Here is a 110,390-nt window from a genome sequence, read left to right on the forward strand (position 1 = left end):
CGACCCGTGGCATAGGGGTGCGCGCAATCCCACCAGGCCATCTTCCCCATGATCCGTATCGAGAATATCAGCAAGTCCAACAGTCACCGCATTCTCTACATCGAAGCCTCGGCCGCCTTGAACCGCGGCGAGAGGATCGGGCTTGTCGGCCCGAACGGGGCGGGAAAGACGACGCTCTTCCGGATGATAACCGGCGAGGAAGTGCCCGACGAGGGGCAGGTTTCGGTCGAGAAGGGCGTGACGATCGGCTATTTCGACCAGGATGTCGGCGACATGGCCGGGCGGTCGGCGGTTGCCGAGGTGATGGAAGGGGCGGGTCCGGTCAGCGCCGTCGCGGCGGAGCTGCGCGAACTCGAGGCGGCCATGTCGGATCCCGACCGGATGGACGAGATGGACGCGATCATCGATCGCTATGGCGAGGTGCAGGCGCGCTACGAGGAGCTTGACGGCTATGCGCTGGAGGGACGTGCCCGCGAGGTCCTGGCCGGGCTGAGCTTCAGCCAGGAGATGATGGACGGCGACGTCGCCAAGCTGTCGGGCGGCTGGAAGATGCGCGTGGCGCTCGCCCGCATCCTGCTGATGCGCCCGGACGTGATGCTGCTCGACGAACCGAGCAACCACCTCGATCTCGAGAGCCTGATCTGGCTGGAAGATTTTTTGAAAAACTATGACGGCGCCCTGCTGATGACCTCTCATGACCGCGAGTTCATGAACCGGATCGTCACCAGGATCATCGAAATCGACGGCGGTGCGCTGACGAGCTATTCCGGCGATTACGGCTTCTACGAGGAGCAGCGGGCGCTGAACGAGCGGCAGCAGCAGGCCCAGTTCGAGCGCCAGCAGGCGATGCTCGCCAAGGAAATCAAGTTCATCGAGCGCTTCAAGGCCCGCGCCTCGCATGCCTCGCAGGTCCAGAGCCGCGTCAAGAAGCTCGATAAGATCGACCGCGTCGAGCCGCCGCGCCGCCGCCAGACGGTCGCCTTCGATTTCCTGCCGGCACCGCGCTCCGGCGAAGACGTCGTCAACCTCAAGAACGTGCACAAGTCCTATGGCAGCCGGACGATCTATGACGGCCTCGACTTCATGGTGCGCCGGCGCGAACGCTGGTGCATCATGGGCATCAACGGCGCCGGAAAGTCGACGCTGCTCAAGCTCGTCACCGGCACTGCCCAGCCGGACAAGGGCAACGTGTCACTCGGCGCCAGCGTCAAGCTGGGCTACTTCGCGCAGCACGCCATGGACCTGCTCGACGGCGACAGCACCATCCTGCAATGGCTGGAGGAACGCTTTCCCAGGGCCGGGCAGGCGCCGCTTAGAGCGCTGGCCGGCTGTTTCGGCTTTTCCGGCGACGACGTCGAGAAGCGTTGCCGGGTGCTCTCCGGCGGCGAGAAGGCGCGGCTGGTGATGGCCGCAATGCTGTTCGACCCGCCGAATTTCTTGGTCCTCGACGAGCCGACCAACCACCTCGACCTCGATACCAAGGAGATGCTGATCAAGGCGCTCTCCGCCTACGAGGGCACGATGCTGTTCGTTTCGCACGACCGCCGTTTTCTGTCGGCACTGTCCAACCGGGTACTGGAACTCACGCCGGACGGCATTCAACAATATGGCGGCGGCTATACCGAGTACGTCGAGCGCACCGGCCAGGAGGCGCCTGGCCTGCGCGGATGACAGGGTTTTAGAAGTGGCTGTGACGCTGCCGCTCAGCGCTCACTCCTCGCCGGGGTCGATCGGATCAAGAATATCCGCTGCCTCATACCTCGGCGAGCCGACCCTTCGGTCGATCGGCCACATCGTCATCAGCTCCGCCGGAAACGGCTTCATCAGATCGGACGGATCGGATTCCGGCGAAAGCCAGCGCTCATAATCCTCCCGTTGCAGAATCACCGGCATGCGGTCGTGGATCGTCGCGATCATCTCGTTCGCCGGGCAGGTGATGACGCAGAAGGTGCGGATGTCCTCGTCGGTCTTCGGGTCGCGCCAGGTGTCCCAGAGGCCGGCAAGCGCGAAGGGCGCGCCGGAGCTCATGGCGATCGCATAGGGCTGCTTGTTCTTGCCGGTGCCGTAGATATCCCTCCACTCGAAGAAGCCGTCGATCGGAATCAGGCAGCGCCGACGGCGATAAGCCTCCTTGAACAGGCCGACGGTCGAGATTCCCTCGCGGCGCGCATTGATCGGCGGCGCCCGGCCGGGCGCCTGCGCCTTCGTAAATCGCGGTATCAGGCCCCAGCCGGCGCTGACAAAGGTCGGACCGAACACGTCCGGGTCGCGGATCACCTCGGTGATGATGATCGGATAGTAGAGCGAGGGGGCGCCATTATAGCGCGGGAACTGGTTGGCCATCCCCTCGACCGCTTCCCGCTCGGCGAAGGAGAATTCGCGCAACAGACCGTCGAGATTGCTCTTGATGTAGACGCGTCCGCACATCCGCTGGCCTCCCTCGTCGCAAAGGTATCGCGGCGGCGGCGAACGTCAACGCCGGGTTCTCAGCCGAGTCTGGGCCAATGATCGTGACGTGTCGCTGCCGAATCAGGGTTCGACAAAGGCCTTGATGTTCTGGGTCTGGATCTCCCATCCCTTCTCGTTGTTGCAAACCGCCTCCTCGCGTCGCTCCTCCGGCAGCGAGCCGAAGCCCGCTTCGGTGATCGTCAGATGCGTACCCTTGGTCGTGGGTTTGAGGTGGAATTCGACGCGTGTCGAAGGTGAGCTCGAAAAATCGGCATCCGGATCTTCGGAGTGCGGCCAGCGAAAGGCAAAGAGCCGCGGCGCCTCCATCCGCTCCGTCACCGAGGTCCACTTGACGCCTTCGTGGCCGGGATAGGTGATCTCGCCGGTCGTGACCTGACCGACGACGAAGGGGCCGTCGAGCTTGACGCGAAACCATTCGCCGAAGGCCTCATGATCGGTCAAGGCGCGCCAGACCCTGTCGATCGGAGCTGCAAGTTCAATGCGCTTTTCGATGCTGTCCTTCATGGCTTGTCCTCCGCGGTCTTCCGCTGCTCAGCCCGCCGCTTCGCCCGGCCGCGCCGTCAGCCGGTTCTCGACGCTCTGGACGCCGATGACCGAGGCCGCTGCCTCGCCGGCACAGGCGATATCCGCTTCGCGCGCGACCGTACCGGACAAGACCACCATGTTACCGAGGGCAATGACGTCTATGTCGCTCGTGTCGATGAAAGTTGCGTAGCGAAGGAAACGCAGGACCTTTAGCGCCAGATCGTCATCGGTCAGATGCGGGTCGTCGTCCTTGTGCGAATAGGTCGGATGTTCGCTCGACATTCCTGTTGTTCCCGTCCTCGGTCGCAACGCTTTGTGACGACTGAATGTTCCGGGTGCAAATGGTCGCAGCTGGGGCGCCTTTCCCTCAATCGCTGCCTTGCTTCCGTCGCTCAAACGGGTCTATGCGTCGGTATCTGCATGAATCACAAATGCGCGGCCCCGGGCGCGCTCCCCCCGACCTGCTCTCCGGAATCGATCGCGATCGGTCGGTTCAAGCCGAAACGTCGTGATAAGGCTCGCGCATGTCCGAAGTTTTCTTGAATGTGCTCCCGATCTTCGTGCTGATCCTGACCGGCTGGCTGATCGTGAAGTTCGGCTACCTGAAGCCGGCCGTAGGCGAGGCGCTCGGCGACTTCGTCTTCCGGGTGGCCGTGCCGGTCCTTTTGTTCCGCACCATTGCCGAGGCGGATTTCAAAGAGGGGTCGCCCTGGCCGCTCTGGGTCGCCTATTTCTCCGGCGTCGCCGTTACCTGGACCATCGGCCATCTGGCAGCAACCCTCGGCTTCGGCCGCGATCAGCGCATGGGTGTGCTGGCGGGCGTCTCGTCCGCCTTCGCCAACACGGTGTTCATCGGGCTGCCGCTGGTTTCGCGCGTGGTGGGAGAAGAGGGAATCGTCGCGCTCTCGATCCTGCTTTCCGTGCATCTGCCGGTGATGATGATCGCCGGGACCGTGCTGATGGATCGCGCCGATCAGAAGACCAGTGGCCGCCCGCGGCAGGGCCTCGTCAAGCTCCTGGCGGGCGTCGGCCGCAACCTCGTCCGCAATCCGCTGGTGATCGGCCTCGCCTTCGGCGCCCTTTTCCATCTCCTCGGCCAGCCGCTCGGCGGGCCGGCGAAGATCGTCGTCGATCAGCTTGCCGGGGTTGCCGCGCCCGCCGCGCTCGTCTCGATCGGCATGGCGCTCGACAAATACGGACTTGCCGGCAATACCGGACTTGCCACCGTCACCAGCATGCTGAAGCTCATCGTGCTTCCGGGCGCCGTCTTCGCCGCCTGCCATCTTCTTGGCCTCAGCGACAGCTGGACCGCCGCCCTCGTCCTGACCTCGTCTGTGCCGACCGGCGTCAATGCCTGGCTGATCGCCAACCATTTCAATGTCGGCCACGGCCTCGCTTCCTCGACCATCACGCTGACAACGGCGCTCGGCGTCATCAGCGTGTCGGCCTGGGCTTACCTCTTGATGTGACGCGGAATCCGTCCCATCGCCCTACGCTTTTCGGGGACAGGGGTTTTTAGGCAAGGCGCTTGCCGCGACTCTCCTTCGCCCATGTACGGGGAGAAGGTGGCCTGCAGGCCGGATGAGGAGCCGCAGGTCGTCCGCTGCTCAGAACAGCCGGTCGAGCCAGCCGTGCCGGTCGGGCGCGCGCCCGTTCTGGATGTCGAGCAGCGCCGCCTTCAGCTGGCCAGCGACCGGGCCCGCCCCGCCATCGCCGATCGTGAAGCTGCGTGTGCGGCCCTTCACCTTGCCGATCGGCGTCACCACCGCGGCCGTGCCGCAGGCGAAGGCCTCGGTCAGCCTTCCGCTCTCCGCATCGGCCTGCCACTGGTCGATGGCATAGGGCTCCTCGCGCACCGTGAGGCCCAGGTCGCGGGCGAGCGTGATCAGCGAATCGCGGGTGATGCCCGGCAGGATCGTGCCGGTGAGCGGCGGCGTCTGCAGCGAGCCGTCGGCGAAGACGAAGAAGACGTTCATGCCACCGAGTTCCTCGATCCAGCGCCGCTCGACGGCGTCGAGGAACACGACCTGGTCGCAGCCTTCGCGGCTTGCTTCCGCCTGTGCCGCGAGGCTTGCCGCATAGTTGCCGCCGCATTTCGCCTCGCCCGTGCCGCCGGGGGCCGCCCGCGTGTAATGCTCGGAGACCCAGAGAGTGACTGCCGGCGCGCCGCCCTTGAAATAGGAGCCGACCGGCGAGGCGATCACGCAATAGAGATAGTCGGACGACGGCTTTACGCCGAGAATCGCTTCCGTGGCGATCATGAACGGCCGGAGATAGAGCGAGGCGCCTTCAGCCGCCGGAATCCAGTCGCGATCCGTCCGCACCAGGGCGCGCGCGGACTCGACGAACAGTTCTTCCGGCAAGGGGGCCATTGCCAGGCGCGTGGCGGAGTTGGTGAAACGGCGCGCATTGGCGTCAGGCCGGAACAGTGTGGCACCGCCGTCCGGCAGGCGGTAGGCCTTCATGCCTTCGAAGATCTCCTGCGCATAGTGCAGCACCACCGTCGAAGGGCTGAGTTCCAAGGCCTTCCGCGGTTCGATCTTGGCGCCATGCCAGCCGCGTCCCTCGGAATAGCGGATCGTCGCCATGTGATCGGTCAGCACGCGGCCGAAGCCCGGGTTCTGCAGCAAGGCCTCGCGCTCGCCCGCTGCCATGGGGTTCGGATGGGTCTCGAACAGGAAAGTTTCTGCACCGCCGGTCATCTATCGTCCGCTCCTTCGCTCCGAGCAGGCCCGTCCCGCTCGCCATGAAGACAGGACTTGACTCCGATCGGATCGCATTTGGTTACATTGTCATTTGCACAGATATTAGCATTGCCAAAGGAAAATCCGATAGGCGCGGCATCGCCGCAAAGGTTCCGATGCTTCTCCGGAACGCGTCTGGTCGGATAGAAAAAGCCCGGTCGATGACCGGGCTCTCCTCGGAAATATCGAGCGCTCAGTTTGCCGGAGCGGGGGCCGGGGCGGCCGCCTGACCACCTTCGGCAGGGGCCGCAGCCGGTGCTGCTTCTGTGGCGCCGGTTGCGTCCGCCGTCGGCAGCGGTGCCGGGCTGTCCGCCTGCTCGCGCAGCCAGGCGATGAGGTTGGCCCGCTCGTCCGGCTTCTTGAGGCCGGCAAAGCCCATGGCGGTGCCCGGCACGTGCTTCTTCGGCGCCTCGAGGAAGTAGCTCAGGTGGTCGTAGTCCCAGACGATCTTGCCGCCTTCCGAAAAGGTCTTCATGCCGGCGGAGTAGGCGAAGCCCTCATGCGAGGCGACCGGACGGTTGATGACGCTCCAGAGATTGGGGCCGACCTTGTTCGCTCCGCCCTTCTCTGAGGTGTGACAGCTTGCGCATTTCTTGAACACAGCTTGGCCGGCAGCAGCATCGGCCTTGGCGAGCAGCGGGCCGATCGGCTCCGGCTTGGCTTCTTCGCCGCCAGCCGCACCGCCTTCGGCAGTCGGTTCCTCGGCGACGATTGCGAAACCTTCCTTCTCGGGAGCTTCGGAATGGAAAATGCCTTCAGACGCAATGGACACGGTCATCAGCACGAAGACCGTGCCCAACAAGGCACCCACACCCATGTTCACATATGGATTCATCTGCAAACGCTCCCTTTGCCACCGGCGCAAACAAAAAACCGGCCCATCTTGAAATCGCGCGGAACCTATGTCTTTTGGCTCTGCGTTGCAACAGAGATTATCGGCCCCGAAGTGAGACCTTTTGACACTTTCTGCAGGGCTTTTGAAGGCAAGATGATGAATCGTGAACTTTCGGGCAAAGCCCTCGTGCTCATTCCAGCGCGCATGGCCTCGACACGCCTGCCGGGCAAGCCGCTCGCCGACATCTGCGGCCTGCCGATGATCGTCCAGGTCGCCAAACGCGCCGCGGAAGCCGATGTCGGCCGAATCGTCGTCGCCGTCGATCATAGAGAGGTCTTCGAGGCGGTGAGCGACGCCGGTTTCGAGGCGATCATGACGCGCGTCGATCACCAGTCCGGGTCCGACCGGATCTACGAGGCGCTCACGAAGGCCGATCCAACCGGCGAGGCCGAGATCGTCATCAATGTCCAGGGCGACCTGCCGACCATCGAGCCCGGTCCGATTCGCGCAGCGCTGAGGCCGCTCGAAAACGCGACGACCGACATCGCCACCCTGACGGTGGAGATCACCGACGAGCACGAAAAGACCAATCCGAACGTCGTCAAGGTCGTCGGTTCGCCGCTTTCCGAGAGCCGGCTGCGCGCCCTCTATTTCACCCGCGCGACGGCACCCTATGGCGCGGGGCCGCTCTACCACCATATCGGCCTTTACGCCTACCGGCGCAGGGCGCTCGAGACTTTCGTGTCGCTGAAGCCTTCGACGCTCGAAAGGCGCGAATCGCTCGAGCAGTTGCGGGCGCTCGAAGCCGGCATGCGCATCGATGTCGAGATCGCCAATTCCGTGCCGCTCGGCGTCGACACGCCGGCCGACCTGGAAAAAGCCCGCCGCATACTCTCGGCCTGAAAGGGGAACCAAAGTGACCGCCAAGACCAACAGGATTTCCTTCCAGGGCGACTTCGGCGCCAATTCCGACATGGCTTGCCGCGACATGTTCCCGTCCATGGAGCCTTTGCCCTGCCAGACCTTCGAGGACGCCTTTCTTGCGGTCGAGAACGGCGAGGCCGATCTCGGCATGATCCCGATCGAGAACACGATCGCCGGCCGCGTCGCCGACATTCATCACCTGCTGCCCGAATCGCGTCTCCACATCGTCGGCGAATATTTCATGCCGATCCGCTTCCAGCTGATGGTGCTTCCGGGCGTCAGGCATGATGAAATCCGCACCGTGCACAGCCACATCCATGCGCTCGGCCAGTGCCGCAAGATCGTCCGCGCCAATCGGTGGAAGCCGATCGTCGCGGGCGACACGGCCGGTGCCGCCAAGCTCGTCTCGGAAACCGGCGACCGCTCGATGGCTGCGCTCGCCCCACGCCTTGCCGCCGACCTCTACGGGCTGGAGATCATCGCCGAGAACGTCGAGGATACCGACAGCAACGTCACCCGCTTCGTCGTGCTGTCGCGCGAGGAGCAGCGGACAACGCGCAAGTCGAACGACGAGCTGATCATCACCACCTTTGTCTTCAACGTGCGCAACATTCCGGCCGCCCTCTACAAGGCGATGGGCGGCTTTGCCACCAACGGCATCAACATGACGAAGCTCGAAAGCTATCAGCTCGGCGGCAAGTTCGTGGCGACGCAGTTCTATGCCGATATCGAGGGCCATCCGGACGACGAGGGGGTTCGCCACGCCATGGACGAGCTGCGCTTCTTCTCGGAAAACGTCCGCATTCTCGGCACCTACAAGGCGCACCCGATGCGCGGTGTGCTCTGAGGACGAGCCTGCTTACGGCGCCCTTCTCAGCACGGTTCTCCGCCCCTCCGTCATGCTCGGGCTTGACCCGAGGATCCAGACCAGGTCGGCCAGTATCGCCGTCAGCACCGGTGCTTGCGATTGGATCCTCGGGTCAAGCCCGAGGATGACGGGCTCGGGTCAAGCCCGAGGATGACGGAGGGTGGGGATGATGTCACGACGCGCCGACGCAGCTCGGAAACGTGGCGAACTTCGTTAACCGGCTACGCGTCTGGTGCATGCCTAATTTGCAATCATGGAACTACTTAAATCTTAGGCAAATGCCTATTTGGCCTTTGTCAAGAAAATGGAGTGTCAAATAATGAAGATCCGTCAGAAGATCGTGGAATATGCAAAGTTGCGCCGCGCGGTACGCGAGCTGAATGCTCTGGACGATCACGCGCTGAGCGACATCGGTCTTTCCCGATCCCAGATTCAAGCAGCCGTTTACGGCCGCTGATTAAAGAATGGCCCCGCGTCCTACAGCGTCGCGCGTCACCAGACGCGCAAAGGTCGCTGTAGCACTTTGCATTGCAGTGGAGCGTGCGGCAGTAAGTCTTCCACACCCCGCCGGCGATGCCCGCGGGGTGTGAGCGAGACCTTCGCTAGGCCTTAGTCGTCGAAAAGGCAGACACGAAGGCGATGCCCGTCCGGATCGAGGGCGACGAATGTCGGTCCGAAATCCATCTTCGTCAGTTCCTGCGCAATCGGCAGGCCCATCGCCCGCCATTCCTCGTAATGCGCGCGAACCGCTTCTTCCCCTTCCACCATGAATGCGAGTTCGGCGCGGCTGCCTTCACCGACCGGTCCGGGCTGTACGCCTGCTGTTGCCCACAATCCGAGAACGAACCCGTTCTGAAGCTCGAAGGAGGAGAAGGTCGGGAAGCTGACCAACGGTTCCTTACCAGCAGCTTGCGATAGAATTCGACGCTAGCCAGTGGCTCCGTTACATAAAGGACGATGAGATTGGCTTTTGCCATGATGGGTCTCCTTGTTTCGGGACCCTCAAGCTACTGATGCATGCTGTCAGTTTTTGTCAGCAGTCTACGCGTAGCGGAAAAGCAACTCCTCTGTCGTTCAAGCCCCGACGGAGTGGACGCCATGCGTGGCGCGCCAGTCCTTGAGCAGGGCTTGGCGTCGGCGCGGGTAGCGATTGTCGAGCATTGCCGCTTCTGCGATCCGGTCGGTCCGGAAATGGCGGAAATCCTGCCGCAGCTCGCACCAGGCGGCCAGCACCCGCACCTCCTCGAAAAAGCCGAGCGCGAAAGGCCAGACCGTGCGGCGGCTGTCGCGGCCATCATTGTCGAGATAGCAGAGCTCGAGCTTGTGTTCGCTGCGGATGGCCTTGCGCAAGAGGCCGAGATCGATCCGCTCGGCGATGGTTTGGCGCGATCCCACGAGCAGTGTCGAACTGTCGAGCTTCTCCTTGAGCTCCGCCGGCAGCACCGAGCCGATCTTCGCCAACGCGTCGGCGGCTGCTGCCGCGAGTCTTTTATCGCCGCGATTCGCCACCCAGCGCGAACCGAGCACCAGCGCCTCGATCTCTTCCTCGGAAAACATCATTGGCGGCAGCAGGAAGCCGGGCTTGAGGACGTAGCCGATGCCGGCTTCTCCCTCGATCTCGGCGCCTTGGGCCTGCAGGCTGGCAATATCGCGGTAGAGGGTGCGGAGGCTGACTCCGGTCTCCTCGGCGAGATGTCGGCCGCTCACCGGCCGGCGGTGGCGTCTTAGCACCTGAATGAGATCGATCAGCCGTTCCGAGCGCGACACCGGTTCTGCTCCTTCGCGCTCAGCTTCGCTCCGGCCAGGCCAGCCAGTCGCGCATGAGCTGGTGGGCGATTGCGCCCTTCGGCGGCGGTATATGCTCGTCCGGCGTGCTGGCCACTCCGGTCGAGCGCTCAAGCATCGCTTCCGTCTCTGCCCGGGTGAACCAGCGCACGTCCTCGAGCTCCTGCTCGTCACGCTTGATGACGGTCGATCGCGCCTCGGCAAAGCAGCCGATCATCAGCGAGTGCGGCAGCGGCCAGGGCTGGGAGGCGTGATAGCGCACCCGGCCGATGCGGATGCCCGATTCCTCCTGGGTCTCCCGGCGCACGGCGTTCTCGATTGTCTCGCCCGGCTCGACGAAACCGGCAAGGCAGGAATACATGCCGGGCGCGAAATGCGGGCTGCGGCCAAGCAGGCAGAGGTCGCGCTCGATATCGACCGTCAGCATGATGACGACCGGATCCGTGCGCGGAAAGACCATGTGGCCGCAGGCCGTGCAGATGCGCCGGTACCCCCCGGCAGCACCGTCCATAGGCCCGCCGCACCGGCCGCAGAAGCGGTTGTTGGCGTTCCAGGTGATCAGGCTCGACCCTTGGGCGAATTGGCCGAGCAGTTCCTCCGGCAGCATCTGCTGCCGGTAGAGCATGCGCGCATCGGCGATCTTGAACGGCTCCGGCACGGTCTCCTCCGTCAGGCCGGACGGCACGGCAAGCCGCGGCTCGCCGTTCGGAAGGTAGCCGAGCAGGACCGCCTCGTCGATCGTCGGTTCGAGACCTGCAAGCTCATAGGGTGCGAACAGCGGGTCGATGATCTTCTCGTCGTGCTTGACGATCAGCTTCGCGCCGGAAAAGGCGAGGAAATGCGCGCCCGGATGTTCGAGCGCCTTCTCGACGCAATCGTCGGCGCGGTGCTCCGATTGCCGATCAAGATGGTTTTCCGCAAAGGCGACGAATGTGCTCGGCTCCGGATGGGGGCTGTGAAGATCGAAGATCGTTTTCGTCATGTTCAGAGATTTTCCAGTATACGTTCTGCAAATGCCTGATGCTCCCCTTCCGGCCACGGCTCGGCCTTGCCGAAGCCCCAGACCGGACCCGGCCAGTTCGGATCGCCCTGGCGGCGGGCAATGACATGTACATGAAGCTGCCGGACGACGTTGCCGAGCGCGCCGATGTTGATCTTCTCCGCTCCGGCGACCTTCTTCAGCGCGGTCGCCACCATGTTGGTCTCGAAGGTCAGCATCGCCTGATCGAGCGGCGACAGGTGGAAGACCTCGGAGACGTCGGCCCGCTGCGGAATGAGGATCAGCCACGGCCAGCGGCGGTCGTTCATCAGGCGCATCTGGCAGAGGCCGATCGGGGCGATCGGGATGCCATCGCGCTGAAGGCGCTCGTCGAGCGTGAAACCGGTCAAGAAAATCTCCTCGGGACCAAGCGGATTCGCCTTGTATTGCATATCGATAGCAGTTTTTTGGCGGCTTGGCTTGCATTTGCTTCAGATATTGCCGATATGGAAGCCGGGAGGTTGGTGGTGGACGAGCCACTCGCCAACCGGGTCAGGTCCGGAAGGAAGCAGCCCTAACGAGCCCCGGCACGGGTCATCGTGCCAGCCTCCCACCTTCTCCGTCCTGTCGGGACAAGAGTTCGAACAGCGGCAGGGTCGATGAGCGACGAAGCGCCCATTTCATCCCCAGTTTCACCCGTCGAGAAACCGGCCGCCTACCGCGTTCTGGCGCGCAAATACCGCCCCAAGGATTTCTCCGATCTGATGGTCGGCCAGGAGCCGATGGTGCGCACGCTCACCAACGCTTTCGAGACCGGCCGCATCGCCCAGGCCTATATGCTGACCGGCGTGCGCGGCGTCGGCAAGACGACGACGGCGCGCATCCTGGCGCGGGCGCTGAACTACAAGACCGCCGAGATCGACAAGCCGACCATCGACCTGCGCGTGCCGGGCGAGCATTGCCAGGCGATCATGGACGGCCGGCATGTCGACGTTATCGAGATGGACGCCGCCTCCCACACCGGCATCGATGACATCCGCGAGATCATCGAGCAGGTGCGCTACAGGCCTGTTTCGGCGCGCTACAAGGTCTACATCATCGATGAAGTGCACATGCTCTCGACCCAGGCCTTCAACGGCCTGCTGAAGACGCTCGAGGAGCCGCCTGAGCATGTGAAGTTCATCTTCGCCACCACCGAGATCCGCAAGGTTCCGATCACCGTCCTGTCGCGCTGCCAGCGCTTCGACTTGAGGCGCATCAGCGCCTCCGATCTGGTCGGGCTGTTCTCCATCATCCTGAGCAAGGAGGCCGTTCCCTTCGAGCCGGAAGCGCTTGCCATGGTGGCGCGCGCCGCGGAAGGGTCGGCACGCGACGGCCTGTCGCTGCTCGACCAGGCGATCGCCCATGGCGGCGGCTCGGTCGAGATGGAAACGGTGCGTTCGATGCTCGGTCTCGCCGACCGGGCCCGCATCGTCGACCTCTTCGAGCATGTCATCAAGGGCGACGCGGCGGCAGCCCTCGGCGAATTCGCCGCCCAATACGAAGCTGGCGCCAATCCGACCGTTGTCTTGACCGACCTCGCCGATTTCACCCATCTGGTGACGCGCATGAAATATGTGCCCGAGGCGGCCAATGATCAGTCCTTGAGCGAGATCGAGCGCCGGCGCGGCGCCGAATTCGCCGGCAGTGTTGCGGTCACCACCCTGTCGCGCATCTGGCAGATGCTCCTCAAGGGCATTCCCGAGGCGGAAAGCTCGGCGCGGCCGGCGGGGGCCGCCGAGATGGTGCTGATCAGGCTCGCCCATGCCGCCCACCTTCCTTCGCCGGAAGACGCCGCGCGGCGCCTTATGGAGCTTTCGGGCGGCGAGCCTGCCGACGGGCGCCCGGCGCCGGCCCGCAGTGGCGGCAGTCCCCAATTCCAGGCCGGCCAGCCGGTTCAGGCCCGCTCCATCGAGGCAGCGCCTGTCCAGCGCCCGTCCGGGAACGGCGCGACCATGCTGCGCGCCGTTCCAGACGTTGCGGCCCAACCCGTCGGCGTTGGGCGCATCGAGGACGGACCGGCACCGGCAGCTGCCGCCAAGGCGGAGCCAAAGGTCCCAGTCAATTCGGTGAGCGACATCGCCGATCTCTGTGCGAAGAATCGTGACATCAAGTTGAAGACCTTGGTGCGCGGTTTCCTGCGGCTCGTGCATATCGAGCCCGGCAGGCTCGACGTCAATCTTCCCGACGATGCGCCGAAGACGCTGCTCAATGAACTGGCCGTCAAGCTCAAGGAATGGACCGGCATCCACTGGGTCGTCAGCTACAGCCGCGAGCCGGGCGAGCCGACGCTTGTCGAGGCCGAACAGCGGGCCCAGGAACAGCGCGTCAACGACGCCCGCCAGGATCCGGACGTCGCAGCGATCCTGGCGCGCTTTCCGGGTGCGAGAATTACCGACGTGCGCATTCGCGCCGCGGCGGAGGAGATCGAAAACCTCGCTCCGGCTGCGGCCGAATCCGAAGACGGCGATATCGTCCCCGGCGACGACATCGAGTAACGCTCAGCGTGGAAGCAGCGCTTTGAATTCAGGCAGTCATACCAAAGGACAGGAGACGACGATGCGCGACATCATCGGCATGATGGGCAAGGTCAAGGAAATGCAGGCCAAGATGGAGAAGCTGCAGGCGGAGATCGCCGCACTCGAAGTCGACGGCATGTCCGGCGGCGGCCTCGTCACCGTCCGGCTCGACGGCAAGGGCCACATGAAGAGCCTGAAGATCGACCCGTCGCTCTTCAAGGAGGACGATGTCGAGATCCTCGAAGACCTGATCGTCGCCGCCCACAAGGAGGCCAAGGACAAGGCCGAGGCCATGCAGGCGGAAAAGACCCGCGAACTGACCGCCGGCCTGCCGATCCCGCCGGGCATGAAGCTGCCGTTCTGATCGGCCTCTGGAGCGCTTGAACCGGCTCCTGCTGGCGAGAACGCAAATCGTGCTACTTTGCAGCTCAGCTTATTGGGGAGGAGAATGCCATGTCGCTTGCGTCGCTGCTCGTCTTTGCCGGCGCGCTGTTGATTGCTGCCGGTTCGCCGGGACCGAGCATCGCCGCGCTCGTCGCCCGCGTACTCGCCAAGGGCGCGCGCGATGTGCTTCCCTTCCTGGCGGCCATGTGGGTCGGCGAGGCGATCTGGCTCTCCTTCGCCGTTGCCGGCTTGGCGGCGATCGCCGAGACCTTTCATTGGATGTTCGTCGCCATCAAATGGGCGGGCGTTCTCTATCTTCTCTTCCTGGCCTGGAAGATGTGGTCGGCCGAACCGGCATTGCCGAGCGACAGCCTGCCGGAAGCAAGATCGGCATCGAAGATGTTTCTTGCCGGCCTGACGATTACGCTCGGCAATCCCAAGATCATGATGTTCTACGTGGCACTGCTGCCGTCGATCGTCGATCTCGGCTCGGTGACCTTCCTTGGCTGGACGGAACTTGTCGCCACCATGGTCGTGGTGCTCGTCGTCATCGATCTCGCCTGGGTGATGATGGCGGCCAAGGCGCGCCAGTTCCTGAAGAGCCGCCGCGCGGTCCGGATCGTCAACCGCGCCAGTGCGGGCACGATGGCTGGCGCGGCCGTCGCAATCGCCACGCGGTGATCGCCGTCAAACCGATTCCGTTTGTCGGTGAGATGCGCTAAAAGCCGGCCATGGCAAAGCGAGTCACCGGTCCCGAAATCGAAAAGCTCATCCAGCTCCTGGCGAAGGTGCCGGGCCTTGGGCCCCGTTCCGCGCGGCGCGCGGCGCTGCATCTCGTCAAGAAGAAGGAGCAGTTGCTCGGGCCGCTTGCCGAGGCGATGGGCGAGGCGCACCGCAAGGTCAAGATCTGCTCCTGCTGCGGCAATGTCGATACGATCGATCCCTGCACCGTCTGCACCGACGAGCGGCGCGATCAGTCGGTGATCATCGTCGTCGAGGACGTCGCCGATCTGTGGGCCCTGGAGCGCGCCGCGGCGCTGAATGCCGCCTACCACGTGCTCGGCGGCACGCTGTCGCCGCTCGACGGCATCGGCCCGGACGACCTGAACATCAAGGGCCTGGTGGATCGCGTCGCCAAGGGCGGGGTGCGCGAGCTGGTCATCGCGGTCAACGCGACCGTCGAAGGCCAGACGACCGCCCACTACATCACCGACCAGCTCGAAGGCATGGAAGTGAAGATCACCCGCCTCGCCCATGGCGTTCCGGTCGGCGGCGAGCTCGACTATCTCGACGAAGGCACGCTGACGGCCGCGCTTAGGGCGCGTACGACAATCTGAAGGGATGCCGATGCGTTTGAAGTCTCGTGTTGCCTCGTGGTTTACCGGTCTTTGTGCGGGGGTGCGCCGCGCGTGCCTGCTCGCAACAGTCACCGCGCTCCTCGCTCTGCACCTTCCCGCTCACGCCGCCACCAAGGCCGGCGTGGAAACGCAATTCCGGCAATGGCTGCAGAATGATCTCTGGCCGGAGGCGAGACAGGCCGGCATTTCTGCCGCGGCCTTCAAGGCGGCCTTTGCGGATGTGAAGCTCGATTGGGACCTGCCCGACCTGGCGCCGCCCGGCTTCCCGAAGGCGAAGGAGCGCAAGCAGAGCCAGGCCGAGTTTTCCTCGCCCGGGTCCTATTTCTCCGAAAGGCGGCTGCAGGGGCTGGCGGCGACGGGCCGGAGCCTCGCCTCCGCTCATCAATCGACGCTGAAGCGGATCGAGCGGACCTACGGCGTTCCGGGGCCGGTCGTGCTTGCCATCTGGGGACGGGAGTCCGGCTTCGGCCGGGCGAAGATCCCACATCCGATCATGGACGTGCTGGCGACCAAGGCCTTCATGTCGACGCGGCCGGAGCTGTTCCGGCGCGAACTGATCGCCGCCCTCACCATCCTGCAGAGCGACGACGTCAAGGAAAGTGAAATGCGCGGCTCCTGGGCGGGCGCCATGGGCCAGCCGCAATTCCTGCCCTCGAGCTTCCTGAAATATGCGGTGGACTTCGATGGCGATGGACGCCGCGACATCTGGAATTCGGTGCCCGACAGCCTTGCCTCGATCGCCAATTATCTTTCTAAGAAAGGCTGGCAGGGCGGCCGTGACTGGGGCTTCGAAGTGTCGATCCCGGGCGGCGTTTCCTGCGCCCAGGAGGGACCGGATCTGGCGCGGCCGATCGCCGATTGGGCTAGCATGGGGATCACCCGCATCTCGGGCAAGGCCTTTCCACCCGCCGAACGATCCGCTTCGGGCATGATGCTGGTGCCGGCCGGCACGCATGGGCCAGGCTTCGTGGTCACGCCTAATTTCTACGTGATCAAGGAATACAACAATTCCGACCTTTACGCGCTGTTCATCGGCAACCTTGCCGACCGCATCGCCTCGGGCGGCGGCGCCTTTCGCGGCGAATGGGGCGATGTCGGCAAGATGCTGCGTTCAGACGTGCTCGGCATGCAGAAGGCACTGGTCGCGACCGGCTACGATGTCGGCAAGGTCGACGGCTTGCCGGGCTACAAGACCCGCCGCTCGCTCGGCGACTGGCAGGCGAAGAACGGCCTAAAGCCGACCTGCTTTCCCGATCCGTCGCTGAAGGCGAAGCTGCGCTGACTTCGGAAGGCGGAAGGTGGAGAGTAGCTCGCTGAGCAAAAGCCATCGACATTGCGGCTATCGTCCTGTTACTTGGGATGTGGTTTCACGACGGTTCTTACCTTCGCCACAGCTTCGAGCGTGCGATGGACCGGGCACTTGCCCGCAATTTCGGCAATCTTCTCGCGAAGGTCTTCGGAGACCTCGCCATAAACGGTAATGACGCGCTCGAAGCGGTCGATCCGGGTGCCGCCGCTGCGTTCCGATTCGGTGCACTCCTCGCAATCCTTGGCATGGATCCTCGCGTGTGAGACGTCAACGCCGATGCGCCCGAGCGTCAGCTTCTTGTGATCGGCATACAGCCGCAGCGTCATCGAGGTGCAGGCGCCAAGTGCGATCGACAGGAAGTCATAGGGTGACGGTCCGGAATCGAGCCCGCCCATGTTTTCGGGTTCATCCGCGAAAAGCCGATGGCCGCCAGCCTGAACCGCGTTCTGAAACTTGCCTTCACCCGTTTCCATGATGCGGACGTGTTCGATCGGCGCCGTCCCCTGCGGCGCGTCGGCGGCGAGATAACGCGTCAACCATCCCGAAATGATCCGCCCTGCGAAGGCTGCGTCCTCAGGGTCAGTAAGCAGGTGGTCGGCCTTGTCGAGCGAAACAAAGCTTTTGGGATGTTTGGCTGCGTGGAAGATTTCAGTGGCATTCTCGATTCCGACCGTCTGGTCCAGCGGCGCGTGAAGGATGAGGAGCGGCTTTTTCAGGCTCGCAACCGCGTCTTTGATGCGCTGTAAGCGCGCGTCCTCGACAAAGTGTCTCCTCACAAGGAACCTCCGTCCGGCAAGATCGACTTCGGCGGCACCGCTCGTTTCGATCTCCTCAAGGCTTGTTCCGAAGTTGTTCAACACATGGCCCACATCGGCCGGCGCGCCGATCGTGGCGACGGCGCGCACTTCAGGAATGTCCTTCGCGACGTCCAGGACCGCTGCGCCGCCGAGCGAGTGGCCGATCAGCAACGACGGTGCCTGATAGTGTTGACGGAGATAATCGGCCGCCGAAATCAGGTCGGCGACATTGGACGAGAAATTCGTCGAGGCGAATTCGCCTTCACTCGACCCTAGCCCCGTGAAATCAAAACGCAGGACAGCGATACCCTCGCGTGCAAGCTCCGCTGCAATGCGGCGCGCTGCCGCCAGATCCTTGGAACAGGTGAAGCAATGGGCAAAGAGTGCGTAGGCGCGTAAAGGCCCGTTTGGTAGGTCGAGTCGGGCTGCCAGGGTTGCGCCGGAATGGCCGGCGAATTGAAGCCGTTGCGTATTGAAAGCCATCGGACGCTCCTTCGCTATCAGGAATGATATTCTACATCGGCAATGGCGACCAACGAGCGCGGGGATGTTCCTTCCGTCCGCCCAGCGTCTCCGCCGGGCGGTTCGCAATTACTGGGGCGCGCCGGAATTCCGCGGCCCGAGACAGTTGACCGGCTATTCGGCCGCCGACCGCCGGGGCAGCACCCAGTTGGAGCGCGGGAAATGGCAGGTGTAGCCGTTGGGGTAGCGCTCCAGGTAATCCTGGTGTTCCGGCTCCGCTTGCCAGAAGTCCCCCACCGGCTCGACTTCGGTTACCACCTTGCCCGGCCACAGGCCCGAAGCGTCGACGTCTGCGATGGTGTCCTCGGCTATCCGCTTCTGCTCGTCGTCGACATAGTAGATCGCCGACCGGTAGGAACTGCCAATGTCGTTGCCCTGTCGGTTTCTCGTGGTCGGATCGTGGACCTGGAAGAAGAACTCCAGAATCCGCCTGTAGCTGATCGTCTCGGGATCGAAGACGATTTCGATGCTCTCCGCATGGGTACCGTGATTGCGGTAGGTCGCGTTCGGCACATCGCCGCCGGTGTAGCCTACGCGGGTCGAAACGACCCCGGGGAGCTTGCGGATCAAGTCCTGCATCCCCCAGAAGCAGCCACCAGCCAAAACAGCTCTCTCGGTCATTTTAGATATCCTCTACCTGGTTGATATACGCTCCGTAGCCCTCGACCTCCATTTCGTCGCGCGGAATGAAGCGCAGTGCCGCGGAATTGATGCAGTAACGTAAGCCGCCCCGATCCTGAGGGCCGTCGGGAAATACATGGCCAAGGTGACTGTCGCCATGCGCGGAGCGCACCTCGGTGCGGATCATACCATGCGAGTCGTCCCGCAATTCGTTGATGTTTGCCGGTACGATCGGCTTGGTGAAGCTCGGCCAGCCGCAGCCGGAATCGAACTTGTCGGCCGAGGCGAACAGCGGTTCGCCGGAAACGACGTCGACATAGATCCCCGGGCTTTTGTTGTCATGATACTCCCCTGTGAAGGGGCGTTCGGTGCCGTTCTGCTGTGTCACCCGATACTGCTCGGGCGTAAGCTTCCTGACCGCTTCGTCAGTCTTTGCGTAGGTCATTGTCCTATCTCCGTTCAAGTCCGACAACGTTGGCCGATTTGCACGGGCGGCGTCTTCCATGGCGGGCAATGCGTCCGGCCTCCTTCCACAGGAGCGGCCGTGGCGCGGAGCCGAGTCGCTCCTTCGCCCGGCTGTTGGATGTCCCGCTCAGGCGGGTATGATAGTAAACTGCTTCCTCACCCGCCGACACCAGCGCGTCTTTGCGCCGGCACGCCCTGCGGCGGACGTTACTGTCCTCGACGTCGTCGAAGCTGTCGATGGGCGTAAGGCACTTTTCGACTGTAAGGAGATCCGTGCTCAATGCGCGCTTTTCGCAGGCCGCAGCCGTCCTGGGCGGTGGACGGCGTCTGTTCGATCCAGGCGCGTCCATGCCATCGGTGCGCGCCAAATCGAGATCACGAACATTCAAGCTGAGCACTGCCTGAGTTCGAGAATAATCCGGCGATCCATGTGTTTGGACACGCCCCCATCTAGGAGAGTGACCAATGAAAATCCTGATGGTTCTGACTTCGCATGACCGCCTCGGGAATACGGGCAAGCCGACCGGCTTCTGGCTCGAGGAATTCGCAGCCCCCTATTACGTGTTCAAGGACGCCGGAGCAGAGGTGACGCTCGCCTCGCCAAAGGGTGGCCAGCCGCCAATCGACCCCAAGAGCGACGAACCGGGCAACCAGACCGAGGCGATGGAGCGCTTCAAGAAAGACCCCCGCCGCTCAGGAGGTACTGGCCAACACGCTACGGCTTGCCGAGGTCAAGATGGACGGCCTCGACGCGATCTTCTATCCGGGTGGTCACGGCCCCATGTGGGACCTCGCCGACGACGAGAACTCGATCGTCCTGATCGAAGATTTCTACAACGCCGGCAAGCCGGTCGCGGCCGTCTGCCACGGCCCGGCCGTCCTGCACCGGGTAACCTATCAGGGAGAGCCCATCATCAAGGGAAAGCGCGTCACCGGCTTCACCAATTCCGAAGAGGAAGCGGTAGAGCTGACTGAGGTCGTGCCGTTCCTCGTCGAGGACGAGTTGAAGCGTCTGGGCGGCCGCTTTGAAAAGGCCGCCGATTGGGCGGATTTCACGGTCGTCGACGGCCGGCTGATCACCGGACAGAACCCATCTTCGTCGACGTCGGCGGCCAAGGAGCTGCTCAAGCTTCTGCAGTAGTTCCCGGTGGTGCGGCCTGGCTCGGCGGCGCCAATTCGTACAGGCAGCAGGAGGTTTCAAAGCGCCTCCTGCACTTTGATACAGATCCGCTTGGGCGAGAACACAAGCCGGATACTTCGCTCTGGTTCCATGCAGCACGACTGAAGCGCGACCGACGCCAAAAATGCGTCGGTCCACTGCAGAGGGACGACGATGATCCTTTTCACGATAGCTTATCTTGCAGGTGTGCTGACAATAGTCAGTCCCTGCATCCTTCCCGTCTTGCCTTTCGTGTTTTCTCGAGCCGGTCAGCCATTCGCCAGGAGCATTCTTCCGATGCTCATCGGCAAGGTCGTGACATTCGCGGGCGTGGCGACGCTTGCCTCGGTCGGCGGCGACTGGGCGATGCAGGCGAATGAGGCAGGCCGATATGCGGCGATCGCCGTGCTCGCGGTGTTTGGCGTGATACTGCTCTCGCCGCGGGCCGCAGCTGTTGTTACCCGCCCGGCAGTCGCGCTTGGCGCTCGCCTCTCACAAAGGGCGACCGGGCAGAAAGCGAGTATCGGAGCCTCCCTTCTCCTTGGTGTCGCAACCGGGCTTCTTTGGGCGCCCTGCGCCGGTCCGGTTCTCGGGCTGGTCCTGACCGGCGCCGCCCTTCATGGCGCCAATATGGGGACGACGCTTCTGCTGACGGCCTATGCCGCGGGTGCGGCCACCTCGCTGGCGCTGGCGGTGCTCGCCGGCAGAAGGGTGTTCGCCGCCATGAAGCGATCGCTCGGTCTCGGCGAGCGTTTCCGGCAGGGCCTCGGCATTGCAGTGCTCGCGGGTGTAATTGCAATCGCACTCGACCTCGATACGGGGGTGCTGGCGCGCCTCTCTTTTGCGGGCACCACGAGTATCGAGCAGTCGCTCCTCGATCGGCTGCGCGGCAAGCCCTCGGAAGCGGCGGCGAACCATCCTGCCGCACCGGCCGTCAACGGTCAGCAGCGGGCATATCGAAGCAATTTGCCGGTGGAGGGCACCTTCCCGTCGCTGGACGGCGCGGTCGAGTGGCTGAATTCCGAGCCGCTCAGCGTCGAGCAGCTGCGCGGCAAGGTCGTGCTCGTCGACTTCTGGACCTATTCCTGCATCAATTGTATTCGGACGATCCCCTATGTTCGCGCCTGGGCGGAGAAGTACCGGGATCAGGGCCTGGTGGTGATCGGCGTGCATGCACCCGAATTTGCCTTTGAACGGCGTTTCGACAACGTCAAGCGGGCAGTCCGAGATTTTGAGATCGGCTATCCCGTCGCGATCGACAACGAGTTCGCGATCTGGCGCGCCTTCGGCAACAGCTACTGGCCCGCGCACTATTTCATCGATGCCGCAGGTCGGATCAGGCACCATCACTTCGGCGAGGGTGATTACGAGCAGTCGGAGCGCGTTATCCAGGAACTGCTGGCGGAAGCGGCAGGCAGCCGCGGGGGTAACGGCGCTCCTGTGAGGCCGGCCGCGAAAGGCGCCGAAGTTGCGCCCGATATCGCCAACCTCCAGTCCGGCGAGGATTATCTCGGCTACATGCGAGCCGGAAATTTCGCGTCGCCGGAAGGCGTCGCGGCCGATGAGGCGCGCGACTATACCGCCGGAAAGCCGGGTCTCAATCAATGGCGCCTCGCCGGTAACTGGACGGTCGGAGCCGAACAGGCGACGCTCAATCGATCGGGAGGAGCGGTTACCTACAGGTTCAGCGCGCGCGACCTGCACCTCGTCCTCGGACCAGGGGCGAGCGGCAGGAAAGTTCGCTTCCAAGTGCTGGTCGACGGCGTTGCACCGGGTCCGGATCATGGTTCGGACATTGACCCCGACGGCAACGGAACGGTGACGGACACGCGCCTCTACCAGCTCGTGCGCCAGTCGGGAGAAGTGCGGGAGCGGACGTTCGAGATTCGCTTCCTCGATCCCGGCGTCGAAGCCTTTGCTTTCACTTTCGGATGATCGTCACTCCATAAGCAAACAGGAGAGTTCAAATGCGGATTTTTGCGATGGCTATCGCCATCATGGCGCTCGCGGTCGCGCCGTGCGCTTGGGACACTGATCCCCGGGAGCCGTCGGCAATTGGGGCGCTCATCGGCGGACCAATGGCTTCGCCCGATGAAGGTCCGGCGCAGGCGACGACGAGACCGGACACGCCGATGCGGGAGATGGCGTGCTCAAATGAGTACTCGCCGACATCAGCGAAGCGGATGTCCTAAATCGACGGATATACGACATTTGAGACATGGTTCTTTCGTCTTACTATCAAGGCTCCAAACTCAAACCAACGGAGCCCATGATGACCCAGCACTCGAATGGTACCGCGCTGATTACCGGCGCTTCCTCCGGCATCGGGGCGATCTATGCCGATCGTCTGGCGCGCAGGGGATACGATCTGGTCCTGGTCGCCCGCAACCAGTCCCGCCTCAATGAACTGGCCGAGCGCTTGACCGACGAGACCGGCCGCGCCATCGAGGTCGTCGCGGCGGACCTCGGCGACAAGCCCGATCTCGGTCGAGTCGAGCAGATACTGAAGACCGACGCCAGCATCACCCTGCTGGTCAACAATGCCGGCATCGGTGCAACGGGACCGCTGCTCGCGTCCGATGTTGACAAGATGGAGCAGATGATCGCTCTGAACGTCAACGCTCTGACCCGGTTGACCTACGCGGCGGTCCCCGGCTTCGTGGCGCGCGATAGCGGTGCGATCGTCAACATCGCTTCGATCGTCGGTATCGCGCCGGAGGTACTGAACGGCGTCTACGGCGGCAGCAAGGCTTTCGTGCTCGCCTTTACGCTGTCGCTCCAGAAAGAACTCGCCGACAAGAATATCCGCATTCAAGCAGTGCTCCCGGGCGCCACGGCCACCGACTTCTGGAGCGTTGCGGGGACTCCTCTGGAGCATGTGCCGAGTGACATCGTCATGCCCGCCGAGGACATGGTGGACGCCGCGCTCGCCGGCTTCGAGCTCGGCGAACGGATCACCATTCCGTCGCTGCCGGATGCTGCCGATTGGGAGGCCTATGAAGCGGCGCGGCAGAAGCTCATGCCGAACCTATCCCTCAGGGTGCCGGCGGCTCGCTACCGCGCCGCGGTGGGCTAAGGCGCGAACGATCTTCCAAACCGCATCGACTCATACCGGCAATAACTCAACCGCCGAGGAGGGTTAGGCCGTCCGCCGCCACTGCCCCGCCCGGTCGGGATTTCTCAGAGAGAAGCGCCTTGAGAGAACGCAGTCGCCCAACCTGCATAAGAACGAAGACATGAAGCGTGTCTCGTGACGCGCTTCATGTGCCGGATCGGGGAAGTCCGCGTAGCGGTTTCTCTCAAGCGGGAATATCGTACCCGCGGAAAATTTCAGTGAGGAAGGTGCCCATGCATAGGATCGGCTTTGTCGTCTTTCCAAGATTCCAGCTCATGGGTTTTGCGGCGGTTACCGCCTTCGAGATGGCGAACTCCGCGCTTGGGGAACCCGCTTACGAGATCGAGCTGCTTTCAGAGACGGGCGGCGAGGTCAAGTCGTCCGCCGGCTTCGGCGTGCTCACGAAGGCCTTCGACGAGACACCCTATGATACTGTGATGTTCGGCGCCGGCGCGACAATCGAGCCGATGACGCCTGGGCTGATCGCCTTTTCGCGTCGGGCGCTTGAAACGTCGCGCCGGGTGGCAGCGCCCTGCACCGGCGCCTTCGTTCTTGCGGAGGCCGGCCTGCTGGATGGGCGCCGTGCGACCACGCACTGGGCCTTCGCGCGCCGGCTGCAGGAGCGATTCCCGGCCGTGAAGGTCGAGGACGATCGCATTTTCATCGTCGACGGAAGCGTGTGGACGTCTGCCGGGATGACCGCGACCATCGATCTTGCGCTTGCGATGATCGAGAAGGACCACGGGCAGGACGTTGCGCGCTCAGTCGCCCGCAAGCTCGTCGTCTATCACCGGCGCGCCGGCGGCCAGTCGCAGTTCTCGGCCTTGCTCGAGCTCGAGCCGAAGTCCGACCGGATCCAGAAATCTATCGACTACGCCAAGGCGAATCTCGACGGCGTGTTGTCGGTGGAAGAACTGGCGGAAGCGGCAGGGCTGAGCCCGCGCCAGTTCAGCCGGGCGTTCCGGGCTGAAACAGGACAGTCGCCCGCCAAAGCCGTGGAGAATCTCCGCGTGGAGGCGGCCCGGCTGATGATGGAGCAGGGCCGGCACTCCATGGACGTCATCGCAGTGGAGACGGGTTTCGCCGATCCCGATCGCATGCGCCGTGCCTTTCTTCGCACGCTCGGCCAGCCGCCGCAGACGATCCGGCGGAATGCGCGCGAGAGTGCGTCCGCATAGTGCAGCCGAGAGTAAATTGTAGCCCACTGTATCTAGGCGCAGGTGCACTACACGAGCTTTCAATCGCGGTTTTGCGAAGTCACAACGCAGATACACTAACGTCGCATTCCACGACTGTAGCTCACACAGTCCGGAGAAAATCGATGACAGGGGAAATCAATCTACCGCGCCGGCGGTTCATCGGAGCCGCGGCGTTGACGCTGGCCGCCGCGCAATTGGGCGTAACGGGCGTCGCCGCAAAATCAGCCGCTCAAGCCGGCATTCCGGCGATCACGCCGGACACGAACACATCTTTCGCGTCGCTCAAGCAAATCGAGGCGGGGGTCCTCAATATAGGCTATGCTGAACTCGGCGCGAGCGACGCGCCCGCGGTCATTCTTCTGCATGGCTGGCCATACGACATCCACACCTATGTCGATGTGGCGCCCTTGCTGGCGGAAGCTGGCTATCGGGTGATCGTTCCCTATCTGCGCGGTTATGGTACGACCCGCTTTCTCTCCGCCGAAACGCCGCGCAACGGCCAGCAGGCGGCGATCGCTGCCGACATCATCGCCTTGATGGATGCGCTCGGGATCGAAAAGGCGGTTATCGCCGGCTGCGATTGGGGCGCGCGAACCGCCAACATCATCGCTGCCCTCTGGCCGGATCGGTGCAAGGCCCTGGTATCCGTGAGCGGCTACCTGATCGGCAGCCGTGAGGCCAACAAGATGCCGCTGCCGCCCGGCGCCGAGCATGCTTGGTGGTACCAGTTCTACTTCGCAACGGAACGGGGGCGTGCCGGCTACGAGCGAAACCGAAAGGAATTCGCGAGACTCATCTGGCAGCTGGCATCGCCGAAATGGAATTTCGACGATGCCACCTTCAGCCGCAGCGCGGCGGCCTTCGAGAACCCGGATCATGTCGACATCACCATCCACAATTACCGCTGGCGGATCAGCCTGGCAGACGGCGAGCGGAAATACGACGATCTGGAAGAAAGACTCGCCAAATTCCCGATGATCGGCGTGCCGACGATCACGCTGGAGGGCGATGCGAACGGTGCCCCGCATCCGGACCCCGCGACCTATGCCAAGAAATTCTCCGGCAAGTATGAGCATCGGCTGATCACGGGCGGCATTGGCCACAACCTGCCGCAGGAAGCGCCTCAGGCCTTCGCCAAGGCCGTCGTCGACGTCGATCGTTTCTGACCACTTTTGCCGCCGCAGCACGGTCGCGTCCTTTCAGGCGCACCAGGATCGCTGTAGATTGCTAAAGCGGGTCCGCGTTCACCAAATGCGCGACGCGCTTTGGATTGCTTCATGCAGGTGGTCTTCGAACCGCCGCGCCGTTTCAGGCGACTTGCATTGATTGCGCCGTGCTTTCACGCGCGGCTTCTGACTGCGCCTTCGTATCGCTGTGTGTCCGTTCCGCAATCCGCCAGCATTTGGTTACTTTTTCGCCCGGTCACGAAACATTCCATACACGTGCGGAGCAGCATGTGCGCCTCGACAGTCGGACAAGGCAAGCCAGCGTCCGCGTCATCAACTCGAGCGCCCGGCCCCTTCCAAACTCAAGGAGAAAACCATGACAACTGCAAGCAGCGCCGAGAAAGCGCCAAAGGTCGACTTCAAGCTCGAAGTCGTCGTCATCCCGGTTTCGGACGTCGACCGTGCGAAGAATTTTTACGCGAGCCTCGGCTGGCGGCTCGACGCCGACTTCGTCGTTGGCGACTCGTTCCGGGGCATCCAGTTCACGCCTCCAGGCTCGCCGTCTTCGATCCACTTCGGCAAGGGGATCACCTCTGCCGCGCCGGGGTCGGCAAGCGGCCTCTATCTCGTCGTGTCAGACATCGAGGCGGCGCGCGTCGACCTCATCGGGCGCGGCGTCGAGGTGAGCGAGATCTTCCACCGCACCGGTCCGGGACAGCCTCCGGCCAGCGGTCGGGATTCCGAACGGCGCAGCTACTTCTCCTACGCCACGTTCAGCGATCCGGACGGCAACACCTGGCTGCTGCAGGAGGTCACAACGCGGTTTCCCGGGCGCGTCGACGCGGGCGCCACGACATTCCCGTCGGTCGCCGATCTCGCGAGCGCGTTCCGCCGCGCCGAGGCCGCGCACGGCGAATACGAGAAGCAGCTCGGCTACCGGGATGAGGACTGGCCCATCTGGTACGCCGAGTACATGATCCGGGAGCAGTCCGGCGAGCCCATGCCGTCATGAGCGGTTCTCGTCAGGATTGAGCTGAGAAAGGGGCGGCGTCGGCCGCCCCGAGTTCTGGGGAGAGATACGTGCCGAGCGCGGAACTTTCTCATGGTCCTCGTATGGCGATTTCCGCCGCAAGGCCGCCACCGTCGCGGTTGCGCAAGGTCAAGGAGGCGCCGATGACGGTTGCGAGTTGGTGGGCAATGGCGAGCCCGAGGCCGGTTCCGCCGGTATCGCGGTTGCGGGATTGCTCCAGGCGGAAGAAGGGCTGCAGGACCGATTCCAACTGGCCTTCCGGAATGCCGGGGCCACGATCGAGCACTCTTATGTACACCGTACCGTCGTCGCGCTCCTGAGCCTCGATTTCCGCGCTGCCCGCGAATTTGAGTGCATTGTCGATCAGGTTGGTGAGAATTCGTCTCAAAGCGTGCGGCCGAGTGACGACTGCGCCGTGGCTCAACTCGCCGACGGTGACCGCCTTGCCGGTATCCTGATAATCATAGGCCAGGCTCTCGATGAACGAGGCGAGATCGATGCGGGAGGCCTTTTCGTTTTTGCCGTGGGCGCTGCGTGCATAGGCGACGCCTTCCTTGACGAGACGTTCGACCTCGTCGAGGTCCTGAATGAGCTTGTTCCTGTCGGCGGAATCCTTGGCCATTTCCGCGCGGAGTTTCATGCGCGTAATCGGTGTTTGCAGATCATGTGAGATCGCCGCGAGGATCTGCACGCGCTCCTCGAGATACTGCGTGATGCGATCGCGCATCGCGTTGAAGGCCGTTGCCGCATAAGCGACTTCACTCGGTCCGGTTTCGCTCAGCCGCGGCGTGCTGCTGTTCGGATCAAGCGTGTCGGCGGCTCTCGCCAGATTGGCGAGGGGCCGGATGGCCTGGCGCATGGCGAACCAGCTGCACAAAACCAGAAGAGTAAGCTGCGCGATGAGCACGTAAGGCAGCCAGTCAGCCACCGGCATGACGCCCCTTGGCGTGACGTCTATCGTCAGCGGCTCGCCGTCGCTCAAGCGAAGATGCGCCTGAAGATGGCGGGAACCGCCGGGAATGGATTCAACCTCGATCGGGTATCTTGCGCCAATTGAAGCCTGTATCTTGGAGGCGACCTCGGCGTCGTCCGGTTCAAGCACGGGATTGCCGCGAACGCCCCGCCCCAGAACGAACCTATAGGACCCTCGTTCAAGCTGATCGAGCCAGACGGGCCGTTCGGCCGCGGGCAGCCGGTCGAGGATGGCGATTGACGTCGCGACATCGTTTTCCAGCGTATTGAACATCACCGATCTCGCGGCAATGTAGCGTTCGGAAAACAGCACCGCAAAAGACATGGCATGGGCGATGGTCAAACCGGCAAGAAGAATAACGAATAGCCGCGCCCGCAGCGTGCGCGGCCACAGGCGAATTCCGTTAAGAACGGCAAGGCTTGCCATCAACGGGGCTCCACGATTTCGACCGGCATGGAGAAAACATAGCCCTCGCTGCGGACCGTCTTGATGTAGGTCGGTTCGCGGGCGTCGTCGCCAAGGCGTTGACGGACCCGGCTGACGAGGAGATCGATGGAGCGGTCGAAGAGTTCAGCCTCGCGTCCTTGTGTGAGATTGAGCAGCTGATCGCGATTGAGGACGCGCTGCGGGTGGTCTACGAAGACGCGCAGCAGCCGGTATTCGGCGCCGCTGAGCGCGATTGCCGTGCCGTCGGCATCGACGAGATGCCGCGCTGTCGTGTCGAGCTTCCATTGGCCAAAACGCAATAGTTGACCGGCCTCCGATACCTGCAGATTCGGAGGCAGCATGCGCGCGCGCCTGAGAACCGCCTTGATGCGGGCGAGCAGTTCGCGCGCCGAGAACGGCTTGGCAAGGTAGTCGTCGGCGCCCATTTCGAGCCCGATGATGCGATCCATCTCGTCGGAGCGGGCGGTCAGCATGACAATCGGCGTCGCCTTGTGTCTGCCGACGCGCAGCTCGCGGCTCAGGACGAGGCCATCGTCGCCCGGCATCATGAGGTCGAGAAGGATGAGATCGACCGCATTGGCCTCGAGGAATGCACGCATCTGCCGCCCGTCGGCGACGGCGGTAACGCGCAGTCCGTTCTTCTTCAGGTAGCTTGACACAAGCTCCCGGATTTCCCGATCGTCATCGACGATCAAGATATGATCGATGTGCTCCATGGTGCGATCTCCGCCGCTCGACTGACATTTCTTATCAAAATGAGAACGCTCTGGTAGCAGTCTTCACCAGTTGTGCGCCTGCGCCGAAGCGAAAGCTAGGGTTGACGCAGTGGCCCGAAAGCGGCGCGCAGCTCGGCGGTGAACAGGCCCGGCTCTTCCCAGGCGGCGAAGTGGCCGCCCTTGTCCGCGCGGTTGTAGTAAAACAGGTTGCGGTAGGCCCGTTCCGCCCAGCTCTTCGGCGGCCTGTAAACCTCTCCCGGGAAAATCGTCACCGCCGCCGGGATCGCGATAGGGGCCAGATTAATACTGCCGGCATTGTTCTCCCAGTAAATCCGGCCGCTCGAGGTCCCGGTGTTCGTCAGCCAGTAAAGCGTGATGTTGTCGAGGATCTCGTCACGGCTCAAGGCACGCTCCGGTTCGCCCCTGGTGAACACCCAGTCCGCGAGCTTGTCATAGAACCAAGCCGCCAGCCCAGCCGGCGAATCGGCGAGGCCATATCCGACGGTTTGCGGGCGCGTCCCCGTGATAGCCGCATAGCCGAATCCCGTCTTGAGAAACTCCCTAGTCTGGTCAAACACCGCCCGTTCCTCCGCGGTCAAACTCGCCGGTGCAGCATCGCCGCTTCTCAACGCCCTGGCAATCTCCGGCGGGATAGTGGTCGCGCGCTCGATCCTGTTCACGTGGATGCCGAGCAGACCCGGAGGAGCATGGCGGCCCATGGCACCGGAAATGATGGCACCCTAGTCGCCGCCTTGGGACACATAACGCGCATATCCAAGCCGCTTCATCAGGATGTCCCAAGAGCGGGCGACGCGCTCCGGGCCCCAGCCGGTGCCTTTCGGCTTTTCCGAAAAGCCGAAGCCTGGGATGGACGGCAGTACGAGATGAAAGGCGTCCTTTTCTGTCCCGCCGTGCGCAGTCGGATCGGTCAAGGGGCCGATGACTTTCAGAAGCTCGAAGACCGAACCGGGCCAGCCGTGCGTCATGATGAGCGGCAATGCGTTCGCATGAGGCGAGCGGACATGGATGAAGTGAATGTCCAAGCCGTCGATGTTCGTCAGGAACTGCGGCAAGGCATTCAGCTTCGCCTCTGCCTTGCGCCAGTCGTAGTCCGTTTCCCAGTAGCGCAGAAGCGCCTGAAGCTTTGCAAGCTGCACACCCTGAGATCGGTCATCGACCGTTTCCGGGTCGGGCCAGCGCGTCGCGGCAAGACGCTGGCGCAGATCGATGAGATCTGCCTCCGGGACGTCCACGCGGAACGGGCGAATGTCGCCGCCCTTGAAAGGCGTCCTGGCGTCTGCTTGGGCGACGGCCGTCGCAGGGCGAAGCGCCGCAAAGGCTGCCAGCGCGGCTCCTCCGCTGAGGAGCAGAGCCCGGCGCGACAGTGCGGACGCGGCGGCCTGTGCGGTCATGTTGCGCTTCCTTCTATGTGGTTCTCAGCGTCGATGTCGAAACGTTCACTTGACCGGAACGACAAGCGGGGCGCCTTTCTCGACAATGTATGTCGCAAGCTCCGATGCCTTGCCGCTGCCGACATTCTTCGCCACATGCGCCACTCCGGCCGGGATGAACAAAGCTTCGCCGGCATGAAGGACGGCCGGCGCTCTACCCTCGAGCTGATATTCCAGCGAACCTTCGAGGACATAGGCCACCTCCTCGCCCGGATGAGAGTGCCTGATGGAGACGGCGCCGGGTTCGAAATCGACCCGCACCTGGACCGCCTCGCGGCCCGGCGTGCCGAGGTCGTTCTGCAGGAGATCGGTACGCTGAATTCCCGCTTGCTGCGCCTTGGCCGCGTGCAGCGTCAATCCGCTTCCGACGATCAGCAAGGCAGCCGCCATGATCCGAGACGTTTTCATGTAGTCATCCTTTCAAGCATTTGTTTTTCGAAGCACCGCCATTTGAACGCCTATGTGTATTGACGATGTGTTCGCCGGGCCGGACTTTTGTAACGGCATGTGTCGGCGGTTCAGCGCCACGTAAGGGCGCAGATCCCTACCAATGACGGCCGATGGGGGGGAGGCGTGCGGACTCCCTCTCGAGCGAGCCGGGGCGGCAAGCGCGAAGTCGATAACGGAATTGGCTCGTGGTCAGCCGCCTCGCGCTGCAGTGATCCGCAATGGTCGAAACCGGTATTTTGCTCCGGCACTAAGCGTCAGATTTTCATGTCTGCCGCTCAATGCATCTCGGCCGGCTGCTTGTAGCGCTCGTAATGGCCGGGAACGATCGTCTGGCGCTCGATCAGCCGGTGGACGCGGGGCGGCTCAGTGCCGCGGTGGAGCGCCGTCAGCTTGTCGCCGACAGCGGCGTCGGCCTGGGTGCGCCGCTGGTTGTGGCGGACATATTCGACCCAGGTCGGCACGTGGTAGGTCTCGGTCCAAATGATCGGGTTTTCGAGGTCGCGCATCAGCGCCCAATGGCCGGCCCCGTCGCGGATTCGGATGCGCCGCCGCTCTGCCATTGTCGTCAGGAATTCGGGGATGTCCGGCTCGTCGATCTCGTAGTCGATCATCACGACGATCGGACCGCTGCGGGGCTTCAGGTCGAGGGCGAGCAGCGGTTCGTTGAAGCGGTTGAGCGGGTCGAGATTCAGCGACGTGAACTCCGGCAGCGCGAAACGCAGGCCGATGGCAATGCCGGCCAGCATGAGAAGACAGGAGCCGATGAGCGCATTCGAGGCGCCGTATTCTTCGGCAGCGGCGCCCCACAGCCAGCTGCCGCCGGCAATGCCGCCGAAGGTCGTTGTTTGATAGAGGGAGAGCGCGCGGCCAACCACCCATCGTGGCGTCGAGAGTTGTACCGTGGTGTTGAACAGCGACAGAGCCAGCACCCAAGAGGCGCCGGAGACAAGTAGCACGAGCGACGTGAGCCAGGCCGCAGTGCTGAGCGCGGTGACGATCGCGCTTGTAGCGAAGCCGGCAAAGGCGCAGCGCACGATCGTCTCGCTCGACAGGAGCTCCCGGAGCTTGGCGCTGAGCAGGGCGCCGCCGATGGCGCCGAGGCCGAAGGCGCCGAGCATCACGCCGTAGGTGAGCGGCCCGCCGCCGACGAGGTCGCGGGCGACGAGCGGCAGGAGCGCGAGGATCGCGCTTGCCGAAAGGCCGAAGGCGAAGCCACGCAGGAGCACCTTGCCGATATTGGGCGACATCGCCACATAGCGAAGGCCGGCCGAAACCGCCCGGCCGAGTCTCTCGCGCGGCAGCGCGCTTTGGGGCACGCTCGGCCGCCAGCGGGAAAGCGCGAAGAGGATCGCGAAATAGCTGAGCGTGTTGGCCGCGAAGGCCGCTGCCGCCCCGGCAGCGGCGACGATGGCGCCGCCGATCGCCGGGCCGACGCTGCGGGTGATGTTGAAGCCCATGCTGTTCAGCGCGACCGCCGCCGGAAGGTCGTCGCGCGGCACCATGTCGCCGACCGAAGCCTGCCAGGACGGATTGTTGAGCGCCGTGCCGCAGCCGATCAGGAAGGTGAAGAGCAGCAAGAGCCACGGCGTGATCAGCCCGTAATAGGCACAGATCGTCAGGAGCGCCGAAACGGCAAGCATGAAGGTCTGCGCGACCAGCATGATCCGCCGTCGGTCGAAATTGTCGGCGAGCGCGCCGGAGACCAGCGAAAAGAGCATGATCGGCAGCGAGATCGAGGCCTGCACCAGCGCCACCATGTTCACCGATTGGGAGATGGACGTCATCAGCCAGGCGGCACCCACCGCCTGGATCAGTCCGCCGAAATTGGAAGCGAGGCTGGCGATCCAGATGATCCGGAAGGTGTCGTGCCGGAAGGGGGCCAGCGGCGATATGCGGTTCGTCACCTCGTGTCTCTCTCCTTGCCCGTGTGCTCGTCTGGGCTTCGTTTATAAACCTCGAAATATGGCACGCCAGCCGCTTAAACTTGCCATTGGCCAAGCTTTATCGCGATTTGTGTCGTTTGCCGGCCAGACCTGCCGCAAGCCTTGCAATTCTCGGCGATGGAGCGTATATGAGCCTCAAATTCTTGATCGGTAGATGAAGAGTGGGCCCGACAGGACCCGCTCTTTTTATTAGCCGGTCCGATGAGGAGATGATCGTTTGTCCGATCCGACAACGGCTGAAACTGCAAATGAACCGCGGCTGATCACCGAGACCGGCCTCGACCGGCGCATTGCCGACATCATCGAACCAGTGCTGGTGCAGATGGGTTTCCGTCTGGTGCGTGTGCGCATGTCCGGCCAGAACGGTCTGACGCTGCAGGTCATGACCGAGCGCAACGACGGCACCATGACCGTCGAGGATTGCGAGGACGTCTCCAAGGCCATTTCCCCGGTTCTCGATGTGGAAGATCCGATCGACAAGGCGTATCATCTCGAAGTGTCGTCGCCGGGTATCGATCGCCCGATGGTGCGCAAGTCCGATTTCGTCCGCTGGCAGGGCCATCTGATGAAATGCGAGACTTCGATCATGGTCGACGGGCGCAAGCGCTTCCGCGGCAAGATCGTGTCGGTGGACGAGGAGGATTTCCGACTTGAGCGCGACCAGCCCGCCTATGGCGAAGAGGCCGTCGTTGCCATCCCGTTCACCGCCCTTTCGGAAGCACGGCTGATCCTGACCGACGACCTGATCCGCGACGCGCTGGCGGCCGACAAGAAGGCGAAGGCGGCGCGCGCCGCCAACGAAAACTTCGAAGACGAAGATCAAGATATCGAATGAGGCAGGGCGCGCTTTTGAGGCCCCTGTAACCAGACGGAGACAAGACATGGCAGTCAGTGCTAACCGGCTCGAGCTTCTGCAGATCGCGGACGCTGTGGCGCGCGAAAAGGTGATCGACCGCGAGATCGTTCTGGCCGCGATGGCAGACGCGATCCAGAAGGCGGCCCGCTCGCGCTACGGTTCGGAATCGAACATCCGGGCGGACATCAATTCCAAGACCGGTGAAATCCGTCTCCAACGTCTTCTCGAGGTCGTCGAGAAAGCCGAGGACTACTCGACGCAGATCCCGCTCGAGCTCGCCCGCGACCGCAACCCGGACGCCAAGCTCGGCGATTTCATTGCCGATCCGCTGCCGCCGATGGATTTTGGCCGCATCGCGGCGCAATCCGCCAAGCAGGTGATCGTGCAGAAGGTTCGCGAAGCCGAGCGCGACCGCCAGTTTGATGAATTCAAGGATCGAGTCGGCGAGATCGTCAACGGCACCGTCAAGCGCGTCGAATACGGCAATGTCATCGTCGATCTCGGTCGTGGCGAAGGCATCATCCGCCGCGACGAGATGATCCCGCGCGAAAACATGCGCTACGGCGACCGCGTCCGTTCCTTCGTCTACGACGTGCGCCGCGAGCAGCGCGGCCCGCAGATTTTCCTGTCGCGCACCCATCCGCAGTTCATGGTGAAGCTCTTCACCATGGAAGTGCCGGAAATCTATGACGGCATCATCCAGATCAAGTCCGTCGCCCGTGATCCGGGCTCGCGCGCCAAGATCGCCGTCGTCTCGAACGATTCCTCGATCGACCCGGTCGGCGCCTGCGTCGGTATGCGCGGCTCGCGCGTCCAGGCGGTGGTCGGCGAGCTTCAGGGCGAGAAGATCGATATCATCCCGTGGTCGCCGGATCCGGCCTCCTTCATCGTCAATGCCCTGCAGCCCGCTGAAGTGACCAAGGTCGTTCTCGACGAGGACGCCGAGCGCATCGAGGTCGTCGTGCCGGACGAGCAGCTGTCGCTGGCGATCGGCCGCCGCGGCCAGAACGTTCGCCTCGCTTCGCAGCTCACCGGCTGGGACATCGACATCCTCACCGAGCAGGAGGAGAGCGAGCGCCGCCAGAAGGAATTCAACGAGCGCACCCAGCTCTTCATGGACGCGCTCGACGTCGACGAGATGGTCGGCCAGGTGCTCGCTTCCGAGGGCTTCGCCCAGGTCGAAGAGCTTGCCTATGTCGATCTCGACGAGATTTCCTCGATCGAAGGCTTCGACGAGGAAACCGCGACGGAAATCCAGACGCGCGCCCGCGAATATCTGGACAAGATCGAGGCCGAAATGGACGCCAAGCGCACGGAGCTTGGCGTCTCCGACGAGCTGCGCCAGATCGACGGGCTGACCAGCCAGATGCTGGTCGCCCTCGGTGAGGAAGGCATCAAGTCGATGGAGGATTTCGCCGGCTGCGCCGCCGACGACCTCGTCGGCTGGACCGAGCGCAAGGACGGCGAGACCAAGCGTTTCGAGGGCCTCTTCTCGAAGTTCGAGGTCAGCCGCGAAGAAGCGGAGGCCATGATCGTCCAGGCGCGCCTGGCGGCTGGCTGGATCACCGAGGAAGACCTCGCGGCCGATCAGGACGAGCCGATCGAAGTCGCCGAAGGCTCGGAGCAGGATGCCTGATCCAAGATGACAGCCGCCACCGAAACCTTGCCTTCGGACAATGGCCCGAAGGACCGAAGCGGCAGCAGCCGGACCTGCATCGTCACGCGCGAGAGCGGGTCGCCGGATGAGTTGATCCGCTTCGTGGCCGGACCGGACGGGCGTGTCGTGCCCGACCTGAAGCGGCAGCTTCCAGGACGCGGCTGCTGGGTGAAGGCGGAGCGGTGCTTGGTCGAGAAGGCAGTGTCGAAGAAGCTCTTCGCCCGCGCCCTTCGCGCCGAGGTGAAGGCCGAGGCGGGGCTGGCAGACGAGGTCGACAGGCTGCTTGTCGAGCAGCTTGCCGGAATGATGAACATGGCGCGCAAGGCCGCCCAGTTCGTCTCCGGAGCCACGAAGACGGAGCAAGCGGTGCGCGGACTGGCGGCGCTCGGCGTTTTCCACGCGATCGACGCGGCCGCCGACGGCGTCCGCAAGATCGACCAGGCCCGCAAGGCGATGAGCTTCGTCGCCGACGAAACGGAAATACCTGCGTTCCGCCCATTTGCGGCAGCGGAAATGGAGGGGCTTTTGGGAAGTAATGCTTTTATCCATGCCGCAGCGCTTGCAGGGCAGGCGGGTGAGGGTGTAGTGAAGCGCGCAATCATGCTCGAAAAGTACCGAGGATCTGTCCCGGTCCGGGCCGAAGGCGGCGCTGATAAGCCACGGCAATGACACGCGTCACCGGCAAAGGCCGGCATCGCGAGCGCTGTTTGAGACAAATTGGAAGACGGGGTCAGATGTTACGCATCCGGCCTTGATCGCTAGGAACGGAACGGAATGACCGACAACAAAGACGACAAGACACTCAGCGTAGCGGGCAAGAAGACGCTGTCCCTGAAGCCCTCCGGGGTGACGCAGGGAACCGTGCGCCAGGATATGGGCCGCGGTCGCACGAAGGCGGTCGTGGTCGAAACCAAGAAGACACGCGGCCTGACGCGGCACAAGGACGAGCGTCCGGTCGCGCCGGTGAGCGCTGCGCCCGTGGCTCGACCGGCCGAGCCGCGTCCCGTCCAGCCGCATCCGGCCGGCCGCCCGGCCCCTCAGCCGCAGCCCCATCAGCCGCGCGCGGAGCAGAACCGTCCTCGCATCGGTGTCGTGCTGAACGACCTCTCGGCCGGCGAGATGGAAGCCCGCCGTCGTGCGCTCGCGGAAGCCCAGGTCCGCGATGCGGAGGAGGCCAAGCGCCGCGTCGAAGAGGAAGCGCGCCGCCGTGTGGAGGAAGAAGCGCGCCTCGCACGCGAGAAGGAAGAGGCCGCTCGCCGCGCCGCCGAGGAGGCTGTTCGCCCGGCCGCCGTCGAAGCGGAGAGAGTCGAAGAGACGGTCGAGGCGGAGCGCCCGGTTGTTGCCGAGCGCCGTACCGAGGTGCGGCCACAGCCCGTCCGCCCGGCGCCCTCCACGCCGCCCCAGACCCCTGCGGCGGCTCCCGCCGCACTGCGCGGCCGCCGCGGCAACGAGGAAGAGGAAGAGCGCCCACGTGGCGGAGCCGGTCCGGTCCGTGGCAAGGTGACACGTCCCGAGCCGGCAAAGCCTGCCCCCCGCGCCAAGGGCGACGAGGGCCGTCGCCAGGGCAAGCTGACGCTGACCGCGGCCGTCGACGAAGACGGTAGCCAGCGCGGCCGTTCGCTTTCGGCCATGCGCCGCCGCCAGGAGAAATTCAGACGCAGCCAGATGCAGGAGACGCGCGAAAAGATTTCGCGCGAGGTCGTCCTGCCGGAGACCATCACGATTCAGGAACTGTCGCAGCGCATGTCGGAGCGCGCCGTCGACGTCATCAAGTTCCTGATGAAGGAAGGCCAGATGATGAAGCCTGGCGACCTCATCGATGCGGATCTCGCCGAGCTCATCGCCGGCGAGTTCGGCCACACGGTCAAGCGCGTGTCCGAATCGGACGTCGAGGAGGGCATCTTTAACGTCGCCGATATGGAGGAGACCATGGTTTCCCGTCCGCCGATCGTGACGATCATGGGCCACGTCGATCACGGCAAGACGTCGCTGCTCGATGCGATCCGGCATGCCAATGTGGTCGCCGGCGAAGCAGGCGGCATCACCCAGCACATCGGCGCCTACCAGGTCGAGCAGAACGGACAGAAGATCACCTTCATCGACACCCCCGGCCACGCCGCCTTCACGGCCATGCGTGCCCGCGGCGCCCAGGCGACGGACATTGCCGTCCTGGTCGTCGCGGCCGATGACAGCGTGATGCCGCAGACGATCGAATCGATCAACCACGCCAAGGCGGCCAACGTGCCGATCATCGTGGCGATCAACAAGATCGACAAGCCGACGGCGAACCCGCAAAAGGTCCGCACCGAGCTGCTGCAGCACGAGGTCTTCGTCGAATCGATGGGTGGTGAGGTGCTCGACGTCGAGGTTTCGGCGAAGAACCAGACCAATCTCGACAAGCTGCTCGAAGCGATCCTGCTGCAGGCCGAAATTCTCGATCTCAAGGCCAATCCGAACCGGACGGCCGAGGGTACGGTGGTGGAAGCCGAGCTCGACCGCGGCCGCGGTGCCGTTGCCACGATTCTCGTCCAGAAGGGAACGCTGACGCCCGGCCAGATCATCGTCGCCGGCGATCAGTGGGGCCGTGTGCGCGCGCTGGTCAACGACAAGGGCGAACACGTCAAGGAAGCCGGCCCGTCCATGCCGGTCGAGGTCCTCGGCCTTTCCGGCACGCCGGCGGCCGGCGACAAGTTCGCAGTCGTCGAGAACGAAAGCCGTGCGCGCGAGATTTCCGAATATCGTCAGCGGCTTGCCCGCGAGAAGATGGTTGCCCGTCAGTCCGGCTCGCGCGGTTCGCTCGAGCAGATGATGAGCCAGCTCCAGGCCTCCGGCCTGAAGGAGTTCCCGCTGGTCATCAAGGGCGACGTGCAGGGCTCGATCGAAGCAATCGCCGGTGCCCTGGACAAGCTCGGAACGGACGAAGTGCGGGCGCGCATCGTGCATTCGGGTGCAGGTGGCATCACCGAGTCGGATATCTCGCTCGCCGAAGCATCGAATGCCGCGATCATCGGCTTCAATGTCCGCGCCAACAAGCAGGCGCGCGACGCGGCCGAACGGTCCGGTATCGAGATCCGCTACTACAACATCATCTACGATCTGGTGGATGACGTGAAGGCGGCAATGTCCGGCCTGCTTTCGCCGGAACGACGCGAGACCTTCCTCGGCAATGCCGAGATCCTGGAAGTGTTCAACATCACCAAGGTCGGCAAGGTCGCGGGCTGCCGCGTCACCGAAGGCAAGGTCGAGCGTGGTGTCGGTGTCCGCCTGGTGCGCGACAACGTCGTCATCCACGAGGGCAAGCTCAAGACGCTCAAGCGCTTCAAGGACGAAGTGTCCGAAGTCCAGTCCGGCCAGGAATGCGGCATGGCCTTCGAGAACTACGAAGACATCCGCGCCGGCGACACGATCGAGTGCTTCCGCGTCGAACACATCACGCGGACGCTCTAAGTCGATCCGGCAACAGATTGTGCGAGCGCCGGATCATTTCCGGCGCTCCTTTTTATTGCGGGGCAATGGGAGGTGTTGGCGGTGTTCCGCCTGCATCCGGCCCGCTTCTATCGAACCGATCGCGTCTCGAATTGAAGTCACTACGACCGCAATCTCGTGATCCAGGATAAACACGATGACCAGATCCACATCCTCCGCTCCGTCCCAGCGCATGCTGCGCGTCGGCGAACAGGTGCGCGCCGCGATCACCCAGGTCCTGCAGCGCGGCGAAGTGCGCGACCCGCTGATCGAGAAGACGGTGGTTTCGATTTCCGAAGTGCGCATGTCGCCCGATCTGAAGATCGCCACCGCCTATGTGACGCCGCTTGGGGTCGCCGATCATGCGGCGATCATCGAGGCGCTGAACAAGCATGCGAAATTCATCCGCGGCCGCCTCGGGCCGCAGCTCCGGCAGATGAAGTACATGCCGGACGTTCGCTTCCGGGATGACACCAGCTTTGACAATTACCAGAAGATCGACGCGCTGCTGCGCTCGCCGGAAGTCAGCCGTGACCTCGATCCCGACACCGACGACGAAGAATAAGAACCATGTCCAAGCCGCGTAAACCCAAGGGCCGCCCGATCTCGGGCTGGCTGATCCTCGACAAGCCGCTCGATTTCGGCTCCACCGAGGCGGTGTCCAAGATCAAGTGGCTGTTCAAGGCGCAAAAGGCCGGCCATGCCGGCACACTCGATCCGCTGGCCTCCGGCCTGCTGCCGATCGCGCTCGGCGATGCCACGAAAACCGTTCCCTATGTCATGGACGGTCGCAAGATCTACGAATTCACGGTGGCCTGGGGCGAAGAACGCTCGACCGACGACCTCGAGGGCGAGGTCGCTCGCTCATCCGCCGAACGTCCGAGCGAGGAGGCGATCCGTGCCCTGCTGCCGAAATATACCGGCGTTATCGCGCAGGTGCCGCCACAGTTTTCCGCAATCAAGATCGATGGCGAGCGCGCCTATGATCTCGCGCGCGATGGCGAGACCGTCGAGATTCCAGCGCGCGAGGTGGAGGTCTTCCGCCTCGCTCTGATCGGCTGCACGCCGCATCTCGCCCATTTCGAGATCGAATGCGGCAAGGGCACCTATGTCCGTTCGCTCGCCCGCGACATGGGCCGCGATCTCGGCTGCTTCGGCCATATCGCTTCACTCCGTCGCACCTTCGTTGCCCCCTTCGGCGAGGAGGACATGGTCGCGCTCGCCGATCTCGTGGCGCTGGAGAAGATCGAGGACGATGCGGAACGACTTGCCGCCCTCGACGATTATCTGATCGATACCGGCGAGGCGCTTTCCGACCTGCCGCATGTTGCGGTGAGCGACGATCAGGCGCATCGGCTCAGGATGGGCAACCCGATCATCCTGCGCGGCCGGGACGCGCCGCTGCCGGCCCCCGAAGTGTACGCGACCGCGCGGGGCAAACTCGTCGCGATCGGTGAAGTGGCAGAAGGCGAATTTCGACCGAAGCGTGTGTTCGCTGGCCATTGACCGGCAGCCCCTGCCCAGCCAACAATCGGCCCGGTCTGCGCGAGCGGCGCATAGGCGCTCAACGGAGCTGAAAAGCCCGGATCGGTGATGGCCTGCCGTCGTCGCGGCCGGGTCAGGCGGCGAAAGGCGGTTCGGATGCTCAAAACGCCAGAGAGAAGTGAGGGCGAGGTCTCATCCGGCGGCCTGCAGGCCGTTGCGGCTTTTGTCCGCCAGTATGTTCGCAGGCCATTCAGCTTCTATCTGCTCTCGCTGCTCTTCATCGCGATCGTCCCTTCCTTCATCTTTTCGTTCGTCATCGTGAAGCGAAGCGTCGACGCGCAGGAGCAGGTCGTCATCTCGCTGCTCAAAGCCTCGACCGGATCCATCACGCGGATCGTCGAGCGTGAGGTCGAGGGCATGATGACCACGCTCAAGGTCCTGTCGACCTCCGGAGCTGTCGATCTCCGCAACATGCGCGGTTTTTACGACCGCGCCTCGAGCGCATTGTCGGGCACCCATTCCAATCTGATCGTCGCAGACAGCGCCCAGAATATGCAGATGAGCACCGGCGTGCCTTTTGGCACGCTGCTCGGGCGGGCATCCGATCCGGAAATCGACCTTGCCCTCGAAAGCAGCGGAACGCTCGTTTCGGGCGTCTTCTTCGCCAACACCAGCAAGAGTTGGGTCTTCAACGTCTATCTGCCGATAAACGGTCCGGACGGACAACGGTATCTGTTGGGCCTGACCCAGGACGCCGCTCGCATGGCGAAGGCCGTCAATCGGGACACGCTCTCACCAGGTTGGAATGCCGCACTGGTCGACGGCAGGGGCAAGGTCATCGCTTCGTCGGATCCCTCGGCCCGGTCCGGTGAAGCGTTTTTTCTGGACGAGCTCCCTCAGATCAGCATCGGCGTCAGCGATGTCAACGAGCATGGCGTGGACTACCGTGTCGTCTCGGAATTCTCGCTAATCACCGGCTGGCGCATCGTTGCCTGGGCACCGCGTGAGATCGTCGATGCGCCGATCCTGTGGTCGTTTCTCTGGCTGTCGCTCGGTGGCATCATTTTTGCCAGCATTGCCATCGCCGGTTCGTTAATCATCGCGCGTCTGCTGACACAAGGGGTCAAGCTGCTCGCGCTCGACGCGCGGCGCCTCGGCGGCGGCGAAATGATCGAGCCACGTCGCTACGTCATCACCGAAGTCGAGGCCGTGTCGGCGGCGCTTGCCCGCGCGGCGGCGGCTCGAACCAGGGCCGAGGCGGAAATCCGACTCCTTATGCGGGAGGTGGCACACCGCTCGAAGAACCAGCTGACCGTCATCCAGTCGATGCTGGCCCAATCCGCCGCGTCGAGCGAGGATACGTCGGAATTCGTCGACGCGTTCCGCAAACGGCTCGCGGGCCTCGCCCGCTCGACCGATCTGATGATTGCCAATGCAGCGATGGGCGTGGATTTCCGCGAGCTTGCCGAGGACCAGCTTCAGCCCTTTGCCCCCGACGATCCGGACCGGATCGTGCTTGACGGTCCAAGCCTGCGGTTGGACACGCAAATGGCGCAGACGCTCGGCATGGTGCTTCACGAACTCGCGACGAACGCGATCAAGCATGGCGCACTCGCCAATGCGACAGGCGCGATCAAGCTCGAGTGGTCGGTTTCGCCGGGAACGATCACCATCCGCTGGCGTGAGACGGGTGCGGATCTCGTCGAGCTGGCTCAGGCGCCCCGGAGAGGCTTCGGATCGGTGGTGATCGAGCGCATGCTCGGCATGGCCTTGCGCGCCGAACTCGACAGAACGATGCACGCTGACGGTATCGAGTGGCACATCCGCATTCCACGTGGCGGCGAGGCTCGAAGCGGCGCGGGCGATTGACCGACGCCCGCCGGCGTCGATGATTTGCGGTACCTGCCGTGACGAGCGGTCGGGGCGCGACGGGGCGATCCGTGGCCAGCTCGATCGCCCTTTCCTTTTGCGTCCGTTTCGGTTATAGGCACGCCAGCGAAAGGCACCGCCTCTTCGTGTGAACGGCCGCGGCTGGACGACATCCCGGCTGCCGGCGACCCTAAAATCCTCGAAACGAAAGGATCAACCGATGTCGATCACTGCAGAGCGCAAGGCTCAGCTTATCAAGGAATTTGCAACCATCGAAGGCGACACCGGTTCTCCGGAAGTCCAGGTTGCACTCCTGACGGAACGGATCAACAACCTGACCGAACACTTCAAGGACCACAAGAAGGACAACCATTCCCGCCGTGGTCTTCTCGCGATGGTTTCCAGCCGCCGTTCGCTCCTCGACTATCTGAAGAAGAAAGACGAAGCGCGCTACAGCAAGCTGATCGGTGCCCTCGGCATCCGTCGCTAATCGACTGTCCGGCGGGTCGCTTGGCGATCCGCCGGATTTTTTTGGGCGCTGAAGCGCCCACCGAATTGACTCTCCACGGGCGCCGAGGGCGCAGCATTAGGGAGAGAATGTCCAGCGAACCGGATGGGCCGGTATCGCGGATCAACCGATGGCCCGTCATGGGGCAGGATTGCAGGATGCTTCGGCGCCTGCTCGCCGAAGCGCTTCCATGCGGCAGCGCGGCAAAGTGGCGAGCGGCCGGTTCGGTTAGAAGCCTCCCGTTGTCTTGCCCGTGATGCGCCACACCAAGCGGCAACAGGATCGCCTGCGCTGCAACAGCCGCGGACGATCTCCCGCACACGAAGGACAGAACATGTTCGAGACCCACAAGGTAGAAATCGAATGGGCTGGGCGTCCGCTCAAGCTCGAAACCGGCAAGATCGCCCGTCAAGCCGACGGCGCCGTTCTCGCCACTTACGGCGAAACCGTCGTGCTCGCCACGGTGGTTTCCGCCAAGGCACCGAAGCCCGGTCAGGATTTCTTCCCGCTGACCGTCAACTATCAGGAAAAGACCTATGCCGCCGGCAAGATCCCCGGCGGCTATTTCAAGCGTGAAGGCCGCCCAAGCGAGAACGAGACGCTCGTCTCGCGCCTGATCGACCGGCCGATCCGCCCGCTCTTCCCCGAGGGCTACAAGAACGACACCCAGGTGATCATCACGGTCATGCAGCATGACCTGGAAAACAACCCGGACGTCGTCTCGATGGTCGCAGCCTCCGCGGCGCTGACCCTCTCCGGCATTCCCTTCATGGGCCCGATCGGCGGAGCCCGCGTCGGCTACATCAACGGCGAATACGTGCTCAACCCGCACCTCGACGAAATGGAAGAATCCTCGCTGGATCTCGTCGTCGCCGGCACGCAGGAAGCCGTGCTGATGGTCGAATCCGAGGCCAAGGAGTTGCCGGAAGACGTCATGCTCGGCGCCGTCGTTTTCGGCCAGAAGGGCTTCCAGCCGGTGATCGACGCGATCATCAAGCTCGCCGAAGTTGCCGCCAAGGAGCCGCGCGAGTTCGATCCGGAAGACCACTCCGCTCTTGAAAATGCCATGCTGTCGATCGCCGAAGACGAGCTGCGCAACGCCTACAAGATCACCGAGAAGGCTGCCCGCTACGCCGCCGTCGACGCCGTCAAGGCGAAGGTCAAGGAACATTTTCTGCCGGAAGGCATCGAGAACCCGGCCCATTCGGCCGAGGAAATCGCCTCTGTCTTCAAGCACCTGCAGGCCAAGATCGTTCGCTGGAACATCCTCGACACCAAGAGCCGCATCGACGGCCGCGATCTCGAAACCGTACGTCCGATCGTCTCGGAAGTCGGTCTTCTGCCGCGTACCCACGGCTCGGCGCTCTTCACCCGCGGTGAAACCCAGGCGATCGTCGTTGCCACGCTCGGCACCGGCGAAGACGAACAGTATGTCGACAGCCTGACCGGCATGTACAAAGAACGCTTCATGCTGCACTACAACTTCCCGCCCTTCTCGGTCGGTGAAACCGGTCGCATGGGCTCCCCGGGCCGCCGCGAAATCGGTCACGGCAAGCTCGCCTGGCGCGCTATCCGCCCGATGCTGCCGGAAGCCGAGCAGTTCCCCTACACGCTGCGCGTCGTTTCCGAGATCACCGAATCCAACGGCTCGTCGTCGATGGCGACGGTCTGCGGCACCTCGCTGGCGCTGATGGATGCGGGCGTTCCGCTCGCCAAGCCGGTCGCCGGTATCGCCATGGGTCTCATCAAGGAAGAGGACCGCTTCGCCGTCCTCTCCGACATCCTCGGTGACGAAGATCATCTCGGCGACATGGACTTCAAGGTTGCCGGTACCGAAGCCGGCATCACCTCGCTGCAGATGGACATCAAGATCGAGGGCATCACCGAAGAGATCATGGGTGTTGCGCTCAACCAGGCCAAGGGCGGCCGCCTGCACATCCTCGGCGAAATGGCCAAGGCCATCTCCGAGAGCCGCGGCCAGCTCGGCGAGTTTGCGCCGCGCATCGAGGTCATGAACATTCCGGTCGACAAGATCCGCGAAGTCATCGGCTCAGGCGGCAAGGTCATCCGCGAAATCGTCGAGAAGACCGGCGCCAAGATCAACATCGAAGACGACGGCACCGTCAAGATCGCGTCCTCGTCCGGCAAGGAGATCGAAGCCGCCCGCAAGTGGATCCACTCGATCGTCGCTGAGCCGGAAGTCGGCCAGATCTACGAAGGCACGGTCGTCAAGACCGCCGATTTCGGCGCCTTCGTCAATTTCTTCGGCGCCCGCGACGGCCTCGTCCACATTTCGCAGCTCGCCTCCGAGCGCGTCGCCAAGACCACCGACGTCGTCAAGGAAGGCGACAAGGTCTGGGTCAAGCTGATGGGCTTCGACGAGCGCGGCAAGGTCCGCCTCTCCATGAAGGTCGTCGACCAGGCGACCGGCAAGGAGGTCGTCGCCGAAAAGTCCGATAAGAAGGACGGCGGCGAAGCGGCCGAATAAGCCGGCTTCAGCCAGTTGAAAAGGGGCGCGGAGCGGATGGCTCCGCGCCCTTTTCTTGTAGAAAAATGGAAACGACCCATGAGCCGCGACGCGCTGAAAACCCTGTTCCACCCGTTCGAAACCGGTATCATCGATCCGCCTGGAGAAGGCGAGCGTGTACTCTTTCTCGGTGCCGAGGCGGGCTACCGGCTGCCCGAGGGCTTCGTGGCACCGATTTCCGCCGTGCAGCCCCTGCGGCCGCTCTATCGCACCCTGGAGGCGATGCGGGCCGATGTGAGCCCTGTCGTTGCGGGCGAGGACTATGACGTCGCTCTGGTGCTCTGCGGCAAACACAAGGGCGAGAACGAGGATCGAATCGCCGAGGCGCTGAAGCGCACACGCGAAGGCGCCCTCATCGTCGTTGCCGGCAGCAAGGAAGACGGCATCCAGTCTCTGAGGAAGCGCATCGACAAATTCGAATGGAACGGCGACCATCTGCCGAAGTACCACGGCGTCGCCTTCTGGTTCACCCGGCCGGAGGATGTGGCCGATGCCGTTCACAAACTCGCCAAGGTTCCGGTGCGGGTGGACGGCCTCTTCGAGGCAGCACCAGGCATGTTTTCGCATGATCGCGTCGACGCCGGCTCGGAACTTCTCGCCTCGCGCCTGCCGAAGGACTTCACCGGCCATGCGGCCGACTTCGGCGCCGGCTGGGGTTATCTCTCGGTGATGCTGGCGCAGGCATCACCCGGGCTCAAGGGAATCGATCTGTTCGAGGCCGATCATGATGCACTGGACGCGGCGCGCCGCAACATGAAGGCGAACGCACCCACGACGCCGGCCCGGTTCTTTTGGCATGACCTGACGAGCGAGGATACCCGCGACAAATACGACCTGATCGTCATGAATCCGCCCTTCCACGAGGGGCATGCCGCTGAGCCGGCGATCGGGTCGGCGATCATCAAGGCGGCCCTGAAGGCGCTGAAGCAGGGCGGCAGGCTCATGCTCGTCGCAAATCGCGGCCTGCCCTACGAGCAGGTTTTGGCAGAGAACGCCAAGGAGTATGGCGAGACCTGCCGCAATGCGCGCTTCAAGGTGCTGTGGGCGAAGCGGTAACGCGCGTCTTCAGATCAGGATAGTTCCTTAAATCGGCAGCAATTTAGGGATAAAATCATCGGGCTACTGCATGTTTCCTTAAATCGTATTCGACTTAAGGATAAAAACATTCAGCCATTCAAAGTGCTATTTTGTGCGTCTGAATAGACGCACGGCGCTGTAGGTCACGGCCGCCTTTGCGCGTCCGGATGGATGCGCGTCGCCGAAGACCATCGTTTCTCCTTGGGGAGCAAGCCATGGGATTTGGACCTGCCCGGGCGCCCTTTATGGAGGATGTCGCGGAGCTGATTGCCCGGGAAATCAAGAGCGCCGAAGGACATGGCGCCACGTCAGAGGTGCCGATGTCCTTCCTCCAGCGCTCCTACCGCATCCCGACACACAGCGCCCGGCTACGGCGCGAGCGCCTCGGTGTGGCGCCGTATGCCGCCGCGGTTGTAGCGATCGCCTTGGTGCTGGCCTGGGCCTGGGCGGGATAATCGGACTTCAAAGTGCTACAGCGCCTTTTGCGCGCCGGAAAAGGCGCACGACGCTGAGTATGGAAGCGCTTCATGGATAACAACGGTGCTCCGAAGGAACGCACCGTGCTGGAGTCTTGACCGGCCGCGCCTATTCGGCGTCTGCGCTTCTGAGCGTATCGAGCGCTGGCATGGAGGTGATGTTGTAGCCGGAATCCACATAGTGGATCTCGCCGGTGACGCCGCGGGAAAGATCGGATAGCAGGTAGAGAGCCGAGTTGCCGACATCCTCGATCGTCACCGTGCGGCGGAGCGGCGAGTTCTTCTGCTGCCAGGAGAGCATGGCGCGCGCATCCGAGATGCCGGCGCCGGCGAGCGTCCGGATCGGCCCGGCGGAGATGGCGTTGACGCGGATGCCGCGCGTGCCGTAGTCGGCTGCGAGATAGCGCACCGACGCCTCGAGCGCCGCCTTGGCCACGCCCATGACATTGTAGTTCGGCATCACCCGCATAGAGCCGCCATAGGTCAGCGTCAGCATCGTGCCGCCATCGCTCATGAGGCCGGCGGCCCGCTTGGCGATCTCGGTGAAGGAGAAGCAGGAGATCACCATGGTGCGGCTGAAATTCTCCCGCGTCGTGTCCGCATAGAGTCCCTTGAGTTCGCTCTTGTCGGAAAAGCCGATGGCATGGACGATGAAATCGAGCTTACCCCAGTGCTCCTTGATCGCGTCGATGACGGCATCGACGGAGGCGATGTCTTCGACGTCGCAGGGCAGCAGGAAGTCGGAATTCACCTCTGCGGCAAGCGGCTTGACGCGCTTGCCGAGCGCCTCGCCCTGATAGGTGAAGGCGAGTTCAGCGCCTTGGCTCGCGAGTGCCTTTGAGATCCCCCAAGCAATGGAATGGTTGTTGGCCACACCCATGATGAGGCCGCGCTTCCCGTTCATCAATCCGTTCATCTTGTTATCCGTTATAGCGCTGGAAGACGAGCGTCGCGTTGGTGCCGCCAAAGCCGAAGGAGTTCGAGAGAACCGTGTCGATTTTGGCGTTGTCGATGCGCTTTCGGACGATCGGCACGCCTTCGAATTCGGGATCGAGCGTGTCGATATGGGCGCTTTCGCCGATGAAGCCTTCTTGCATCATCAGAAGGCCGTAGATCGATTCCTGCACGCCGGCCGCGCCCAGCGAATGGCCGGTCAGCGACTTGGTCGACTGGATATGCGGCATCTTCTCGCCGAAGACCTCGCGGATGGCGCCGATTTCCTTCTGGTCGCCGACCGGCGTCGAGGTTCCGTGCGTGTTGATGTAGTCGACATCGCCCTTCACCGTGGAGAGCGCCTGGCGCATGCAGCGGACCGCGCCTTCGCCGGAGGGGGCGACCATGTCGTAGCCGTCGGAGGTCGCGCCATAGCCGACGATCTCGGCGTAGATCTTGGCGCCACGGGCCTTGGCGCGCTCCAGTTCCTCGAGCACGAGGACGCCGGCGCCGCCGGCGATCACGAAGCCGTCGCGGTCGACGTCATAGGCGCGCGAGGCGGAGGACGGCGTGTCGTTATACTTGGAGGACATGGCGCCCATGGCGTCGAAGAGGTTCGACATCGTCCAATCGAGGTCCTCGTGACCGCCGGCGAACATCACGTCCTGCTTGCCCCATTGGATCATTTCCGCGGCATTGCCGATGCAATGCGCCGAGGTCGAGCAGGCCGACGAGATCGAATAGTTGACGCCGTGGATCTGGAACCAGGTGGCAAGCGTTGCGGACGCCGTCGAGGACATTGCCTTCGGCACCGCGAAGGGACCGATGCGCTTGGGGCTGTTGTTCTTGCGGGTGATTTCGGCGGCCTCGTAGATCGTACGCGTCGAGGCGCCGCCGGAGCCCATGATGATGCCGGTGCGCTCGTTGGTGATGTCGACGGCTTCGAGGCCGGCATCGGCGATCGCCTGCTTCATCGCCACATGATTCCAGGCGCCGGCCTGCGACAGGAAGCGCATGGCGCGCCTGTCGACGAGGTCAGTCGGGTCGAGTGTCGGCTGGCCCCAGACCTGGCACTTGAAGCCATGCTCGGCGAAATCCGGGGAAAATGTAATGCCCGATTTTGTTTCGCGCAACGACGCGGTGACTTCGTCGGCATTGTTACCGATCGAGGAAACGATGCCGAGGCCCGTTACAACAACCCGTCTCATGGTAGATGACCTTTTGTTAGTTTGGATCCGTGCGGGGCGAAGACCCCACAGTTCAATCGGCCTTTTCCTGGAAAAGGCCGACCCTGAGGTCGGTAGCCTTGTAGATCGTTTCGCCGTCGGACTTCATCCAGCCGTCGGCAATGCCGAGGACCAGCCGGCCGCGCATCACCCGCTTGAAGTCGATGCCGTATTCGACCAGCTTGGTCTTCGGCGTCACCATGCCCGTGAACTTGACCTCGCCGGTCGAAAGGGCGCGACCCTTGCCGGGCTCGCCGAGCCAGCCGAGGAAGAAGCCGGTCAATTGCCACATGGCGTCGAGGCCGAGGCAGCCCGGCATCACCGGATCGCCCATGAAGTGGCACGGGAAGAACCAGAGGTCCGGGGTGATGTCGAACTCGGCGCGCACATAGCCTTTGTCGTGGGGGCCGCCGGTTTCCGAAATCTCGGTGATGCGGTTGAACATCAGCATCGGCGGCAGCGGCAGCTGCGCATTGCCGGGGCCAAACATTTCGCCTCGGCCGCAGGTCAGGATTTCCTCATAGCTGAAGCTGGATTGCCTGGTGGTCATGAATGGTTGCTTCCCCGAGTTCTCAAGTGTTCTCCGACCTGCTTTAGAGCAAGTTCGGCCGGAATTGAAGCGCAGCCCGTCCTGAGGGCTGCCGGTTTCAGTTTCTCACGTTCTTCCAAGTAGGGCGACATCCGGGCGGAAAAAGCTGTCCGTCAGTCTTTCCTCGCGCCGCTCCCCATGGCGATGGCGTTCCGCCGTCGCTTACAGTATGTATGTGGCCTCGACCAGAGTTAAATGCCAGCCTTCCCCCGCTTTAGACGGATTTTCAGGCCTTTGCGGCCGCTTCCCGGGCCGGAATCTATTGAAAGCCGCGGCGCCAGAAGTTATATCGCAAGCTGATACTCCATAAACTTGGCAGGAATATCGGAACGGCTGCGCATGACGAAAGCAACGGAAATGTCTTCGCAGGAGAGGCTGCGCAATTCGGGACTGCGCCCGACCCGGCAGCGGATGGCGCTCGCCGATCTGATTTTCGCCAAGGGCGACCGCCATCTGACGGTCGAGGAATTGCACGAGGAAGCGGTCGAGGCCGGTGTCCCGGTGTCGCTCGCGACGGTCTACAACACGCTGCATCAGTTCACCGAAGCCGGCATGATCCGCGTTCTCGCCGTCGAGAGCGCCAAGACCTATTTCGACACGAATGTCTCGGATCACCATCATTTCTTCATCGAGGGCCAGAACGAGGTCCTCGATATTCCGGTGAGCAACATCCAGATCGGCAATCTCCCGGAGCCGCCGGAAGGCATGGAGATCTCCCATGTCGACGTCGTGGTCCGGCTGCGCCGCAAGACGCAGCGCTAACTGCAGCGCCGTGCGTCTGTTCAGACGCACAAAGGACGCTGGAAACACTAAATAATTACATCACCTCGTCCGGATCCCGGCCCGGCCCGGCCTTGCCGGTCGGCAGCGTCCAGCCGTATCGAATCGCCCCGCCGCGCACCGCAAAGGCAGCGGCGACACCAAGCGCCGAGCTCGCAGCAAGTGGCAGGCCGGCGAGCGTCGCCAGCACGAAGGCGCTGGCGCCGACAAGCGCCGCGGTGACGTAGATTTCCGGCCGCAGCAGCACCGACGGCTCGCCGGCCAAGAGATCGCGCAGGATGCCGCCGAAGGTCGCTGTAAGCATGCCCGTCACTATCGCGACAGTCGGCGAGCCGGTCGCCGCCAGCCCCTTAGCCGCGCCCATCACGCAATAGGCCGAAAGCCCGACCGCATCGAGCCAGACGAGCATCCGGTAGCGCGACTCGAAACGGTGCGAGGTCAGGAACACCAGCAGCCCGGCGCAAGCGCAAACGATCAGATAGGCCGGGTTGAGCACCCAGAAAACCGGGGTCGCGCCGAGGATCACGTCGCGCATGGTACCGCCGCCGATGCCGGTGACGGATGCCAGGAACAGGTAGCCGATGATGTCGAGCTGCTTGCGCGAGGCCGAAAGCGCGCCGGTCGCGGCAAAGACGGCGACACCGGCATAGTCGAGGATTTCGAGGATCGGCATGAAGGCTCCGCTTGCGACTGCGTTGATCCGGGATCGACTCTTTCCGAGATCATTAGCGTAGCGCCGAAAATAAGTCAGCGGGCTGCTCTGTCATTCAGTGCCACACTCGGTGCTTGAGCCTCACCCTAGCCCTCTCCAAAACGGGGAGAGGGGACTGGGGCCCGCTGCTAGTCCACTTCGCCCCGGGGGGCGGGGAGAAGCGGCCGGCAGGCCGGATGAGGGGCCACGGTGTCCCGTGACGGCCTATTGCGGCAGCAGCGTTTGCGTCCGGCCGAGGAGATAATAGGCAGCAAGCCCGGTCCATTCCTTGGCGGCGGTCGTCGCCAGTTGCGCGTTGAGCGAGGGCTGGGTGAAATCGAAGCCGAGCCGCACCTTGCCATCCGTCCGGTAGTCCGCCGCCCAGGGAACGACCTCAAGGCCGTTCGAGCGGAAGAGGCCGACCGAACGCGGCATGTGGTAGGCCGAGGTGACCAGCGCGCATCGTTCGAGCCGGTTGGCCGCGAGCAGATCCTTCGTGTAGCGCGCGTTCTCGAACGTCGTGCGCGAGGCTTCCTCGCGGATCACCCGATCGGCGGCGATCCCGAACGCCTCGAAGAAGCCTTGCGAGGCAAGCGCATCGCCCTCATAGGCACCGCTCAAGGAGCCGTCGCCGCCCGAAACAAGGATGCGCGCCGAAGGATAAGCCTTGGCGAGGCGGACCGTCTCGACGAAGCGATCCGCCGCCTGGTTGAACTCCATGCCACCGCGGCTTGCGATCACCACATTCTCGAAGGCACCGCCCAGTACGATGATGCAGGAAAGCTCCGAGGGAGGCGGCGATGGGCGGGGAAAGCGGTCCTCGAGGATCTGCAGGAAATAGGGGCCGGCGGTGGTGAAGAGGCTGAGGAACAGCACCGCGAGGCCAAGCGAGGCGAGAATGCCGCCGCTGCGTCGCAAGCGGGCGAGCATCATCAGCACGCCGACGAGCAGGCTCAGGAAGGCGAGGGACATCGGCTGGGCGACGAGCCAGAAGATTTTCGAGATGACGAACATGCAGATTGCTCTTCAGCTCGCCTGGTTAAGATTTTGTGAACTCGATCGTCAGTGACAGGTGTCGCGACGCAAAGATCGGGGCTTCCGATGCTCCATCAAACCGAAAATACGAGGGATTTGGTGGAGCTAAGCGGGATCGAACCGCTGACCTCTTGCATGCCATGCAAGCGCTCTCCCAGCTGAGCTATAGCCCCATCAAGGGTCCGGCAGTGCCGGTTCCGGGAACCGTCGGGATTTGTGCCCGGCGAGTGGCGGCTTATTACTTCTGCTTTTGGCAGATGGCAAGCCGAAAATTGAAGGCCGGTGCGATTTTATCTTTTCTTTCGGCTGTCCGCCCGGCCGCCGTATAGTCGAGCGGCCGGAGCGGCTTTTATCCGTCTTTTGAGGCTCTTAGACGTCTTCGTCTTCGTCCGAGACGCCGATGAGGTCGCTCATGTCGTCGTCATCGTCTTCGTCATCGGCCTCGAGGAAGGTGTCGTCGTCGTCGCCGTCGATCTCGACTTCGTCATCGCCGAGATCCGGCAGTTCGTCGCCGCCCGATGTCTCCTCGTCGGCATCCTCGAGCGAAACGAGTTCGACTTCGGTGTTCTCTGCATCGACTTCCGTGACGTCTTCCTCCTCCTCCTTCTCGAGCACCTTGGCGACCGAGGTCTCCTCGAAGAAGGACAGCGGATAAGACTTGCCGGTATAGGGGGAGACGATCGGGTCACGGTTCAGATCGTAGAATTTGCGCCCCGTTTCCGGGTCGATGCGCTTTGTTCCAAGTTCCGGTTTTGCCACAGTCAAAGCCTCTTGAATGGCCGGGCGAGCCGGCTCTTGCCGGTAGGCCGGCGGGTGGAAGGTATCAAGCTGATGATGATTAGCCGGTCCCCATAATCGTCTTGGTGTCGTCTGTCAAAGACAAACTTCCGCGGCAAACTTTGCTGCAGGGCGGGGCGCATTTTCTTCGTGGGGGAGGATGACCCCTTTTGCTCTTTATGTTAGGGAGCCCGCAACACCGGCGGTCCTCGTTCAACCCCCAAGCAGCGCTTGATCCTTGGCCGCCGCCGAGCCGGATTGTCAGAGGTAAAACATCATGTCCCATGGCCTGAGCCCGCGGCCCGCCACCGCAAAGAAGTCTGCCGATCTCAAGGGCACGGTCCGCATTCCGGGCGACAAGTCGATCTCGCATCGCTCCTTCATGTTCGGCGGGCTTGCAGCCGGCGAGACGCGCATCACCGGCCTGCTCGAGGGCGAGGACGTCATCAATACCGGCAAGGCCATGCAGGCGATGGGCGCCAAGATCCGCAAGGAGGGCGACACCTGGATCATCAACGGCGTCGGCAATGGCGCCCTGCTGGCGCCGGAAGCGCCGCTCGATTTCGGCAATGCCGGCACCGGCTGCCGGCTGACTATGGGTCTGGTCGGCGTCTATGACTTTGATTCCACCTTCATCGGCGACGCCTCGCTGACCAAGCGCCCGATGGGCCGCGTGCTCGATCCGCTGCGCGAAATGGGCGTCCAGGTGAAGTCGGCCGACGGCGACCGTCTGCCGGTGACGCTGCGCGGGCCGAAGACGCCTAACCCGATCACCTATCGCGTGCCGATGGCCTCTGCCCAGGTGAAATCCGCCGTGCTGCTCGCCGGCCTCAACACGCCCGGCATCACCACCGTCATCGAGCCGGTGTTGACCCGCGATCATACCGAAAAGATGCTGCAGGGTTTCGGCGCCAACCTGACGGTGGAGACCGATCCGCAAGACGTGCGCACCATCCGCCTCGAAGGTCGCGGCAAGCTCACCGGCCAGGTGATCGACGTGCCGGGCGATCCGTCCTCCACCGCCTTCCCGCTGGTAGCGGCGCTGATCGTTCCGGGCTCGGAGATCACCATCTTGAACGTGCTGATGAACCCGACCCGCACCGGCCTGATCCTGACGCTGCAGGAAATGGGCGCCGATATCGACCTCATGAACGAGCGCCTCGCCGGCGGCGAGGACGTCGCCGATCTCCGCGTCCGCTACTCGGAGCTCAAGGGCGTCACCGTGCCGGAGGAGCGCGCCCCGTCGATGATCGACGAATATCCGGTGCTGGCCGTCGCCGCTGCCTTTGCCGAAGGCGCAACCGTGATGAACGGGCTCGACGAGTTGCGTGTCAAGGAATCGGACCGCCTTTCGGCCGTCGCCGACGGACTGAAGCTCAACGGCGTCGATTGCGACGAGGGCGAAGCCTCGCTCGTCGTGCGCGGCCGCCCGGGCGGCAAGGGCCTCGGCAATGCTGCCGGTGGCCAGGTGAAAACCCATCTCGACCACCGCATCGCCATGAGCTTCCTCGTCATGGGGCTGGCCTCCGAGCATCCCGTAACGGTCGACGACGCGTCGATGATCGCCACCAGCTTCCCGGAGTTCATGGATCTGATGACCGGGCTCGGCGCGAAGATCGAGTGACCAACTTAATCGGACAGCGGTCGCGCGGAGCCGAATCTTTGCAAAGGCGAGATCGCATGGGATCGGCGGCCTAATCTGGCTCCTTTCGCCTTCATCTCGGGCATTTAATGGAAGAAGCAAAGGGCTCCGAGCCGTCGCCCGAGAGCGACGGCTCATTCGTTACTGCGTGCCGCCCGATGGGGCCTGCTGCGTGCCCTGTCCTTCTGTGGGAGCGGGTTGTGTGGTTTGCCCGCCTTCGGGCGCCTGTTGCGTTCCCTGTCCGCCAGCCGGCGTTTCGATGGTCGGGGCGTTGACATTCACATCGGTGTCACCGCCGCCACCAGCGCCGTCGAACAGATCGCCACCAAAGAGGAACAAGGCGCCGACGACAAGCAGAACTAAAACTATAGCGACGGCCCAGGCGCCACCGCTACCAGTATTCACTACTGTTGGTCCTCTATCAGCCATTTAATTTCTCCCTATTCTTCATTCTGTGGCAAAACTCACAGGAGTGATTTAGGTTCCACCAAGAACAAGGACGGCAAAGCGCTGCGAAATGAGCCTGTGAATGGTTTGAAAACCGCAGTTAAAGAATTTGACGCAAAATAATGTTGGTGTTCTTCAACCGAATGGAAGAATTCCCCCCACTGTTTGCCCACTACGCAAGTTGGATGTCGTTCTGGATGATGCCGCTGGTCGTCAGCGCTTTACCCGCGGCGGTAGGGCTGTCGGCGACCCCATACACTACAGGACTGGCCCGCGAACCGTAAAATATCGGATGATCGTGGATTCTCCATCGATTTTGATCTAACAGGCCCGCAGGAAAGATCGCAGGACCAAGTATGATCACCATCGCCATCGACGGGCCGGCAGCCGCCGGCAAGGGGACGCTTTCGCGCCGGATCGCCGAGGAGTACGGCTTCCACCATCTCGATACCGGGCTCACCTACCGCGCCACCGCCAAGGCGCTTCTCGATGCCGGGCTGCCGCTCGACGACGAGGCGGTAGCGGAGAAGATGGCGCGCGAGGTCGAGCTTGCCGGCCTCGATCGCTCCGTGCTGTCGGCGCACGTGATCGGCGAGGCGGCCTCCAAGATTGCCGTCATGCCGGCGGTGCGGCGGGCGCTGGTCGAGGCGCAGCGGGGTTTTTCGCAAAAGGAGCCGGGCACCGTGCTCGACGGGCGCGACATCGGCACCGTCGTCTGCCCGGATGCGGCGGTGAAGCTCTATGTCACGGCCTCGCCGGAGGTGCGGGCGAAACGGCGCTATGACGAGATCATCTCCGGCGGCGGGACGGCCGATTATGCGGCGATCTTCGAGGACGTGAAGAAGCGCGATGCGCGCGATATGGGCCGGGCCGACAGCCCGCTTCGGCCGGCCGCCGACGCGCACTTGCTTGACACGTCTGAAATGAGTATAGAGGCGGCATTCCAGGCGGCGAAGACGCTGATCGACGCTGTCCTGAAAGAAAAGATTTGAAGAAAGGCTCTGCTTCGGCCCCGGCCGGACGCGCTTTCCTCGATAAGCCTGAAATTCCGTCCATGCGCCGGATTGCCCTTCAGTAGGGGCGGACTGGGTTCAGGCCCGTTTAACACCAGCCCCCGGCGCATATGCGTCTCCGGCAGGAGATGCAGCAGGAGATTATATGTCTGCAACTACCCCCACCCGTGATGATTTTGCCGCACTTCTCGAAGAGTCCTTCGCCAAGACGGACCTCGCCGAAGGCTATGTCGCCAAGGGCGTCGTCACGGCCATCGAAAAGGACGTCGCCATCGTCGACGTCGGTCTGAAGGTCGAAGGCCGCGTTCCGCTGAAGGAATTCGGCGCCAAGGCCAAGGACGGCTCGCTCAAGGTCGGCGACGAAGTCGAAGTCTATGTCGAGCGTATCGAAAACGCGCTCGGCGAAGCGGTTCTGTCGCGCGAGAAGGCTCGCCGCGAAGAGAGCTGGATGCGCCTGGAAGTGAAGTTCGAAGCCGGCGAACGCGTCGAAGGCATCATCTTCAACCAGGTTAAGGGCGGCTTCACCGTCGATCTCGACGGCGCCGTAGCCTTCCTGCCGCGTTCGCAGGTCGACATCCGTCCGATCCGCGACGTAACCCCGCTCATGCACAACCCGCAGCCCTTCGAAATCCTCAAGATGGACAAGCGCCGCGGCAACATCGTGGTTTCGCGCCGCACGGTTCTCGAAGAGTCGCGCGCCGAGCAGCGTTCTGAAATCGTTCAGAACCTTGAGGAAGGCCAGGTTGTCGAAGGCGTCGTCAAGAACATCACCGATTACGGTGCGTTCGTCGACCTCGGCGGAATCGACGGTCTGCTGCACGTCACCGACATGGCATGGCGCCGCGTCAACCATCCGTCGGAGATCCTGAGCATCGGCCAGCAGGTCAAGGTTCAGATCATCCGCATCAACCAGGAAACCCACCGTATCTCGCTCGGCATGAAGCAACTCGAGTCCGATCCGTGGGATGGCATCGGTGCGAAGTATCCGGTCGGCAAGAAGATCACCGGTACGGTTACGAACATCACCGATTACGGTGCGTTCGTCGAGCTGGAGCCGGGCATCGAAGGCCTGATCCACATCTCCGAAATGTCCTGGACCAAGAAGAACGTCCATCCCGGCAAGATCCTGTCCACCAGCCAGGAAGTCGACGTGGTCGTTCTCGAAGTCGATCCGACCAAGCGTCGTATCTCGCTCGGCCTCAAGCAGACGCTCGAGAACCCGTGGCAGGCATTCGCGCATAGCCACCCGGCTGGCACCGAGGTCGAAGGCGAAGTCAAGAACAAGACCGAATTCGGCCTGTTCATCGGCCTCGACGGCGATGTCGACGGCATGGTCCACCTCTCCGACCTCGACTGGAACCGTCCGGGCGAGCAGGTCATCGAGGAATTCAACAAGGGCGATGTCGTCCGTGCTGTCGTTCTCGATGTGGACGTCGACAAGGAGCGCATCTCGCTCGGCATCAAGCAGCTCGGCAAGGATGCCGTCGGTGAAGCTGCCGCTTCCGGCGAACTGCGCAAGAACGCCGTCGTTTCGGCCGAAGTCATCGCAGTCAACGACGGCGGTATCGAAGTGAAGCTCGTCAATCACGAAGACATCACTGCGTTCATCCGCCGCGCCGATCTGTCGCGTGACCGTGACGAACAGCGTCCGGAGCGCTTCTCGGTTGGTCAGGTTGTCGACGCCCGCGTCACCAACTTCTCCAAGAAGGATCGCAAGATCCAGCTGTCGATCAAGGCTCTGGAAATCGCGGAAGAGAAGGAAGCCGTCGCTCAGTTCGGCTCGTCCGACTCGGGTGCATCGCTCGGCGACATCCTGGGCGCAGCGCTGAAGAACCGCCAGAGCAACGAGTAATCGTTGTCAGGCTTGAAATGACGAGCCCGCGGAGAGCGATCTCCGCGGGCTTTTTCGTGGCGGGGCGGAGATCCGCCCGTGCGAGGTAGGTCGCGGAGATGTCCGAGTTCTCTGGAGCAAGGAGTGCCGTTAGAGCGCTCAGACCAGGTCGCCGAGTTTTCTGTAGAGGTCATAGGCATCGCTCGCCTCCGGTTCGGCCCCATTGTCGCCGTCGCTTTCGGGATCCTGCCCGTCCTTCTGCTCTTCCCCGTCCTCCGACTCCGTGCCGCCGTCGCCGCGCGGGTAACCGCCGGACCTGTCGTGCTCGTCATCCGCTTCCTCTTGGGCCGGTAAATAGGGCACCATTGCGAAGGGAATGATCTCCGGCAGCCCGCTTTCAACGAGGAGGGCGATGGCCTGTTGCATGGCGAATTCCTCGCCGGCCGGCGCTTGCCGTTGAGCGGATGGCGGGCCGCCGGAGGGCGTCTCCGTCTTTTCCGCCACGATCGGTTCGGCGATGGGCTCGGTGCCCATGCGAGCACTGTCCGGACGCGGTCCGCCCGGCAGGCGCTCGTGCGGAGCAGGCGGCGCCCGGGTCGGCTCGGGTTCTCGCTCGCCGGCCCTCGCCACCAACGCTTGGCGCTCCTCCGCCACGATGTCCGGCAGATCGAGGCTGCCTTCCAGCAGCGCCTCGGCGGCATCGTCGAGCGGGGACTCCGGGAGGGCCTCCGGTGGAGTCGGGGCCTCGGCCGGCTGCCGGGCGTCGTTCCCGTTGGCACCGGTCGGCCCATAGGTGCCGTCCGCCTCGAAAGCGTCGGCTTCCACGGCAGTGCCTTGCTTGCTGACCGCTTCCGCTTCGCCAAAAGTCCGGTTTGGCCTTTCGTCGGGCGCCGCGACCTCCGGTTGGTGGCCGGCCGCTCCGCCGCCTTCGAATCGTGGCGGCAAGGCCTCGTCTCCGGTCTGAGCAGCAGCGGCGCTCTCCGAAGTGTCCGCCGGTGCCGGCGGCATCGCCTCCGCCGCCGCGACGCCCTCTGCGGTCCCGCCCGACGCCGTGGGCGCAGCAATATCGCCATTGCTGATCGGGGTTGGCGTGTGCCGTGCGGTTGGGGTCGATCCTCGGTCGGGCGCCGGCTCCGCCGTCTCGCCGGGCTCAGGCGCTTGCGGCGCGTCTTCGAGGGGCAGCGCGGCGGACGCTCCGTCATCATCTGCGCCGAATGTTTTCCTCAGTATCGCCTGCAGCAGCGCCGGGTCGCCTGACAGGGGCGTTTGGGCTGCAGCAAAGTGCGGGGACACCGGCAGCTGCAGCGGCAGGTTGCGGATTCCCGGTTGGCCGGCGGGCAGGGGCGTGGTGGGGTTTCCGGGCCCTGCCGATGGCCCGCTTTGCGTCAGGGCCGCCAGGCGGCGCGCGAGGCCGCCGCCGCCAAGCTGCCTCTCGATCGCCAGACGTTGCGGGAGCGGCAGGGACTCCACGACCTCGACCAGACGCCGAAGGAAGGCGCGGCCGGTCTCCTGCGGCAGCGGCGGAAATTTGAGAACGCGGGCAAGATCCTCGATGAGCCGCACCAGCGCGTCGCGGGGAAGAACCTCCTTGCCGGAAAGGTGACGGCCAAGCATATCGAGCAGCTTCTGGATCGCCTCGGCGCGCTGACCGGCAGGCGGCAAGGCGCGTCGGACGATCTGGACGATATCGTCGCCGGGGGTGCTTGCGTTCCTGATCGTGCCAATCGGTATCGGCATCCTCGTCTCCAATTGCGTGCGGCGGCGGAGCCGCGCTCGCCATCGAACGTCCTTGCTGCTGGAGGGCGCCTCATGCGCGTAGCGGCCAATGGGCCGGGCCCGCCGCGGCCTGGCCGCCGGCATGGGACTTGGGCATGATCACTAAGAATAGGGTGAAGAAGTTTATGAAATCTTAACCATGGCCGCCGCGGCAGCAACACGGGAGCGCGTTCTCCGCGGGCCTCATGCACCCGATCATATGTTCGATGCTTCGACCTTGCGGGAAGGCCGCTGCGAGTCCATCCTGTCGAAGCTAGCCTCGATGGAGCTGCCGATGACATTCCGTCCGCCGCAATCGCTGCGCCGTTTCGATGCCGGAAGCGGTGTGAACGTGCTCGAATACGAGCTCATGGCCGAGCGTGCCGATGCGCTCGGGCGCCACGGCCTCAAGGTCGAAAAGGCGATTGCAGCCCTGAACGGCTTCGATCGGGAAAAAGACCAGCCGGAGGAGCGCCGACGGCTTCTCGACGAGGCGGCCGACGCCGTCTGGGCCTTCTTTATCCAGCGCGAAATCTGCGGCCTGCGCGACAGCCGTGACGCGGTGCGCCGCTACGGCATTCCAAAGGAAGTCATGGCGCGGCTCGGCATTGTAAGAAAACGATAGACCGAGCTTCCGCAACGCCGGACGCAGGCAGTCTACCCTCGCCCCAGCTTCAGCAATCAAGGAGGCCCGGCGGAAGCCGCCGCGCCTCGTTTAAGCGAAGCCTTACCAACCCCGGACGACGCCCCCATAGAAACCAGGTCGGTAGTACCGATGGCCGTAATAGTTGGGGCGATAGTAGCGGTACGGATAGTAACCCGGATAATAGCCCGGGCCGTAATAGCGGGTCCCGTAATAATACCGGTTCCCGTAGTAGCGGCGTGGGTAGTATCCGGCGCCCGGCCCGAAATAGAAGCTGATGCCGGCCCTGCGATACCCGTGCCCGTAGCCGGGATAGTATCCGCGCCGGCCGCCGTAGTAGCCACCGCGCCAGCGCGGATAATAGCCCCGGCCATAGTATCCACGGTGGGTAGCGCTCTGGACATCCGCAGGTGCCTTGATCTCTATATCCAGCGCCGGCTGCGGCATGGCCTGGGCAGGCGCAACAGGGGGAACCATGGAGGCGGCCGCCAGCACGCAGCTCATAACGAAATTCCGAAATCCCGTCATTTTCTCCTCACTTTCCGAAAGACGTGCTTTCCGGTTTATCCCTTCTCCACAGACCTTTGTTTTCGTTGATTATTGCATGACGTCGGGGCGCGTGTACGCCTACTCAGCCGCCGGATTTCCGCGCCCGTCAGTCGTCACAAGAAGCATGCGCCTCTGCGGTGCTCATGTCACTGAAATTCTTGCCCTATCGTTGTGGCGTTGCAACGCCGGGGCCGATCGCGGGAGGCGGGGCCAACGCAGCGGCGCTGTTCCCGGTCGCTTTTTCGCGTCCAAGCGGGAAATCTTCAAAATGCCTGTTGACACTTCGCCCCCGGCCTTTTACATGCCGGTCCGTCGCCCAGATGGCGGAATTGGTAGACGCGCAGGTTTCAGGTACCTGTGCCGCGAGGCGTGGAGGTTCGAGTCCTCTTCTGGGCACCATTCCCTTTAAAGAAATGCATAAAAAGCCCGGTTTTCCGGGTTTTTTGCGTTTTCTGGACGTGTGATCGGCGCGGGCCGAGCTCGCCTCTATGCCGCCGTGCCCGTCTGCTCGCCAGCCTGCTGTTCGGCGATCGCGGCGGCCGCCAGCACTTCGTAGATTTCCAAGGCGCTGGCTCTTCCTTTCGCCTGGGCGGAGCCGAGCGGACGGAAGGCGATAGCGTCGCTGCATTGCGCCACCACGGCGCCGCTCGCCAGAATCGTGGTGCCGTAGTCCTTGTTCATGCCCTCGAGCCGCGAGGCGACGTTCACCGTGTCGCCCATGGCGGTGTATTGCAGGCGTTCCCTCGCGCCGACGCTGCCGACCACCGCGGTGCCGGTATGGATGCCGAACCGGGTGCGAAATTCCGGCAGGCCTCTCTCCTTCTGTTGCGCATTGAAGGTGCCAAGGCGTTCCTCGACGGCGAGCGCGCAGCGACAGGCGTGTTCGGCGTGGTGCGCGTCGGACACCGGTGCGTTCCACATGGCGAAGACAGAGTCGCCGTGGAACTGGATGATGGTGCCCTCATGGGCGGCGACCACCTCGCTGAAGATGTCGAAATATTCCGACAGCATCGCGACCACCGCCTCCGGCGAGTGGTGCTCGCTGATGGTGGTGAAGTCGTAGATATCGGAAAACAGCGCCGTCACCTCCTGGCGCCAGCCGGCGCGGCCGGTGAACTGACCGGATTCGATGCCCTTGCGCACCAGTTCACGCGGCACATAGAGCGCGAAGGTGAAGATGGCATCGCGCGCCTTGTTCATCGCACTGTTGAGGGTCGAGATTTCCGTGACATTCGAGGGCACGTCGATCGGCGTGGTGAAATCGAGCTCCTGCAGCCGGTTGGCGCTGGCGGTGAGTTGGTTGAGCGACTTTGTGATGAGATGCGCGAGCACCAGCGAGAACAGGACGGCCAGCACGACCACCGAACCCGAGATTGCCAGGCTCTGGACAAGCGCATCGTTGGCGGCCGCCATCAACTCGTCGAGCGGCGCGGCGACGACCACCCGGTGCCCCGCCAGCAGCTGCGCCGATCCGAGCGGCGCCACCATGACCAGATAGGTGCGGCCGCCGACATCGACAAAGCTCGCCTTGCCTGGTGCTGGCGGGTTGCGCCGAGTGCTTTCGATGAGCGGATCGGGCTCGGGCACCGCAACCGGCGCGGTGTTATCCTTCGTGGCGAGGATGCGGTTCATCGCCGTCGGGTCGGAATGGATGATGGGCCTCCCGACGGCGTCGAGCACGAGAGACACCGAGTCGCCCGTCAGCCGTTCGCGGGACAGGAAGTCGGTGATCGTGTCGAGCACCACGTCGGCACCGATGACGATCCGCGGGTTGCCGCGATGGGCCTGCGAAATCGTCATGCCGAGCCTGCCGGTCGTCGCCGTCTCGTAAGGGCCGGTCGCCACCGGCGCCTTGCCGTTGACGGCGGCGCGGTACCACGGGCGCATTCGCGGATCATAGCCGGTCGGGGCCACGCGGCGTTCGGAGAACTGCAGGCCGCTTGCATCGAGGAAAAGGACCCGGTCGACGGGCTTTCCCTGGTCGCCTCGCTCGATCGAACGCACCGCGAGTGTCGCCCCTCGTGGCGCGTCGAGCGCCATTCGCCAGGCTGCCGAGCGAAGATCGACCACATGGAAGAAGGCGCCTCCCGGATAGCCGACATAGACGCCATCGATATGGGGCGAGCGGATGATACCTTCGCGCAGCATGGCCACCTTGTCGCTCATCCGCTGCGGCGGCGGCAGCAGAAAGGCATTGGCGACGGACGCGACGAGGCTGACGAGGGCCGATGTATCTCCGGAAAGCGCGCCGAGCCGATCGACGAGACGGTCGACGAAAGCCCCCATATGGGCTTCGGCATTCTGGATCGCCGCGTTGCGGGCGCGGCGGTAATCCAGCCCCACGAGGGTGCCGGAAACGACAACGAGGACAGCGATCATGACGAGGCTCAGCAGCGACCGCAGCGTCCAGGTCTCGGGACGCTTTTTCTTCTCTGAGCCGCGCATGTTTCCCTGCCCCTATGCGGATTGGCTATATTGATCTTGCCGCTATCGTGCTGCCTTGCATAGGGCCGTTTATTGCCGCGTCAGCAGGCCGGCGTCAATTGACGCTGACCGGCCGCGACCGCATCCGCGCCACTGTCTCCCGTTCCGCCCGCTTGCAGCGCATTGGCGGCAGGTCGCGGTCCATCAGTTCCATGTCCTCGAGCACCATCTCGCCCATCTTCTTGAAGGCCGAATCGAGCGCGCCGGCGCGGTGCGCCGACCGCAGGAAGCCGGCAAGCCGCCCACCGGATGGCCGAGCGGCAGCGGTTCCTCGGGGAAGACGTCGCTCGCTGCCACGATCCGGCCGGCTTCGACCGCAGCGATCAGCGCATCGAAATCGACGACGCCGGCGCGGCTGAGCAGGATGAGGGCCGCTCCGGGGCGCATTTTCGCCAAGGCCTCGGCACCGAGAAAACCTTCGTTCTCGCTGGTGACTGCGGCGACGACAAAGACGAAATCGCTGCTCGAAAGCACCGTCTCGAGCGATGCCGGCTCCACCCCCGCGTCGCGCAGAATGGAACCGGGCAGCCACGGATCGTAGACGCGTATCCTGGCGCGAAAGCCGGAAAGCACCCGGTTCAGCGCCTTCCCCAGATCGCCGAAGCCGACGATGCCGACTTCCGAGCCGGAGAGAAGCCGCGCTGTCTGGTTGCCTTCGCCGCCCCAGAGCTCGCGTCCCTCGCGGAAGGCGAGATCGGCATCGACGATGCCGCGGGCGAGATTGAGCGCCATGGCAAGCCCCAGCTCGGCCACCGGCTCGGCGAAGACCTGGCCGGTCGTCACCACATGGATGCCGCGGTGGAAAAGCACCTCGTAGGGCATGTTGTTGAGGAGATTGCTTTCGACATTGAGAATGGCGCGCAGCCGCGGCATGCGCTCGAGCGTCCGCTCATCCAGCGGCGGCTGGCCGATGATGTAGCGGACCTCGGCAAGCGTTGCGTCGTCAAGCCCGGCGATGTTCTCCGGGTCGGCTTCGACGACGCGATACCGCCCGTGGAGTGCGTCCAGCGCTTCCCGACTGAAGATCAGCTCGAGCGTGCGCGGCGCCGGCGAGCTGATGACGAGCGGTCGGCTCGTTTCAGGCATCGTCTTTCCTCCATTCCTCGTCGGCAAAATTCAGCCGCGGCGTTCTCGAACCTTATCGCGGAAAGCGGCCGCTTCGAACAGAGTTCCGCGGCCTAGCCTCCTCAATAGTTCAGGCCCCGCTTCTGCCGTTCGAGCGATGGCGGCAGCCGCCCGCTCTGGAAGACCGGACCGTCGCCCTTGCGGCATCGGTAGATGGTGTCGTAGCGGGGCCGGCCATGGGAAGACTCGAAGGGCGAATAGCGGTCGATGAAGACCTGCTCGCAGACCGTGCTCTCGCCATCTTGCAGCGGGTTGAGCGGCCGCACGCCGGGAAGGTCTCGAAAGCTCTGCGCGAAGTTGAGGCGCGCCTCGTCCGCCAGGCCGGTGTTGGCGGAGAGGCTCAGCATCAGGGCGGCCAAGGTAAGCGACAGCGCGGAACGGAACGAAGTCATGCCGGTGAACTTTCGGGAGGACGGCGGCGAGACGCCGACGCGGTGACACGGTATCGCGGCCGACAAACTTGCGCTATAGGCCAGCTACACTCTACAGCGCCGCGCGTGTTAGACGCGCTAGGGCCGCCGTAGCAGTTTGAATCGCTGCATGATTTTGTCCTTGAATCGATTCCGATTAAAGAAATCATGCAACAACGATCTGGGGATTCTCGATGGCGAATACAATACGGTTCCACGAAGGTGACATTTCCGCGGCCGACGCGACCCGCTATAGCGGCGCGATCGCCATCGACACGGAAACGCTCGGCCTCGTTCCCCGCCGCGACCGTCTCTGCGTCGTGCAGCTTTCGCCGGGCGACGGTACCGCCGACGTGATCCGTATCGCCGCCGGCCAGAAAGAGGCGCCGAACCTCGTGGCGATGCTTGCCGACCCAGCGCGTCAGAAGATTTTTCATTACGGCCGCTTCGACATCGCGGTGCTGTTCCACACCTTTGGTGTGACCTCTACGCCTGTTTTCTGCACCAAGATCGCCTCGCGGCTGACCCGCACCTACACGGACCGCCACGGCCTCAAGGACAACCTCAAGGAACTGCTCGACGTCGATATTTCGAAGCAGCAGCAGTCCTCCGATTGGGCCGCCGATATCCTCTCGCCGGCGCAGCTCGAATATGCCGCCTCGGACGTGCTTCACCTGCATGCGCTGCGCGACAAGCTGACGGCACGGCTGCTGCGCGACGGCCGCATGGAACACGCCGACGCCTGCTTCGCCTTCCTGCCGACGCGCGCCAAGCTCGACCTGCTCGGCTGGGAGGAGACGGATATTTTCGCCCATAGCTGAGGCTCTGAGTCAGGAGGGCGTCAGCCACAGCAGCGCGGCATAGCGCGCCGCCTTCCCGATGGTCACATAGGCGAGGAACACGGCGAGCGGCGTCCGGAGCAGTCCAGCGGCAAGCGTCAGCGGATCGCCGACGATCGGTAGCCAGGAGAAAAGCAGCACCGGCTGGCCGTAGCGCCCGAAGAGCGCCTCGGCTTTTTGCCGCGCCTGCGGCGAGACCGGAAACCAGCGCCGGTTTTCGAATCGGATTGCGAAGCGGCCGAGTGCGAAATTGACGAGGGCGCCGAGCACATTGCCGCCGGTCGCGGCAAAAAACAGCGCGGTCCGGCTCGTTTCGGCCGAAAGGGCCGCGGCCACCACTGCCGCCTCCGACAGGCCGAAAAGCAGGGTCGCGGAAAGAAAGGCTGCGGCAAAGACGCTGGCTAGGACACTGAAATGCAGGGCTTCAAGTCCTGTCGACGTGGCCGAGATCGCGCTCCGGCTCGATCACATCACGAATTCGCTGCTTCAATTCCTTCGGACCCGGAAAGCCGCCATCGCGCTTGCGTTCCCAGACGAGCTCGCCATCGACGCGGATCTCGAAATTGCCGCCGGTGCCGGGGATGAGCGCCACTTCGCCAAGCGTGTCGGCGAAGGTCGACAGCAGCTCCTGCGCCATCCAGCCGGCGCGCAGCAGCCAGTTGCACTGGGTGCAGTAGAGGATCGTGACGCGCGGCTTGTCACTCATTTCAAAATGTCCTGTTTGCTCGTCCGGCGAAGATAGCTTCGCGAACGGCCCGGAGCAACCGGCCCATCACCGGCTTTCACACAAATGTCAACTTGAACAATCATGTTTTTATCGCCAGGTCCTTGTTTTCGAAGGGATGTGCGGCGAGAGACTTTTGCATTGCGAACACACTGCGAGAGGGATTCCATGACCGACACCACCGCAACCAACAGCCGCCCGCGCCCGATCCTGCCGGCGCTTGAAAAGATCTACCTGCCGCTCGACACCTTCGCCGAAACGCTGCTGCGCGTCCTGGCCGGTGCGCTGCTCGTCACTCATGGCTACGGCAAGATCCTCGACCCCTTCGGCGCCGTCGGCATGGTGGAGGGGCTCGGCTTCTATCCGGGCGTCTTCTGGTCGCCGCTGCTTTCCGCCACCGAATTCTTCGGCGGCATCTTCATCGCCATCGGCTTCCTGACCCGGCCCGCGGCCCTTGCCGCCACCATCGTTCTGCTCGTCACAGTCTATTTCCACGGTATCGTCCAGGGTCAGGGCCTCGGCGGCGCCGAAAAGTCGATCCTCTGGGCGGCGATCACCTTCTTCTTCGCCATCCGCGGTGCCAACGGCCAGTCGGTCGACGCCAAAGTCGGCAAGCAGTTCTGAACTGCGTCGAGACGCGGCCGGAGTGGTCCGGCCGCGTCTTCGGTATCGCCTCTTCTCCTCGGCAGCCCTTGAACGGCGGCGTCAGCCGTGGTCATCTCGGGTTACTGAGGAGGTGATCGCATGAGTGAAGCGATCGAAGGCGGCTGCTTCTGCGGTCGCGTCCGCTATCGGCTGAGGCGGCCGCCGATGTTCGTGCATTGCTGCCATTGCCGCGATTGCCAGCGGCAGGTTGGCAGCGCCTTCGTGATCAACGGCATCGTCGAGGCGGAAAATGTCGTACTCTTGCGGGGAGAGCCCGCAATAGTGTCGCTTTCAACCGACAGCGGCCGGCCGCACGACGTCTATCGCTGCGCCGATTGCCAGTCGGCGCTCTGGAGCGATTATGGCCGGCGCAAGTGGCTCTCCTTCCTGCGTCTCGCGACGCTCGACCGGCCGTCGGCATTTGCGCCGGACGTCCATATCTACACGCGCTCGAAACTCGGCTGGGTGCCGCTGATGGCGGGGGCGAGGGTCTTCGACGCCTACTACGACGTTCAGGCGGAATGGCCGGAGGAGAGTCTGGCGCGATTGAATGAGGCCCGCGCCAAGGGGAAGGGGCAGGCGCGGTCGTGATGAAAAGCGAGCGCGAAAAGATGGCGGCGGGCGAATGGTACCGTTGCCTCGATTTGGAACTCCATGCGATGCGCGAACGCGCCCGCAATGCCGTCCACCAGCACAACACGATGGCACCGGACGAGCGCGGCCGGATGGCCCCGGCGCTGGAGGCGCTCTTCGCGGCCGCCGCTCAGGACGTCTTCATCGAAGCGCCGTTCCATTGCTCCTACGGCGTCAATATCACGCTCGGCGCCGGCGTCTTCCTCAACGCCGGCTGCACTATACTCGACAGTGCCCCGGTCGTCATCGGCGGTGGGTCGATACTGGGCCCGGGCGTCCAAATCTACTGCGCCGAGCACCACAAGGATGTCGCGCTACGCCGCGCCGGCCTCGAGATCGCCCGGCCCGTGACGATCGGCAAGGACGTCTGGATCGGCGGCGGGGCGATCATTTTGGCCGATGTTGCGATCGGCGATGGCGCAATTGTCGGCGCCGGCGCCGTGGTGACGCGGGATGTGGCTCCAGGCGCAACGGTGGTGGGGAATCCAGCGCGGGTGATTGTGGGGCCTTAGCGGGCTGCTGCCCGCGTTTTCCCGCGAGAACGTTCCAACTGCACCGATTCCGTGTCAATCACTCGTCGCCCATCTTCAGCGCGGCGATAAACGCCTCCTGCGGGATCTCCACCTTGCCGAACTGGCGCATGCGCTTCTTGCCGGCCTTCTGCTTTTCCAGAAGCTTGCGTTTGCGGGTGGCGTCGCCGCCGTAACACTTGGCGGTCACGTCCTTGCGCAGTGCCGAGATGGTTTCGCGCGCGATCACATTGCCCCCGATGGCGGCCTGGATCGGGATCTTGAACATATGCTTCGGGATCAGCTCTTTCAGCTTCTCGCACATTTCGCGGCCGCGCTTTTCCGCCGCCATGCGGTGCACCATCATCGACAGCGCGTCTACCGGCTCGCCGTTGACGAGGATAGACATCTTCACAAGGTTGCCTTCCCGGTGGTCGGTGATCTGGTAGTCGAAGGAGGCGTAGCCCTTGGAAATCGACTTCAGCCGGTCATAGAAATCGAAAACAACTTCGTTGAGCGGCAGGTCGTAGGTCAGCATTGCTCGGCTGCCGACATAGGTGAGTTCGACTTGGATGCCGCGCCGATCCTGACAGAGCTTCAGGATGCCGCCGAGATAATCATCGGGCGTTAGGATCGTCGCGCGAATCCACGGTTCGTGGATTTCAGCGATCTTGACGACATCCGGCATGTCGGCGGGGTTGTGAAGCTCACGCTCTGAGCCATCGTTCATGAACAGCTTGTAGACGACCGATGGCGCGGTCGCGATCAGATCAAGATCGAATTCGCGCTCCAGCCGCTCCTGGATGATTTCAAGGTGCAGAAGGCCGAGGAAGCCGCAGCGGAAGCCAAAGCCGAGCGCGGCGGAGGATTCCATTTCGAACGAGAAAGACGCATCGTTAAGGCGCAACTTGCCCATCGCGGAGCGCAGGTCCTCGAAGTCGGCGGCGTCGACGGGAAATAGACCGCAGAAAACGACGGGCTGGGCCGGCTTGAAACCCGGCAGTGCCTTGGCCGTCGGCCGCTTGTCTTCGGTGATTGTATCGCCGACGCGGGTATCGGCCACTTCCTTGATCGAGGCGGTGATGAAGCCGATCTCGCCGGGGCCGAGCGAATCCATCGCAACCATCTTCGGCGTCAGCACGCCGACGCGCTCCACCTGGTATTTCGCATCCGTTCCCATCATGCGGATGGTCATGCCCTTTTTCAGGGTTCCGTCGATGACGCGCACCAGAACCATGACCCCGAGGTAGGCGTCGTACCAGCTGTCGACGAGCAGCGCCTTCAACGGAGCGGCGTCGCCGCCGAGGCTCTTCGGCGCCGGCAGCTTGTGGACGATCGCTTCGAGCACGTCCGGAATGCCGAGGCCGGTCTTCGCTGAGATCAGCACGGCGTCGGAGGCGTCGATGCCGATCACCTCCTCGATCTGCTCCTTGATCCGCTCGGGCTCGGCCGCCGGGAGGTCGATCTTGTTGAGCACGGTGACGAGCTCGTGGTTGTTGTCGATCGCCTGATAGACATTGGCGAGAGTCTGGGCTTCGACGCCCTGGCTGGCGTCGACGACGAGCAGCGAGCCCTCGCAGGCCGACAGCGAGCGCGAAACCTCGTAGGCGAAGTCGACGTGGCCGGGCGTGTCGATCAGGTTCAGCACATAGGTGTCGCCGTCATTGGCCTTGTAGTGCAGCCGCACGGTCTGGGCCTTGATGGTGATGCCGCGCTCGCGCTCAATGTCCATGCTGTCCAGCACCTGCTCGGACATCTCGCGTTCGGCAAGACCGCCGGTCGACTGGATCAGCCGATCGGCCAGCGTCGATTTGCCGTGGTCGATATGGGCCACGATCGAGAAGTTGCGGATATGCGACAGGGGCGTCTTGGAAGATGGTGTGCTCATGGGCCGCATATAGCAGTGCGATCAGGCGGCGCAAAGCGGGAAATGAAGGCTTCGTTCACTATAAATCCGGCTATTCCGAAGGCGCTTCGGCCTCGGCGAGCGCCCCCGCATTCGGCACCTGCGCGCTTCTGAGTTCGAAGGTCTCGCATTGCTGCGGCGGCACGCGTTCACGCAGCCGCAGGCGGACCAGCACGAAGGCCGCATAGAGGACCGCCACCGTCATCGTCGCGTAGATAAACAGCTGCGGCCCAAAGGCGGGCGTCAGCAGGGTCACCAGCATCGGCACCAGCGTCGCCGCCGCCGACCAGGCGACGAGCATGGTGCTGGCGAGCGGCACGAAATCGGCCGGATCAGTGCGATCGTTGGCATGCGCATTGGCAATCGAGTAGACCGTTTCGACGGCGCCGGCGAAGAGCGCGAAGGCGAGCAACAGCAGGGGAAGGCTATCGACGGAGACGACGAGCGCCGCGAAGCCCGCCGCCACGATCAGGGCGCAGGTGGCGATCAGCACGATGCGCCGGTCGATGCGGTCGGAAAGCGCGCCCATCGGATATTGGATGACCAGCAATCCGAACTGCATGATGAACATCAGCGTCGCCACGTCCTTCTGGGTCATCGCGTTGGCGGCGGCATAGATCGGCGTGAACCCCTGCACCAGCATCGAGAGTCCGCCGGAGGCAAGCACGCCGATAAAGGCGACCGGGGAGTTGCGCCAGGCCATGGCGATGTCGATGCTGACCTTGCCGGGTGCGGGCGGCGTCGGCAGGCGCGTCAGCCCGATTGGCAGGATGGCGAGCGCCGTGAAGAAGATCGTCACGATCGGCGCGAAATTGCCTTCGACCGGGATGCGCCCAAACAGCCAGGCGCCGGCCCCAAGCCCGATCACATAGGCCATGTAGAAGAGCGCCATGGCCTTGCCGCGCCAATGGTTGTCGCTCGCGTGGTTCAGCCAGCTCTGGGTGATGATGAAATTCGTGTTTGCGGCCGCTCCATAGAGTGCGCGCGCGAAGATCCAGAGAATGGGATGGACTCCGAGGCTGATCAGCACGGCCGCGAGAATGACCAGTGCCATTGAGCAGGAGAAGGCCCGCGCATGTCCGACGCGGCGGATCAGCGGGCCCGCCAGCACGCAGCCGATCAGGCCGCCGAAGGCGATTGCCGTGACCGCAGCGCCTGGAACCCAGTCCGGTGCCGCGGAGCGCGTCAGCACGAAGGGGACGTAGGCGAGCATCATGCCGTTGCCGATCGCGACAGCCGTCATCGACGTGACGATGCTGGCAATCGACAGAAGCGACGAACGGTCCCTTTCCATATGCCGGTCCTCCGCCGCTTTCCTCAAGGCAAACTAGCGCGGCGTCGCCCGTCGCATTGTCGCCGGAGCGGCATTCGAGAAATTTATTTTTGTGGCATGGTGAGTGGCTTGACTCCACTATATGAGAAATGCAATCTCAAATAATGGAACAGGCGATCACCTCCCTTGAACAGACGATCGGCGAACGTGTACGTGAGCTGCGCACGATTCAGGCTCTCACGCTCGACGAACTGGCGACGCGCTCCGGGGTTAGCCGCGCCATGATCTCGCGCATCGAGCGCGGCGAGGCAAGCCCGACGGCGCAGTTGCTGGCAAGACTCTGCAGCGCGCTCGGTACGACGCTCTCGGCGCTTTTTGCCTCAACCGCGGCGAACGTCTCCCCGGTGGCACGCCGGGCGGAGCAGCGGCTCTGGCGCGATCCGGAAAGCGGCTATCTGCGCCGATCAGTATCGCCGGAGGGTCTCGGCTCGCCGGTCGATATCGTCGAGGTCGAGTTTCCGCCGGGCGCCCGCGTCGTCTTCGAGCGCCAGCCCGGCGACCGCGGCATCACCCAGCATCTCTGGCTTTTCTCCGGCCGGCTGGAACTGACAATGGAGAGCGGGCCGCAGGTGCTCGAGGCCGGCGACTGCCTGTTCATGGGGCTCGAAGAGGCCCACATCTTCCACAATCCCTATGACGACCCGGCGCATTACGCCGTCATCCTCTGCCGCACCAAGGTTTGATCATGAGCGATATCCGCATCCGCGTGCTTACCGAAAAAGAAACCCGGGTCGCGCTGCCGGCGCTTGCGGAGGTCCTCGCCGACTGCGTCGAAGGCGGCGCCTCGGTCGGCTTCATGCAGCCCTTCGGACCGCAAGACGCCGTGCCGTTCTGGGAGGGAATCGCTGCTGCCGTCGGCCGTGCGGAGACCGTGCTCATCGTCGCCGAGGTCGATGGACGGGCGGTCGGGACGGTGCAGCTCGGTGTGTCGACGATGCCGAACCAGCCGCATCGCGCCGATATCAAGAAGCTACTGGTGCACCGGGACGCGCGCGGCCTGGGTCTCGCCCGCCGGCTGATGGAAAAGGCAGAAGCCGAGGCGCGGAAGCGTGGTCGGAGAGTTCTGGTGCTCGACACCGCGACCGGCGAGCCGGCAGAGGCGATCTACGAGCGCTTCGGCTGGCTGCGCGCCGGCGTCGTTCCCGACTACGCGCTGATGCCAGACGGACGCTATTGCGCGACCACTTTCCTCTACAAGCATCTATCGGCTTAGTGGAAGAATGGCTTGCCTCTCATCCCGCTGTCAGCGGGATGAGAGGCAGTCGCCAGCCGCAATTCCGCTTCACCGAATCGTGAAGTAGAGTGACTCCCCAAGACCACCGTGAATCAGGACAACCACAATGCGCGTCTACTACTCCGAAGACCATAAGCTCAGAGACGCCAAGACCGAACTCCATGGCGGCGAGCTCGTGCCGCCCTTCGAGGCGCCGTTCCGGGCCGAGTGGATCCTTGCAGCGGTCAAGGAAGCAGGCTTCGCCGACATCGTCGCGCCCGAACGGCATGGTATGGAGACGGCGCTGAAGCTGCATTCGGCCGATTATCTCGCATTCATCGAGACCGCCTGGCAGCGCTGGGTGGCCGACGGCTATCGTGGCGAGGCGATCCCCGCCTGCTTTCCGGCCCGCCGCATGCGCCAGCATCCCCCGAAGGATATCGACGGGGCGCTCGGCTACTATGCCTTCGCCGCCGAGACGGCGATCACCGAGGGCACCTTTGCCGCCGCGCGCGCCGCAATGGATTGCGCCATTTCGGCGGCCGATCGTGTCGCTGCCGGCAACCGCGCCGCCTTCGCGCTCTGCCGGCCGCCCGGCCATCATGCGGCGATCGATCTCTTCGGCGGCTACTCCTTCATCAACAACGCCGCCTGCGCCGCCCAGCGCCTGCGCGACCGCGGCGCCACAAAAGTCGCCGTCCTCGACGTCGATTTCCATCACGGCAACGGCACGCAGGATATTTTCTACGAGCGCGGTGACGTTTTCTTCGCCTCGCTGCACGGTGATCCCGTCGATGCGTTTCCGCATTTCCTCGGTTTTGCCGACGAGGAGGGGTCAGGAGAGGGGCTCGGTTCGACGAAGAACTATCCGCTGCCGCGCGGCACCACCTTCGAGACATGGGTAGCGGCGATGGACGACGCCCTCGCACGCATCGCCGGTTTCGGCGCGGAAGCCCTCGTCCTGTCGCTCGGGGTCGATACGTTCGAGCGCGATCCGATCAGCTTCTTCAAGCTGAAATCGGAGGATTTTTTGCGCATGGGCGAACGCTTACGAATGACGGGCCTGTCCGTCGTCGTCTGCATGGAAGGCGGCTATGGTGTGCCGGAGATCGGCCTCAACGTCGCGAATGTGCTGAAGGGGATCGCCGGCTGACCGCCCGGAAGCCGGCTCACGAAACGAAGAACTGAGACAGACCCTGGCCGGCGGCGAAGGCGAGATAGGCGAGCACGGCGAAATAGATTGCGGTCGCGACGAGAAAGAGATAGCCGCCGGTCACCATCAGTCCGTCGCGCTGGATGATACCGAGTGACAAGAGCAGGATGGCGATGCCCGGCAGCGTGTTCGACAGCGGGATCAGCCCGAGCGGAAACAACAGGAGTACGCCGCCGGCCATGATCATCAGGCCGTTGAAGCGGTTCATCACGGCGCCGTCAGTCAAAAAAGCAACCTTGGGCGCACATAGCGGTCGAGTTTCGCGACGAGCGCCGCCCCCTTCTTCAAGGTCGGCACGAGTTTTTCGGTTTCGATCTGCCGGTCGAGAATGCGCCGCGGCAGCCAGGGCAGGCGGTTGAGGGTGATCGCCAGCGAGATGAGAATTATCGCCGCGCCGAACACGGTGCTGACGCCGGGGATCGACACCGGGATCAGGAACGGCAGCGTCAGCAGCGCGCAGAGAAGCAGGAAACCGTGCTCGCCGATCTCGATCATCAGCTCGCGCAGCGTGATCGTATTGCCTCGGATCGAAGCGATCATGCCGGTCAGCGTATCGCTGAGACTGCGCTGCGTGTCGTCGAACTCGATCGCCATATATCGTTCCTCTCGCTTGGATCCCGCCCAGGCAGCGATACCTAGCGCGAGCCTGTGAAGCTTCGGTTAGCGGGCGCTCTGGACAGCAATGTGGCAAAGCAAGGCGCAAATGCTGCAGTGCCGAAGCGTCGTCTATTGCCCGTCCGTGTGGAAAGCGCGGCGCCCCTTCATCTTCCTGCCGCAATCGATAGTATGAAGCACCTTTAGCACAATGGGGACCATTGATTCGATGATCAAGAAATGCGCCATCCTGGCTGTCGCGGCCATCTATCTTTCCGGATGCACGACCACCGATCCCTATACGGGAGAACAGAAGATGTCGAACACGGCCGGTGGCGCGCTGATCGGCGCGGGCCTCGGCGCCGCAACCGGCCTCCTGGTCGGCGGCAGTGCTGCCGGACGCCGTGATGCCGCGCTCGTCGGCGCCGGCATCGGCGCGCTCGGCGGTGGCCTGGTCGGCAACTACATGGACCAGCAGGAATCGGAATTGCGCGCCCAGCTGCAGGGCACCGGCGTCTCGGTGACGCGTGCCGGCGACCGCATCATTCTCAACATGCCGTCGAACATCACCTTCGCGACCGACCGCGACCAGGTGATCCCGCCCTTCTACCCGACGCTCGATTCGGTCGCGATCGTGCTGCGCAAGTTCAACAAGACGCTGATCGACGTCGATGGCCACACCGATTCGACCGGCAGCGCCTCCCACAACCAGGGCCTCTCGGAACGCCGCGCCGCCTCCGTCGCCAACTATCTGGCCGGCCGCGGCATCGATCAGCGGCGCATCTCGACCATGGGCTATGGCATGGAGCGGCCCGTCGCATCGAACGCCAGCGAGGCCGGCCGCGCCCAGAACCGCCGCGTCGAAATCTCCATCGCGCCGATCAAGCAGGGCTGAGTTCTCTTGGAAAATTGCAAAGGCCGCGTGGAGTTCCGCGCGGCCTTTTTGCTGCGTAGATCGCGTCAGCCTTGCGGCGGATAGCTGTGCTCGTTTCCGCGGAAATCGGTGACGGTGTAGCAGCCACCTCCTTCCGCCTCGATCGCGCTTGCGCTGACGACGGCCTTGCCGTGGCCGCCGGGAATGTCGAGGATATAGGTCGGCTGGCAGAGGCCCGAGACGCGGCCGCGCAGCGCGGCGACGAGCGCCTGGCCCTCCTCGATCGTCAGCCGGAAATGGCTGGTGCCGGGCGCCAGATCCGGATGGTGCAGGTAATAGGGCTTGATCCGCGTCTCGACGAAGGCGCGCATCAGGTCGGCGAGCACCCCCGGGTCGTCGTTGACGCCCTTCAGCAGCACCGATTGGCTGATCATGACGATCCCCGCATCGATCAGCCGGGCAGCGGCGGCCCGCGCTTCCTCTGTCAGTTCGCGTGGATGATTGGCGTGGAGCGCCACATAGGTCGCCTTGCCGCTGCTTTTGAGTGACGCGATGAGAATCGCATCGACGCGATCCGGCTCGACGACCGGTACGCGCGTATGGAAACGGACGACCTTGACATGGCCGATCGCGCCGAGGCGTTCCATGATTTCTTGGAGCCGCCGTGGCGAGAGCACCAGCGGGTCGCCGCCGGTGAGGATCACCTCCCAGATCTCCGAATGATCGGCGATATAGGCGATTGCCGCGTCGAGCTCGCCGGTCGTCAGCGTGCCAAGTCCCTGCGGACCGACCATCTCGCGGCGGAAACAGAAGCGGCAATAGACCGGGCAGACATGCACGGCCTTGAGTAGCACCCGGTCCGGATAGCGGTGGACGATGCCAGAGACGGGACTGTGCGCACTGTCGCCGATCGGGTCGGCCCGCTCTTCCGGCATGAGCATCAGCTCTGCCGCATCGGGCACGAATTGCCGGGCGATCGGATCATTCGGATCGTCTCGGTCGATGAGGTTTGCAACAGCGGGGCTGATGGCGATGGCGTATCGAGAGGCGACGCGGGAGATCGCTGCCTCGGCCGAGGCTTCGACCAGGCCGGCGTCGACGAGCTCGCGTGCCGTCCTGAGGGCGCGTTCCGCGGTCATCTCCTGACCTCCGTCACCGGCGTCCAGAGGACCTGGTCGATGCGGGAGGCGCCGGTCGCCAGCATCGCCAGACGATCGAAGCCGAGGGCGATGCCGCTCGCCTCCGGCATGATGGCAAGTGCCGCCAGGAAATCCTCGTCGAGCGGGTAGGTTTCGCCATAGACCCGCGCCTTTTCGGTCATTTCCAGCTCGAAGCGGCGGCGCTGTTCGGCCGCATCGGTCAGTTCGCCGAAGGCATTGGCAAGCTCGATCCCGCAGGCATAAAGCTCGAAACGCTCGGCGACGCGGCGGTCGCGCGGCGTCGGACGGGCGAGTGCGGCCTCAGTGACCGGATACGCGTCGAGGATCGTCGGCCGGCCGAAGCCGAGATTGGGTTCGACCTTTTCGACGAGCGCGCGGCTGAAGAGATCCGCCCAGCTGTCGTCGTCGGCGACGCGGAGACCTGCCTCCCGCATGGCTGCGGCCAGGCTTTCACGGTCCGTCGTGCCATCCTTCGCGAGGGAGGCGAGGAGGTCGATCCCGGCAAAGCGCGCGAAAGCCTCGACCACCGAAAGCCGTTCCGGTTCCTTGAAGGGATCGCAGCTTCTGCCCCGGTAGGTAAGAGACGCCGCGCCGGCGGTCTCGGCGGCAAGCGCGAGGATGTCGGCGCAATCGCGCATCAGCGTCTCATAGCTCTCGTCAGCGCGGTACCATTCGAGCATGGTGAATTCCGGATGGTGCAGCGGGCCGCGCTCGCGGTTGCGGTAGACATGGGCGAAACAGACGATGCGCCTTTCGCCGGCAGCGAGCAGCTTCTTGCAGGCGAATTCCGGCGAGGTGTGCAAATAGAGCGGCTGCACCGATCCGTCGGGCCCAAGCGCTTGCGTTGCAAAGGCGTGCAGATGCGCCTCGTTGCCCGGTGACAGCTGCAGCGTCGCCGTATCGATCTCGATGAAGTCGCGCTCGCCGAAGTACCGGCGCAGCGCCGACTGGATGCGGTTGCGTCCGATCAGGAAGGGGCGCCGGTCGGCATGGACATCCGGGGTCCACCAGGGTGAAGCATGCGGCATGGTCGGTTCGATCCAAGCTTTCTTTCCACGCGAATGCCGGCTCAGGCTGGCTATTTGCCCGGAATTAGGGTAGTGGCGGCGCGAAATCGAAATTTTCGCGTCCTTTCCGGGCCAGTCGCGGCCCGCGCGTGTCGCGCATACCTCTGTTACAAGGAAGACTAATGGTCAAGGTCATCGCTTCTTCGGTCCGCAAGGGCAACGTTCTCGACGTCGACGGCAAGCTTTATGTCGTGCTCACCGCCCAGAACTTCCATCCGGGCAAAGGCACGCCGGTCACCCAGGTCGACATGCGCCGCATCTCCGACGGCGTGAAGGTCTCGGAGCGCTATCGCACCACCGAGCAGGTCGAGCGCGCCTTCGTCGAGGACCGCGAGCACACCTTCCTTTATGAAGATGGCGAAGGCTTTCACTTCATGAATCCCGAAAGCTACGACCAGCTCGTCATGACCACCGAAGACATCGGCGATTTGAAGGCCTATCTGCAAGAGGGCATGGCGGTGATGCTGTCGATCCACGAGGGCCTCGCGATCGCCATCGACCTGCCGCGTCACGTTATCCTCGAAATCACCGAGACCGAACCGGTCGTCAAGGGCCAGACGGCTTCTTCATCCTACAAGCCGGCGGTCCTCTCAAATGGCGTGCGCACGCTCGTGCCGCCGCATATCCAGGCGGGCACCCGCGTCGTCATCGCCACGGAAGACGGCTCCTATGTCGAGCGCGCCAAGGACTGAATAGCGCGCTCACCGCTATCGAAAGGGGCGGCGGGCTTTGCCTGCCGCCCCTTTATTTGTGCTTTCCACAACTCAAGATGCGATCGCGGAAACCCTGCAAAATTGAGCGTGCATTTTAGGGGCCCGCTGTTTAGGGTCACGTGCCGCCGCTGGAGGCGGGACGAGATCGAGGGATTGCATGTTTCCACTGTCGCACATGATGAAAGCCTTCATCCGCAAGGGTAGCCTGACGGTGATCGACGCCGACGGCAAGAGGCACGTCTTCGCCGGAGAGCAGGGGCCGAGCGTCACGATGCGGCTGACCGATAAGCGGCTCTATCGCAATCTCGTCCTCAATGCCGAGCTCGCCGCCGGCGAGGCCTATATGGACGGGACGATGCGCTTCGAGGAGGGGTCGACGCTGCGTGACTTTCTCACGCTCTTCTCGATCAACCGGCTGTCGCTCGGCTCCTATCCGCTCCAGAAGCTGTTGCGGGCGATCAAGATGCGCTTCCGCAAGCGCCAGCAGGCAAATCCAAAGGGCAAGGCGCAGCAGAACGTCGCCCATCACTACGATCTCGGCAACGATTTCTACAAGCTGTTCCTCGACGAGAACATGCTCTATTCCTGCGCCTATTTCCGCGACCCGGACGAGACGCTGGAGGCGGCGCAGCGCAACAAACTGCGGCTGCTGGCCGCGAAACTTTGCCTGAAGCCCGGCATGAAAGTACTCGACATCGGCTGCGGCTGGGGCGATCTGGCGCTCTATCTGGCGACGCTCGAAAATGTCGAGGTCCTCGGTGTCACCCTGTCGAAGGAGCAGCAGGCGCTTGCCTCCGAGCGAGCCCGCGCTGCCGGCATGGCCGACCGGGTGCGCTTCGAGCTGAAGGACTATCGCGATGTCGAGGGGCCCTTCGACCGCATCGTCTCGGTCGGTATGTTCGAGCATGTCGGCGTGCATCACTACGACGAGTATTTCAAGAAGCTGAACGCTCTGATGCCGGATGACGGCCTCGCCGTTCTGCACTCGATCGGCCATATGAGCCCGCCCGGCATGGCGAGTCCCTGGCTCAGGAAGTATATCTTCCCGGGCGCCTATTCGCCGGCCCTGTCGGAAGTCTTCGAAGTCGTCGAGCGCAACAGCCTGTGGGTGATGGATCTCGAATTCCTGCGCGTCCATTACGCGACGACGCTTGCCCATTGGGGCGCGCGTTTCGAGGAAAATCGCGACAAGGTCATTGCGATGTATGACGAGCGCTTCGCCCGGATGTGGGAGTTCTACCTGATCAGCGCCGAAATGATGTTCCGCACCGGCAGCCAGCTGGTCTTCCACATGCAGCTGTCGCGCTCGCGCGATGCGGCGCCAATCGTGCGCGACTACATCACCGACCAGCAACGCGCCTATATCGAGCGGGAGAAGGCGCTGGATCTGTCGATTTGAGGCCTCACCTAACCTCTTTCGGTCACCCCTCCCCAACCCCAACGGGGAGAGGCTTACTTTCGGCACCTCCTCACCTCATTCTTGTTGTTGCCACAGGCTCGTGTTTCGGGAATGGCAGGCGGCCGCCCGAGCGCCAAAGCCCTCTTCACTATAGGGAGGGGTTGGGGCGGGGCATGTCCTTTCTCCGCGTTTGTGGATAGACCTGCCACCAAGCATCTTGACGGTCTGCCCGGCGACTTCTATTTCTTTAGAATTATTCTAAAGAAGGTTACTGCTGGTGTTTTCCCGCCTCTTTTCCCGTTCCAAGCGCCCGTTTCTGTCCTTGAGCGAACAGGAAATCCTGGCGCTCGCCATCTCTTCGGAAGAGGATGACGGCCGCATCTACCTCGCCTATGCGGATGCGCTGCGGGAAAAATATCCGCACTCCGCCAGGGTCTTCGAGGCCATGGCCGAAGAAGAGAGCCACCATCGAAAGACCCTGATCGACCTGCATGTCGCTCGCTTCGGCAATCGCATTCCGCTCATCCGGCGCGAGCATGTGCGCGGCTTTCCGGAGCGCAAGCCGGACTGGCTGATTGCCGAGATGCCGATCGAAAGGGCACGTGCCGAGGCGGAGGCCATGGAGGAGGCGGCCCACCGCTTCTATATCGAGGCGGCGGCACGAACGCGCGACGCGGCGACGCGCAAGCTGTTGGGGGATCTGGCGATCGCCGAGAAGGCGCATGAATCTCTCGCGCGCCGTCTCGGCGAAAGGCATACACCCGCCGACGTCCGCGCCGAGGAAGACCAGACATCGCATCGCCAGTTCATTCTTACCTATGTGCAGCCGGGCCTGGCAGGCTTGATGGATGGTTCGGTTTCGACGCTGGCGCCGATCTTCGCCGCCGCTTTTGCAACTCAGGATACCTGGCAAACCTTCCTGGTCGGGCTTTCGGCCTCGGTCGGTGCGGGCATTTCCATGGGTTTCACCGAAGCCGCCCATGATGATGGCAAGCTTTCCGGCCGCGGCTCACCGGTCAAGCGTGGCCTCGCCTCCGGCATCATGACGGCGCTCGGCGGTCTCGGCCATGCGCTCCCCTATCTGATACCGCATTTCTGGACGGCGACGGTGACCGCGGTGGCGATCGTTTTCTTCGAGCTCTGGGCCATCGCCTTCATCCAGAACCGTTTCATGGAAACGCCATTCCTCAGAGCGGCCTTCCAGGTCGTGCTCGGCGGCGGCCTGGTGCTGGCGGCCGGCATCGTCATCGGCAATGCCTGATGCAGCTTGCCGAAAACTGCGCAGTGGTCTTGGGAACATGCGTATGAACGGACGGCATGAAAAAAGGGCCGAGAACCGGCCCTTCTTCATTCGAATTGTCTGGCTGCTTATCTGCCGACGGAGCCGACGAGCACCTCGGCGCTGTTGTCGATCGTGACCCAGCGGCCGCTATTGTTGGAAGCCTGGCGCTTCAGGAAGCGGTAGGGCGTATTGGTCCAAAGCCTGACACCGTTGTCGAGATTGTCGAGGACGAAATCGCCCTGGGCGGTGCGCACCGTCAGCACCGCATGGCCCTCGCCGTCGGGTTTGCGCACCACGGTCATCAACAGATTGCCGGCAGCAAAGCCGCGCTGCATCAGGCGCCGGCGCTTTTCGAGCGCGAAATCCTCGCAGTCGCCCCGCCCTTTCGGATAGGACCAGACCTCGTCCCTGCCGAGAAGCTCCTGGTCGGTGACCGGCGAAATCTCGCGGTTGACGGCGGCGTTCACCTGCCGGATGACGGCCCAGCCGCCTGCCGTGACACGCGGCGGCGCGCCCGCCCGAGACCGGACGCCGCATTCACTCCTGTTCTTCTGGCAGAACTCGAAATGCCCGATCGGCTGGGAAGTTGCCGAGCCGGTCTGCATCCAGGGAGTGGATCCCGACTGTGCGGGAATTGCCATGCTTGCCGAAATGAAAATTGCGCAGAATGCCGCGACGCCTGTCTTTACCCCGGTCCAAAATGCCATACAGATCCCCTGCAAGCGCGTGCGCCGCACGCGCAATCTCAAGTTGATGACAGCTTTTGTAGGCTTCCCCTAGCGCTGCTCTAATCGTTAACAAAGAGTTAATATGCTCGGACCGTGTGAGTCAATCTACCGATTCGTCGGATTGACCTTTATGGTTAAGATCACCCATCGAAAGACAGCGGAAGCCCTGCATTCCGGGCCATCCGGGATGCGTTCTGAAATGGGGTCGGAGTGTTAACGGAAGCCGGCCGGGGACTCAGGCCTTGGCAAGCATGGCGCTAATGGCCTGTTTCAGTTTGACGATGTCTTCCTCGCGCGACAACCGGTGGTCGCCGTCACGAATGAGGGTCATGACGACGTCGTCCGCCGGCATGTGCTCCATGAGCTTCAGCGCGTGCGTATAGGGCACATCCAAATCGCGCATCCCCTGAAGAATATGCACCGGGCAGCCCGTCTCGATCGGTCCCTTGAGGACCCGGTTTTGCCGCCCGTCCTCGATCAGGGCGCGGGTGAAGATGTTGGGCTCGGGGCTATATTCCGACGGCTCCTCGAAATAGCCCCGTTCGGCAAGCGAAGTCCGCTCGGCCGTCGTCAGATTGGGTTCGATCAGCTCGGCGGTGAAGTCCGGGGCGGGGGCGATCAGCACCAGGCCGGCCACACGTTTCCCTTGGCCGCGCGCCCTCAGTTCTTCGATAAGGCGCAGGGCGAGCCAGGCACCCATGGAGGAACCGATCAGGATCATGCGCCCGGCGACCGCGTGATCGACGACGGCGAGGCTTTCTTCGAGCCAGCGTGAGATCGTGCCTTCTTTGAAGTCGCCGCCGGAAGCGCCATGGGCGGAATAGTCGAAGCGGACGCAGTTCGTTCCGACCGCTTGCGCGTGACGTTCGACCTCGACCGCCTTCGTGCCGGTCATGTCGGAGCGGTAGCCGCCGAGCCAGACGAGGGCGGGGCTTTCCGAGGCCGGTTCGGCGCTGAAAACCCGCATGGCGATGCTGCGCGCCGCACCGGCCGTACCCACCATTATCCGCGTGATTTCGGTTTCGGCCGGCATCGCTGACATCGCTTATTTCCTCGCAAACACCCGTTTCGATCAGATATCCTGCCAAAAACAGATTCGCCAGAGCCTCGATGGTGGTGATTTTCCTTGCGGGCCATGCTATTGACTCTGGAGCCGCAATTCACACATTGCCGTCAGTGACTGTTTCAAGCGCCAAGTTTGAGATGACGCTGATCGTTTGATTGACCAGTATACGTAAACAGCTCGAGGAGAGTACGACCATTCGCAGACCGTTCAAAGCGGACGCCCCAGTCAAGGAAGGGCCGCGCGCAAACAAGGAAATCCGGGTCCCCCGGGTTCAGCTCATCGACGCCGAAGGCCTGAATTTGGGCAGCGTCCCGATCGATCAGGCGCTCCGCATGGCGGAAGAGTCCGGTCTCGATCTGGTGGAGATCGCACCGAATTCCGAACCGCCGGTGTGCAAGATCCTCGATCTTGGCAAGCTGAAATACGCCAACCAGAAGAAGGCGGCCGAGGCGCGCAAGAAGCAGAAGATCGTCGAGATCAAGGAAATCAAGATGCGCCCGAACATCGACACCCACGATTACGAGGTGAAGATGAAGGCGATGAACCGCTTCTTCGAAGAGGGCGACAAGGTCAAGGTGACGCTGAAGTTCCGCGGCCGCGAAATGGCCCACCAGGAGCTCGGCATGAAGCTTCTGCTGCAGGTCAAGGACGATACCCAGGCGATCGCCAAGGTTGAAGCCGAGCCGAAGCTGGAAGGTCGCCAGATGATGATGGTGCTTGCGCCCAAGTAAGGCACGAAAGCGTGGATCGCACGTGAAAGCAATCCAATGTAAAAGGCCGCCGTGAGGCGGCTTTTTTCGTTCCGGCGCACCGTTGCCGGCGCCTGACAGAATGCTGACAGCCGTGCTCAGCCGCCTGTCAGTTGCCAAATGCCAGTCTCTGCCCGTTCCGAAACAAGGAAGGGTAAAGATATGCACAGCGCATTCAAAAAAGTGCTGCTCGTTTCCACAATGAGCTTGTTCGGCGTCGTTGGAGGGCCAGTGACGATGGCTCTTGCGGATACCGGCGCGGCCAGCAGCTTCGAAGCCGGACCTAACGGTGGCTTCGACACCAGCAGCCCCACCACAGTCGGCGAAGGTGGATCCGGTGGCGGACAGGACACCGGCACGGGCGGCGGACAAGACACCGGCACCGGTGGCGGTGAAGGCGGCGGCACCGGCGGCGAAGGCGGCGGCACCGGCGGCGAAGGCGGCGGCACTGGCGGCGAAGGCGGCGGCACCGGCGGCGAAGGCGGCGGCAGTGGCGGCGAAGGCAGCGGCGGCGAAGGCGGCGGCAGTGGCGGCGAAGGCGGCGGCACTGGCGGCGAAGGCGGCGGCAGTGGCGGCGAAGGCGGTGGCAGTGGCGGCGAAGGCGGCGGCACCGGCGGCGAAGGCGGCGGCACTGGCGGCGAAGGCGGCGGCACCGGCGGCGAAGGCGGCGGCACTGGCGGCGAAGGCGGCGGCACTGGCGGCGAAGGCGGCGGCACCGGCGGCGAAGGCGGCGGCACTGGCGGCGGACAAGACACTGGCACCGGCGGCGGGCAGGACACCGGCACCGGCGGCGGGCAGGACGGCGGCGGAACTCCGACGGCGAACTGATCCGATTCCGACCTGAGCCCTTAACTGCGGCGGTGGCTGTCCCATCGCCGCAGACTTCCTCAAATTCGTGCCTCTCGCATCACTCCTGCTGCGAGGGGCACGCCCGTTTCAGTAAGAAAATCGACGTTCCACCCCTGTTTCCGTCACTTTTCTGGCGGATGCTGCGGCGACCTATGTTGAGGGGATAATGAGAGACCATATCTGCCTGGAGCGCGCCGCACCGCCTCGTCCCGCTTCGCTCATGCGCCGGAGTCTGGCCGCATTTGTTTGCTGGTCGGTTGCGTCCTGTGTCGTGCCGTTCTCCGCGAGCGGCGCGGCTTTGGCCGATGACGGCAAGACCGGCCGCGGCAACTCGGATGCCGGCGGCAGCACCGGCGATACCGGCACCCGAGGTGATCGCAGCACGGCAGCCCCGGAGAACGGGAGTCGGGAAACGAGAAGCCAGGAGGATGCGCGAGACGCCGTCGTCAAGGGAGAGATCCTGCCGCTGAGCAAGCTGCTCGCCTTGGTGGATCGCGATCTCTACGGCATGGTCATCGCGGTTGATCTGGTGCGGTACATGGGAAGCGACGTCTATCGGCTGAAGACGCGGGATGGCGCGGGCGTCATCCGCGACCTCCGGATCGATGCGCGCACCGGCAGTTTCGTGAAATTCTGAGGCAGACATGCGCATACTTCTGGCAGAGGACGACCTCAACATTGCTGGCCATGTCCGCGGGAAACTCGAGGCTGAAGGCTATGCGGTCGATACGCTTGCCCACGGCCCCGACATCTGGGAGCGCGGCGAAGACGGCGGCTATGCAGCCATCATCCTCGACCTCGGCCTGCCCGGCCTCGACGGATTGTCGATCCTCAAGCGGTGGCGTCTCGACGGCGTGGAAACGCCGGTGGTGGTGCTGACCGCCCGCGGATCCTGGATGGAGCGCGTCGACGGGTTCGAGGCCGGCGCCGACGACTACATTCCCAAGCCGTTTCGCGCCGAGGAGCTGCTGGCGCGGCTGAGGGCGCTTCTGCGGCGCGCCGGCCCGCGATTCCAGATCATCAAATCGGCGGGCCGCTTCACGCTTGACGAGGCGACCCGCCGGGTCACCTTCGACGGAGAGGCGCTTGATCTCAGCCCGCTCGAATTCCGGATGGTCGCCTACTTCATCGAACGCAAGGGCGAAGTGCTGTCGCCGCTCGAACTGGCAAGCCATGTCCAGGGACGCGACGACGACTCCGCCAAGAACGCCGTCGAGGCGATGATCGCCCGGCTGCGCCGCAAGACCGAGAGCCGCGCCATCGAGACGCGACGCGGATTCGGCTATCTCCTGCCGGACGACCCTTCATGATGCGCTCGCTGCGGCTGCGACTGGCGGTCGGAGCAGTGATCGCAATCGGCCTCGTGCTGCTCGTAGCGTGGCTTTCCCTGACCCGGCTGTTCACCGATTACGTGGTCGGGCGGTACCGCGGCGAGATGATGACGATCGTCGACACGCTCGCTGCCGAACTCGCCTTGCAAGAGGGCCAGCTTATGCTCGCGCGCGAGCCGGCAGATCCGCGTTTCGACCTGCCGAACGGCGGCCGCTACTGGCAGGTCTCACCCGTCGACGGCAGTCACCTGCGGTCGCGCTCGCTCTGGGACGTGGCGATCGATGCCGACGCTCCGGTCCCTTCGCGCTACGAGGGTTTTACCATCAGTGAAGGTCCGGACGGACATCCGATGCTGGTCCACAGCCAAAGCCTGTCGCTTGGCGAAGGTGCCCCGGCGATCCGGTTCGTCGCGTCAGCGGCGTTTCCTAAACGGGAACTCGACGAAGCGCTGGGCGATTTCCAAGCGGCGCTGCGGCTGATGCTGCTTGCGACCGCCGGGCTCCTGGCCGCCGCCGCCTTTTTCCAGAATGCCATCGGGCTCAAGCCGCTCCGCCGCCTGAGCGAGCGGGCGGCCTCGGTGCGCGCCGGCCGCGACCGGGATTTCGGAACCTCCGGCCCAAGCGAGGTGCAGCCGCTGGTCAGCGAGATCAATCTCCTCCTGAAGGAACGCGAAGTGGCGGTCGAGCGCGCGCGTGCCCGCGCCAGCGATCTCGCCCACGGCCTCAAGACGCCGCTGACGGTGCTGGCGCAGCTCGCGGAGCGGCTTCCGCCGGAGGATCGCGCCTTGGCGCTCAGACAGGTGGAACTCGCCCGCCAGCGGGCCGACCGGCAGCTGCAGGCCGCGCGCATGGGCGTCGAGCGAATGGCGACGACGTCGGTCATGGGCCTTGGCGGCAAGCTCGTCAGTGTCCTTCGTCCCGTCACCGCCGAGCGGGATGTCGCCTGGGAAGTTTCGATCGACAGCTCGCTTTCGCTCGACGTCGATCCGGCCGACCTTGCCGAATGTCTCGGCAATCTGCTCGACAACGCCGCGAAATGGGCGCGTTCGTTCATCCGCTTCTCGGCACGCCGGGCCAACGGCGCCATCACCATCCTGATCGAGGACGACGGGCCTGGCATTGCCGAACAGAACCGCGTGGCGATCCTCAGACGCGGTGCACGGCTCGACAGCACCGACGACCGAGAGCCCGAAGGCGCGGGACTGGGTCTCGCGATCAGCGCCGACATCGCCGAGGCCTATGGTGCCTCCTTGACCCTAGAGCAGTCCGACCTCGGAGGACTGAGAGCCCGGCTGACCTTTCCGGTCAGGGTCGTGCGGCTTCCGGTGCGCGATCCCGCCTGAGCCGCGGCTCAGCGTATGCCATGATCAACGGGCGGCTTGCGCTTTTGCAGGACTTCGGCTACAAGCCCCCCGTCCGAACGGTCCGGCAGGGCATGCCGTGGCCGTTCTTAACGCTGGAAACCAGCCTCGTCAGCCGGTTTCGCATATCAAGAACAATGGAGTAGCAAAATGCCCAAGATGAAGACGAAATCGTCTGCCAAGAAGCGGTTCAAAGTAACCGCGACCGGCAAGGTTCGAGCTGCCGCTGCTGGCAAGCGCCACGGCATGATCAAGCGGTCCAACAAGTTCATTCGCGACGCACGCGGAACCATGGTTCTCGCAGAGCCTGATGGCAAGAAGGTCGTCAAGAATTACCTGCCGAACGGTCTCTAAGACTTCAGGCACATTGGACACGTTAAGGAGATCATGACATGGCACGTGTAAAACGCGGCGTAACCGCTCACGCCAAGCACAAGAAGACGCTCAAGGCCGCCAAGGGTTTCTACGGCCGCCGCAAGAACACGATCCGCGCCGCCAAGGCAGCGGTCGACCGTTCCAAGCAGTACGCCTACCGCGACCGCAAGGTCAACAAGCGCAATTTCCGCGCCCTCTGGATCCAGCGCATCAACGCTGCCGTCCGCGAGCACGGTCTGACCTATGGCCGCTTCATCGACGGCCTGAGCAAGGCAGGCATCGAAGTGGACCGCAAGGTTCTCTCCGACATGGCGATCCATGAGACGGCTGCATTCACGGCGCTCGTCGAAGCCGCCAAGAAGGCGCTCGCCTATCTCAAGGAAGCCGGCACGGCAAACGAGTTTGAAAGCGCTGTCCGTTAAGCCAGCGTTTTCCCAAGACCGTTTCTGAAATTGTTGGGAAACCCGCGCTGGCAGGGCTGGCGCGGGTTTTTCTTATTCGGCGCACTGCCAGGCGATCACATCGCTGAAGTGTTGAACCGATAGACCGAACCAATCCCGCATCGAGGTAGGACAGAATGAGCGAACTGGAAACTTTGGAACGGACATTGCTGGCGGAAATCGATGCCGCCGCCGACGAGGGGGCGATCGAGTCGTTGCGCGTCGGTGCGCTCGGCAAGAAGGGTTCGATTTCGGAGCTCTTGAAGACGCTCGGCACGATGAGCCCCGAGGAGCGCCAGACGCGCGGCGCCCGCATCAATGCCCTGAAGAATACCGTTTCCGATGCGATTTCGGCTCGCAAGCTCGCCCTCAAGGATGCGGCGATCGCCGAGCGGCTGGCGCGCGAGACGGTGGATATCAGCCTGCCGGTCCGCTCCTCGCCTGCGGAGCGCGGCCGCATCCATCCGATCAGCCAGATCGTCGACGAGATCACCGCCATCTTCGGCGACATGGGCTTCTCGATCGCCGAGGGACCGGACATCGAGACCGATTACTATAACTTCACGGCGCTGAACTTCCCCGAGGGCCATCCGGCCCGCGAGATGCACGACACTTTCTTCTTCCAGCCGGACGAGAAGGGAGAGCGTAAGGTGCTGCGCACCCACACCTCGCCGGTGCAGATCCGCACGATGGAGGCTCAACAGCCGCCGATCCGCATCATCATTCCCGGCAAGACCTATCGCCAGGATTCCGACGCCACCCATTCACCGATGTTCCACCAGGTCGAGGGACTGGTGATCGACAGGACGGCGAACGTCGCCAACATGCGCTGGGTGCTGGAAGAGTTCTGCAAGGCTTTTTTCGAGGTGGACCAGGTGACGATGCGCTTCCGCCCGTCCTTCTTCCCCTTCACCGAGCCGTCCTTCGAGGTCGATATCCAGTGCGACCGCTCCGGCCCGATCGTCAAGTTCGGCGAAGGCAAGGATTGGATGGAGATCCTCGGCTGCGGCATGGTGCATCCGAACGTGCTGCGCGCCGGCGGTCTCGATCCGGACGAGTATCAGGGCTTTGCCTGGGGCATGGGCCTCGACCGCATCGCCATGTTGAAATACGGCATGCCGGACCTGCGCGACTTCTTCAACGCCGATGTCCGCTGGATGACCCATTACGGCTTCCGCCCGCTCGACATGCCGACGCTGTTCGGCGGTCTTTCGGCCTGATCGCTCGCGCTACTGCATGTTTCCTTAAATCCTAGCCGATTTAAGGACAAAAACATGCAGCAATTCAAAGTGCTATAGCGACCTTTGCGCGTCTGGTAAGACGCGCGGCGCTGTAGAATTCTTAGGACACAGGTGAAATCATGAAGTTCCCGCTCTCCTGGCTGAAGGACCATCTGGAAACCGACGCCTCGCTCGAGGAAATCTGCGCGCGCCTGACGATGATCGGGCTCGAGGTCGAGGGTGTCGACGACAAGGCCGCCTTCAAGCCCTTCGTCATCGCCAAGGTCATTTCCGCCGAGCAGCACCCGAACGCCGACAAGCTGAGGGTGCTGATGGTCGATACCGGCAACGGCTCACCGGTGCAGGTCGTCTGCGGTGCGCCAAACGCGCGCAAGGGCCTCGTCGGCGCCTTTGCCGCGCCGGGCACCTACGTGCCGGGCATCGACGTGACGCTGTCGGTCGGCAACATCCGCGGCGTCGAAAGCCGCGGCATGATGTGCTCGGAAAAGGAATTGGAGATATCCGATAACCACACCGGCATCATCGACCTGCCCGAGGATGCGCCGGTCGGCACCAGCTACGCCGCCTATGCGGGCCTCGACGATCCGATGATCGAGATCAACCTGACGCCGAACCGGCCGGATTGCACCAGCGTTCACGGCATTGCCCGCGACCTCGCCGCCTCCGGCCTCGGCACGCTGAAGACAAGGCCGGCGCCCTCCTTCCCGGTCGAAGGCGAAACGCCGGTCAAGGTGCGGCTGGAGCTCGGTGAGGACAAGCATCTCTGCCCCGGCTTTGCGCTGCGTCTTGTGCGCGGCGTCAAGAATGGCCCGAGCCCGGTCTGGATGCGCCGGCGGCTGACGGCGATCGGGCTTCGGCCGATCAACGCATTGGTCGACATCACCAACTACCTGACCTTCGACCAGGGCCGGCCGCTGCACGTCTTCGACGCGGCCAAGGTCAACGGCAACCTGACGGTTCGCCGGGCAAAGGAAGGCGAGAAGGTGTTGGCGCTCGATGCCCGCGAATACACGCTGTCGCCCGCCAATGTGGTGATCACCGACGAGGACGGCATCGAATCGATCGGCGGCATCATGGGCGGCGAGCATTCCGGCTGCGACGAGGCGACCACCGACGTGCTGATCGAGTCGGCGCTTTGGGACCCGATGAACATCGCCAAGTCCGGCCGCACCCTCGGCATCATCACCGATGCGCGCTATCGCTTCGAGCGCGGTGTCGATCCGGAATATATGGTGCCGGGCCTCGAACGGGCGACCGAACTGGTGCTGGAGCTCTGCGGTGGTACCGCCGCGAAGCTGGACGTCGTCGGCTATGAGGGCCATACGCCCAAAGTCGTCGACTTCCCGGTCTCCGAGGTCAAGCGGCTGACCGGTCTCGAGGTCTCCACCGAGGAGAGCGTTTCGATTCTCGAGGAGCTCGGCTTCGGCGTCGAGGGCTCCGGCGAGCGCTTCCGCGTCACCGTGCCCTCCTGGCGACCGGATGTCGACGGCAAGGCGGACCTGGTCGAGGAAGTCATGCGCATCCATGGCGTCGACAACATCGTCGCGGCCGCCCTGCCGAGCCACAACGCCGTCAACGGCAAGATCCTCACGACCTTGCAGATCCGCACCCGCCAGGCGAGACGCGGGCTCGCCAGCCGCGGCATGCTAGAAGCGGTCACCTGGTCGTTCATCTCGGAGGAGCAGGCGAAGCTCTTCGGTGGTGGTCAGCCGGGGCTGAAGCTCGCCAATCCGATTGCTGCCGACATGTCCGACATGCGGCCGTCGCTGCTGCCGGGGCTTTTGACCGCCGCGCAGCGCAATGCCGACAAGGGCTATGGTGACGTGGCGATCTTCGAGGTCTCCGGCACCTATGAGGGCGACACGCCCGAGGCGCAGCGCCGCGTCGCCGGCGGCGTCCGCCGCGGCACCGCCTCCCTCAACGGCGCCGGCCGGCTCTGGTCGAACGCGGTGAAGGGCGGAGGCAAGCCGGTCGACGTCTTCGACGCGAAGGCCGATGCGATCGCGGTGCTCGAAGCCTGCGGCGTGCCGATGGCCAATGTCCAGTTCGAGGCCGGCGGCCCGGACTGGTACCATCCCGGCCGCTCCGGCACGATCAAGCTCGGCCCGAAGATCGTGCTCGGCGCCTTCGGCGAGTTCCACCCGAAGACGCTCGACGCTCTCGATGTCTCCGGCCCGATCGCCGGTTTCGAGATCTATGTCGATGCGATGCCGGAGCCAAAGAAGAAGACGACGCGCACTAAGCCGGCGCTTGAGCTCTCGCCATTCCAGGCGGTGAAGCGCGACTTCGCCTTCGTGGTCGACAAGGAGGTCGAGGCGGCCGCTGTCGTCCGGGCCGCTTCCGGCGCCGACCGCAAGCTGGTAACCGGCGTCAATGTCTTCGACGTCTTCGAAGGCGCCTCGCTCGGCGAAGGCAAGAAGTCGATCGCCATCGAGGTGACGATCCAGCCGGTCGAGCGCACGCTGACCGACGAGGATTTCGAGGCGCTGACCTCGCGCATCGTCGCCATTGTGGCGAAAAGCACCGGCGGCGTGCTTCGCGCCTGAGTATAGATCGGTTTTGGAGAAAGACTCCTCCCCAACACCCCACCTGTGGGGAGGGTTGGGGAGGGGCATGTGGCTGACGATCGTCAATCGCTTGGCTGCAGCAATTCTATCCTGTTACCAAACGGATCGCTCATATAGCGACGGACAAACCCCGCGAGCGGCTCGTCTTCCGTCGCGTCGAATCCCGCTGCCGCAAGCCGTGCGACCAGCACGAAAAGATCATCGACAACGAAGGCCGGGTGCGCCTTGCGGGCGGGTGAGAATTCCTTTTCAACACCGAGATGGATCTTGAGGCCGGCTTGCTCGAACCAGCAGCCGCCGCGCGCCGCGAGATTGGGCGGCTTGGTCACTTCCGGAATTCCGAGCAGGCCGGCATAGAACCGGCGCGCCTCCGCTTCGCCGCCTTCCGGCATGGCGAGTTGCACATGGTCGATTGCGACGACCTTGCCGGATGCGCCTTGCCGCATGATCCTTGGAATAGCCCCTACGTGTGGCGATGCCAGACCTTGTTGACGATCAGCCAACGCCCGTCGACCTTGAGCAGGGTCAGATAGTCCGTATAGCGCGCGCCGCCGAATTCATCGATGACCTTCACGCTCGCTGCGTCGCCGGTTATATGGATCAATTCCACCTCCATGAGCGGCTGCGTCTCCGGCGGCGCCGAGCCCTCCGTCACGACAGCGGCGATGAAGGCGTCACGGCTCAGCCATTCAACCGAATCCTGGTAATTGCCAACGATCGAGGCGCTCGGGTGAAAGGCCTTGCGCAGCGCCGCCTCATTGGCGAACGCCATTCCGTCGACATAGAGATGGACGACTGCGCTGATGGCCTGCTCATCGGACATACCTCATTCCTCCGTTCCTGGAGCGGCCAAAACACAACATTGTTGCGCGTGATTGAAGCTCTTCCGCCTCCGATGCCGCTCCAGCCATCGTCAAGGCGGACACATCATAGTTAGGGTATCGCAACGGAATTGCGATACCCGCGGCCGGTAGCCGGTTTTCAGCGGTTCGTCAGCGCCAGTGACGCCTCGGTGTATCGGCTGCCGGCGACGAGCGTCGGGGACAGTGCCTCGCCGAGTTCGGCACGTTCCTCTGCAGAGAGGACGATATCGGCGGCGGCGGCGTTCTGCTCCAGATGCTCGAGCTTGCGGGCGCCGGGGATCGGCACGATGTTGTCGCCCTGGTTGACGCCCCAGGCGAGTGCCAGCTGGGCGGCCGTCACCTGTTTCTCGGCGGCGAGCCTTTGCAGCTTTTCGACGAGCGCGGCATTGGCGTCGAAGTTCTCCACCTGGAAGCGTGGCAGCGAGCGACGGAAATCGTCGTCAGCGAGGTCCTCGACCTTGCGAATGGTGCCGGTCAGCATGCCGCGCCCCAGCGGGCTATAGGGGACAAAGCCGATGCCGAGTTCGCGGCAGGTGGCGAGCACCTCGTCTTCCGGGTCGCGCGTCCAGAGCGAGTATTCGCTTTGCACCGCCGCGATCGGATGCACCGCGTGGGCGCGGCGGATGGTGGTCGCACTCGCCTCGGAAAGCCCGATCGCCCGTACCTTGCCCTCCTTCACCAGCTCCGCCATCGCGCCGACGCTTTCCTCGATCGGGACGTTCGGATCGATGCGGTGCTGGTAGTAGAGATCGATGACGTCGGTGTCGAGCCGCTTCAGCGAAGCCTCGGCGACAGCCTTGGCATTTTCCGGCCGGCCGTCGACCCCCTTGATCGCCTCCGCGGCCGGTTTGCCCGGCTCGATCAGAAAACCGAATTTCGTGGCGATCACCACCTGGTCGCGCCTGTCCTTCAGCGCCCGCCCGAGGAGCTTCTCGTTCTCATAGGGCCCGTAGACCTCTGCCGTGTCGAAGAAGATGACGCCAAGCTCGATGGCGCGATGGAGCGTTCGGATCGATTGGCGTTCGTCGGCCTCGCCATAGGCAAAACTCATGCCCATGCAGCCGAGGCCGATGGCCGAGACGGTGAGTTCATTGCCGAGCTTGCGGGTTCTCATGGGATTTCCTTTCCGGCTGGAATGCGCTTGGACGCGTCACGCAGAAGTGGCTGCGTCGAACATGCGGGGCGATCGTCTGGGTTGGCGCCGGTCGGTTCGCGGCGCCCACGACGACCAGGGAAAGATAGGTCTCTCGTCGGCGCCTGAAAATCGCTGCCAATTCTCACAGCTTGTTCTATTATTTCGATCAATGAATCGCACCCAGCTCTCCCAGCTCGCCGTCCTCTCCGCCGTCGCCGCCCATGGCAGTTTCCGCGGCGCGGCCAAGGAACTCGCCATTGCGCCGTCGGCCGTCAGCCACGCCGTCGCGAGTCTCGAAGCGAGCCTCGGGGTCCGGCTGCTTGCACGCACGACGCGCAGCGTCGCGGCGACAGAGGAGGGCAGACGGCTGCTCGACCGCCTGCGGCCGGCGCTCGACGAGATTGCCCACGCGCTGGAATCGGCGGTGGATGCGCGGCAACGCCCGGCCGGCAATCTGCGGATCACCGCGCCGCGCTTTGCCGCCGACCTCATTCTGGCGCCGCGGCTCGGCGACTTTTTGACGCGCTATCCGGATATCGTGCTGGAGATCGCCAACGAGGACGGCTTCACCAATATCGTCGAGGCGGGTTTTGATGCGGGCATTAGGCTAGGCGAGAGCTTGGAGGCGGACATGATCGCGGTGAAGATCGGCCCGGATCTGAAGAGCGCGGTTGTCGCGTCGCCCGGCTATTTCGAGCGATTTCCGCGGCCGCTGCACCCGCGCGACCTCGCCGCGCATCGCTGCATCCGCCGGCGCTTTTCGAACGGCACGATTTATCGCTGGGAGTTCGAGAAGGATGGCGAGGAGATCACGGTCTCGGTGAATGGCCCGCTGATCGTCGGCGAGGACCGGCCGATCATCAAGGCGGCAATCGGCGGCGCGGGCCTCGCCTACCTTTTCGAGCCGCGCGTCAGCGGCGATCTGGCGGAGGGGAGATTGCTGCGGGTGCTCGAGGATTGGTGTGCGCCCTATGCCGGCCCCTATCTCTATTACCCGAGCCGTCGCCAGATGCGTCCGGCGCTCCGGGCCTTCATCGATTTCTTCCGGCATACGGATTGAGCGGCGACCGGTCCTCTCCGGTCGCCGCTGCAGCAAAAGTCGCTGTAGAACTTTGAATTGCTGCATCGGTTCCAATTAAGGAAACATGCAGTAGCGCTCATGCGGCTTTCTTGTTCGATTTCGCCGTCGCGAGCTTCGTCAGATCCTGGTCCGTGACGACCTCTTCCTTCAGCGTTGCGTCGAGAAGCGGCACCGCGTCCTTGAGGCCGATGGTCTGCGCCCAGGTCTTCAGGGTGCCGTAGCGAGCGATCTCGTAATGCTCGACGGACTGCGCGGCGGAGATCAGCCCGGCGTCAAGGGCCTGCGTGCCCTTGAACTCGTCCATGATCTCCTCGCCTTCGGCAATGATCCCTTCGATCGCTTCGCAGGTTTTGCCTTGCGCGCGCTTGCCGATCAATTCGAAGACCTGCTGCAGCCGCTCGACATGGGTTTCGGTCTGCTCGCGGTGCTTTTCGAACGCTGCCTTGAGCTCCGGTGCCTGCGCGCTGCGTGCCATCTTCGGAAGAGCCTTCAGGATCTTGCGCTCCGCATAGTAGATGTCCTTGAGCGCGTCGTAGAACAGGTCGTCCATTGTCTTTTCCTTGGGCATTGTCGATTTCCTTCCTTGTCCGGTGGGGAGGTTGGCAGTGACGCCCAATCAACATCAGACAGAGGCATTTGTTCCTGCCTTGGGGAAAATGCGTGCTTGTGCGGTCTTTCCACCCGTCGACCTCCTGCAGGTGCGGCCACTTTCGCTGCACGGAAATCGGGTGGCCGCAACAACTGCCATCTGGGATCTTTCCGCTCGTCAACGACAACAGGCGCGAGGAAAGTGGAATGTCGAGACTTGAAGGAAAAGTGGCGATCGTGACGGGTGCAAGTTCGGGAATAGGCCGCGCGGCCGCCTCTCTCTTTGCGCGCGAAGGCGCAAAGATCGTGATCGCCGCAAGGCGAGGCGAGGCTCTCGAGCAGCTCGTGGGCGAGATCATCGAAGAAGGCGGTGAAGCGGCAATGCTTGCCGGCGACCTGCGCGACGAAAGCCCGAACAAGGCGCTGGTGGACCTGGCGCTCGGCCGCTTCGGCGGATTGGACATTGCGTTCAACAATGCCGGCGCCCTGGGCGCCATGGGCGAGATCTCCTCGCTGTCGCTCGAGGGATGGCGCGAGACGCTCGACACCAACCTGACCGGCGCCTTTCTCGCCGCCAAGCATCAGGCTCCGGCCATGCTTGCTCGCGGCGGCGGTTCGCTGGTCTTCACGTCGAGCTTCGTCGGCCACACGGCAGGGTTCCCGGGCATGGCCGCCTATGCGGCCAGCAAGGCTGGGTTGATCGGCCTAGTGCAGTCTTTGGCGGTTGAGCTCGGAGCCCACGGCGTGCGCGTCAATGCATTGCTGCCGGGCGGCACCGACACGCCCGCCAACGTCGCGAACCTGCCCGGTGCTTCTCCCGAGACGCGCGGCTTTATCGAAGGCCTGCATGCGCTGAAGCGCATGGCGCAGCCGGCGGAAATCGCCGAGGCCGCGCTTTATCTTGCCTCCGATGCTGCTAGTTTCATTACCGGCACCGCATTGCTGGTCGATGGCGGCGTTTCGATCAGCCGGACATGAACGGCTCGTGCGAGCGGCGCGGAGGGAAGAATGAAGAAACCTGGATCGATGAAGTCGCTGGAGGATGTCGGCCGCATACGCCTGTCGAAAAACTTCTTCCTGCGCGATTTCCTCCATTCGGAGATCGCCGATTTCTATCGTATTCCGAACATCCCGGACGATGCGGAGCTTGCCGTCGAGGCCGGTCGCAAGCTCTGCGAGGAGCTTCTCGAACCGCTGCAGGCGACCTTCGGGCGGCTGCACATCCGCTCCGCCTATCGCAACCGCGCCGTCAACGAATTCGGCAATGCCAACAAGCTCAATTGCTCGACCAATGCCTCGACGGCGGCCGATCATATCTGGGACATGCGCGATGCGGACGGCTGCATGGGCGCCACCGCTTGCATCGTCATTCCCTGGGTTTGGGACCGGGAGCGTAGGGAGGGCGGTTGGCAGAGCCTCGCCTGGTGGATCCACGACCACCTTCCCTATGCCTCGCTCTGCTTCTTCCCGAAGCTTTGGGCCTTCAACATCCAGTGGCACGAGCGGCCGCAACGGAGGATCCGCAGCTTCGCCGAACCGCGCGGCCTCCTGACGAAACCGGGCATGGCCAATCACGAAGGCAGCCATGCGTATCTATACCCGGGCTATCCGCCGCTTGCGAACGTGGCGGGATCGTAAGCTTCATCCCTCCCCAACCCCCACAAGGGGGAGGGCCTAGCACCCGCCGTCTCGGCCAGTGCCGCCTTCAACATCCAAGATCGTGGAACCGCCGAGACATGAGTGGAGCGGGCGCGGCATCGCAAGCCCCTCACCCTTGTGGGGAGGGGTTGGGGAGGGGCTTTTTCGGCCATTACTGGCTCACGTCGTTCAGCCGCTGTATCGCCGCCTCCGTCAGCGTGAGCTCCGCCGACCTTACGAGGCTTGCCAGCTGATTGAGATTGGTGGCGCTGGCGATCGGCGCGGTGACGCCGTCGCGGGCGATGATCCAGGCGAGGGCGATCTCCGCCTGTTTCGCGCCGGTCTCCTCGGCGATCTCGTCGAGCACGCCGAGAATGCGCATGCCGCGCCCGTCGAGGTATTTTTCGACCCCGCCGCCGCGCTCCGAGCCTTCGAGATCCGTGTGCGAGCGGTATTTGCCGGAAAGAAAGCCGCGAGCCAGGCTAAAATAGGTGATGACGCCGATTTCCTCGGCGAGGCAGAGGTTGCGCAAGGCGCCGTCATAGGCGGCGCGGTCGTAGAGATTGTATTCGGGCTGCAGCACGTCGTAGCGCGGCAGGCCTCTCGCCGCCGCGACATCCAGGGCATCGCGTAATTGTCCCGCATCGAGGTTCGAGGCGCCGATCGCCCGCACCTTGCCCTGGCCGAGCAGCGTCTCATAGGCGGCGAGCGTCTCCTCGTAGGGCGTTTCGGGATCGGGCCAGTGCGACAGATAAAGGTCGATATAATCGGTCTGCAGGCGGCTCAGCGAGTCCTCGACCGCCTGCAGGATCCAGCGACGCGAGAGCCCCTTGCGGCCGGGGCCGAGTTCGGAGCCGACCTTGGTGATAATCACTGCCTTGTCCCGCGCGCGCCCGGACTGCTTCAGCCACTTGCCGATGATCGTCTCGGATTCGCCACCCTGGTTTCCCGGGACCCAGGAGGAGTAGACATCCGCCGTATCGACGGCATTGAAGCCCGCATCGAAAAAGGCATCGAGTAGGGCGAAGGACGTTCTCTCGTCCGCCGTCCAGCCGAAGACATTGCCGCCGAAGACGAGCGGTGCAATTGAAAGATCGGTACGGCCAAGCCTGCGCAATTCCATGGTTTCGCTCCGCGGTTGAATGAAGACAAGCTGCGATCGGGAGGATTGCCGGGGAAACATAGGTCAGTTCCCTGCCGATGACACCCGCCGGCTTGGTTTTTCTGGTCGGTTCAAGCCTTGCTAGGCACATACCTCGGCGATAGTCTCGGCGCCGCCCTGGTCGTGCGATGGATAAATCCGGACGCGACCGATCCCCACACAGGTGCGGGCCGAGGGAGCCCCTGCACTTCTTCGCGAGTCCGCTCTAACAGGAGACTGCCCCATGCTGCGTTTCGGAATTCTGTCGACGGCCAGGATCGGCCGCGAACTGGTCGTGCCCGCCATCCAGGACGCGGAGAACTGTGTCGTTTCGGCAATTGCCAGCCGCGACCACGCCAAGGCGCGTGCCATGGCCGACCGCTTCTCGGTGCCGCATGCTTTCGGCTCCTATGAAGAGATGCTCGCCTCGGACGTGATCGACGCCGTCTATATTCCGCTCCCGACGTCGCAACACGTGGAATGGGCGATCAAGGCCGCCGATGCCGGCAAGCATGTTCTGTGCGAGAAACCGCTGGCGCTGAAGGCTGAGGAAATCGACGCCGTGATCGCGGCGCGCGATCGCAACAGGGTGCTGGTTTCGGAAGCCTATATGGTGACCTACAGCCCGGTCTGGCGGAAAGTGCGCTCGCTCCTCGCCGAGGGTGCCATCGGCAAGCTGCGCCATGTCCAGGGCGCCTTCACCTATTACAACCGCGATCCCGGCAACATGCGCAACGTTCCGGCGCTCGGCGGTGGCGGCCTGCCTGACATCGGTGTCTATCCGGCGATCACCACCCGGTTCACCACCGGCAAGGAGCCGCTGCGTGTCCAGGCCAATACCGACCGCGATCCGGAATTCGGCACCGACATCTATTCGAGCGTGCGCGCCGACTTCGACGATTTCGAACTGAGCTTCTACATCTCCACCCAGCTCGCCGCCCGCCAGGTCATGGTCTTCCATGGCGACCAGGGCTATATCGAGGTGAAGTCGCCCTTCAATGCGGATCGCTACGGCCGCGAGGAGGTGGAACTCACCAACCAGAATCACGCCCAGGCGCAGCTTTTCCGCTTCCAGGATGCCCGCCAGTACAAGCTCGAGGCGGAAGCCTTCGCGCGTGCGGCGAAGGGCGAGGCGGAAGAGGTGGTGACGCTCGAGAGCTCGCGCCTCAATCAGAAGTTCATCGACGCGATCTATCGCGCCAGCGACAAAGATGGCTGGGAAACGGTCTGAGGCCCGCTGAAAAGACGGCCCGCCAAACGGCGGGCCGGCGCATTTTGAGGACCTAAGCAGCCCTCGTGCCCACCTGGGCGGCCCCCTTCAGCTTCAGGAAGAGAAAGTCGGCGACGCCGACCATCGCCACGACGATCAGCCCGATCCCCATTGCCGACAGCGACGCATAGGCGAGGGCGATGATGACGAGGCTCGCGATCTGCCAAAGAATATCGCCGGCAATGCTGATCCGTACCGCCAGCGCGTTCGGGCCCCCCTTTCTCGCCCAGGCGAGGTGGAAAGCGCCCCAGAGCAGCAGGCCGATACCGAGCACGCCGACGACCTCCGGCGCAACAGCGGGGCCGACGAGCGCCGCCAGTGGCTGCGCGTCGACGATCAGGACCGTGCCGGCGATGAGCGAGAAGATGCCGTCGGCGAGGAACGTCTTGTTGAGAAGCGAGCGGTTGGAAAAATCGAGCATGTCTGTCTCCTTTGTCGATGGAGCAATGCTGGCCTGTCGTGATCATCATTCCAATTACCTCGGAGGTAATGGATTTCGCGCCACATTCGGCCCATTCTTGCCGCGCAACGAAGGAAGGCATCGATGGAATTCGGCAGTCACTTGAAGGAATGGCGCGGTCATCGCCGCATGAGCCAGCTTGATCTGGCGACCGCTGCCGGCATTTCCACTCGCCATCTCTCCTTCCTCGAGACGGGCCGTTCGCGGCCGACCGAGGGGATGATCCTGCGGCTCGCCTCGGTGCTCGATATTCCCGCCCGCGACCAGGGCTCGCTCTTTTCCGCCGCTGGCTATCGGCCGCGGATGGCGATGCGCCCCGCCGCCGGACTGGATGCGATGCCGCCCGCCGTCGCCAGTGCGATCCGCCTGATGCTGGACCGACATGATCCGTACCCGGCCTTGTCCTCGATCATCAGTACACGGTGCTTTTGACCAATCCGGCCTTCGCGGGGGGCTTGTCGAGGCTACCGATGTTCCGCTCAGTCCGGGCCAGAACTTCCTTGACGGCTTCCTTGGCTCCGAAAGCGTCCGTACCCTCGTCGTGAATTGGGAGGCCGCTGCCGCCGACCTTGTCCAGAGGGTCCGCATGGAGGCCTGGCTGCAGGGGCCGCGCAGTCCGCTGCAGCGCCGGCTCGACCGGCTCGCCGCAGAACCGGCTGTCGTCAAGGCAATCGACAATCATCCTGCCACCGATCGTTTGCCGGTGCTGCCGATCGAACTGCGCTTCGGGGAAGCGGAATTGCGCTTCATCACGACGCTCTCGACCTTCGGTTCGACCCAGGACGCGCTGGTGGAGGGCGTGCTGATCGAATCCTTCTTCCCGGCCGACGAGGCGACTCGGTGTTTTTTCGAGAAGGCGACCTCTCCCGGCCGGAAAAACCGTAGATAGGCGGCGTCTCGCTGCTGATCTTCTGCCTCCGGTCGGCTACAAAGGGCGTATGACCTCGTTCTTCGATTCCGATTCTCAGTCCAATGTCGCCGAATATTCGGTGTCGGAACTGTCCGGCTCGATCAAGCGTACGCTCGAGCAGGCCTTCGATCATGTCCGGGTACGCGGCGAGATCTCCGGTTATCGCGGGCCACATTCCTCCGGCCATGCCTATTTCGCGCTGAAGGATGATCGCGCCCGGATGGAGGCGGTGATCTGGAAGGGCACGTTCGCACGGCTGAAATTCCGCCCGGAAGAAGGCATGGAGGTCATCGCGACCGGCCGGGTGACGACTTTCCCCGGTTCGTCGAAATACCAGATCGTCATCGATTCGCTCGAACCGGCCGGCGCCGGCGCGCTGATGGCGCTCATCGAAGAGCGTAAGCGCAAGCTTGCTGCAGAGGGCCTCTTCGACGCAACACGGAAGCGGCCGCTTCCCTTCATGCCGAAAGTGATCGGCGTCGTGACCTCGCCGACGGGCGCGGTTATCCGCGACATCCTGCACCGCATCGCCGACCGCTTTCCGGTTCATGTGGTCGTCTGGCCCGTGCGTGTCCAGGGCGACGGGGCGTGCGACGAGATCACGGCGGCGATCCGCGGCTTCAATTCTCTCGATGCAGACGGACCAATCCCGCGCCCCGACGTGCTGATCGTGGCGCGCGGCGGCGGCAGCCTTGAGGATCTCTGGTGTTTCAACGACGAGGCGGTGGTGCGTGCTGCGGCGGCCTCCACCATTCCGCTGATCTCGGCCGTCGGCCATGAGACGGACTGGACGCTGATCGACTATGCCTCCGACCAGCGGGCGCCGACGCCAACGGGCGCTGCCGAAATGGCGGTGCCGGTGAAGGCTGACCTCGAGGCGCAGGTCGCCAATCTTTCCGCCCGGCTGCAGGTGGGTGCGACGCGGCAGATGGATCACCGGCGCCACGCGCTTCGGGCGCTGGCCCGGGCGCTGCCGTCGCTCGATCAGTTGCTCGCCTTGCCAAGAAGACGTTTCGACGAGGCGGCCGCCGGGCTCGGCCGCGGCCTGCAGATGAACACCGCCAACAAGCGCCGCAGCTTCGAGCGCATCGCGGCGCACCTGCGATCCGAGCTGCTGACGACGAAGATCCGCGAACATCGGCGGCATCTCCTCGAAGCCATGAACAAGGCCGAACGCTGCGTGGAACGTCAGATCGACCGGCGCCAGGCGCGCATTTCGTCCGCCGACGCATCGCTTCGAGCCCTGCCGTCGCGTCTCCTCGGCCAGATCCATCGTGCATCGGACCGCATTGCCGGCTTGAGCGCCCGGACCGATGGAGCCATGGCCGCCGAGATGCGCCGGCTGAAAGGCGCGCTCGCGGCGCAGGATCGCGTGCTGCAATCGCTTTCCTATCGCAACGTGCTGCAGCGCGGCTTCGCGCTGGTGCGCGATGCCGCAGGCGAGCCGGTCAAACAGGCGGCGGTGGTGACGCCAGGCATGGCGCTGTCGCTCGAATTCGCCGACGGCAACGTCGCGGCGGTCGCGGGCGAGGGCGGGTCGGCCCCGACCCAGGCGCCGAAGAAGCGTCCGGCGCGGCCGGCCGATCCGACGAAGCAGGGTAGCTTGTTTTAAAAAAGGGCGGCCGGATGCGTATTCTGTTGGTGTTCGCCCACCCGCTCGAGGACAGTTTTGCGGCGAGCACCGCGCGGGCCGCCAAGGAGGTTCTGGAAGGCCGCGGCCACGTCGTCGATCTGCTCGACCTCTATCGCGAGGGCTTCGATCCACGGCTGACTGCAGCGGAGCGCGACAGCTATTTCATGGAGCGATATGACGCATCCGAGGTCTCTGGCTGGATCGACCGGCTGAAGGCGGCGGACGGGATCGTGCTCGTCTTTCCGCAATGGTTCAATTTCCCTGCGATCCTCAAGGGCTTCTTCGACCGGGTCTTCGCGCCGGGGGTCGCTTTCGAGCACGACCCGGCGGGCGGACGCATCATCCCGCGCCTTACCAACATCAAGCTCTTTTGGGCGCTGACGACCACCGGCTCGCCCTGGTGGGTCGTGCATCTCTACATGGGCAATCCGGTGCATCGCCTGCTCAAGCGCGGCATCGCCGCCTTCTGCAGCAAAAGCGTCCAGTTCCGGATGATCAACCTGCACGACCTGGACAGGGCAACCGACGCAAAGCGCAAGCGTCACCTCGAGCGGGTGCGCGCCTTGGTGAGCCGTATCTGATCAGCTCATTCGAATGTCGCAAGAAATTTCCTGAGCAGCGCGTCGAGCGCACTCCGTTCCTCGGGCTCAAGGCCTGCGATTAGGCGCTGCTGGTTGGCGACGTGGGCGGCCGCCGCGGCATCGATGCGCTTCAAGCCCTCCGGCGTCAACGCGATGATCACGCCGCGCCGGTCTTCGGGATTGTCCAGCCGCTCGACGAGGCCTGCTCTTTCGAGTTGGTCGAGGCGGTTGGTCATGGTGCCGGAGGTCACCATTGTCGCCGCAAGCAATTCGCCGGGCGAAAGTTGAAAGGGCGGTCCGGAGCGGCGGAGCGTCGCCAGCACGTCGAAACTTGCCGATGTGAGATCGTGTTCGGCGAAGACCGTTTCCTGCTCCCGAGCGATATGGGCCCTGAGCCGCGCCAAGCGCCCGAGGGGACCCATGGCGGAGATGTCCAGCTCCGGCCGCTCGCTGCGCCACTGTGCCAGAATCTTGTCCACGTGGTCCTGATCGCCGTGTTTCATGTGCACCCATGGCCTGACCGGCGGAGCCGCTCGCGCCTTTGTCATGGCTCTAATAGACCGATATCTTGACGTCAAGATAGTTTCCATTTACGGTTATCTTGATATCAAGATTCTTGAGATGAAGAAAATGCGGACACAAAACTTGGACATTGCCCTTACGGCCATAGCCCCGGCGATCTGGGGTAGTACCTATCTGGTTACCACCGAATTCCTGCCCGCCGGCTACCCGTTGACCGTGGCAATGCTGAGAGCCCTGCCGGCCGGCCTCCCACTGCTGCTCGTCGTCCGGCAGTTGCCGACGGGCATCTGGTGGCTGCGCAGCTTTCTGCTCGGCGCACTCAACTTTTCTTTCTTTTGGGCGATGCTGTTCGTCTCCGCCTACCGCCTTCCGGGCGGTGTTGCCGCGACGGTCGGCGCCATCCAGCCGCTGATTGTCGTGCTGCTGTCGCGGCTCGTTCTTGGTTCGCCGGTCCGAGTGCTGAGCATCCTTGCCGGCGTGGCGGGCATGGCCGGGGTCGCGCTGCTGGTGTTGACCCCGGGGGCCGCACTCGATCCTCTCGGCGTCGCGGCGGGCCTCGCAGGCGCCGTCTCCATGGCTTTCGGTACGGTGCTCAGCCGGCATTGGGCGCCGCCTGTCTCGCCGCTGACCTTCACCGCCTGGCAATTGGCGGCCGGCGGCCTTCTCCTCGTTCCTGTAGCTCTATTCTTCGAGCCCTCCCTGCCATCGCTCACCGCATCGAACCTGATGGGTTTCGCCTACCTCGGCCTGATCGGCGCCGCCTTCACCTATCTCCTCTGGTTCCGCGGTCTCTCACGCCTGGAACCGTCGCAGGTCTCGCCGCTCGGCTTCCTCAGCCCTGTGGTGGCAATCCTGCTCGGCTGGGGAGTACTCGGCCAACAGATGGCGGGAATACAAACGCTGGGAATCGTCGTCGTCTTTGCCAGCGTCTGGATGAGCCAGCAGGCGCAGATGGCGCGTCGCCCTGCGCCCGTCCGCGCCTAGCCGCTTGGCAGGGGCCGCTGCCGCGGCAGTTCATGCCGCGGCATAGGTCATTGATTGCTTAGGCCCATTCGCCCTGGCGCATGACCGCCACGCGGCTGCCGTCGGCGCGCACGCCATCGATGTCGACCTCACCGGAGCCGATCATCCAGTCGATATGGATGAGGCTCGAATTGCCGCCCTGGGCGCGGATTTGCTCCTCGCTGAGGCCGGCGCCGTCGAGGAAGCACTTCGAATAGCACTGGCCGAGAGCGATGTGGCACGACGCGTTTTCGTCGAAGAGCGTGTTGTAGAAGAGGATGCCGGAGGCCGAGATCGGCGAGGAATGCGGCACCAGCGCCACTTCGCCGAGCCGGCGCGCCCCCTCGTCGGTGTCGAGCACCTTCTTCAGCACTTCCTCGCCGCGCGAGGCCTTGGCCTCAACGATGCGGCCGCCTTCGAAGCGTACCTGGATATTGTCGATCAACGTGCCCTGGTGCGACAGCGGCTTGGTGCTCGATACATGCCCCTCGACGCGCAGCGCATGCGGCGTCGTGAAGACCTCCTCGGTCGGAATGTTCGGATTGCAGGTGATGCCGTTCTTGGCGGTCGAGGCGCCGCCGTGCCATTCGTGGCCATCCGCAAGCCCGACCATCAGGTCGGTGCCCGGACCCGTGAAATGCAGCGCCGCGAAGCGCTCTTCGTTCAGCCAGGCCGAACGCCGGCGGAGGTTGGCATTGTGCTCGTTCCAGGCGGCGATCGGGTCGTCGACGTCGACGCGGGAAGCGGCGAAGATCGCGTTTGCCAGCTTCTCGACGGCGATCGCTTCCGGATCGTCCGGAAAGACTTGGCTCGCCCAGGATGGGTTCGGATAGGAGACGATGTTCCAGTTGATGTCGAAATTGGAGATCTTTTCGAGCGCCGGCTTGTAGGCGATCGAATTGGCCCTGTTGGCGCGTGCCACCTTCTGCGGATCCTGCGACGAAAGCAGCATCGGGTTGTCGCCGGCGATCGCCAGCCGCGCCGCGCCGCCGGCAAACGCCTTTGCCATGCCCTCGTAGAGCCAGTCGCTAGCGCGGTCGAAACTCTCGTCCGGCGCATGGGCGTAGCGGGCGAGCGTCGCCTCCTCGTCGGCATAGAAGGTCGTCACCAGTCCGGCGCCGGCTTTGTAGGCATGCTGGGTGATCAGACGCACGAGCGGCAGCGCGGCGACCGGCGCGGTCATCACCAGGTCCTGGCCGCGCTGCAGCTGCAAGCCGATCTTGACGGCGACCTCGGCGAGTTTTTCGAGCTTGGCGGTATCGACGGGATTTCTGGCCGACTGGAGGGGGGCGTTCATGGCAGCTCCTGTTCTTCTTCCTGCGGGTGTCATGCGGTTTTAAACCGCTTCCCGCAAAAACAGAAGGCTCTGCGATCCCCCAAATCAGGCGGCGATCTTTCCCGTCTTGAGTAAGGCTGCGTCGTGCTTCCTGAGGAACGCCATCAGCCGCTCGGCGTAATCGTCGGTGACCGCCGCCTTGACGCTCGGCCGTGCTGCCAGAGCCTTGCGCCAGGCGCTGACGCGCGGCAGGCCGTCGAAGATGCCGTGCTCCGCGATCGAGTCGAATACGTCGAAATAGCGGAAGATCGGCGCGAAGACGGCGTCGACAAGGCTGAAATCGGCTCCGGCAAAATAGGGACCGTCGCCGAGTTCCGCCTCGACGGTCGAAAACTTCGTCTTGAGCGTGTTCCGCTTGGCTTCGAGCGTCTCGCCGTCCTGCGTCGTCTCGTAGACCCAGAGGTCGGCAAGAACGGAGGAGCCGAATTCTATCCAGCCGCGGTGGCGGGCCCTGGTCAGAGGATCGGCCGGGTGGAGTTTCGCGCCGCCTTGCGTCTCTTCGAGATATTCGCAGATCACCGTGCTTTCGAAGAGGATCGCCTCGCCTTCTTCCTGCGGAATGCGCAGCAGCGGCACCTTGCCGAGTGGCGAAATCTGCAGGAACCAGTCGGGCTTGTTCGCAAGGTCGATAAACGCACGCTCGAAGGGAATGCCTTTTTCGTGAAGCGCAGTCGCGGCCCGTTGGACGTAGGGGCAGAGGTGATGGCTGATCAGGGTGAGAGGCGCGGTCATCGGGGTCTCCGCTGTTTGAGAAAGTAGATGTAATTGCATATATAATGCCTTGCTAAATCCGTCAATATAGATGTAATTGCATCTATGAAGGAAAAGGGCGTATCAGAGCGAACCGTGCCGACTTCGGCGACCACCGAGGCGTGGGTAGGTCTCATGCGGGCGCAGCGGCGTGTGCTTGCCGCAATCGAACAGGACATCAAGACGGCAGGACTGCCGCCGCTCGGCTGGTACGACGTACTCTGGGAATTGGTGCGGGCCGAAGCCGGCCGGCTGCGCCCGTTCGAGGTCGAAGCCCGGACGCTGCTCGCCCAATACAATCTCTCCCGACTGATCGATCGGCTGGAAAGGGAGGGCTTGGTGCGCCGCGAGGCCTATGACGAGGACGCCCGCGGCTGCTGGGTCGTCGTCACCGAGGCTGGGAGGGCGATGCGGGCCCGCATGTGGGAAACCTATTCGCGGTCGATCGAGAGGCATGTCGGCGCAAAGCTCAGCGAGCCGCAGGCAAAGGCGCTCACCGCGCTGCTTTCACGCCTGTCCTGAGGCGGTCAGGCGATCAGTGAAGCGGCAATCGCCTTGAGCACAGCCTGCGCATCCTTCGGGTCAAGCCGCACCTGCAGCCCGCGCTGGCCGCCATTGATGAAGACCAGCACTTCGCCGAGCGCCGCTTCCTCAATCGCCGTCGGCACGAGCTTTTTCTGGCCGAAGGGGCTGATACCGCCGACGTGATAGCCGGTCAGCCGCTCGGCGTCGGCCGGTTTCATCATGCTCGCCGACTTGCCGCCGAAGGCGGCGGCGAGCTTCTTCATGCTGACTTCCCGGTCGGAGGGCACGACGCAGCAGACCGGCTTGCCGTCCACCTCCGCCATCAGCGTCTTCAGCACGCGGGATGGTTTCTCGCCAAGCGCCTCCGCCGCCTGCAATCCGACCCGTTCGGCACCCGGATCGTAATCATAGCTGTGCAGCGTGAAGGAGATGCCGGCCTTTGTCAGCGTCTGCGTGGCGCGGGTCGTCTTGGACATGGGAGCTAGGCGCCGAACTCGGCTTCGTAGAGCCCGGGCTTGAAGCCGACGAGCAGCTTGCCCTCGGTCTCCAAGACTGGCCGCTTGATCATCGACGGCTGCTTGAGCATCAATGCGATCGCCTTTTCGGCGGTCAGATTCTGCTTCTCGCCGTCGGCCAGGTTGCGGAAGGTCATGCCCTGGCGGTTGAGGACCGTCTCCCAGCCGAGCACGGCGCACCAGCGCTCGAGGCTTGCGCGGTCGATGCCCTCGGATTTGTAGTCGTGGAACCGGTAGGTCGTGCCGCGGCCGTCGAGCCAGCCGCGCGCCTTCTTCATCGTGTCGCAGTTCTTGATGCCGTAGATCGTGACCGTCATTGCCGAATCTCTTCCGTCAAAATCGGCATCACACATAGCCGTGCACCGTCCCGGAGAAAAGCCCGGAACGTGGCAAACTCAGGTCACGCCGACATAGCGGCCGGGCTTGTGGTTGATCGCAAGCGTCATGTTGACGACGATGGCGCCGACGACCGACAGGAGCAGATTGGCCGGCGGCAGCACGAAGACGGCGGCCGCGAGGATTGCGAGATCGACGCCGAGCTGGAAATAGCCGGCGCGGATTGCCCATCTCTCCTGCAGGTAGATCGCCAGGATATTGATTCCGCCGAGCCCGGTGCGGTGACGGAAGAGAATGAGCAGGCCCATCCCCATCAATGCGCCGCCGATGATAGCGGCATAGAGCGGATCGAGTCGCGCAAAATCCACCCATTCTGCGGTCAGGCGGGAGAAGAGTGAGACGAGGCTGACCGCAACGAAGGTGCGCAGCGCGAAGAGCCAGCCGAGGCGCTTCACTGCCAGAATGTAAAAGGGCAGGTTGACGAGCGAGAAGGCGAGCCAGAAGGCGGCACCGGTCGCATATTGCAGCAGTAAAGCGAGGCCGGCGGTGCTGCCGGTGATGAGCATGGCCTTGCCATAGATGACGACGCCGAGCGCCATGATCAGCGTGCCCGTCACGATCGCGAGCACGTCCTCGTAGATCCGGTGCCGCTCGGCGGGGGCTGTGGCACCGGCATTGGTCTTTTCGTCGACCTTCATATTGGAGAATCCGATCAGAGGCTGGTGAATTTCTGGACGACGTCGGCGACCTCCGCCGTCTTCAGCCCGGCAATATTGATGCGGCCCGAGCCCGGCATGTAGAGGCCGTGTTCGGTCCTGAGCCGCATGACCTCGGCCTCAGTCAGCGGCAGCATCGAGAACATGCCCTCCTGGTCGGCGACTGCCCCGAGGCTCTGCCAGCGGGACCTCAGCCCTTCGGCGAGCGCCCGGCGGATGCCGGTCATGCGCAGCCGCATGCCTTCCAGTTCGTCGGCCCAGTCGCGGGCAAGCTCGGGATCGGAAAGGATCGTACGCACCACGGCCGCGCCGTGGTCCGGCGGCATGGAATAGCTGATGCGGGCAAGGCCGGCGAGGTTCGAGCGCACCGTGTCGGCAGACGACGGCGATGTCGTCACGGCAAAGATCGCGCCGGTGCGCTCGCGATAGAGGCCGAAAGATTTCGAGCAGGAAACCGCCGCGAGCGCTTCTGGAACGACGCCGATCAGGTGCCGGAGGCCAGCGACGTCCTGGTCGAGGCCGCGGCCAAAACCCTGATAGGCGAGATCGACGAGCGGCAGCAGGCCGCGCTCGGCGACGAGGGCCGCGATTTCCATCCATTGGGGTCCGGTCAACACGCCGCCGGTCGGGTTGTGGCAGCTCGCATGCAGGAGCACGGCATCGCCGGCCGCAGCACCTTCGAGAGCGCTGACGACATTGTCGAAGATGACCGATTGCGACGGAATGTCGAAGAAGTCGTAGGTGCCGATCTCGAGCCCCGCCGCCTTGAAGATCGGCGCGTGGTTGGGCCAGCTCGGCAGGCCGAGCCAGATCCTCCGGCCGCCCATGCGGTGAATGAGGTCGGCCGCCAGGCGAAGCGCGCCGGAGCCGCCGGGGGTCTGCACGCCGGCCACATGGCTGCGCTCGACCGTGTCGCCGCCGACGAGACGCCAAAGGTGATCGAGGAACACCAGGTCTCCCTCGGGGCCGACATAGGCCTTGGTGTCCTGGGTTTCGAGAAGCCGCTTTTCCGCCGCCTTGACGGCGCGGAAGATCGGCGTGCGCCCGGTTTCGTCCCGATAGACACCGACGCCGAGATCCACCTTGCCGGGGCGTTCGTCCTTGCGGAACAGGCCGATCAGGGCCAGCAACGGATCGTCGGGTTGGCGGGCGAGGGCGTCGAACATGCTGGAATTCCCTTTGGGTTTGAGAAATCGATCGATAGTCGTCTTGAGGCGGCCGAAAGGCAAGCTGCACCAGTGGCTTGCCGGTTTCCTCTGTAGAACAAGCCTGCCGCAAAATCGACGATATAATTGCCCGATTTTGTTGCTGCCTATGCGCATTTTTGCGGTAGAATGGCAGAAACTGCATCAATTTTGCTGAAGCCTGGGGAGTCGCTTGGAAATCGAACGAACGGAACTGGATGCGACCGACCGGCGGATCATCAGGCTGCTGATCGAAGATGCGTCGCGCAGCAACAACGAGCTTGCTGCCAAAGTGGGGCTGTCGCCGGCGCCGCTGTCGCGGCGGCTGGCACGACTCTACGCGGCCGGCGTCATCCGCCAGACGGTCGTCGTCGACCCGAAGGCGCTGGGAATCGGCTTCCAGGCCTTTGTGGAGGTGACGCTGGAACGCACCGCCAGCAAGGTCGGGCAACGATTCATCGAGCTGGTGTCGCGCATGCCGGAGGTGGTCGAATGCCACACGGTCGCCGGCGATTTCGACTTCCTGCTGAAGATCGCGGTGCGCGATGTCGCGGATTACAAGCGCCTGCTCTGGAGCGAGTTCGAGCAGATCGCCGAAATCAAGACATTGCGCTCGACCATTCTGCTCGACAGCTCGAAAATACAGGCCGCGCCATAGTCGCGGAAAGCCCGTCGCGTGCCGCCATTGATACGTTACGCCTCCAGCGTGCCCGGCTTGCGGCTCGCGCGCGACGGCTCGGCGCAGGCGATC

At 63.7% G+C, this 110,390-nt stretch carries 107 protein-coding genes, 2 tRNA genes, 1 other RNA gene and 8 pseudogenes (1 of these 118 cut by a window edge); 64 read left to right on the forward strand and 54 right to left on the reverse strand.

Annotated elements, in window-relative coordinates:
* The first annotated feature begins 48 nt into the window (after positions 1–48).
* A complete protein-coding gene (gene abc-f, locus USDA257_RS29480) occupies positions 49–1,671 on the forward strand; it encodes a ribosomal protection-like ABC-F family protein (RefSeq protein ID WP_014766647.1) in 1,623 nt (540 codons plus the stop codon).
* Positions 1,672–1,710: 39 nt separating this feature from the next.
* On the opposite strand, the gene USDA257_RS29485 is transcribed toward abc-f, so the two are convergent.
* The 3 genes from USDA257_RS29485 to USDA257_RS29495 all read right to left on the reverse strand — a co-directional run bounded on the left by USDA257_RS29485 (position 1,711) and on the right by USDA257_RS29495 (position 3,276).
* Positions 1,711–2,427 (reverse strand): SOS response-associated peptidase, encoded by a 717-nt coding sequence (locus tag USDA257_RS29485; protein ID WP_014766648.1) that lies wholly within the window; start codon positions 2,425–2,427, stop codon positions 1,711–1,713.
* A 102-nt stretch (positions 2,428–2,529) separates the two neighbouring features.
* The gene (locus tag USDA257_RS29490) at positions 2,530–2,973 is read right to left on the reverse strand and encodes an SRPBCC family protein (RefSeq protein WP_014766649.1); all 444 of its coding nucleotides are present in this window, start codon (positions 2,971–2,973) and stop codon (positions 2,530–2,532) included.
* A 27-nt stretch (positions 2,974–3,000) separates the two neighbouring features.
* The gene (locus USDA257_RS29495; protein ID WP_014766650.1) at positions 3,001–3,276 is read right to left on the reverse strand and encodes a BON domain-containing protein; all 276 of its coding nucleotides are present in this window, start codon (positions 3,274–3,276) and stop codon (positions 3,001–3,003) included.
* Positions 3,277–3,518: 242 nt separating this feature from the next.
* Here USDA257_RS29495 and USDA257_RS29500 point away from each other — a divergent pair, with 242 nt between their 5' ends.
* Entirely contained in the window at positions 3,519–4,463 is a 945-nt protein-coding gene (locus USDA257_RS29500) for an AEC family transporter (RefSeq protein ID WP_014766651.1), read from the forward strand.
* A gap of 138 nt (positions 4,464–4,601) precedes the next feature.
* On the opposite strand, the gene USDA257_RS29505 is transcribed toward USDA257_RS29500, so the two are convergent.
* Entirely contained in the window at positions 4,602–5,696 is a 1,095-nt protein-coding gene (locus USDA257_RS29505) for a branched-chain amino acid aminotransferase (protein ID WP_014766652.1), read from the reverse strand.
* A gap of 235 nt (positions 5,697–5,931) precedes the next feature.
* A complete protein-coding gene (locus tag USDA257_RS29515; protein WP_014766653.1) occupies positions 5,932–6,573 on the reverse strand; it encodes a c-type cytochrome in 642 nt (213 codons plus the stop codon).
* Between the two features lie 156 nt (positions 6,574–6,729).
* On the opposite strand from USDA257_RS29515, the gene USDA257_RS29520 reads away from it, so the two are divergent.
* The 3 genes from USDA257_RS29520 (at position 6,730) to USDA257_RS34685 (ending at position 8,822) form a co-directional block, all read left to right on the forward strand.
* Positions 6,730–7,476, forward strand: a complete 747-nt coding sequence (locus tag USDA257_RS29520) for a 3-deoxy-manno-octulosonate cytidylyltransferase (protein ID WP_014766654.1) — start codon at positions 6,730–6,732, stop codon at positions 7,474–7,476.
* A gap of 13 nt (positions 7,477–7,489) precedes the next feature.
* Complete coding sequence (locus USDA257_RS29525) at positions 7,490–8,344, forward strand: prephenate dehydratase (RefSeq protein WP_041414835.1); 855 nt, start codon at positions 7,490–7,492, stop codon at positions 8,342–8,344.
* Positions 8,345–8,684: 340 nt separating this feature from the next.
* Entirely contained in the window at positions 8,685–8,822 is a 138-nt protein-coding gene (locus USDA257_RS34685) for a DUF1127 domain-containing protein (RefSeq protein WP_014766656.1), read from the forward strand.
* A 152-nt stretch (positions 8,823–8,974) separates the two neighbouring features.
* Here USDA257_RS34685 and USDA257_RS29530 read toward each other — a convergent pair.
* The 4 genes and pseudogenes from USDA257_RS29530 to USDA257_RS29545 form a co-directional block, all read right to left on the reverse strand.
* A pseudogene (locus USDA257_RS29530) lies at positions 8,975–9,342 on the reverse strand (VOC family protein).
* Between the two features lie 97 nt (positions 9,343–9,439).
* Positions 9,440–10,132 carry a helix-turn-helix transcriptional regulator gene (locus USDA257_RS29535; protein ID WP_014766658.1) on the reverse strand — a complete coding sequence of 231 codons (693 nt, stop codon included), beginning with the start codon at positions 10,130–10,132 and terminating at the stop codon, positions 9,440–9,442.
* Between the two features lie 19 nt (positions 10,133–10,151).
* Complete coding sequence (gene nudC / locus USDA257_RS29540; protein WP_041414836.1) at positions 10,152–11,132, reverse strand: NAD(+) diphosphatase; 981 nt, start codon at positions 11,130–11,132, stop codon at positions 10,152–10,154.
* A gap of 2 nt (positions 11,133–11,134) precedes the next feature.
* Entirely contained in the window at positions 11,135–11,581 is a 447-nt protein-coding gene (locus USDA257_RS29545; RefSeq protein WP_041414837.1) for an HIT domain-containing protein, read from the reverse strand.
* A gap of 64 nt (positions 11,582–11,645) precedes the next feature.
* Here USDA257_RS29545 and ffs point away from each other — a divergent pair.
* From ffs to USDA257_RS29570, 6 genes are all read left to right on the forward strand, one after another.
* Positions 11,646–11,743: signal recognition particle sRNA small type (gene ffs, locus USDA257_RS34690), an RNA gene on the forward strand.
* A 45-nt stretch (positions 11,744–11,788) separates the two neighbouring features.
* Complete coding sequence (locus USDA257_RS29550) at positions 11,789–13,666, forward strand: DNA polymerase III subunit gamma/tau (protein ID WP_041414838.1); 1,878 nt, start codon at positions 11,789–11,791, stop codon at positions 13,664–13,666.
* Positions 13,667–13,727: 61 nt separating this feature from the next.
* A complete protein-coding gene (locus USDA257_RS29555; RefSeq protein ID WP_014766661.1) occupies positions 13,728–14,051 on the forward strand; it encodes a YbaB/EbfC family nucleoid-associated protein in 324 nt (107 codons plus the stop codon).
* 89 nt (positions 14,052–14,140) lie between these two features.
* Positions 14,141–14,752: a LysE family translocator gene (locus USDA257_RS29560; protein WP_014766662.1), complete on the forward strand. Its 612-nt coding sequence runs from the start codon at positions 14,141–14,143 to the stop codon at positions 14,750–14,752.
* Positions 14,753–14,802: 50 nt separating this feature from the next.
* Positions 14,803–15,408 (forward strand): recombination mediator RecR, encoded by a 606-nt coding sequence (gene recR, locus USDA257_RS29565; RefSeq protein ID WP_014330655.1) that lies wholly within the window; start codon positions 14,803–14,805, stop codon positions 15,406–15,408.
* Between the two features lie 10 nt (positions 15,409–15,418).
* Entirely contained in the window at positions 15,419–16,711 is a 1,293-nt protein-coding gene (locus USDA257_RS29570) for a lytic murein transglycosylase (RefSeq protein WP_014766663.1), read from the forward strand.
* A 68-nt stretch (positions 16,712–16,779) separates the two neighbouring features.
* Here the strand turns inward: USDA257_RS29570 and USDA257_RS29575 are convergent, their stop codons facing one another.
* From USDA257_RS29575 to USDA257_RS38610, 4 genes and pseudogenes are all read right to left on the reverse strand, one after another.
* Positions 16,780–18,018 (reverse strand): bifunctional alpha/beta hydrolase/OsmC family protein, encoded by a 1,239-nt coding sequence (locus tag USDA257_RS29575; RefSeq protein WP_014766664.1) that lies wholly within the window; start codon positions 18,016–18,018, stop codon positions 16,780–16,782.
* Positions 18,019–18,171: 153 nt separating this feature from the next.
* On the reverse strand, positions 18,172–18,678 hold the full coding sequence (msrA, locus tag USDA257_RS29580) for a peptide-methionine (S)-S-oxide reductase MsrA (RefSeq protein WP_014766665.1): 507 nt from the start codon (positions 18,676–18,678) through the stop codon (positions 18,172–18,174).
* Position 18,679: 1 nt separating this feature from the next.
* Positions 18,680–19,123 carry a peptide-methionine (R)-S-oxide reductase MsrB gene (gene msrB / locus USDA257_RS29585; protein WP_014766666.1) on the reverse strand — a complete coding sequence of 148 codons (444 nt, stop codon included), beginning with the start codon at positions 19,121–19,123 and terminating at the stop codon, positions 18,680–18,682.
* A 4-nt stretch (positions 19,124–19,127) separates the two neighbouring features.
* Positions 19,128–19,325, reverse strand: a pseudogene (locus USDA257_RS38610) (hypothetical protein); the annotation flags it as partial.
* 283 nt (positions 19,326–19,608) lie between these two features.
* Between USDA257_RS38610 and USDA257_RS29590 the strand changes: the two are divergent.
* From USDA257_RS29590 to USDA257_RS29620, 6 genes and pseudogenes are all read left to right on the forward strand, one after another.
* A pseudogene (locus tag USDA257_RS29590) lies at positions 19,609–20,284 on the forward strand (type 1 glutamine amidotransferase domain-containing protein).
* Positions 20,285–20,476: 192 nt separating this feature from the next.
* Positions 20,477–22,237 carry a cytochrome c biogenesis protein DipZ gene (locus tag USDA257_RS29595; protein WP_014766669.1) on the forward strand — a complete coding sequence of 587 codons (1,761 nt, stop codon included), beginning with the start codon at positions 20,477–20,479 and terminating at the stop codon, positions 22,235–22,237.
* Positions 22,238–22,574: 337 nt separating this feature from the next.
* Positions 22,575–23,378: an SDR family NAD(P)-dependent oxidoreductase gene (locus USDA257_RS29605; RefSeq protein ID WP_014766671.1), complete on the forward strand. Its 804-nt coding sequence runs from the start codon at positions 22,575–22,577 to the stop codon at positions 23,376–23,378.
* A 272-nt stretch (positions 23,379–23,650) separates the two neighbouring features.
* The gene (locus USDA257_RS29610; protein WP_014766672.1) at positions 23,651–24,595 is read left to right on the forward strand and encodes a GlxA family transcriptional regulator; all 945 of its coding nucleotides are present in this window, start codon (positions 23,651–23,653) and stop codon (positions 24,593–24,595) included.
* Between the two features lie 143 nt (positions 24,596–24,738).
* Positions 24,739–25,782, forward strand: a complete 1,044-nt coding sequence (locus USDA257_RS29615) for an alpha/beta fold hydrolase (protein ID WP_014766673.1) — start codon at positions 24,739–24,741, stop codon at positions 25,780–25,782.
* A 376-nt stretch (positions 25,783–26,158) separates the two neighbouring features.
* Positions 26,159–26,794 (forward strand): VOC family protein, encoded by a 636-nt coding sequence (locus USDA257_RS29620; RefSeq protein ID WP_014766674.1) that lies wholly within the window; start codon positions 26,159–26,161, stop codon positions 26,792–26,794.
* 88 nt (positions 26,795–26,882) lie between these two features.
* Here the strand turns inward: USDA257_RS29620 and USDA257_RS29625 are convergent, their stop codons facing one another.
* The 5 genes and pseudogenes from USDA257_RS29625 to USDA257_RS29645 all read right to left on the reverse strand — a co-directional run bounded on the left by USDA257_RS29625 (position 26,883) and on the right by USDA257_RS29645 (position 32,753).
* The gene (locus USDA257_RS29625) at positions 26,883–28,211 is read right to left on the reverse strand and encodes an ATP-binding protein (protein ID WP_014766675.1); all 1,329 of its coding nucleotides are present in this window, start codon (positions 28,209–28,211) and stop codon (positions 26,883–26,885) included.
* Positions 28,211–28,948, reverse strand: a complete 738-nt coding sequence (locus USDA257_RS29630; protein WP_014766676.1) for a response regulator — start codon at positions 28,946–28,948, stop codon at positions 28,211–28,213. The genes USDA257_RS29625 and USDA257_RS29630 overlap by 1 nt, the downstream gene beginning before the upstream one ends.
* 95 nt (positions 28,949–29,043) lie before the next feature.
* Positions 29,044–30,395 (reverse strand): annotated as a pseudogene (locus tag USDA257_RS29635) (epoxide hydrolase family protein).
* Positions 30,396–30,405: 10 nt separating this feature from the next.
* Positions 30,406–30,807: a cupin domain-containing protein gene (locus tag USDA257_RS29640; protein WP_014766677.1), complete on the reverse strand. Its 402-nt coding sequence runs from the start codon at positions 30,805–30,807 to the stop codon at positions 30,406–30,408.
* A gap of 317 nt (positions 30,808–31,124) precedes the next feature.
* Positions 31,125–32,753: an MFS transporter gene (locus USDA257_RS29645; protein WP_014766678.1), complete on the reverse strand. Its 1,629-nt coding sequence runs from the start codon at positions 32,751–32,753 to the stop codon at positions 31,125–31,127.
* A 256-nt stretch (positions 32,754–33,009) separates the two neighbouring features.
* Between USDA257_RS29645 and rimP the strand changes: the two genes are divergently transcribed.
* The 11 genes from rimP (at position 33,010) to USDA257_RS29700 (ending at position 46,691) form a co-directional block, all read left to right on the forward strand.
* On the forward strand, positions 33,010–33,627 hold the full coding sequence (gene rimP, locus USDA257_RS29650; RefSeq protein ID WP_014766679.1) for a ribosome maturation factor RimP: 618 nt from the start codon (positions 33,010–33,012) through the stop codon (positions 33,625–33,627).
* Between the two features lie 46 nt (positions 33,628–33,673).
* Positions 33,674–35,284, forward strand: a complete 1,611-nt coding sequence (gene nusA, locus USDA257_RS29655; protein WP_014766680.1) for a transcription termination factor NusA — start codon at positions 33,674–33,676, stop codon at positions 35,282–35,284.
* A gap of 6 nt (positions 35,285–35,290) precedes the next feature.
* Positions 35,291–35,974, forward strand: a complete 684-nt coding sequence (locus tag USDA257_RS29660; protein WP_014766681.1) for an RNA-binding protein — start codon at positions 35,291–35,293, stop codon at positions 35,972–35,974.
* A gap of 105 nt (positions 35,975–36,079) precedes the next feature.
* Positions 36,080–38,752: a translation initiation factor IF-2 gene (infB, locus tag USDA257_RS29665; RefSeq protein WP_014766682.1), complete on the forward strand. Its 2,673-nt coding sequence runs from the start codon at positions 36,080–36,082 to the stop codon at positions 38,750–38,752.
* A gap of 175 nt (positions 38,753–38,927) precedes the next feature.
* Positions 38,928–39,335 (forward strand): 30S ribosome-binding factor RbfA, encoded by a 408-nt coding sequence (rbfA, locus tag USDA257_RS29670; protein ID WP_014766683.1) that lies wholly within the window; start codon positions 38,928–38,930, stop codon positions 39,333–39,335.
* A gap of 5 nt (positions 39,336–39,340) precedes the next feature.
* The gene (truB, locus tag USDA257_RS29675; RefSeq protein ID WP_014766684.1) at positions 39,341–40,276 is read left to right on the forward strand and encodes a tRNA pseudouridine(55) synthase TruB; all 936 of its coding nucleotides are present in this window, start codon (positions 39,341–39,343) and stop codon (positions 40,274–40,276) included.
* Between the two features lie 135 nt (positions 40,277–40,411).
* A complete protein-coding gene (locus USDA257_RS29680; RefSeq protein ID WP_041414841.1) occupies positions 40,412–42,124 on the forward strand; it encodes a sensor histidine kinase in 1,713 nt (570 codons plus the stop codon).
* Positions 42,125–42,344: 220 nt separating this feature from the next.
* A complete protein-coding gene (gene rpsO, locus USDA257_RS29685; protein WP_014766686.1) occupies positions 42,345–42,614 on the forward strand; it encodes a 30S ribosomal protein S15 in 270 nt (89 codons plus the stop codon).
* Between the two features lie 352 nt (positions 42,615–42,966).
* Positions 42,967–45,120: a polyribonucleotide nucleotidyltransferase gene (pnp, locus tag USDA257_RS29690; RefSeq protein WP_014766687.1), complete on the forward strand. Its 2,154-nt coding sequence runs from the start codon at positions 42,967–42,969 to the stop codon at positions 45,118–45,120.
* A gap of 78 nt (positions 45,121–45,198) precedes the next feature.
* Positions 45,199–46,215, forward strand: a complete 1,017-nt coding sequence (locus USDA257_RS29695; protein ID WP_041414842.1) for a class I SAM-dependent methyltransferase — start codon at positions 45,199–45,201, stop codon at positions 46,213–46,215.
* A 236-nt stretch (positions 46,216–46,451) separates the two neighbouring features.
* Complete coding sequence (locus tag USDA257_RS29700) at positions 46,452–46,691, forward strand: hypothetical protein (RefSeq protein WP_223843384.1); 240 nt, start codon at positions 46,452–46,454, stop codon at positions 46,689–46,691.
* Between the two features lie 130 nt (positions 46,692–46,821).
* Here USDA257_RS29700 and fabI read toward each other — a convergent pair whose 3' ends face one another.
* Genes fabI through fabA form a run of 3 tightly spaced genes read right to left on the reverse strand, consistent with a single transcriptional unit; the run spans position 46,822 to position 49,421 of the window.
* Positions 46,822–47,628 carry an enoyl-ACP reductase FabI gene (gene fabI / locus USDA257_RS29705; RefSeq protein WP_014766690.1) on the reverse strand — a complete coding sequence of 269 codons (807 nt, stop codon included), beginning with the start codon at positions 47,626–47,628 and terminating at the stop codon, positions 46,822–46,824.
* A 4-nt stretch (positions 47,629–47,632) separates the two neighbouring features.
* Positions 47,633–48,853, reverse strand: coding sequence for a beta-ketoacyl-ACP synthase I (gene fabB, locus USDA257_RS29710; protein WP_014766691.1), 1,221 nt, complete (start codon positions 48,851–48,853; stop codon positions 47,633–47,635).
* Positions 48,854–48,905: 52 nt separating this feature from the next.
* A complete protein-coding gene (fabA, locus tag USDA257_RS29715) occupies positions 48,906–49,421 on the reverse strand; it encodes a 3-hydroxyacyl-[acyl-carrier-protein] dehydratase FabA (protein WP_014766692.1) in 516 nt (171 codons plus the stop codon).
* A gap of 378 nt (positions 49,422–49,799) precedes the next feature.
* Between fabA and irrA the strand changes: the two genes are divergently transcribed.
* Positions 49,800–50,222, forward strand: coding sequence for an iron response transcriptional regulator IrrA (irrA, locus tag USDA257_RS29720; protein ID WP_014766693.1), 423 nt, complete (start codon positions 49,800–49,802; stop codon positions 50,220–50,222).
* A gap of 55 nt (positions 50,223–50,277) precedes the next feature.
* Here the strand turns inward: irrA and USDA257_RS29725 are convergent, their stop codons facing one another.
* From USDA257_RS29725 to USDA257_RS29740, 4 genes are all read right to left on the reverse strand, one after another.
* The gene (locus USDA257_RS29725) at positions 50,278–50,913 is read right to left on the reverse strand and encodes a trimeric intracellular cation channel family protein (RefSeq protein WP_014766694.1); all 636 of its coding nucleotides are present in this window, start codon (positions 50,911–50,913) and stop codon (positions 50,278–50,280) included.
* A 243-nt stretch (positions 50,914–51,156) separates the two neighbouring features.
* The gene (locus USDA257_RS29730) at positions 51,157–51,945 is read right to left on the reverse strand and encodes a YdcF family protein (RefSeq protein ID WP_014766695.1); all 789 of its coding nucleotides are present in this window, start codon (positions 51,943–51,945) and stop codon (positions 51,157–51,159) included.
* 118 nt (positions 51,946–52,063) lie between these two features.
* Positions 52,064–52,139, reverse strand: a tRNA-Ala gene (locus USDA257_RS29735).
* 196 nt (positions 52,140–52,335) lie between these two features.
* On the reverse strand, positions 52,336–52,725 hold the full coding sequence (locus tag USDA257_RS29740; protein ID WP_041414845.1) for a TIGR02300 family protein: 390 nt from the start codon (positions 52,723–52,725) through the stop codon (positions 52,336–52,338).
* Between the two features lie 295 nt (positions 52,726–53,020).
* On the opposite strand from USDA257_RS29740, the gene aroA reads away from it, so the two are divergent.
* Positions 53,021–54,367, forward strand: a complete 1,347-nt coding sequence (gene aroA, locus USDA257_RS29745) for a 3-phosphoshikimate 1-carboxyvinyltransferase (RefSeq protein ID WP_014766697.1) — start codon at positions 53,021–53,023, stop codon at positions 54,365–54,367.
* Positions 54,368–54,526: 159 nt separating this feature from the next.
* Here aroA and USDA257_RS34700 read toward each other — a convergent pair whose 3' ends face one another.
* The gene (locus tag USDA257_RS34700; RefSeq protein ID WP_080605719.1) at positions 54,527–54,814 is read right to left on the reverse strand and encodes a hypothetical protein; all 288 of its coding nucleotides are present in this window, start codon (positions 54,812–54,814) and stop codon (positions 54,527–54,529) included.
* Positions 54,815–55,188: 374 nt separating this feature from the next.
* Between USDA257_RS34700 and cmk the strand changes: the two genes are divergently transcribed.
* Together cmk and rpsA are read left to right on the forward strand one after the other, a co-directional pair.
* Positions 55,189–55,824 (forward strand): (d)CMP kinase, encoded by a 636-nt coding sequence (gene cmk, locus USDA257_RS29750; RefSeq protein ID WP_014766699.1) that lies wholly within the window; start codon positions 55,189–55,191, stop codon positions 55,822–55,824.
* Positions 55,825–55,990: 166 nt separating this feature from the next.
* Entirely contained in the window at positions 55,991–57,697 is a 1,707-nt protein-coding gene (rpsA, locus tag USDA257_RS29755) for a 30S ribosomal protein S1 (RefSeq protein ID WP_014766700.1), read from the forward strand.
* 138 nt (positions 57,698–57,835) lie between these two features.
* Here the strand turns inward: rpsA and USDA257_RS29760 are convergent, their stop codons facing one another.
* Positions 57,836–59,413 (reverse strand): hypothetical protein, encoded by a 1,578-nt coding sequence (locus tag USDA257_RS29760; RefSeq protein ID WP_014766701.1) that lies wholly within the window; start codon positions 59,411–59,413, stop codon positions 57,836–57,838.
* A gap of 313 nt (positions 59,414–59,726) precedes the next feature.
* Here USDA257_RS29760 and USDA257_RS29765 point away from each other — a divergent pair, with 313 nt between their 5' ends.
* Positions 59,727–60,056: a DUF6665 family protein gene (locus USDA257_RS29765; RefSeq protein WP_014766702.1), complete on the forward strand. Its 330-nt coding sequence runs from the start codon at positions 59,727–59,729 to the stop codon at positions 60,054–60,056.
* 102 nt (positions 60,057–60,158) lie between these two features.
* Here the strand turns inward: USDA257_RS29765 and USDA257_RS29770 are convergent, their stop codons facing one another.
* A complete protein-coding gene (locus USDA257_RS29770; RefSeq protein ID WP_014766703.1) occupies positions 60,159–60,602 on the reverse strand; it encodes a hypothetical protein in 444 nt (147 codons plus the stop codon).
* A 335-nt stretch (positions 60,603–60,937) separates the two neighbouring features.
* Between USDA257_RS29770 and USDA257_RS29775 the strand changes: the two genes are divergently transcribed.
* Positions 60,938–61,022 (forward strand) — tRNA-Leu (locus tag USDA257_RS29775).
* A gap of 87 nt (positions 61,023–61,109) precedes the next feature.
* On the opposite strand, the gene USDA257_RS29780 is transcribed toward USDA257_RS29775, so the two are convergent.
* From USDA257_RS29780 to USDA257_RS29790, 3 genes and pseudogenes are all read right to left on the reverse strand, one after another.
* Positions 61,110–63,068 carry an adenylate/guanylate cyclase domain-containing protein gene (locus USDA257_RS29780; protein WP_014766704.1) on the reverse strand — a complete coding sequence of 653 codons (1,959 nt, stop codon included), beginning with the start codon at positions 63,066–63,068 and terminating at the stop codon, positions 61,110–61,112.
* A gap of 94 nt (positions 63,069–63,162) precedes the next feature.
* Positions 63,163–64,193, reverse strand: a pseudogene (locus USDA257_RS29785) (hydroxyacid dehydrogenase).
* A 101-nt stretch (positions 64,194–64,294) separates the two neighbouring features.
* Entirely contained in the window at positions 64,295–64,624 is a 330-nt protein-coding gene (locus tag USDA257_RS29790) for a hypothetical protein (protein WP_014766706.1), read from the reverse strand.
* A gap of 212 nt (positions 64,625–64,836) precedes the next feature.
* Here USDA257_RS29790 and USDA257_RS29795 point away from each other — a divergent pair, with 212 nt between their 5' ends.
* Positions 64,837–65,463, forward strand: coding sequence for a ribonuclease D (locus USDA257_RS29795; RefSeq protein ID WP_014766707.1), 627 nt, complete (start codon positions 64,837–64,839; stop codon positions 65,461–65,463).
* Positions 65,464–65,472: 9 nt separating this feature from the next.
* Here USDA257_RS29795 and USDA257_RS29800 read toward each other — a convergent pair whose 3' ends face one another.
* Both USDA257_RS29800 and USDA257_RS29805 read right to left on the reverse strand, forming a co-directional pair.
* Positions 65,473–65,820, reverse strand: a complete 348-nt coding sequence (locus USDA257_RS29800; RefSeq protein WP_014766708.1) for a YqaA family protein — start codon at positions 65,818–65,820, stop codon at positions 65,473–65,475.
* An 85-nt stretch (positions 65,821–65,905) separates the two neighbouring features.
* Complete coding sequence (locus tag USDA257_RS29805; RefSeq protein WP_014766709.1) at positions 65,906–66,187, reverse strand: SelT/SelW/SelH family protein; 282 nt, start codon at positions 66,185–66,187, stop codon at positions 65,906–65,908.
* 186 nt (positions 66,188–66,373) lie between these two features.
* On the opposite strand from USDA257_RS29805, the gene USDA257_RS29810 reads away from it, so the two are divergent.
* The 3 genes and pseudogenes from USDA257_RS29810 to USDA257_RS38875 form a co-directional block, all read left to right on the forward strand.
* Positions 66,374–66,829 carry a DoxX family protein gene (locus tag USDA257_RS29810; RefSeq protein WP_014766710.1) on the forward strand — a complete coding sequence of 152 codons (456 nt, stop codon included), beginning with the start codon at positions 66,374–66,376 and terminating at the stop codon, positions 66,827–66,829.
* 120 nt (positions 66,830–66,949) lie between these two features.
* Positions 66,950–67,441, forward strand: a complete 492-nt coding sequence (locus USDA257_RS29815) for a GFA family protein (protein ID WP_014766711.1) — start codon at positions 66,950–66,952, stop codon at positions 67,439–67,441.
* Positions 67,442–67,821: 380 nt separating this feature from the next.
* A pseudogene (locus USDA257_RS38875) lies at positions 67,822–67,983 on the forward strand (DapH/DapD/GlmU-related protein); the annotation flags it as partial.
* Between the two features lie 70 nt (positions 67,984–68,053).
* On the opposite strand, the gene lepA reads toward USDA257_RS38875, so the two are convergent.
* Together lepA and USDA257_RS29830 are read right to left on the reverse strand one after the other, a co-directional pair.
* The gene (gene lepA / locus USDA257_RS29825; RefSeq protein WP_014766713.1) at positions 68,054–69,889 is read right to left on the reverse strand and encodes a translation elongation factor 4; all 1,836 of its coding nucleotides are present in this window, start codon (positions 69,887–69,889) and stop codon (positions 68,054–68,056) included.
* A 61-nt stretch (positions 69,890–69,950) separates the two neighbouring features.
* Positions 69,951–71,192: an MFS transporter gene (locus USDA257_RS29830; RefSeq protein ID WP_014766714.1), complete on the reverse strand. Its 1,242-nt coding sequence runs from the start codon at positions 71,190–71,192 to the stop codon at positions 69,951–69,953.
* 143 nt (positions 71,193–71,335) lie between these two features.
* Between USDA257_RS29830 and USDA257_RS29835 the strand changes: the two genes are divergently transcribed.
* The 3 genes from USDA257_RS29835 (at position 71,336) to USDA257_RS29845 (ending at position 73,597) form a co-directional block, all read left to right on the forward strand.
* Positions 71,336–71,914 carry a helix-turn-helix domain-containing protein gene (locus USDA257_RS29835; RefSeq protein ID WP_041414849.1) on the forward strand — a complete coding sequence of 193 codons (579 nt, stop codon included), beginning with the start codon at positions 71,336–71,338 and terminating at the stop codon, positions 71,912–71,914.
* Between the two features lie 2 nt (positions 71,915–71,916).
* A complete protein-coding gene (locus tag USDA257_RS29840; protein WP_014766716.1) occupies positions 71,917–72,444 on the forward strand; it encodes a GNAT family N-acetyltransferase in 528 nt (175 codons plus the stop codon).
* 127 nt (positions 72,445–72,571) lie between these two features.
* Positions 72,572–73,597 carry a histone deacetylase family protein gene (locus USDA257_RS29845; RefSeq protein WP_014766717.1) on the forward strand — a complete coding sequence of 342 codons (1,026 nt, stop codon included), beginning with the start codon at positions 72,572–72,574 and terminating at the stop codon, positions 73,595–73,597.
* A gap of 16 nt (positions 73,598–73,613) precedes the next feature.
* Here the strand turns inward: USDA257_RS29845 and USDA257_RS29850 are convergent.
* Positions 73,614–74,251: pseudogene (locus USDA257_RS29850) on the reverse strand (exopolysaccharide biosynthesis protein).
* A gap of 229 nt (positions 74,252–74,480) precedes the next feature.
* Between USDA257_RS29850 and USDA257_RS29855 the strand changes: the two are divergent.
* A complete protein-coding gene (locus USDA257_RS29855; protein WP_014766718.1) occupies positions 74,481–75,146 on the forward strand; it encodes an OmpA family protein in 666 nt (221 codons plus the stop codon).
* Positions 75,147–75,211: 65 nt separating this feature from the next.
* On the opposite strand, the gene USDA257_RS29860 is transcribed toward USDA257_RS29855, so the two are convergent.
* Both USDA257_RS29860 and epmA read right to left on the reverse strand, forming a co-directional pair.
* Positions 75,212–76,264: a lysine-2,3-aminomutase-like protein gene (locus USDA257_RS29860; protein WP_014766719.1), complete on the reverse strand. Its 1,053-nt coding sequence runs from the start codon at positions 76,262–76,264 to the stop codon at positions 75,212–75,214.
* Positions 76,261–77,313 carry an EF-P lysine aminoacylase EpmA gene (gene epmA / locus USDA257_RS29865; protein ID WP_014766720.1) on the reverse strand — a complete coding sequence of 351 codons (1,053 nt, stop codon included), beginning with the start codon at positions 77,311–77,313 and terminating at the stop codon, positions 76,261–76,263. The genes USDA257_RS29860 and epmA overlap by 4 nt, the downstream gene beginning before the upstream one ends.
* Positions 77,314–77,474: 161 nt before the next feature.
* Between epmA and efp the strand changes: the two genes are divergently transcribed.
* The 3 genes from efp (at position 77,475) to mbfA (ending at position 80,725) form a co-directional block, all read left to right on the forward strand.
* Positions 77,475–78,044: an elongation factor P gene (gene efp, locus USDA257_RS29870; protein WP_014766721.1), complete on the forward strand. Its 570-nt coding sequence runs from the start codon at positions 77,475–77,477 to the stop codon at positions 78,042–78,044.
* A gap of 178 nt (positions 78,045–78,222) precedes the next feature.
* A complete protein-coding gene (cfa1, locus tag USDA257_RS29875) occupies positions 78,223–79,464 on the forward strand; it encodes a cyclopropane-fatty-acyl-phospholipid synthase (protein ID WP_014766722.1) in 1,242 nt (413 codons plus the stop codon).
* Between the two features lie 277 nt (positions 79,465–79,741).
* Positions 79,742–80,725, forward strand: coding sequence for an iron exporter MbfA (gene mbfA, locus USDA257_RS29880; protein WP_014766723.1), 984 nt, complete (start codon positions 79,742–79,744; stop codon positions 80,723–80,725).
* 107 nt (positions 80,726–80,832) lie between these two features.
* On the opposite strand, the gene USDA257_RS29885 is transcribed toward mbfA, so the two are convergent.
* Both USDA257_RS29885 and USDA257_RS29890 read right to left on the reverse strand, forming a co-directional pair.
* The gene (locus USDA257_RS29885; RefSeq protein WP_041414850.1) at positions 80,833–81,453 is read right to left on the reverse strand and encodes a transglutaminase-like cysteine peptidase; all 621 of its coding nucleotides are present in this window, start codon (positions 81,451–81,453) and stop codon (positions 80,833–80,835) included.
* A 256-nt stretch (positions 81,454–81,709) separates the two neighbouring features.
* A complete protein-coding gene (locus USDA257_RS29890) occupies positions 81,710–82,516 on the reverse strand; it encodes an alpha/beta hydrolase (protein WP_014766726.1) in 807 nt (268 codons plus the stop codon).
* A gap of 218 nt (positions 82,517–82,734) precedes the next feature.
* On the opposite strand from USDA257_RS29890, the gene infC reads away from it, so the two are divergent.
* From infC to pheT, 9 genes are all read left to right on the forward strand, one after another.
* On the forward strand, positions 82,735–83,271 hold the full coding sequence (gene infC, locus USDA257_RS29895) for a translation initiation factor IF-3 (RefSeq protein ID WP_080605861.1): 537 nt from the start codon (positions 82,735–82,737) through the stop codon (positions 83,269–83,271).
* A 180-nt stretch (positions 83,272–83,451) separates the two neighbouring features.
* Positions 83,452–84,117, forward strand: coding sequence for a hypothetical protein (locus USDA257_RS29900; protein ID WP_014766728.1), 666 nt, complete (start codon positions 83,452–83,454; stop codon positions 84,115–84,117).
* Positions 84,118–84,304: 187 nt separating this feature from the next.
* Positions 84,305–84,775: a PepSY domain-containing protein gene (locus USDA257_RS29905; RefSeq protein ID WP_014766729.1), complete on the forward strand. Its 471-nt coding sequence runs from the start codon at positions 84,305–84,307 to the stop codon at positions 84,773–84,775.
* A gap of 7 nt (positions 84,776–84,782) precedes the next feature.
* On the forward strand, positions 84,783–85,448 hold the full coding sequence (locus USDA257_RS29910; RefSeq protein ID WP_014766730.1) for a response regulator transcription factor: 666 nt from the start codon (positions 84,783–84,785) through the stop codon (positions 85,446–85,448).
* Entirely contained in the window at positions 85,445–86,812 is a 1,368-nt protein-coding gene (locus USDA257_RS29915) for a sensor histidine kinase (RefSeq protein WP_014766731.1), read from the forward strand. Before USDA257_RS29910 ends, USDA257_RS29915 begins: the two co-directional genes overlap by 4 nt.
* A gap of 168 nt (positions 86,813–86,980) precedes the next feature.
* Positions 86,981–87,184, forward strand: a complete 204-nt coding sequence (gene rpmI, locus USDA257_RS29920) for a 50S ribosomal protein L35 (protein ID WP_014330719.1) — start codon at positions 86,981–86,983, stop codon at positions 87,182–87,184.
* Between the two features lie 38 nt (positions 87,185–87,222).
* Complete coding sequence (gene rplT / locus USDA257_RS29925) at positions 87,223–87,627, forward strand: 50S ribosomal protein L20 (RefSeq protein ID WP_014766732.1); 405 nt, start codon at positions 87,223–87,225, stop codon at positions 87,625–87,627.
* 155 nt (positions 87,628–87,782) lie between these two features.
* Entirely contained in the window at positions 87,783–88,865 is a 1,083-nt protein-coding gene (gene pheS / locus USDA257_RS29930; protein ID WP_014766733.1) for a phenylalanine--tRNA ligase subunit alpha, read from the forward strand.
* 140 nt (positions 88,866–89,005) lie between these two features.
* Positions 89,006–91,432 carry a phenylalanine--tRNA ligase subunit beta gene (pheT, locus tag USDA257_RS29935; RefSeq protein WP_014766734.1) on the forward strand — a complete coding sequence of 809 codons (2,427 nt, stop codon included), beginning with the start codon at positions 89,006–89,008 and terminating at the stop codon, positions 91,430–91,432.
* Between the two features lie 83 nt (positions 91,433–91,515).
* Here the strand turns inward: pheT and USDA257_RS29940 are convergent, their stop codons facing one another.
* The 3 genes from USDA257_RS29940 to USDA257_RS29950 form a co-directional block, all read right to left on the reverse strand.
* Positions 91,516–91,899: a VOC family protein gene (locus USDA257_RS29940; protein WP_014766735.1), complete on the reverse strand. Its 384-nt coding sequence runs from the start codon at positions 91,897–91,899 to the stop codon at positions 91,516–91,518.
* A gap of 17 nt (positions 91,900–91,916) precedes the next feature.
* Positions 91,917–92,276, reverse strand: coding sequence for a nuclear transport factor 2 family protein (locus USDA257_RS29945; protein WP_014766736.1), 360 nt, complete (start codon positions 92,274–92,276; stop codon positions 91,917–91,919).
* A 158-nt stretch (positions 92,277–92,434) separates the two neighbouring features.
* Entirely contained in the window at positions 92,435–93,430 is a 996-nt protein-coding gene (locus USDA257_RS29950) for an aldo/keto reductase (RefSeq protein WP_014766737.1), read from the reverse strand.
* 190 nt (positions 93,431–93,620) lie between these two features.
* On the opposite strand from USDA257_RS29950, the gene USDA257_RS29955 reads away from it, so the two are divergent.
* Positions 93,621–94,511: a LysR family transcriptional regulator gene (locus tag USDA257_RS29955; RefSeq protein WP_041414853.1), complete on the forward strand. Its 891-nt coding sequence runs from the start codon at positions 93,621–93,623 to the stop codon at positions 94,509–94,511.
* Positions 94,512–94,608: 97 nt separating this feature from the next.
* Here USDA257_RS29955 and USDA257_RS29960 read toward each other — a convergent pair whose 3' ends face one another.
* On the reverse strand, positions 94,609–95,100 hold the full coding sequence (locus USDA257_RS29960) for a YciE/YciF ferroxidase family protein (RefSeq protein WP_014766739.1): 492 nt from the start codon (positions 95,098–95,100) through the stop codon (positions 94,609–94,611).
* 227 nt (positions 95,101–95,327) lie between these two features.
* Here USDA257_RS29960 and USDA257_RS29965 point away from each other — a divergent pair, with 227 nt between their 5' ends.
* Both USDA257_RS29965 and USDA257_RS29970 read left to right on the forward strand, forming a co-directional pair.
* Positions 95,328–96,098 (forward strand): SDR family oxidoreductase, encoded by a 771-nt coding sequence (locus USDA257_RS29965; RefSeq protein ID WP_014766740.1) that lies wholly within the window; start codon positions 95,328–95,330, stop codon positions 96,096–96,098.
* A gap of 30 nt (positions 96,099–96,128) precedes the next feature.
* On the forward strand, positions 96,129–96,758 hold the full coding sequence (locus tag USDA257_RS29970) for a hypothetical protein (protein ID WP_014766741.1): 630 nt from the start codon (positions 96,129–96,131) through the stop codon (positions 96,756–96,758).
* Between the two features lie 172 nt (positions 96,759–96,930).
* Here USDA257_RS29970 and USDA257_RS29975 read toward each other — a convergent pair whose 3' ends face one another.
* The gene (locus USDA257_RS29975) at positions 96,931–97,881 is read right to left on the reverse strand and encodes an aldo/keto reductase (protein ID WP_041414855.1); all 951 of its coding nucleotides are present in this window, start codon (positions 97,879–97,881) and stop codon (positions 96,931–96,933) included.
* A gap of 262 nt (positions 97,882–98,143) precedes the next feature.
* Between USDA257_RS29975 and USDA257_RS29980 the strand changes: the two genes are divergently transcribed.
* A complete protein-coding gene (locus tag USDA257_RS29980) occupies positions 98,144–99,130 on the forward strand; it encodes a Gfo/Idh/MocA family protein (RefSeq protein ID WP_014766743.1) in 987 nt (328 codons plus the stop codon).
* Positions 99,131–99,182: 52 nt separating this feature from the next.
* On the opposite strand, the gene USDA257_RS29985 is transcribed toward USDA257_RS29980, so the two are convergent.
* A complete protein-coding gene (locus USDA257_RS29985; RefSeq protein ID WP_014766744.1) occupies positions 99,183–99,590 on the reverse strand; it encodes a hypothetical protein in 408 nt (135 codons plus the stop codon).
* A 123-nt stretch (positions 99,591–99,713) separates the two neighbouring features.
* On the opposite strand from USDA257_RS29985, the pseudogene USDA257_RS29990 reads away from it, so the two are divergent.
* The 3 genes and pseudogenes from USDA257_RS29990 (at position 99,714) to USDA257_RS30000 (ending at position 102,753) form a co-directional block, all read left to right on the forward strand.
* A pseudogene (locus USDA257_RS29990) lies at positions 99,714–100,518 on the forward strand (helix-turn-helix domain-containing protein).
* 49 nt (positions 100,519–100,567) lie between these two features.
* A complete protein-coding gene (gene xseA, locus USDA257_RS29995; protein WP_014766745.1) occupies positions 100,568–102,151 on the forward strand; it encodes an exodeoxyribonuclease VII large subunit in 1,584 nt (527 codons plus the stop codon).
* Positions 102,152–102,165: 14 nt separating this feature from the next.
* On the forward strand, positions 102,166–102,753 hold the full coding sequence (locus tag USDA257_RS30000) for an NAD(P)H-dependent oxidoreductase (RefSeq protein ID WP_014766746.1): 588 nt from the start codon (positions 102,166–102,168) through the stop codon (positions 102,751–102,753).
* 5 nt (positions 102,754–102,758) lie between these two features.
* Here USDA257_RS30000 and USDA257_RS30005 read toward each other — a convergent pair whose 3' ends face one another.
* A complete protein-coding gene (locus USDA257_RS30005) occupies positions 102,759–103,256 on the reverse strand; it encodes a MarR family winged helix-turn-helix transcriptional regulator (RefSeq protein WP_041415705.1) in 498 nt (165 codons plus the stop codon).
* Positions 103,257–103,383: 127 nt separating this feature from the next.
* On the opposite strand from USDA257_RS30005, the gene USDA257_RS30010 reads away from it, so the two are divergent.
* On the forward strand, positions 103,384–104,259 hold the full coding sequence (locus USDA257_RS30010; RefSeq protein WP_041415707.1) for an EamA family transporter: 876 nt from the start codon (positions 103,384–103,386) through the stop codon (positions 104,257–104,259).
* A 58-nt stretch (positions 104,260–104,317) separates the two neighbouring features.
* Here the strand turns inward: USDA257_RS30010 and USDA257_RS30015 are convergent, their stop codons facing one another.
* On the reverse strand, positions 104,318–105,574 hold the full coding sequence (locus tag USDA257_RS30015; protein ID WP_014766749.1) for an aminopeptidase: 1,257 nt from the start codon (positions 105,572–105,574) through the stop codon (positions 104,318–104,320).
* 84 nt (positions 105,575–105,658) lie between these two features.
* Positions 105,659–106,345 (reverse strand): glutathione S-transferase family protein, encoded by a 687-nt coding sequence (locus USDA257_RS30020; protein WP_014766750.1) that lies wholly within the window; start codon positions 106,343–106,345, stop codon positions 105,659–105,661.
* 84 nt (positions 106,346–106,429) lie between these two features.
* On the opposite strand from USDA257_RS30020, the gene USDA257_RS30025 reads away from it, so the two are divergent.
* Positions 106,430–106,885, forward strand: coding sequence for a MarR family winged helix-turn-helix transcriptional regulator (locus tag USDA257_RS30025; protein WP_041414856.1), 456 nt, complete (start codon positions 106,430–106,432; stop codon positions 106,883–106,885).
* Positions 106,886–106,890: 5 nt separating this feature from the next.
* Here the strand turns inward: USDA257_RS30025 and ybaK are convergent, their stop codons facing one another.
* From ybaK to tatA, 4 genes are all read right to left on the reverse strand, one after another.
* Positions 106,891–107,364: a Cys-tRNA(Pro) deacylase gene (ybaK, locus tag USDA257_RS30030; protein ID WP_014766752.1), complete on the reverse strand. Its 474-nt coding sequence runs from the start codon at positions 107,362–107,364 to the stop codon at positions 106,891–106,893.
* A 5-nt stretch (positions 107,365–107,369) separates the two neighbouring features.
* Positions 107,370–107,720: an ArsC family reductase gene (locus USDA257_RS30035; RefSeq protein WP_041414857.1), complete on the reverse strand. Its 351-nt coding sequence runs from the start codon at positions 107,718–107,720 to the stop codon at positions 107,370–107,372.
* 78 nt (positions 107,721–107,798) lie between these two features.
* A complete protein-coding gene (locus USDA257_RS30040; RefSeq protein ID WP_014766754.1) occupies positions 107,799–108,437 on the reverse strand; it encodes a YitT family protein in 639 nt (212 codons plus the stop codon).
* A 14-nt stretch (positions 108,438–108,451) separates the two neighbouring features.
* Positions 108,452–109,621 carry a tyrosine aminotransferase gene (gene tatA, locus USDA257_RS30045; protein WP_014766755.1) on the reverse strand — a complete coding sequence of 390 codons (1,170 nt, stop codon included), beginning with the start codon at positions 109,619–109,621 and terminating at the stop codon, positions 108,452–108,454.
* A 211-nt stretch (positions 109,622–109,832) separates the two neighbouring features.
* Here tatA and USDA257_RS30050 point away from each other — a divergent pair, with 211 nt between their 5' ends.
* Positions 109,833–110,297 (forward strand): Lrp/AsnC family transcriptional regulator, encoded by a 465-nt coding sequence (locus tag USDA257_RS30050; RefSeq protein ID WP_014766756.1) that lies wholly within the window; start codon positions 109,833–109,835, stop codon positions 110,295–110,297.
* Between the two features lie 35 nt (positions 110,298–110,332).
* On the opposite strand, the gene USDA257_RS30055 is transcribed toward USDA257_RS30050, so the two are convergent.
* A protein-coding gene (locus USDA257_RS30055; protein WP_041414858.1) for a succinylglutamate desuccinylase/aspartoacylase family protein crosses the window boundary here: on the reverse strand, positions 110,333–110,390 show its 3' portion. The gene runs 1,004 nt beyond the window's last position; 58 of the gene's 1,062 nt are visible here — the last part of the coding sequence; its start codon lies off the right edge, out of view; it ends in the stop codon at positions 110,333–110,335.

Origin of the sequence: Sinorhizobium fredii USDA 257 (genome assembly GCF_000265205.3) — a bacterium.
Taxonomy (GTDB): Bacteria; Pseudomonadota; Alphaproteobacteria; order Rhizobiales; family Rhizobiaceae; genus Sinorhizobium; species Sinorhizobium fredii_B.

What these genes read in the sequence shown, in the direction of transcription:
- USDA257_RS29860 (WP_014766719.1), bottom strand. Translation starts at nt 76,264, where the DNA reads ATGACCGCGGAACGCGCCCTCAGGACGGCACGCGAGCTCGTCGACGCC.
- USDA257_RS34700 (WP_080605719.1), bottom strand. Translation starts at nt 54,814, where the DNA reads ATGGCTGATAGAGGACCAACAGTAGTGAATACTGGTAGCGGTGGCGCC.
- USDA257_RS29695 (WP_041414842.1), top strand. Translation starts at nt 45,199, where the DNA reads ATGAGCCGCGACGCGCTGAAAACCCTGTTCCACCCGTTCGAAACCGGT.
- USDA257_RS29770 (WP_014766703.1), bottom strand. Translation starts at nt 60,602, where the DNA reads ATGACGGGATTTCGGAATTTCGTTATGAGCTGCGTGCTGGCGGCCGCC.
- USDA257_RS29515 (WP_014766653.1), bottom strand. Translation starts at nt 6,573, where the DNA reads ATGAATCCATATGTGAACATGGGTGTGGGTGCCTTGTTGGGCACGGTC.
- epmA (WP_014766720.1), bottom strand. Translation starts at nt 77,313, where the DNA reads ATGCCGCATGCTTCACCCTGGTGGACCCCGGATGTCCATGCCGACCGG.
- USDA257_RS29790 (WP_014766706.1), bottom strand. Translation starts at nt 64,624, where the DNA reads ATGACTTCGTTCCGTTCCGCGCTGTCGCTTACCTTGGCCGCCCTGATG.
- USDA257_RS30035 (WP_041414857.1), bottom strand. Translation starts at nt 107,720, where the DNA reads ATGACGGTCACGATCTACGGCATCAAGAACTGCGACACGATGAAGAAG.
- truB (WP_014766684.1), top strand. Translation starts at nt 39,341, where the DNA reads ATGTCCAAGCCGCGTAAACCCAAGGGCCGCCCGATCTCGGGCTGGCTG.
- USDA257_RS29815 (WP_014766711.1), top strand. Translation starts at nt 66,950, where the DNA reads ATGAGTGAAGCGATCGAAGGCGGCTGCTTCTGCGGTCGCGTCCGCTAT.
- irrA (WP_014766693.1), top strand. Translation starts at nt 49,800, where the DNA reads ATGACGAAAGCAACGGAAATGTCTTCGCAGGAGAGGCTGCGCAATTCG.
- efp (WP_014766721.1), top strand. Translation starts at nt 77,475, where the DNA reads ATGGTCAAGGTCATCGCTTCTTCGGTCCGCAAGGGCAACGTTCTCGAC.
- USDA257_RS29940 (WP_014766735.1), bottom strand. Translation starts at nt 91,899, where the DNA reads ATGCGGCAAGGCGCATCCGGCAAGGTCGTCGCAATCGACCATGTGCAA.
- USDA257_RS29975 (WP_041414855.1), bottom strand. Translation starts at nt 97,881, where the DNA reads ATGGAATTGCGCAGGCTTGGCCGTACCGATCTTTCAATTGCACCGCTC.
- tatA (WP_014766755.1), bottom strand. Translation starts at nt 109,621, where the DNA reads ATGTTCGACGCCCTCGCCCGCCAACCCGACGATCCGTTGCTGGCCCTG.
- USDA257_RS29900 (WP_014766728.1), top strand. Translation starts at nt 83,452, where the DNA reads ATGCACAGCGCATTCAAAAAAGTGCTGCTCGTTTCCACAATGAGCTTG.
- USDA257_RS29625 (WP_014766675.1), bottom strand. Translation starts at nt 28,211, where the DNA reads ATGGCAAGCCTTGCCGTTCTTAACGGAATTCGCCTGTGGCCGCGCACG.
- cfa1 (WP_014766722.1), top strand. Translation starts at nt 78,223, where the DNA reads ATGTTTCCACTGTCGCACATGATGAAAGCCTTCATCCGCAAGGGTAGC.
- aroA (WP_014766697.1), top strand. Translation starts at nt 53,021, where the DNA reads ATGTCCCATGGCCTGAGCCCGCGGCCCGCCACCGCAAAGAAGTCTGCC.
- nusA (WP_014766680.1), top strand. Translation starts at nt 33,674, where the DNA reads ATGGCAGTCAGTGCTAACCGGCTCGAGCTTCTGCAGATCGCGGACGCT.
- USDA257_RS29545 (WP_041414837.1), bottom strand. Translation starts at nt 11,581, where the DNA reads ATGCAATACAAGGCGAATCCGCTTGGTCCCGAGGAGATTTTCTTGACC.
- USDA257_RS29890 (WP_014766726.1), bottom strand. Translation starts at nt 82,516, where the DNA reads ATGTCAGCGATGCCGGCCGAAACCGAAATCACGCGGATAATGGTGGGT.
- USDA257_RS29795 (WP_014766707.1), top strand. Translation starts at nt 64,837, where the DNA reads ATGGCGAATACAATACGGTTCCACGAAGGTGACATTTCCGCGGCCGAC.
- USDA257_RS29810 (WP_014766710.1), top strand. Translation starts at nt 66,374, where the DNA reads ATGACCGACACCACCGCAACCAACAGCCGCCCGCGCCCGATCCTGCCG.
- USDA257_RS29610 (WP_014766672.1), top strand. Translation starts at nt 23,651, where the DNA reads ATGCATAGGATCGGCTTTGTCGTCTTTCCAAGATTCCAGCTCATGGGT.
- fabI (WP_014766690.1), bottom strand. Translation starts at nt 47,628, where the DNA reads ATGAACGGATTGATGAACGGGAAGCGCGGCCTCATCATGGGTGTGGCC.
- rbfA (WP_014766683.1), top strand. Translation starts at nt 38,928, where the DNA reads ATGACCAGATCCACATCCTCCGCTCCGTCCCAGCGCATGCTGCGCGTC.
- cmk (WP_014766699.1), top strand. Translation starts at nt 55,189, where the DNA reads ATGATCACCATCGCCATCGACGGGCCGGCAGCCGCCGGCAAGGGGACG.
- USDA257_RS29490 (WP_014766649.1), bottom strand. Translation starts at nt 2,973, where the DNA reads ATGAAGGACAGCATCGAAAAGCGCATTGAACTTGCAGCTCCGATCGAC.
- USDA257_RS30000 (WP_014766746.1), top strand. Translation starts at nt 102,166, where the DNA reads ATGCGTATTCTGTTGGTGTTCGCCCACCCGCTCGAGGACAGTTTTGCG.
- USDA257_RS30010 (WP_041415707.1), top strand. Translation starts at nt 103,384, where the DNA reads ATGCGGACACAAAACTTGGACATTGCCCTTACGGCCATAGCCCCGGCG.
- USDA257_RS29570 (WP_014766663.1), top strand. Translation starts at nt 15,419, where the DNA reads ATGCGTTTGAAGTCTCGTGTTGCCTCGTGGTTTACCGGTCTTTGTGCG.
- USDA257_RS29660 (WP_014766681.1), top strand. Translation starts at nt 35,291, where the DNA reads ATGACAGCCGCCACCGAAACCTTGCCTTCGGACAATGGCCCGAAGGAC.
- USDA257_RS29680 (WP_041414841.1), top strand. Translation starts at nt 40,412, where the DNA reads ATGCTCAAAACGCCAGAGAGAAGTGAGGGCGAGGTCTCATCCGGCGGC.
- USDA257_RS29550 (WP_041414838.1), top strand. Translation starts at nt 11,789, where the DNA reads ATGAGCGACGAAGCGCCCATTTCATCCCCAGTTTCACCCGTCGAGAAA.
- USDA257_RS29905 (WP_014766729.1), top strand. Translation starts at nt 84,305, where the DNA reads ATGAGAGACCATATCTGCCTGGAGCGCGCCGCACCGCCTCGTCCCGCT.
- USDA257_RS29845 (WP_014766717.1), top strand. Translation starts at nt 72,572, where the DNA reads ATGCGCGTCTACTACTCCGAAGACCATAAGCTCAGAGACGCCAAGACC.
- USDA257_RS29575 (WP_014766664.1), bottom strand. Translation starts at nt 18,018, where the DNA reads ATGGCTTTCAATACGCAACGGCTTCAATTCGCCGGCCATTCCGGCGCA.
- USDA257_RS29495 (WP_014766650.1), bottom strand. Translation starts at nt 3,276, where the DNA reads ATGTCGAGCGAACATCCGACCTATTCGCACAAGGACGACGACCCGCAT.
- xseA (WP_014766745.1), top strand. Translation starts at nt 100,568, where the DNA reads ATGACCTCGTTCTTCGATTCCGATTCTCAGTCCAATGTCGCCGAATAT.
- USDA257_RS29765 (WP_014766702.1), top strand. Translation starts at nt 59,727, where the DNA reads ATGACATTCCGTCCGCCGCAATCGCTGCGCCGTTTCGATGCCGGAAGC.
- USDA257_RS29630 (WP_014766676.1), bottom strand. Translation starts at nt 28,948, where the DNA reads ATGGAGCACATCGATCATATCTTGATCGTCGATGACGATCGGGAAATC.
- USDA257_RS30040 (WP_014766754.1), bottom strand. Translation starts at nt 108,437, where the DNA reads ATGAAGGTCGACGAAAAGACCAATGCCGGTGCCACAGCCCCCGCCGAG.
- USDA257_RS29950 (WP_014766737.1), bottom strand. Translation starts at nt 93,430, where the DNA reads ATGAGAACCCGCAAGCTCGGCAATGAACTCACCGTCTCGGCCATCGGC.
- infB (WP_014766682.1), top strand. Translation starts at nt 36,080, where the DNA reads ATGACCGACAACAAAGACGACAAGACACTCAGCGTAGCGGGCAAGAAG.
- USDA257_RS29505 (WP_014766652.1), bottom strand. Translation starts at nt 5,696, where the DNA reads ATGACCGGCGGTGCAGAAACTTTCCTGTTCGAGACCCATCCGAACCCC.
- msrB (WP_014766666.1), bottom strand. Translation starts at nt 19,123, where the DNA reads ATGACCTACGCAAAGACTGACGAAGCGGTCAGGAAGCTTACGCCCGAG.
- USDA257_RS29640 (WP_014766677.1), bottom strand. Translation starts at nt 30,807, where the DNA reads ATGAAAACGTCTCGGATCATGGCGGCTGCCTTGCTGATCGTCGGAAGC.
- USDA257_RS30020 (WP_014766750.1), bottom strand. Translation starts at nt 106,345, where the DNA reads ATGACCGCGCCTCTCACCCTGATCAGCCATCACCTCTGCCCCTACGTC.
- USDA257_RS29980 (WP_014766743.1), top strand. Translation starts at nt 98,144, where the DNA reads ATGCTGCGTTTCGGAATTCTGTCGACGGCCAGGATCGGCCGCGAACTG.
- USDA257_RS29915 (WP_014766731.1), top strand. Translation starts at nt 85,445, where the DNA reads ATGATGCGCTCGCTGCGGCTGCGACTGGCGGTCGGAGCAGTGATCGCA.
- USDA257_RS29955 (WP_041414853.1), top strand. Translation starts at nt 93,621, where the DNA reads ATGAATCGCACCCAGCTCTCCCAGCTCGCCGTCCTCTCCGCCGTCGCC.
- lepA (WP_014766713.1), bottom strand. Translation starts at nt 69,889, where the DNA reads ATGCGGCCCATGAGCACACCATCTTCCAAGACGCCCCTGTCGCATATC.
- rpsO (WP_014766686.1), top strand. Translation starts at nt 42,345, where the DNA reads ATGTCGATCACTGCAGAGCGCAAGGCTCAGCTTATCAAGGAATTTGCA.
- abc-f (WP_014766647.1), top strand. Translation starts at nt 49, where the DNA reads ATGATCCGTATCGAGAATATCAGCAAGTCCAACAGTCACCGCATTCTC.
- rplT (WP_014766732.1), top strand. Translation starts at nt 87,223, where the DNA reads ATGGCACGTGTAAAACGCGGCGTAACCGCTCACGCCAAGCACAAGAAG.
- USDA257_RS29830 (WP_014766714.1), bottom strand. Translation starts at nt 71,192, where the DNA reads ATGGAAAGGGACCGTTCGTCGCTTCTGTCGATTGCCAGCATCGTCACG.
- USDA257_RS29555 (WP_014766661.1), top strand. Translation starts at nt 13,728, where the DNA reads ATGCGCGACATCATCGGCATGATGGGCAAGGTCAAGGAAATGCAGGCC.
- USDA257_RS29560 (WP_014766662.1), top strand. Translation starts at nt 14,141, where the DNA reads ATGTCGCTTGCGTCGCTGCTCGTCTTTGCCGGCGCGCTGTTGATTGCT.
- USDA257_RS29520 (WP_014766654.1), top strand. Translation starts at nt 6,730, where the DNA reads ATGAATCGTGAACTTTCGGGCAAAGCCCTCGTGCTCATTCCAGCGCGC.
- fabB (WP_014766691.1), bottom strand. Translation starts at nt 48,853, where the DNA reads ATGAGACGGGTTGTTGTAACGGGCCTCGGCATCGTTTCCTCGATCGGT.
- pheS (WP_014766733.1), top strand. Translation starts at nt 87,783, where the DNA reads ATGAGCGAACTGGAAACTTTGGAACGGACATTGCTGGCGGAAATCGAT.
- USDA257_RS29780 (WP_014766704.1), bottom strand. Translation starts at nt 63,068, where the DNA reads ATGCGCGGCTCAGAGAAGAAAAAGCGTCCCGAGACCTGGACGCTGCGG.
- rpsA (WP_014766700.1), top strand. Translation starts at nt 55,991, where the DNA reads ATGTCTGCAACTACCCCCACCCGTGATGATTTTGCCGCACTTCTCGAA.
- USDA257_RS29605 (WP_014766671.1), top strand. Translation starts at nt 22,575, where the DNA reads ATGACCCAGCACTCGAATGGTACCGCGCTGATTACCGGCGCTTCCTCC.
- USDA257_RS29620 (WP_014766674.1), top strand. Translation starts at nt 26,159, where the DNA reads ATGACAACTGCAAGCAGCGCCGAGAAAGCGCCAAAGGTCGACTTCAAG.
- USDA257_RS29855 (WP_014766718.1), top strand. Translation starts at nt 74,481, where the DNA reads ATGATCAAGAAATGCGCCATCCTGGCTGTCGCGGCCATCTATCTTTCC.
- ybaK (WP_014766752.1), bottom strand. Translation starts at nt 107,364, where the DNA reads ATGTCCAAGACGACCCGCGCCACGCAGACGCTGACAAAGGCCGGCATC.
- USDA257_RS30025 (WP_041414856.1), top strand. Translation starts at nt 106,430, where the DNA reads ATGAAGGAAAAGGGCGTATCAGAGCGAACCGTGCCGACTTCGGCGACC.
- USDA257_RS29725 (WP_014766694.1), bottom strand. Translation starts at nt 50,913, where the DNA reads ATGCCGATCCTCGAAATCCTCGACTATGCCGGTGTCGCCGTCTTTGCC.
- nudC (WP_041414836.1), bottom strand. Translation starts at nt 11,132, where the DNA reads ATGACGAAAACGATCTTCGATCTTCACAGCCCCCATCCGGAGCCGAGC.
- USDA257_RS29700 (WP_223843384.1), top strand. Translation starts at nt 46,452, where the DNA reads ATGGGATTTGGACCTGCCCGGGCGCCCTTTATGGAGGATGTCGCGGAG.
- USDA257_RS29960 (WP_014766739.1), bottom strand. Translation starts at nt 95,100, where the DNA reads ATGCCCAAGGAAAAGACAATGGACGACCTGTTCTACGACGCGCTCAAG.
- pnp (WP_014766687.1), top strand. Translation starts at nt 42,967, where the DNA reads ATGTTCGAGACCCACAAGGTAGAAATCGAATGGGCTGGGCGTCCGCTC.
- USDA257_RS29485 (WP_014766648.1), bottom strand. Translation starts at nt 2,427, where the DNA reads ATGTGCGGACGCGTCTACATCAAGAGCAATCTCGACGGTCTGTTGCGC.
- USDA257_RS29615 (WP_014766673.1), top strand. Translation starts at nt 24,739, where the DNA reads ATGACAGGGGAAATCAATCTACCGCGCCGGCGGTTCATCGGAGCCGCG.
- USDA257_RS29595 (WP_014766669.1), top strand. Translation starts at nt 20,477, where the DNA reads ATGATCCTTTTCACGATAGCTTATCTTGCAGGTGTGCTGACAATAGTC.
- USDA257_RS29885 (WP_041414850.1), bottom strand. Translation starts at nt 81,453, where the DNA reads ATGGCATTTTGGACCGGGGTAAAGACAGGCGTCGCGGCATTCTGCGCA.
- pheT (WP_014766734.1), top strand. Translation starts at nt 89,006, where the DNA reads ATGAAGTTCCCGCTCTCCTGGCTGAAGGACCATCTGGAAACCGACGCC.
- USDA257_RS30015 (WP_014766749.1), bottom strand. Translation starts at nt 105,574, where the DNA reads ATGAACGCCCCCCTCCAGTCGGCCAGAAATCCCGTCGATACCGCCAAG.
- fabA (WP_014766692.1), bottom strand. Translation starts at nt 49,421, where the DNA reads ATGACCACCAGGCAATCCAGCTTCAGCTATGAGGAAATCCTGACCTGC.
- USDA257_RS34685 (WP_014766656.1), top strand. Translation starts at nt 8,685, where the DNA reads ATGAAGATCCGTCAGAAGATCGTGGAATATGCAAAGTTGCGCCGCGCG.
- USDA257_RS29910 (WP_014766730.1), top strand. Translation starts at nt 84,783, where the DNA reads ATGCGCATACTTCTGGCAGAGGACGACCTCAACATTGCTGGCCATGTC.
- USDA257_RS30005 (WP_041415705.1), bottom strand. Translation starts at nt 103,256, where the DNA reads ATGAAACACGGCGATCAGGACCACGTGGACAAGATTCTGGCACAGTGG.
- USDA257_RS29965 (WP_014766740.1), top strand. Translation starts at nt 95,328, where the DNA reads ATGTCGAGACTTGAAGGAAAAGTGGCGATCGTGACGGGTGCAAGTTCG.
- USDA257_RS29730 (WP_014766695.1), bottom strand. Translation starts at nt 51,945, where the DNA reads ATGTTCGTCATCTCGAAAATCTTCTGGCTCGTCGCCCAGCCGATGTCC.
- USDA257_RS29945 (WP_014766736.1), bottom strand. Translation starts at nt 92,276, where the DNA reads ATGTCCGATGAGCAGGCCATCAGCGCAGTCGTCCATCTCTATGTCGAC.
- recR (WP_014330655.1), top strand. Translation starts at nt 14,803, where the DNA reads ATGGCAAAGCGAGTCACCGGTCCCGAAATCGAAAAGCTCATCCAGCTC.
- USDA257_RS29835 (WP_041414849.1), top strand. Translation starts at nt 71,336, where the DNA reads ATGGAACAGGCGATCACCTCCCTTGAACAGACGATCGGCGAACGTGTA.
- USDA257_RS29970 (WP_014766741.1), top strand. Translation starts at nt 96,129, where the DNA reads ATGAAGAAACCTGGATCGATGAAGTCGCTGGAGGATGTCGGCCGCATA.
- USDA257_RS29805 (WP_014766709.1), bottom strand. Translation starts at nt 66,187, where the DNA reads ATGAGTGACAAGCCGCGCGTCACGATCCTCTACTGCACCCAGTGCAAC.
- USDA257_RS29500 (WP_014766651.1), top strand. Translation starts at nt 3,519, where the DNA reads ATGTCCGAAGTTTTCTTGAATGTGCTCCCGATCTTCGTGCTGATCCTG.
- USDA257_RS29760 (WP_014766701.1), bottom strand. Translation starts at nt 59,413, where the DNA reads ATGCCGATACCGATTGGCACGATCAGGAACGCAAGCACCCCCGGCGAC.
- USDA257_RS29840 (WP_014766716.1), top strand. Translation starts at nt 71,917, where the DNA reads ATGAGCGATATCCGCATCCGCGTGCTTACCGAAAAAGAAACCCGGGTC.
- rpmI (WP_014330719.1), top strand. Translation starts at nt 86,981, where the DNA reads ATGCCCAAGATGAAGACGAAATCGTCTGCCAAGAAGCGGTTCAAAGTA.
- msrA (WP_014766665.1), bottom strand. Translation starts at nt 18,678, where the DNA reads ATGACCGAGAGAGCTGTTTTGGCTGGTGGCTGCTTCTGGGGGATGCAG.
- USDA257_RS29985 (WP_014766744.1), bottom strand. Translation starts at nt 99,590, where the DNA reads ATGCTCGATTTTTCCAACCGCTCGCTTCTCAACAAGACGTTCCTCGCC.